The sequence below is a fragment of the Comamonas sp. BIGb0124 genome, from assembly GCF_003752175.1.
Taxonomy (GTDB): Bacteria; Pseudomonadota; Gammaproteobacteria; order Burkholderiales; family Burkholderiaceae_C; genus Comamonas_F.
This window is the reverse complement of the sequence record NZ_RJVF01000011.1, coordinates 340,747-439,238: the sequence shown is the minus strand read 5'-3', so window position 1 is coordinate 439,238 and position 98,492 is coordinate 340,747. Positions and strand designations below refer to the sequence as shown.

Genomic DNA, 98,492 nt, shown 5'->3' with positions numbered 1-98,492 from the left:
AGCCCCGACCTTGCTACGGATCCGAGACCTCCCCACCTCGCCAACCACTCCCAAAAGAGCAGCCTTGCGTTGAAGGGAGGCGAATTATGGCATGGTTATTTCGGTATCGTGCCCTTCGGCCGCATTTTTTTGCCCAACCGCCACTTCCCTATAAAAAGAGCGCGCGGCAACACCTCTACCTCTACCTCTACCTCTACCTCTACCTCTACCTCTACCTCTACCTCTACCGGCCGGACTCAGGCTACAGTTTGCAGCTTCTCTTTTTTCGATCTTTCTGAACGGATCTCGACATGCCGCACCTGACGATGGACTACAGCAGCAATCTGGGCACTCTGGACGTGCCTCATATCCTTGGGGCGCTGAACTCGGCCATTGCGGCATCGGGCCAGGTGGCCGACCCGCTGGATCTGAAGGGCCGAGCGAACCGGCACGAGGTCTATCAGATCGGAACGCCGGATGTGGACCAGGCCGCGCACGGCTTTGTGCATGTCACCCTGGCCCTGCTGGCGGGCCGCGCGCCCGATGCCAAGAAGGCCATCAGCGCCCGCCTGATGTCGGTGCTGCAGGAGCAGGCCTATCCGGCGGCGCTGCGGGTGCAGTTCAGCGTGGAGATCCGCGACATGGAGCGCGAGACGTACAGCAAGGCGTTCCGCGCGGCCCAGGACTGAGCGCGCCCGTGACTCACACGCCGTAGGTCTGGCGGTAGGCCTGCACGCGTTCGTGGTGTTGCTTGACGGTGGGGTCGGCGCTGCCTTGCAGGAAGTCCAGCAGGTCTTCCAGGCGCGCGATGGTGCAGACGTGCATGCCCAGGTGGTCTCGCACGTACTGGACGGCGCTGTGCGGCACGTCCCGGCCGTTTTCGGTGGCTTTCTCCTGGCGGTCCAGTGCGATGGCCACCGCATGCGGCGTGGCACCGGCGCCCTTGATGAGGGCAATGGATTCGCGTGCGGCCGTCCCGGCGGACATGACGTCGTCGACGATGAGCACCCGGCCCTGCACCGGTGCGCCCACCAGCGTGCCGCCCTCGCCATGGTCCTTGGCTTCCTTGCGGTTGTAGGCAAAGGGCACGTTGCGGCCGGCCCGCGCCAGTTCGACGGCGACGGTGGCGGCCAGCGGGATGCCCTTGTAGGCGGGACCGAAAATCATGTCAAACTCGATGCCCGAATTCAGGATGGCCTGGGCGTAGAACGCTGCCAGGCGGCCCATCTTGGCGCCGTCGTCGAACAGGCCGGCGTTGAAGAAGTAGGGACTCAGGCGACCGGCCTTGGTCTTGAATTCCCCGAAACGCAGCACGCCGCTTGCCACGGCGAATTGCACGAAGTCTTGTGCCAGGCGGTCTGCTGCCGCTGGCTCTGTATTAACCGACATGGGGATTTCCTTGTTCAAACTGATCAGCCTCAACCTCAACGGCATCCGCTCGGCCGCCAGCAAAGGCCTGGCCGAATGGGTCGCACAGACGCGGCCCGATTGTATTTGCGTCCAGGAACTGAAGGCGCAGGGGGCGGATATCGCCGACCGCTTCGAAGAGCTGGCCGCCCCCGGCTGGGCCATGAAAGGCCACTTTCACTACGCGGCCAAGAAGGGCTACAGCGGGGTGGGAATCTACACGCGGCATGAGCCCAGCGACGTGATCGTGGGTTATGGCAACCCGGAGTTCGACGACGAGGGGCGCTACATCGAACTGCGCTTCGACACGCCCAGCCGCAAGCTATCGATCATCAGCAGCTATTTCCCGAGTGGGAGTTCGGGCGACGAACGCCAGACGGCCAAGTACCGTTTCCTCGAAAGCATGTTTCCGCACCTGCACACGCTGCGGGCCGACCGCGAACTGGTGCTGTGCGGCGATATCAACATCGCCCACCAGGAGATCGACCTCAAGAACTGGAAGGGCAATCTCAAGAACAGCGGTTTCCTGCCCGAGGAGCGGGCCTGGCTGACCCGCCTGCTGCAGGAGGCCAGCCTGGTCGATGTATACCGCAGCCTGCACCCCGAGACCACGGGCGAGGCCTACACCTGGTGGAGCAACCGGGGGCAGGCCTGGGCCAAGAATGTGGGCTGGCGCATCGACTACCAGCTGGCCACGCCGGGTATGGCGGCCCTGGCGCGCCAGACGTCGATCTGGAAGGACACGCGTTTTTCGGACCACGCACCGCTGCTGGTCGATTACGACTACACGCTCTGAACCGTGGCCGGCGGGCCGGGTGGCGTCGGCGAGGTCAGCAGCCACTCGAGCAAGACGGCCAGCAGTTGCTCCGGCTCGGTGCAATCGGTGGCACCGGGCAAAGCCATGTCGGCATGCAGGGTGAAGACCGGCTTGCCCCACTTGAGGCCCATGGCCATTTCGGAGAGCGTGCCCATGTTGCCGCCGATCGCCACCAGGCAGATGGCGCTGCGGGCGATCACGGCATTGCGCATCTCGCCCATGCCGGTGGGTATGGCGACGGTCAGCCAGGGATTGGCGGCCCGGGTATCGTCTTCGGGCAGGACACCGATGGCGATGCCGCCGACCTCGACGGCCCCTTGCGAAGCGGCCGCCATGACGCCGCCGCGTCCGCCGCAGATGACCGCCAGGCCGCTCAGCGCCAGCTGACGGGCAATGAAACGCGCGGCCGTGCAGACCTGTTCGTCGCCGTCGCCCGGGCCGATGACGGCCACGGGCTGGCGAATGCGCGCCGGGCCCTGCTGGCGCGCCAGAAGCCGTCGGCTCAATTCAGTGACCGGCACCGGCAGTACGTTCTCTACGACGTGCAAGGACATCTCCCATTCCCATGACTACAACGCAGACCATCATCAGAAGCAAGGACATGGCGGCTGCGCCCGCGAAGTCCGAGCCGCCGTCGCTGACCTTGGAGAGCAGCAGCAGCGGAAGTATGTTGAGCTGGGTCCCGACCAGGGCCAGCGCGGTTCCGTAGGTCCCCATGGCCAGCGCGGCCACCATGCACGCACTCGAGAGCACGGAAGGCCAGACTTCGGCCAGGACGGTGTCGGCGAAGGCGCGCCAGCGGGAGGCCCCGAGGGTGCGTGCCGCGTCCAGCGGACGGGTGTCGAGGTTGGCGAAGACCGGGTAGAGGGTCAGCGCGACCCGCGGGACCAGGTAGTAGGCATAGGCCACGCCCAGGCCGCCGACGCTGTAGATCCAGCTGCCCACGACGGCAGGATCGCCGCCCAGGAAAGCCAGGATCTGGGTGACGAAGCCGGCGCGGCCGAAGGCCAGGATGAAGCCATAGGCGATCACCAGCCCCGAAAAGGCCAGCGGCAGGGCCAGCAAGGCCATGAGCCAGCGCCTGCGCGAGACGGGCTGGCGCGCCAGTTCCACGGCCAGCACCGTGCCGACAAGGCCGGCCAGCAGACCCGCGCACAGTCCCAGCGCCAGGGTGTTGCGCAGGGCGCCCCAGAACAACCGGTCGCCCAGGACCCGGCCCATGGCCCCGCCGCCATCGCCCAGGGCCTCGGGCAGCAAGGCCGCCAGCGGCGCGGCAAAGAACAGGGCCAGGAACACCCAGGCCGGCCAGGCGCCGAAACGCTGGAGCGCAGCCGGCTTCACTTGAGAGCGGCCTCGGCCCACTGACGGTCGACTTCGGCCTTGCGGGCCGACGCCTTGACCACGTCGAGCGGCTGGATCTGCGGGGCGGCGGGCATCTTGGCCTGCACGTCGGCCGGCAGCACGGTACCGGGCACGGCCGGGCGGACATAACCCTGGGCGAACAGGCTCTGGCCGGCCGGGCTCATGATGTAGTTGAGCCAGAGCTTGCCGGCATTCGGGTTGGGACCGTTCTTGACCAGGCTGATGGCATAGGGTGCGGCCACGCTGGCTTCGCGCGGGATGACGACCTCGACCGCGTCGCCCATGCCGTCGACATGCTTGGCCTTGAGGCCGTCGTTCTCGTAGCCGATCCAGATGGGGATTTCGCCCTTGAGGAACTTGGCGTAGGGCGTGGTGCCCTCGATGCGCTGGACATTGCCGGCCGCATGCAGGCGAGCCAGGTAGTCGGTACCCGGCTTGATGTTGTCGACGCTGCCGCCATTGCCGTAGGCGGCGGCGAAGACCACCACCTGCCCCACGCCGGCGGTGCGGGGGTCGAGGTAGACGACGGTGTTCTTGTATTCGGGCTTGAGCAGGTCGGCCCAGCTGGTGGGCACGTTCTTGACCAGCTTCTTGTTGACGAGGAACGCGATGTTGAGGGTGTGGATGGTGAACCAGCGGCCGTCGGCCTCACGGAACACGTCGGGCAGCTTGTCGAAGTTCACGGGCTTGAAGGGCGCCACCACGTCCTTCTGGACGGCATCGACGGCCGAGGCCGCGAAGTAATAGGCGGTGTCGGCCTGGGGGCGGCGGCGGGTCTTGTCGAGCGCAACGACCGTGGCGGCCGATCCGAGGTCGTTGTAGGTCAGTTCGACTTCGGGATAACGTTTCTTGAAGTTGGCGAACAGCGACTTCCAGTTGGCCCACTCGGGACCGGTGTCGAAGGAGACGACGAGACCTTCCTTGCGGGCCTCTTCGTACAGGGCGCTCTCGCCCGCATACAGTTCCGCGCCCTCGAAGGCCAGGGCGCTGCCGGCGGACAGGGCAGAGAGGGAAACGGCACCGGCGGCCAGGATGAGTTGTCTGCGTTGCATGGTGAATCCTCTGGATGGAAGATGAAGACAGGGTGGTTGTGACGTGATGGGTGCGTGTCCGGTGTTCGACCGGTCAGTGGTCGAGCAGGCGCAGATGCGCCGGATCGATGGCGACGGCTTGCGCAGCGGCCTGGCGGCCTTCGACCAGCAAGGGCCGGACACCCGGTGCGAGCTCGAAGTCGTAGCGCAGCAGCGCCCCGAGGTAGCGCTGGCGGCCGGGCGTGCCGGTCAGGCGGTTGGGAGTGCCCGGCGGCGGATCGGCCTGGACATGTTCGGGCCGGATCAGCACATGCACGGCGCTGTCGAGCGCGTGCCCGCCGGTATCGGCCTGCAGTTCGGCAAAGCCCAGGTTGATCCGGCCGGGGCCGGCGACACGGGCGGGGTAGATCGTGGACAGGCCCACGAACTCGGCCACGGCACGGCTGGCCGGACGTTCGTAGATTTCACGCGGCGTGGCGAACTGCAGCAGGCGGCCGTCCTTGAGCATGGCGACCCGATCGGCCATGGCCAGCGCTTCTTCCTGATCGTGGGTCACGAGCAGGGTGGTCGCACCGAAACGCTGCTGGATCTGCCGGATCTGGTCGCGCAGGTGGCCGCGGATGCTGGCGTCGAGCGCAGCCAGCGGCTCGTCGAGCAGCAGGGCCTTGGGGTCGATGGCCAGGGCGCGCGCCAGGGCCACCCGCTGCTGCTGGCCGCCCGAGAGCTGCCCCACGCCGCGCTCGGCATGCGCCATCAGGTCGACCATGCTCAGCAGCTCGAAGGCGCGGGCACGGCATTGGGCGGCCGGCAGCTTGCGCAGGCGCAGCCCGTAGGCGACGTTGTCGAGCACGCTGAGATGAGGGAACAGGGCATAGCTCTGGAACACCATGCCGACGTTGCGCTTGTGCACGGGCCGCCCCTGCAGGTCTTCGCCGTCGAGCACGATGCGGCCCGAGTAGCCGTCGGACAGGCCGGAGACCAGCTTGAGCAGGGTGGACTTGCCCGAGCCGCTGGGGCCGATGACGGCGACCAGCTCACCGCGCTGGATGTCGATGCTCACATCGTGGAGCCCCTGGTGGCTGCCGGGATAGGTGTAGCTGACACGGTCGAGTACGAGGCTCATGATTTTTTGAGAACGAGGGACGACACGAGGGCCGAGACGCTGGCCAGCAGCAGCAGGATGACGGTGGCCGCGCAGGCGAAGCCGGTGGCGCCGTAGAAGGCCTGCAGGAGCACCACGGGATAGGTGCGGTCCTGGAAACCGACGAGCAGGTTGGTGATGTTGAATTCGCCGACCGAGATGGCGGCAACCATGACCAGCCCGGCGGCCAGGCTCTGGCCCAGGTTGGGCAGCACCACGCCGAGGAACTGCTGGCGCGGGCTGGCGCCCAGCGTGGCGGCGGCCTGCTCGAGGCGATCGAGGCGCAGATGGCGCAGATCGGCCAGCAGGGCCTGGGTCAGGTAAGGCAGGGTCTGCACCGCGTGGGCGGCGACCAGCAGCGGCAGGGTGCCCAGCCACGGCATGAGGTCGGTATTGAAGACGATCATGTAGCCGAAGCCCAGCGTGATGGTGGGGACGGCCACGGGCATGGCACTGACGATGCGGGCGGCGGCACTGCCCTTGCGGCGGGCGCCATGGTAAAGGGCGTAGGCCAGGGGCACGGCCAGCAGCGTGTTGATGACGCAGGCGCCGCCGGCCACCAGCAGGCTGTTGGTGAAGGCGCGCCGGAAACTGCTGTCGTTCCACAGTTCGAGATACCACTGCCCGGTCAGGCCCGTGGGCAGCAGGGTATTGGTCCAGTTTTGCCCCACGCTGCCGATAAGCAGGAGAGCAATGGGCAGCAGCAGGTAGATGCCGTAGAGCACGGCGACGCCGCGGATCACGGCCGGGCTCCGTTTGCCAGGGGTGGACAGGTGACAGGTCTCATCTCGATGTTTTCCGATTGCGATACCATTTACCGGGATTCATGTACCGCCGTTTTTTGTGTTGGCTCGTATCTGGGCTTGATATTAGAGATATTCGAGGTTTCCATGGTTGAATTCCAGCGCCCTGTTCTTTCCAAAATGGAAAGTGTTTTTCATGCTGTCGTCACAAAGGCAGCGCTGCGGCCATGAAGAGGGATTGCCCGACCATCCAGGAACTTCTGGCGTTCGATGCCGTGGTTCGTTACCAGAGTGTGACGCAAGCCGCTCAGGCCCTGTGCCTGACTGCCAGCGCGGTCAGCAAGCAGTTGGCGGGGCTGGAGGCGTTCGTCGGCCAGCCGCTGTTGCAAAAGCAGGGGCGGGGCCTGCTTCCGACGCGGGCCGGCCGCGAGTACTGGCAAAAAATCACGGGCAGCCTGCGCACGATCGAGACCGCCACGTTCGAGCTGCGTTCGGGCGGCGCGGGCTCGGGCATGCTGACATTGGCCAGCGTGCCCACCTTTCTGACCAAGTGGCTGGTGCCGCGGCTGATGTCGTTTCGCCGGCAGCACCCCCACATCACCCTGAGCTTCCGCGAACACCTGGGCCCCTACGACAGCATCGCGCCGGGTGTGGATGCCGCGGTGCGCTACGGCGAGGGCAACTGGCCCGGCATGGTGTCCGAATACATCGCCGGCCACGAATTCGTGCTGGTGGCCGCCCCCGGCCTGCTGGAGGCCACCCCGCTGCAATGGCCGGCTCAACTGGTCAAACACACCTTGCTGCATCACGAGGAGGCCGTACAGGCCTGGCGGCTGTGGGCCGCGCAGCACGGCGCGGGCGAGCTGCCTCTGCTGTCGGGTCCACGCTTTGCGCAATATTCGTCGCTGATCCAGGCCGCCTGCAGCGGACTGGGCGTCGGCCTGGTGCCCCGCTTGCTGGTCGAAGACGAACTGGCCAGCGACACCCTGCGCATTCCCTGCGGCGAGACGATCAAGATCGATCAGGGCCATTACCTGTGTTATCGCGAAGAGCGGCTGGAGCAACCGGCCTTCATGGCGTTCAGAAGCTGGATCCTGTCGGCCGAACGCAGTATTCCGGGCAGCTGAGCCGGCCCGAACGGGCCCGCCTGCCTGACGATCCCTGCGCCGTCGTCATGGATAGCGCAGTCCAGTCGTCGTCGACCGGCCCGCAGACTGCCTAGAATGGCAGGCTTGCGCAGTGGCTTCCTCGCCCGGCGGGTCGGGGTCATGCCCGACAGCGGCCGAGGGCCTGCCAGCGTATGCTGCGCTTCAAAACCCCCTGAACATCTCACCACAGGTTTCCACAATGTCCCAACAGCAAATCGGCGTGGTCGGCATGGCCGTCATGGGCCGCAATCTGGCGCTCAACATCGAAAGCCGCGGCTATTCCGTGTCCATCTACAACCGCTCGCGCGAAAAGACCGACGAGGTCGTGGCCGAGAACCCCGGCAAGCAGCTGGTGGCGACCTACACGGCACAGGAGTTCGTGAATTCGCTCGAAAAACCGCGCCGCATCCTGCTGATGGTCAAGGCCGGCGAGGCCACCGACAAGACCATTGCCGAGCTCACGCCCTTCCTGGACAAGGGCGACATCCTGATCGACGGCGGCAACACGTATTACAAGGACACGATCCGGCGCAACCGCGAGCTGTCCGAACAGGGCTTCAACTTCATCGGCACCGGTGTCTCGGGCGGCGAAGAAGGCGCGCTCAAAGGCCCGTCCATCATGCCCGGCGGACAGCGCGAGGCGTACGAGCTGGTGGCTCCCATCCTGGAGAAGATCGCGGCACGCGCCGACGGCGAGCCCTGCGTCGCCTATATCGGAGCGGACGGCGCCGGACACTACGTGAAGATGGTGCACAACGGCATCGAATACGGCGACATGCAGCTGATCGCCGAGGCCTATGCGGTGCTCAAGCAGGCCCTGGGCCTGGACAACGCGGCGCTGGCCGAGACCTTCACGGACTGGAACGCCGGCGAGCTCAGCAGCTACCTCATCGAGATCACGGCCGACATCTTCCGCAAGAAGGACGAGAACGGCATCGATCTGGTCGACGTCATCCGCGACGCCGCGGCCCAGAAGGGCACGGGCAAGTGGACCAGCCAGAGCGCACTGGACCTGGGCGTGCCGCTGTCGCTGATCACCGAATCGGTGTTTGCCCGTTTCCTGTCGGCGATCAAGGACGAGCGCGTGGCGGCATCCAAGGTGCTGAGCGGACCGAAGACCGGCGCCTTCGAAGGCGACACCGCGGCCTTTGCCGAAAAGGTGCGGCGTGCCCTGTACCTCGGCAAGATCGTTTCGTACGCCCAGGGATTTGCCCAGCTCAAGGCCATCTCGGAAGAGAACGAATGGGCGCTTCAGTATGGCGAGATCGCACGCATCTTCCGCGCCGGCTGCATCATCCGGGCGCAGTTCCTGCAGAAGATCACCGATGCCTATGCCGACGATCCGGCCCTGCCCAACCTGCTGCTGGCCCCGTATTTCACGAAGATCGCCGACGACTACCAGCAGGCCCTGCGCGACGTGGTGGCCTATGCCGTGCAGCACGGCATCGCGGTGCCGACGCTGTCGGCTGCCATCGCCTACTACGACAGCTACCGCAGCGCCGTGCTGCCGGCCAATCTGATTCAGGCGCAACGCGACTATTTCGGCGCCCATACGTACCAGCGTGTGGACAAGCCCGGCACCTTCCACACCGAATGGCTGGCCTGAGGGCCCACGAAGGCCTGCCGGACTGGATGGACGCGCGCCACTCGACGCGCGCCTATGCGCCACGCGAAGTGCCGCTGCCCCTGCTGCAGAACCTGCTGGTGCAGGCCCGGCGTGCGCCCAGCGGCGCCAATCTGCAGCCGGGCCACTTCTATGCCGTGCAAGGCGAGATGCGGCAGCGGCTGACCACGGCGCTCGAGACCGCCTGGGCAGCCGGGGCGCAGGAAAGCGAGGACTACCCCTACTTTCCCCGTCCGCTGCCCCTGTCGCTGCGCCGCCGCCAGGTCGCAGCCGCACAGGCGCTGTACAGCGCGCTGGCGGTCGCACGCGAGGACCGCGCGGGACGCGACCGCCAGTTCGCCCGGAATTTCCGTTTCTTCGATGCCCCGGTGGCGATGGTGATCACCATCGACCGCAGCATGGGCAGTGGCTGCTACATGGACCTGGGCATGGCGATCTATGGCCTGATGCTGGCCGCGCAGGCCCAAGGACTGGCGACCTGCGCCATCGGGGCGCTGGCCTCCTATCCCGAACTCATCCGGCGGACTCTGGCCCTGCCGGACAGCCAGGCGGTGGTCTGCGGCCTGGCGCTGGGTTATGCGCAGGCCGATGCCCCGGTCAACCGCACGCGCACCGAACGCAGCCCGCTGGCGGATTTTTTCACGGTGCTGGGCTGATCCCGGCCAGGCGTTCGACCAGGGCCGCCGTACCGATGCCGCCGGCTCCGGCCGCGCTGGCCAGGCCCAGGGCACCCGGGGCTTCGTCGCGGGCCAGATCCGCCAGCAGACGCACCAGGGCGATGGCGGCCGACGCGCCGATCGGATGCCCGCGTGCCAGCCCACCGCCACGCCGATTGAGACGCTCGGCGGGCTGACCCAGGACATGGGCGAAATCCAGCGCCTGCACGGCAAACGCATCATGCAGTTCGATGGCCGCCAGGTGGCCGGCGTGCAAGCCGTGCCGTGCCAGCAGCGCCTGGCTGGCCCGGGCGGCAGCCGCCAGCGGCACTTCGGGTGCCCCGCCCAGCGCCAGACCGCCGAGCCAGCGGGCCCGAGGCGTCAGGCCCAGACGCTCGCAGCCCTGCGGGCTGGCGAGCAGCACCAGGCCCGCGCCATCGGCGCGCGGCGATACGGCCAGTGCGGTCAGGGAGCAATCCAAGCCGTCGTCGCTGCGCGCAGTCACCACCGCCGGCAGACGCAACGCTCGCTCGGCGGACAGCGCCCGGGGGTGACTGTCGCACGCCAGCCCCGCCACCGGCACGGTCTCATCGACCCATTGATCGGCATGGGCCAGCGCGCGCCGGTGGCTCAGCAGAGCCCAGTCCTGCTGCGCGGCACGCGTCCAGCGCTGGCTGGCGGCATGGCCCGCAGCGGCGTGCAGCATGTCGGGATCACGGGCCGGATCGGGCGCGAAGGCCGGGCGTTCATAGGCCACGGCCGGCTCGCCCGGGCGCAGCGGGCGGTGCTGGCGAATGGGCGCACGGCTCCAGGCCTCGACCCCACCGGCCACCACGACGGAGGCCTGCCCGGTGGCCAGCAGGCCGGCCGCCATCGCGACGGCGTCGAGCCCGGCGCAGCACTGGGTGTCGACGCTGAACGCCGCGCAGCGATCGGGCAGGCCTGCGGCCAGCGCCACCATGCGCGCGGGGTTGCCGCCCGCCCCCAGGGCATTGCCGAGGACCACGGCATCGACCTGCGCCGCATCGACGCCGGTGCGCTGCAGCAGCCCAAGCAGCACGGGAGCGGCGATGTCGTGCGGGTGGAGCTGGGCATAAGCGCCGCCATGCGGGGCCACGGCGCTGCGTGCCCAGCCCAGGATGAGAGGCGACGTGCCGTTCATGCCTCGAGCAGGGGCAACAGCGGTCCGGCCACGGCAGGCGCCGCCGTCCGCACGGCGAGGGCGAGACGGGCGTGGTCGGTCTTGCCGCTGGGCGTCTGGGGCCACGACAGGCAGAGCCAGAAGCGGCGTGGAATCTTGTAGGGTTCGAGGCGATCGCGGCACCAGGCCGCCAGTTCTTGCGCGTCGAAACGGACACCCGAGGCCGGCTGGACGACGGCGACCACGGCGGTGCCGCGCAGGGGGTCCGGTACACCGAGCACGGACACGGCATCGACCCGCGGATGGGCGGACAGCACGCTTTCCACCTCTTCGGGAAACAGGTTCTTGCCCTGGGTGACCAGCATGCGCTGCTGGCGGCCGGCCAGATGCAGCAGGCCGTCGCCGTCCAGGTGCCCCATGTCGCGCACGGACAGCCAGTCGCCATCTCGGATGGCCGCCGTGATGTCGTGGCCCTCGCCCTGCCCTTGGCCGGCGGCCCCGAGGCCGACATAGTCGATGAAGACCATGGGACTGCGGACAAAGATCAGCCCCGGCTCGCCCGGGGCGGCGGCGCCGCGGATGTCGATCTCGACATTGGAGAAGGGTCGGCCCACGGTATTCGCCGGCAGGTTTTCGTCCGCTTCGGCCCAGGCCATGAAGCTGGTCTCGGAGGCGCCGTAGAACTCGACGATGCGGGCCCGGGGGAACAGGCGGCGCAGCTCGGGCGTGCGTTCACGCATCCAGCGCGCGCCGCTGATGAGGATCAGGCGCGTGGCTTCGATGGGGGGCATGGCACGGCGGGCTGCCAGCGCCAGCATGAGCAGCAACTGGCTGGGGACGGCCACCAGGCAGGCGGCCTGGTCCCGGGCCAGCGTCTGCAGCGATCGTGCGGCGGAAAACCGCTGCTGCACCCGCACGCCCGCCCCGCTCCAGAGACCCTGCACCATGCCGAACAGGAACAGCGAATGGGAAGTGCGGCCAGGGGCGAGCACCCGCATGGCCGCGGCGGGGCCAAAGGTGTCCACGCACACGCGCAGGCTTTCGATCCACGAGCGGTGATGCCGGCAGAAGCCCTTGGGCAGCCCGGTGCTGCCGGACGTGAAGCCGATGTAGAAGGGCGTGAGCGGACCCGGCGCCGGCATCGTGGCCGGCTGTTGCACGATGCGCCGGCGCACCTGTTCGCGCACGGCATCGGGCCAATCGGGGTCGCCCAGCGCAGCCGTCCGGCCGCTGGCGACGATGGCCAGGAACTCGATCAGGCGCTCGGCCGTGCCGCCTTCGTCGAGTGCCCAGGCCACAGCCGGAGCCCGCCGGCGTTCGAGTTCCTGCGCCCGGGCCTGCACGATGGCGTACAGCTCGGCATAACACCACGTGCGGGTCTCGTCGGCCAGCGCCAGGGCATCGGGACGGTGGTGCGCCCAATGGGCCAGCGACTCGTCGAGCGTGCGGAAATCGGGAACGGGCGGCTGGCCGCTCATGCGCGGCGCCGGCCGCCGAACGACCAGTCGGGCAGGCCGCGTGCCACGGTGTGCACGACCAGGGCGCTGACGATGCACTTGACGAGGTCGCCCGGGACAAAGGCCAGCGAGGCCACGGTGGCCTGCCCGGCACTGAGATGGGCCAGGGTCATCAGGCCGACGATGCCGCTGGCATAGACCACCCCGATGCCACCGACGACCGAGGCGGCAAAGGCCTTGATCGCCAGGGACAGCGGCGTACGGCCGGGCAGCAGGGCCATGACGGCGCCACTGACGGCGGCACCCAGCGGCCAGCCCAGCAGGAAACCTGCCGAGGGCGCTGCGAACACGGCCAGGCCGCCCCGCCCGCCCGACAGCAGCGGCAAGCCGAAGGCCACGGCCAGCAGGAACAAAGCCATGGCCAGGAAAGCACGCCACGGCCCGAGCAGGCAACCGGCCAGCATCACCCCGAGCGTCTGGATGGTGATGGGCACGCCAAACGGCAGGTCGATCTTGGGAATCAGGCCGAACACGGCCAGCAGGGCAGCGAACAAGGCCACCAGGACCAGGGAACGCGACGAATTGGAATCTGACATGGACAGAAGATCTCCAGGAGAGAGCCGGCGCACCGACAGGCGGGCGCGGCGGGGTGAGGCTAGCGGCCCAGCCGCGCGGCCAAGGCATCGGCCACACGGCTGGCCGTGGCCAGCATGCGGATGGTAAGGGGTGCCAGCAGGCGCCAGCCACCGGCCTTGCCGGTGCGGGCACGGTGGGCATCGTCCAGGCGGCGCCACTGCACGAAGAAATGTTCGGTGAAACGCAGCATCAGCCCGAGACCCAGCGACAGGCCCTGCGTCCGTATCCCCAGCCGGCGCAAGGGCCACAGCAAGGCCTCGAACACGGCCAGCAGGGCATCGAACCGGGTGGTCAGCGTCAGCATGGCACCCAGCAACGAAGCACTGAGCAGCCGCAGCGCACTGGCGATGCCCAGCCAGGCCTGGCCCATCCAGGCGTGGAAAGCCGCCACGAGACCGGCAGCCACCATCACCGCCCCCACCAGGCGCCAGGCCGGCCGGGTCGAAGGTCCGAGCGAGAGGAAAGCGCAGCCGATGGCCAAGGTGGCGCCGATCAGCCAGATCGGGCGGTCGGACAGCCACAGCGCCGTGCCCAGCCCGGCCAGCGCGGCCAGCTTGACGGCGGCGGGAACGGCATGCAGCCAGGTGGAACGGTCGCTGTAGAGGCTGCGCATGGTGGGCGTTGTCGGCTTGGTGGGCGGCTGGAACGGCGGCGAGGGTCAGCGGACGCCGGTGCGCGCGGCGACATCGGCTTCGTAGGCGGCGCAGACGGCCTCGCCCTCGCCATCGGCGCGAACACGCCCGGCATCCAGCCAGATCACGCGCTCGAAGTGGCGGACATGGGCCAGCACGTGGGTCGAGACCAGCACCTGCTGCGCGCCGGCATGCACGTCGGCGGCCAGCCGGGCCTGACCGGGCAGGTCGAGGCTGGCGTACGGCTCGTCGAGCAGCAGCACGCGCGGCGCCGACATGAGCAGCGCCAGCAGGCAGACATGCTGGCGCTGCCCCTGGCTGAGCCCTTCGACGGCGCGATCGGCCCAATGGGCCAGGCCACGCTCGGCCAGGAAATCCGCGGCACGCCGGCGGGCCTCGCGGCGGGGCACGTCGCGGGCCTGCAGGCTGAAGGCCAGTTCCTCGGCCACGGTGGGGAAGATGATCTGGTCGTCGGGATTCTGGAACATCAGGCCCAGCACGCCGGGCAATCGGGCCCGCTGCGTCCGGATGTCGAGCCCGCAGACCTCGGCCCGGCCGGACTGCGGCAGGTCGAGGCCGCACAACATGCGAAAAAGACTGCTCTTGCCCGCGCCGTTGTCACCGATCAGGCCGATGCGCGCTTCCTCGAGCACCAGGCTCAGGCCGTCGAACACACGCGTGCCGCCACGCTGCAGCGTGACCGCGTCGATCTGGATGCGGGCGGGGTCGGAGGAAGGGATAGGGGCCATGACGTCGGGACGGGATGCAGCAGACGCCAAGGGCGTGCCAAGCGCCGGATTCTAGCGCGGGGGTCGGAATTCCCCCTGTCGGAACACCCCCGCGCCGGCCTGGCCTTGCCGGCCCCTACGCCACCTGCACCGGCGTGCTGTGCCAGATGTCGCGGGCATATTCGCCGATGGTGCGATCGGACGAAAACGGCCCCATGCCCGCCACGTTGAGCACGGTCTTGCGGACCCAGGCCTTCGGGTCGCGGTACAGGCGGTCGACCTCCGACTGCGCACGCACGTAATCGGCATAGTCGGCCAGCAGCAGGTAATGATCGCCCCACTCGACGAGGTTGTCGTAGATCTGATGGTAGCGGCCGGTCTCGTCGGGCGAGAACAGGCCGTCGCGAATGGCGTCGAGCGCGGCATGCAGCCTCGGATCGGCTTCGTAAAAGGTGCGGGGCTGGTAGCCCTTGAGGCGGATGGCGTCGACCTGCGCCGTAGTGTTGCCGAAGATGAAGATGTTGTCCTCGCCCACGTTCTGCAGGATCTCGACATTGGCGCCGTCGAGCGTGCCGATGGTGAGCGCGCCGTTGAGCGCGAACTTCATGTTGCCGGTACCCGATGCCTCGGTGCCCGCCGTCGAGATCTGTTCCGAGAGATCGGCCGCCGGCATGATGATCTCGGCCAGGCTGACGCTGTAGTTGGGGATGAAGACCACCTTGAGCTTGCCGCCCAGGCGCTGGTCGGCATTGACCACCGCGGCGACGTCGTTGATGAGCCGGATCACCAGCTTGGCCATGTGATAGGCCGAAGCGGCCTTGCCGGCAAAGACCACGACGCGCGGCACCCAGCCCTGGCCGTCCGGGCCTTCGGGCTGCGCCAGCATCTGCTGGTAGCGGGTGATCACATGCAGCACGTTGAGCAACTGGCGTTTGTATTCGTGGATGCGCTTGACCTGTACGTCGAACAGGGCGGCCGGATCGAGCGCAATGCCCATGTGGGCCTGCACCCAATCGGCCAGGCGCTGTTTGTTCACCCGCTTGGATTGGGCGAACGCGGCCGTGAAGCCTTCGTCGTCGGCCAGCTCCTTGAGCGCCGAGAGCCGGTCCAGCTCGCGGCGCCATTCGGGTCCGATGCGGCTGTCGAGCAGGGCCGACAGGCTGGGGTTGGCCTGGCTCAGCCAGCGGCGGGGCGTGATGCCGTTGGTCTTGTTGTTGAAGCGTTCCGGAAACAGGCGTGCGAAATCGGCAAAGATCGACTGCGTCATCAGCTCGGAGTGCAGCGCCGAGACGCCGTTGACGGAGTGGCTGGCGACCACCGCGATATAGGCCATGCGCACGCGGCGCTCGCCGGATTCGTCGACCAGCGAGACCCGGCGCATGAGTTCGGGGTCGTAGCCGTTCTTCTCGGTCACCCAGGTCAGGAAGCGCGCATTGATGTCGAAGATGATGCGCAGGTGGCGCGGCAGCACGCGGCCCACCAGCTCGACCGGCCAGGTCTCGAGCGCCTCCTGCATGAGGGTGTGATTGGTGTACGAGAAGATGCGCTGGGTCAGCGTCCAGGCCTGGTCCCACTCGAGTCCGTGCTCGTCGATGAGCAGCCGCATGAGCTCGGGGATCGCCAGCACCGGATGGGTGTCGTTGAGGTGGATGCCGACCTTGTCGGCGAACTGGTCGAAGTTGCTGTGGTTGCGCAGGTAGCGGTGGATCAGATCCTGCAGGCTGGCCGAGCAGAAGAAGTATTCCTGGCGCAGGCGCAGCTCGCGTCCGGACAGGGTGGAATCGTCGGGGTACAGCACCCGCGAGACGTTTTCCGAGAGGTTCTTGCCTTCGACCGCACGCATGTAGTCGCCGCTGTTGAAGGCCGACAGGTCCATTTCGTCGGCAGCCAGCGCGCGCCACAGCCGCAGGGTGTTGGTGGCCTGGGTGCCGTAGCCGGGGATGATGGTGTCGTAGGCCTGGGCCAGCACGTCGTTGGTGCCCGTCCATTGCACCTTGCCGTCGCGCTCCTCGATGTGGCCGCCGAAACGCACCCGGTACTTGGCCTCGGGCCGCGGGAACTCCCAGGGGTTGCCGCGCGCGAGCCAGTAATCGGGGGCCTCGACCTGCCGCCCGTCGACGATGGCCTGGCGGAACATGCCGTAGTCGTAGCGGATGCCGTAGCCGAAACCCGGCACGTTGAGCGTGGCCATGGAATCCAGGAAACAGGCGGCCAGACGCCCCAGGCCGCCGTTGCCCAGCGCGGCATCGGGTTCGCGCTCGGTCAGCACGTCGAGGTCGACATCGAGCTCGGACAGCGCCTGCCTGAGCGTGGGCATGAGGTCGAGCGCCAGCAGCGCATTGGTGAAGGTGCGGCCGATGAGAAACTCCATCGACAGGTAGTACACGCGCTTGACGTCCTGGTCGTACTGGGCACGCGTGGTTTTCATCCAGCGCCCGACCAGCTGGTCGCGCACGGCATAGGCGGCGGCATGCAGCCAGTCGTCGGGCGAGGCCGAGATCGGATCCTTGCCGACGACATACATGAGCTTGTTGGAGATGGCACGCTTGAGCGCGCCGATGTCGCTGCTCAAGTGGTCGTATTCGTTCTCGAAGCGGGTCAGGTCCATGAGTCCTCCAGAATCTCAGATCAAAACAAACCGGGGCGCCAGCCATGCTGGGGATGGCGCAGCAAGCTTCATGCCGCGATCTCGCGGTACAGGCCCACGTAATCGAGCGCGGCCGCATCCCAGCCGAAATCCTGTGCCATGGCACGGCGGCGCACCGCCTGCCATTCGGCGGGCCGGGCATACAGGGCAAACACCCTGCGCAAAGCGCGGCTGAAGCTGGCCGAGTCGAAGGCATCGAAGACGAAGCCGGTGGCCAGGCCCTCGTCGAGGTCTTCCAGGGTGCTGTCGACCACCGTGTCGGCCAGTCCGCCCACCCGGCGCACCAGCGGCAGGCAGCCGTACTTGAGGCCGTAGAGCTGCGTCAGGCCGCAGGGCTCGAACCGCGAGGGCACCACGATGACGTCGCCTCCGGCAAAGACCTGGTGCGACAGCTGCTCGTCGTAGCCGATGCGCACGCCCACCGATTCGGGGTGGGCGGCTGCTGCGGCACGGAAGGCGGCTTCGAGCGCCGGATCGCCCGAGCCCAGCACCACGAGCTGCCCGCCGCGCGCGATCAGTTCGGGCAGGCCGGCCAGCACCAGACTGAGCCCCTTCTGCTCGGTCAGGCGGCTGACGACGGTGAGCAGCGGCGCATCCGGACGCTGGGCCACGCCGAACAGGGCCTGCAGAGCCGCCTTGTTGGCCGCCTTGGCCGCGCCGGCCTCCGCGCCCGCATAGGCCGTGGCGATGAGCGGATCGGAGGCGGGATTCCACACGGCATCGTCGACGCCGTTGAGGATGCCCCGCACATCGCGGGCGCGGTTGCGCAGCAGGCCGTCGAGCCCATGGCCCTGCTCGGGCGTCTGGATCTCGCGCGCGTAGGTGGGACTGACGGTGGTGATGCGGTCGCTGTAATAGAGGCCGGCCTTCATGAACGAGATCTGGCCGTGGAACTCGATGCCTTCGACGCCGAAGAAGCCGGCGGGCAGCGCGGTCTCGCTCAGGTGATGGGGCGCGAACAGGCCCTGGTAGGCCAGGTTGTGCACGGTGTAGACGCTCGAGGCCAGGCGCCGGCCGCGCTGCTGGCGTGCCGCCGCCAGGTAGGCCGAGGTCAGGCCGGCATGCCAATCGTGGCTGTGGACGCACTGGGCCTGCCACAGCGGATCGAGGCCCTGGGCCAGTTGCGCACCGACCCAGCCCAGCAGGGCAAACCGGCGGTGGTTGTCGCCGTACGGCTGCAGGCGCAGATCGGCATAGGGATTGCCGGGGCGCTCGTACAGGAAAGGCGCTTCGATGACATAGATGCCGAGCCGGCTGTGGGCATCCTCGCGCACGCCGTAGAGCAGCCGGGCCTCGGCCGGCTCGCCCCAGATCGTGGCCCAGGGCACCCGCACCCGGGCCACCTCGTCCAGATTCTGCAGGCCGGCCATCACGGCGGGAAAACCGGGCAGCAGCACCCGGGCCTCGCAGCCATGCCGGTTGAGCGCCGCCGGCAGCGCGCCCGTCACATCGGCCAGCCCGCCGGTCTTGAGCAGCGGGAACAATTCGGCACAGACATGCAGCACCCGAAGGGCCGGCAGCGACGGGCTGGATTCGGCGGCCGGCGCGGGGGACGGCGTCAGGGCCGGGGCCGGCGACACGGATACCGAGACGGCGGCAGCCCGTTTTCCGGCAGGCACGGGGCGCGGCGTGGCGGCGGTAGCGGGCGCCGCTGCCCCCGGGGTCGCGGCCTCGGTGGCCGCCACCGGGTCGTCGACGCCTGCGGTCGATTCGGCAGAAGCGGCGGCAGGGGTGGCAGCAGGGGCGGCCTTGCGGGCCGGGGTCTTGCGAGCGGGCGTCGGTCGGGATGAAGCGGGCATGGTCGATGAAGGAATGGACGGCGGACATCACGCCCGCAGGGTCTGGATCGGCGGACGGTCGGTCAGAGATTCTTGAGCATGCTTCGTGTCACCAGTACGACGCCGCTCTCGGTGCGCTCGAACCGTTGGGCGTCGAGCACCGGGTCCTCGCCGATCACCAGGCCTTCGGGCAGCTCGCAGCGGCGGTCGAGGATCACGCGGCTGAGCCGGCAATGCCGCCCCACCGTGACGTAGGGCAGGATGACCGCCTGGTCGATCTGGCAGAAGGAATGGATGCGCACATTCGAGAACAGCACCGAGTTCGAGACGTGCGAGCCCGAGACGATGCAGCCGCCGCCGACCATGGTGTTGAGGGTGGAGCCATGCTGGCCGTTGCGATCCTGCGTGAACTTGGCGGGCGGCAGTTGCTCCTGGTAGGTCCAGATCGGCCAGTCGCGGTCGTAGATGTCGAGCGCGGGGGTGATGGAGGCGAGGTCGAGGTTGGCGGCCCAGAACGAATCGATGGTGCCGACGTCGCGCCAGTAGGGTTCGGCCTCGGGCGTGCTGCGAACGCACGACATCGGGAAAGGATGGGCCAGCGCCTGTTGCTCGCGCACCGCGCGCGGCACGATGTCGCGGCCGAAGTCGTGGCTGGAAGTCGTGTCGTGGATGTCGTCTTCGAGCAGTTGGTAGAGGTATTCGGCGTTGAAGATGTAGATGCCCATGCTGGCCAGGGCGGTATCGGGCCGGCCGGGCATGGCGGGCGGATCGGCGGGTTTTTCGACGAATTCGGTGACCCGCCGCTCGTTGTCGACGGCCATGACGCCAAAGGCCGTGGCCTCCATGCGCGGGACTTCCACGCAGCCGACGGTGCAGCCCAGACCGCTTTTCACATGGTCGATGAGCATGATGGAATAGTCCATCTTGTAGACGTGATCGCCCGCCAGCACCACGATGTATTCGGGCGGGTTGGAGTTGCGGATGATGTCGAGGTTCTGGTAGACCGCATCGGCCGTGCCGCGGTACCAGTGCTCCTCGTCCACACGCTGCTGGGCGGGCAGCAGATCGACGAACTCGTTGAGCTCGTTGCGCAGGAAACTCCAGCCGCGCTGCAGGTGGCGCAGCAGCGAGTGCGACTTGTACTGGGTCACCACGCCCATGCGGCGGATGCCCGAGTTCAGGCAGTTGGAGAGCGCGAAATCGACGATGCGGAACTGGCCGCCGAAGTAGACGGCGGGTTTGGCACGGCGATCGGTGAGCTGCTTGAGCCGGGAGCCGCGGCCGCCGGCGAGCACCAGCGCCAGCGTGCGGCGCGTGAGCTGGCGGGTCTGGCTGCTGGCCGCGTACTCGGCGAATTTTTCGTCCTGGATGTCGAACATGGTGTCTCCTGCGGGGAAAGGGGCGTCAAAACATGGAATCAATCAAACAAACACGGTACGGCGGGCGGCCCCGTTTCAGGGCGCCTGGGCGGCCACCGCGACCCGCAGGCAACGCGGCGGCAGAGTCAGCGTGCGGGGCCAGGCGCGGCCGTCGGCGGGTTCGCCGTCGGCGCTGTCGCTGGCCAGCAGCGGCAGCCAGAGCTGGCCGGGCTGCGGCATGGGCAGGTCGAACGCCTGGTCGACCGCATCGGCATTGAAGAGCAGCAAGGCGGTCGCGGGAACACGATCGGGGTGCGACACCGCGTGCGCATCGCCCGCCCAGTGCAGCAGCACGGCCAGCGTGCCCTGCCCGGCCTGATCCCAATCGGCCGGGCCCAGCGGCTGCCCGTCGTGGCGCAGCCAGGCGGCGGCGCTGCAGGACTGCACGGCGCCGGCCTGCCAGGCCGCCAGATCCAGAGGCTCGAGCCAATGCGCAATCCGCAGCGCCGGGCACCCGTGGCGCACGGCCAGCGCGCGGCGCACGAAAGCCAGCAGCGCGGTGTCGGCGCCGGCCCAGTCCCACCAGGTGGTGGCGTTGTCCTGGCAATAGGCATTGTTGTTGCCCGACTGGCTGTGACCGAGTTCGTCGCCGCCCAGCAGCATGGGCGTGCCCTGCGAGACCAGCAGGGTGGCCAGCAGGGCCCGCTGCAGGCGGGCACGCAGGGCCTGAACCGACTCGCCGCCGCCGGAGCCTTCGAACCCCGCGTTCCAACTGAGGTTGTGCCCATGGCCGTCGCGGTTGTCTTCGCCGTTGGCTTCGTTGTGGCGGTGGTCGTAGCTGACCAGATCGCGCAGCGTGAAACCGTCGTGCGCACAGATGTAGTTGACGCTGGCCGCAGGCTGGCGCCAATCGTGACGGAAACGGTCGCTGGAGGCGGCCAGACCCCGCGCCAGATCGCCCCGGGTGGCCTTGGGGCCGCTGCCGGCGTGCAGCCAGAAACCGCGAACGGTGTCGCGGTAGCGGTCGTTCCACTCCAGCCAGCCGGGTGGAAAGCGGCCCAGTTGGTAGCCGTCCGGACCGATGTCCCACGGTTCGGCGATGAGCTTGACGCGCGACAGCAGTTCGTCGGCGCGCAGGGCTGCAAAGAATGGCGCGCACGCATCGTAGCGGCCGCCGCTGCGCGCCAGCACCGGGGCGAGATCGAACCGGAATCCGTCGACATGCATCTCGCGCACCCAATGGCGCAGCGCAGCCACGACCAGTTCGACCACCCGCGGCTGCGTCAGGTCCAGGCAATTGCCGCAGCCGGTCCAGTTCACGTAACGCGACGGATCGCCCGGTTCCAGCACGTAGTAGAGCCGGTTGGCCAAGCCGCGCAGGCTGAGCGTGGGACCGAGCTCGTCGGTCTCGCCGCTGTGGTTGAACACCACATCGAGCACGACTTCGATGCCGGCCCGATGCAGCGTGCGCACGAGGGTCTTGAACTCGTCCTGGACGCCGGCTTGGCCCGGGGTCTGCGCGTAACGCGGCTCGGGAGCCAGAAAAGCGATGCTGGAGTAACCCCAGTAGTTGGACAGGCCCTGCTGCTGCAGGCGCTGCTCGTCGGCCCGGGCGTGCACCGGCATCAGCGAGACCGTGGTCACCCCCAGGGCCTGCAGGTGGCTCACCAGGGCCGGATGACCCAGCCCGGCATAGGTTCCCTGCAGCGCCGGCGGGATGCCGGGATGCAGCCGGGTGGCCCCCTTCACATGCAGCTCGTACAGCACGGTCCGGCCCGGCGGCACACGCGGCGCCCGGTCGTCCTGCCAGTCGAAGACGGGCGCGGCGGCCGGTACCCTGGCCTTGAGCGCCACCGCGGCGTTGTCGCGTTCGTCGGGCCAGGTCGGATCGTGCGGATCGTGGCCCAGGTACAGCGTCAGATCGGCCTCGCGCCCTTGCGCGTCGAAGCCGTAGCGGCCCACCACCTCGCGGGCATACGGATCGAGCAGCAGCTTGGCCGGATTGAAGCGATGGCCCTGGTGCGGCGCCCACGGACCCTGTGCTCTCAGCCCGTAGACCGCGCCTTCGCCCAGCCGCAAGGGGGCATCCACAGGCCCCTCGCCCACCGGGGACGGCGCGACGAGCTCGCCGGAGAACACGCCATGCCAGACCCCGTCGGTACAGCACGGAAAAGCGATGCGGCCGAGTTCGGCCCGGCCCTGCCGGTCGAACAGGCAGAGTTCGAGCTGCATGGCCTCGGGGGCCCAGACGGCCACATGCAGGCCCTCTGCCGTGGCCTGTGCACCCAGCGGATAGGGCTGCCCGGGGCGGGCCTGAAGGGCAGCGGCCGTCATCAGGCGGCCTCCGCCGGACGAACCGCAGGCCGTCCCGCGACCCCGTCGCCCGCCATCGGCATGCCGGCCGGAACGAGGTCGTCGGCCACCAACATCAGCGTGGCCAGCGGCGGCAGCGTCAGCAGCAGCGAGTGGGTATGGCCATGGGCCGGTACGGGCACGCTGTCCTGATCCAGGTTGTAGACACCGCTGCCGCCGTAGAGGGCCAGGTCGGTGTTGATGATCTCGCGCCAGCGCGAGCCGTTGCCGGTGTCGCGCGGCACCCCCAGGCGGTAGCCTTCGCGCACCACGGGCGTGAAGTTGCAGACCACCAGCACCGCGCGGCCCGCGCGATCGAGCCGAAGGAAAGCCAGCACGCTGTGCTCGGCATCCTCGTGGCACACCCAGCGAAAGCCGGCCTGCTGGAAATCCTGCTGGTGCAGCGCCGGAAAATGGCGCAGCACCCGGTTCAGATCGCGCACCAGGCGCTGCATGCCGGCGTGGCGGTTGTCGGCCCCTTCGCCCTCGAGCAGATGCCAGGGCAGCCCGGCGTCGGCGTTCCATTCGGTATCCTGGGCAAAGTCGCAGCCCATGAACAGCAGTTTCTTGCCTGGGTGGCCCCACATGAAGCCCAGGTAGGCCCGCAGGTTGGCGAAACGCTGCCAGGCGTCGCCCGGCATCTTGCCCAGCAGCGAACCCTTGCCGTGCACGACCTCGTCGTGCGAGAGCGGCAGCACGAAGTTCTCGGCGTAGGCGTACATCAGCCCGAAACGCAGGCGGTTGTGGTGGTAACGCCGGTAGACCGGATCTTCGCGCATGTAGGCCAGGGTGTCGTTCATCCAGCCCATGTTCCACTTGTAGTGGAAGCCCAGGCCGCCGTCCTCGGGCGGCAGAGTCACGCCAAAAAAAGACGTCGACTCCTCGGCCGCCGTGATGGCCTCGGGGCGCTCGGTGCCCACCAGCCGGTTCATGCGCCGCAGAAAGTCGATCGCCTCGAGGTTCTCGCGCCCGCCGTAGCGGTTGGGAATCCACTGGCCGGGCTCGCGGCTGTAGTCGCGGTAGAGCATGGAGGCCACCGCATCCACACGCAGCCCGTCGACCCCGAAACGCTCGATCCAGTAAAGCCCGTTGGCGGCCAGGTAGTTGCAGACCTCGGTTCGCCCGTAGTTGTAGATCAGGGTGTTCCAGTCGGGATGGAAACCTTCGCGCGGATCGGCGTACTCGAAGAGATGGGTGCCATCGAACTCGGCCAGCGCGTGGGCGTCGGTCGGGAAGTGTCCCGGCACCCAGTCGAGGATGACGCCCAGGCCGGCGGCGTGCGCGGCCTGCACCAGCGCGGCGAAATCGGCAGCCGTGCCGAAACGCGAGGTGGGCGCGTACAGCGCCGTCGGCTGATAGCCCCACGAGCCGTCGAACGGATGTTCGTGCACCGGCAGCAACTCGATGTGGGTGTAACCCATGTCGACCGCATAGGGCACCAGTTGCTGCGCCAGTTCGGCGTAGCTCAGCCAGCGGCCGTCGGCATGCCGCCGCCATGAGCCCAGGTGCACTTCGTAGATGGAGATGGGTGCATCGAGCGCATTGGCCTCGCGCCGTCCGGGAGTGGCCGGGACCACGGCCTGCAGGCCCTGCACCACGGATGCCGTCTGCGGACGCAGTTCGGCGCGCAGGGCAAAGGGATCGGACTTGCGGACCACGTCGCCCCGAGCATCGAGCAGTTCGTATTTGTAGAGGTCGCCCACGGCCACCTCGGGAATGAAGATCTCCCACATGCCCAGGCCGGCGAGGCGGCGCATGACGTGGCGCCGGCCATCCCAGCCATTGAAGTCGCCGACCACCGAGACCCGCTGCGCATTGGGGGCCCAGACGGCAAAGCGCGTGCCGTTCACGCCCTCGCAACGGCACGGATGGGCGCCGAGCTGTTCGTAGGGCCGCTCGTGCGTGCCTTCGGCCAGCAGCCAGGCATCGATGTCGCCGAGCAGCGGCGCGAAGCGGTAGGGATCTTCGAGCGCGGTGCGATGGCCACCCCAGTCGACCTGCAGGCGGTAGGGCGCGAACTCGGCCAGGCCGGCGACAGGCCCGGCAAACAGGGCGTCCTGCACACGCGGCAAGCCGGCCAGCACCTGTCCCTGCGCATCGAGCACCTGCACGGCCTGCGCCCCTGGCAGCAGAACCCGGACCACGGTGTCGTCACCGACACGATGCGGCCCCAGGCAGGCGAATACGTCGCCATGGCGAGCCGACAGCAGGGCTTCGCGCTCCGGCTGGGACAGAGAGATGGACGACTCGCTCGCCTGGGATGAGTACGACAAGATCCGGCCTTTTTGTGAACTACAACGCCCGCGGCCTGTTCGCGCAGAGGCGTCAGGCTCCCCTTGCAACAAACAGGCCAACACCAATGCCCCACGGCGGCAGCACCCAGACGCCGGACGGCGCGCCGGGCTCAGGCGCCAGGCCAGCCTCGTGTACACAGGCTGGCGTGACATCGTGCCACACCGCAGCATCCGCTACGGCACTCAGACTCACATGCTGCACGGCAGCACTCAGATTCACAGCCAGCAGCAAGGAAGGGGGGCTGTCAGCGGGCGCGCCATCGTGTGCGGACGCGATGGGGGCATGGCGCTCGAACAGCAGGACCCCGGGGGGCGCCGCATGGTCGTGGAAACGGATGCCTCCGCTGCGCAGCAGGGGCTGGGTGCGGCGCCAGGCCAGCCACTGGCTGGCGAAACGCAGCATCGAATCCGGCTGCGCCGCCTGGACATCGACCGCCAGGGCCCGGTGTTCGGCCGGCATGGGCAGCCAGGGCACCGCCTGCGCGGCCGTGAAGCCGCCGTGCACCGCATCGCGTTGCCACGGCATCGGCGTGCGGCAGCCGTCGCGCCCCTTGAACTCGGGCCAGAAGGCCTTGCCATACGGGTCCTGCAGCAGCTCGAACGGCACGTCGGCCTGGGGCAGCCCCAATTCTTCGCCCTGGTAGACGCAGACGCTGCCGGGCAGCGCGCTCAGCAGAGCCCACAGCATCCGGCACTGCGCCGGCTGCGGCCGGCCGGCCGTGCCATCGGCTTGCGGCAAGGCCCAGCGCGTGGCGACACGCTCGGAGTCGTGATTGGAAAACGCCCAGCAACCCCAGCCGCCGGTCCGGGCCAGCGCGGCCGTCAGGCGTTCGACTTCATGGCGGATGTGGGCGGCCGAGCCGTCCCGCGTGACCAGCGCAAAGCTGTAGGCCATGTGCAGGCGCCGACCGGACGCGGTGTATTCGGCCATGATCGGCGGCGCGTCCTCGTCGCCGACCTCGCCCATGGCGGCCGCGCCATGGACATCGAGCACGGCCCGCAGTTCTTCGAGGAACGGCAGGTTCTCGGGCCGGCTCTTGTCGTAGAGGTGACGCTGCATGGCGTAGGGGTTGTCCGCACTGACCGTGCTGACGACCTCGCCGGCACGCGCGGGCGGGTTGTCGCGCAGTTGCGCATCGCTGAACTGGTGATTGCAGGCATCGAACCGAAAACCGTCCACGCCGCGCTCGCACCAGAAACGCACCTCGTCGAGCAACTGCGCCCGCACGGCCGGGTTGTGAAAATTGAGATCGGGCTGCTCGGCCAGGAACTGGTGCAGGTAGTACTGCCGGCGCCGCGCATCCCAGGTCCAGGCCGATCCGCCGAACACCGACAGCCAGTTGTTGGGCGGCGTGCCGTCCGCCCGGGCATCGGCCCAGACATACCAGTCGGCATAGGGGTTGTCGCGGCTGGCGCGGCTCTGCTGGAACCAGGCATGCTGGTCCGAGGTGTGCGAGAGCACCTGATCGATCATCACCCGCAGCCCCAGCGCGTGGGCCTTGCCCAGTACGGCGTCGAAATCGGCCAGGGTGCCGAAGAGCGGATCGACCTGCCGGTAGTCGGCCACGTCGTAGCCGAAGTCCTTCATGGGCGACTTGAAGAACGGCGAGATCCACACCGCATCGGCGCCGAGCGCGGCAATGTGATCGAGCCGCTGCAGCACGCCGGGCAGGTCGCCCACCCCGTCGCCGTCGCTGTCCTGGAAACTTCGAGGGTAGATCTGGTAGATCACCGCACCACGCCACCACTCGGCCGAGGAAGGGGCAATAGGCACTGACGGCTGCTGGGAGTGGACCATATCGGACGGCACAGGCGCTCCTGAAAGTCATGGCCGGAACTTCGGCCGGGATCATTGGAGCATATGCAAGGAGTGCGCCACGGCCATGACAGGCCTGGACCCCATTCCCCGAGGGCCCGGCCTGCCGCCAGCCCGGGTCGCGGCCGCTTCAGTCGATCACGGCCGGCTGGAGTTGTTCCCGCAGGTCGGCTTCGGCCCGTTCGATCAGGATGAAGGAGGCCCGTTCGGCGCCGTCCGCATCTCCGCGCTCGATGGCCAGGCACACGGCTTCGTGGAGCGGCAGCGAGGCCGCCGGCCCGCCGGATTTCCAGGTCACGATCTTGAAGCTGGCATGCAGCATGGCGAACATCGACTCGCGCATGCGCCGCAGGTACTGGTTGCCGCTGGCCGACAGGATGGTGGCGTGGAACTGCAGATCGGCCTTGACGTAATCGCCCTTGCCTGCCACCGCACGCGCCATGGCCATGTAGGCGGCCCGCAGGGCCCGCCGTTCTTCGGGGCTGGCCCGGGTCGCCGCCAGCCGGGCGGCACCGGGCTCGACGATGCGGCGCAGTTCGGCCAGATCGCGGGCCATGACCGGGTCGGTCTCGAGCAGCACCGAACGCCAGGCGATGACATCCGGATCGAAGAGGTTCCAGCCGTCGACCTCCTGCACCACGGTGCCGATGCGGCGCTGCACGGTCAGCATGCCCTTGGCGGCGAGCGACTTGATGGCCTCGCGGATCACGATGCGGCTGTAGCCGAAACGTTCGCAGAGTTCGGGCTCGGGCGGCAGGATCTGTCCGGGCCGGTAACGGCCGGCACAGATGTCCTGACCCAGCTGCTGCAGGACTTGTTCTTGGAACGTGGCACGGGCCTTGGGGGCGGGATAAAGCATGGAACTCTTATATCACGTATGACGTTTGAAGTTCCACACGCGCAGGGCTCTGCGATCCCGTTTTGATCCTCGGTATTTACCCTTTTCTACAGGCTAACCCTAGGAGCGCATCGGCTCGTTTTCAATCATCATACGTTATACATTTATTGACAAATGGATGGTTCTGGCATGTCCCAAGGTAGTTTTGATTTGTCGGGCCGCACGGCCCTGGTCACGGGTTCGGCGCGCGGCATCGGACTGGCGATCGCCCGCGGCCTGGCGCAGGCAGGTGCCCGCGTGGTCCTCAATGGTCGCCAGACGGCGGCACTCGAACAAGCGGTGTCTACCCTGGCTGCCGAAGGCCTGGATGCGCAAGGCTCGGCCTTCGACGTCGCCGACGAGCAGGCCGTGCGCCAGGCCTTCCAGGCCTTCGACGAACAGGGCTTGCACATCGACATCCTGGTCAACAACGCCGGCATCCAGCATCGCGCCCCCATGCTCGAGCTCGAGCTCAAGGACTGGCAGCGTGTCATCGACACCAACCTGACCGCCGCTTTCCTGGTCGGCCGCGAAGCCGCACGGCGCATGATCGCCAAGGGCAACGGCGGCAAGATCATCAACATCGGCTCGCTGACCAGCGAGGCCGCACGCGCCACCGTGGCTCCCTACACCGTGGCCAAAGGCGGCATCAAGCTGCTGTCGCGCTCGATGGCGGCCGAATGGGCCCGCTTCAACATCCAGGCCAACTCCATCGGTCCCGGCTACATCCTGACCGACATGAACGAGGCCCTGGTCAACAACCCAGAGTTCGATGCCTGGGTCAAGAGCAGCAATCCCGCCCAGCGCTGGGGCAAACCCGAGGAACTCGCCGGCACGGCCGTGTACCTGGCCTCGCCGGCGTCGGACTACGTCAACGGCCAGATCATCTACGTGGATGGCGGCTGGCTGGCGGTGCTCTGAACCCGCTGCGCTGAGCCGAACCCCGCGGCCTCGCCGGCCCACCACGGCCACCGACGCCGCTTCGGACAGCGCTGTCGCAACGACCGAACGCCGGCGGATGGTCCGCCGGCCCCACCCCCAACGCCCACGCACCCTTACACCGCCCACCGATCCGATGACCACCCTCATCACCGACATCCGCGTCGTCCTCACCGCACCCGAAGGCATCAACCTGGTCGTGGTCAAGGTCGAGACCAACCAGCCTGGCCTGTACGGCTGGGGCTGCGCCACCTTTGCCTACCGCCACCTGGCAGTGGTCACGCTGATCGAGCAGTACCTCAAGCCCCTGCTGGTCGGCCGCGACGCCACGGCCATCGAGGAGCTGTGGCAGCTCATGCACCAGAACGCCTACTGGCGCAACGGCCCGATCGAGAACAACGCGATCTCGGGCATCGACATGGCGCTGTGGGACATCAAGGGCAAGATGGCCGGCATGCCGCTCTACCAGCTGTTCGGCGGCCGCTGCCGTGCCGGTGTGCCGATCTACCGGCATGCCGACGGCCGCGACCTCGAAGAGCTCTGCGACAACATCCTGAAATACCAGGCCCAGGGCATCACCCACATCCGCTGCCAGAGCGGCGGCTACGGCGGCGGCGGGTTCGGCCCGGCGCCGCTGTCGGCTCCCAGCGGTTCGCCGGACGGCATCTACCTCGACGGCAAACGCTACATGCGCGAAACGCTGAAGATGTTCGACGGCCTGCGCAGCCGCCTGGGCTTCGACGTCTCGCTGTGCCACGACGTGCACGAGCGGCTCAAGCCCATCGATGCGATCCGGCTGGCGGTCGAACTCGACCCCTACGACCTGTTTTTCCTGGAAGACGCCATCCCGCTGGAAGAAGGCGAATGGCTGCGCCAGCTGCGTGCCAAGACCAACACGCCGCTGGCCCAGGGCGAACTGTTCAACAACCCCTACGAATGGCGTTTCATGATCACCGAGCGCCTGATCGACTTCGTGCGCGTGCACCTGAGCCAGATCGGCGGCATCACGCCGGGCCGCAAGCTGCAGATCTTCGCCGAACAGTTCGGCGTGCGCACGGCCTGGCACGGACCGGGCGACATGTCGCCCCTGGCCCACGCGGCCAACATCCACATCGACCTGGCCTCGCGCAACTTCGGCGTGCAGGAATGGTCGGGCACCGAGCCGCCGAATTTCGTGATCCAGGCCCTCAAGGGGCCGCGAGCGGCCTTGCTGGACGTGTTCCCGGGCCTGCCCGAATTCAGGCAGGGCCATGTCTACGCCAACGACCAACCCGGTCTGGGCGTGGAGGTCGACGAGGCCGAAGCCGCCAAGTACCCCTGCGAGAACCTCGTCACCCACTGGACCCAGACCCGCCTGGCCGACGGCACGCTGCAGACCCCCTGACCCGCACGCGCCCCGCACCGTTTCTGAGCTGACTGATCGCTGCCCCATTCCTTTTCAAACCACAACGGAGACACGTCATGACCCGATCCAATGCATTCTTCCGCACCACCCGCCGTGCCGCGCTGATCGCGGCCGCGGCCGCCGCCATGGCCGTGATGCCGGCACACGCCGAAATCAAGGCCAAGATCGGGCATGCCATGCCGGAGTCGCATCCGCAGGCAACGGCCATGAACAAGTTCGCCGAGCTGGCCAATACCTACACCAACGGCAACGTGAAGATCCAGGTCTATCACAGCGCCGTGCTGGGCAGCGACGAGAAACAACTGCAGGCCGCGCAGGCCGGCACGCAGGAGCTCTACATCGGCACCCTGGCGCCGCTGTCGACCCGCGTCAAGGAAGTGCAGATCTGGGATCTGCCCTTCATGTTCCGCAACACCCAGGAGGTCTATGCCCTGCTCGACGGCGCCTCCTCCAAGAAGATCTTCGAGAAGATCGAGCCGGCCGGCCTGGTCGGACTGACCTGGAGCGGCATGGGTTTCCGCAACCTCTCCAACAGCAAGCACAGCGTGACCAAGCTGGAGGACATCAGCGGCCTGAAGGTGCGTGTGATGACCAACCCGGTGGCGCTCGATACCTGGAAGACGCTGGGCTCCAACGCCACGCCCATGGCTTTTGCCGAAGTCTTCCCCGCGCTTGAAATCAAGGCGCTGGACGGCCAGGAAAACCCGCTGCAGCACATGTACGCCAACAAGATGCAGGAAGTGCAGAAGTACATCTCGCTGACCAACCATGTCTACACGCCGGTCGCGCTGGTGGCTTCCAAGAAGTTCTGGGACCGCCTGTCGGAATCCGACCGCGCCGGCCTGCGCAAGGCCGCCACCGAAGCCGGCCTGCTGCAACGCAAGCTGCTCGACGAGGGCGACGCCGAAGTGATCGGCAAGTTCAAGGCCGCCGGCGTGCAGGTCGACGCGCTGAGCGCCGCCGATGTCGCGCGCATCCAGGACAAGGTCAAGCCCGTCGTCGCCAAGTTCACGCCCGTGATCGGCGAAGAGTTCGTCCAAGGTTTCTACACCGAGATCGAACAGGCGCGCAAGGCCAAGTAATCCTCATCGATCCACACCACCGGGGCCGCCTGGCCCCGGCTTTCCTCCTCTCCACCTTATAAGAGGCACTGCCGATGGGTTCTACCTTGAAAGCAATTGCGGACGCCATCACGCGCCTGCTGGAAATCATGATGGTCGTCTGCATGGTCGTGATGTTCGTCATGGTGTTCGGCAACGTCATGCTGCGGCTGTTCCTGAACACCGGCATCGATCTCTCGGAAGAGATCCCCCGGTTCGCATTCGTCTGGATGACGTTCCTGGGCGCCGTGGTCGGCATGCGCCGCCGCGCCCACCTGGGCGTCGACATCCTGGTCCAGATCCTGCCGGTGCTGGGCCGGCGCATCTGCTGGGGCATCAGCCAGGCCGTCATGCTGGTGTGCTGCGGCTACATCGTCTACGGCACCTGGCTGCAGCACGACATCGTGGCCGGCAACGCCTCGCCCGTCGCGCAGATCAGCATGCTGTGGGTGTTCGGCGTGAGCTATGTCACCGGCACGGCGATCGGCCTGATCTGCCTGTCCAACCTGCTGCGCCTGCTGGCCGGCAAGGTCGGCGACGACGAGCTGATCGACGTGCACGAGGAAGGCATGAGCGACGCCCTGGCGGCCGAGCAAGCCATGGTGGCGCAGAACGCGGCGCCCGCAGCAGCCCACAGGAACAACCAGCCATGACCATCTTCGTTTTCATCTCGTCGCTGCTGGGGCTGATGGCCCTGGGCATGCCCGTGGCCTTCGCCCTCATCGGCTGCGGCCTGGCCATGATGTACTACATGGGTTTCACCGATCCCCAGATCGTGATCCAGAACATGTGGGACGGTGCCAACAGCTTCCCGCTGCTCGCCGTGCCCTTCTTCATGCTGGCCGGCGAATTCATGAACGCCGGCGGCATGACGCGCCGCATCATCCTGATGGCCATGACCTGGGTCGGCCACATCCGCGGCGGCCTGGGCTACGTCGCCGTCGCCGCCGCCGTCATCATGGCTTCGCTGTCGGGCTCGGCCGTGGCCGACACCGCCGCGCTGGCCGCCGTGCTGGTGCCGATGATGCGCAAGGCCGGCTACGACATCAACCGCTCGTGTGGCCTGATCGCCTGCGGCGGCATCATCGCCCCGGTGATCCCGCCGTCCATCGGCATGATCCTGTACGGCGTGACCGGCGGCGTGTCGATCACCAAGCTGTTCATCGCCGGCATCGTGCCCGGCCTGCTCATGGGTCTGGCGATCATGCTGGCCTGGCGCTGGTCGATCGCCAAGGACAAACCGCGGACCGAACCCAAACGCACCATGGCCGAACGCTGGACCGCTACCCGCCAGGCCGTGTGGGCGCTGATCCTGCCCATCGTCATCGTCGGCGGGCTCAAGGTCGGCCTGTTCACGCCCACCGAGGCGGCCGTGATCGCGGCGGTCTACTCGCTGTTCGTCGGACTGGTCGTCTATCGCGAGATCAAGCCCAAACAGCTGTTCGCGCTGTTCTACCGCGCCGCCGAAACCACGGCCGTGATCATGTTCCTGGTCTCGGCGGCCGGGGTCTCGGCCTGGCTGATCACCACCGCCGACATTCCGCAGCAACTGGCCGCGCTGGTCGAGCCGCTGATGGACAACCGCATGCTGCTGACCTTCGTGCTCATGCTGCTGGTCCTGGTCATCGGCACCGCGCTCGACTTCACGCCCACCGTGCTGATCATGACGCCCGTGCTCATGCCGGTGCTCAAGCAGGCCGGCATCGACCCGGTGTACTTCGGCGTGCTGTTCATCATGAACAACGCCATCGGCCTGGTCACGCCACCGGTCGGCACGGTGCTCAACGTGGTCTGCGGGGTGGCCAAGATTCCGATGAGCGGGGCCATCAAGGGGGTCATCCCCTTCATGGTGGCCCAGACCATCGTGATGCTGCTGCTGGTGGTCTTTCCGCAGATCGTCATGTGGCCGCTGGAATGGATGACGCGATAGCGCCCGGGCCCCAGGCCCGAGGCCCGCAACTCACAACACAGGAGACAACGAACATGCGCAATCCCATCGCTCCCCGCCGGCGCCTGCTGGCCGCCGCGTTCGCCGGCATGGCCTGCCTGGCGGCGGTCGCCGCACCCTTCGCCGCCCAGTCGCAAGAAGTCAAGAAAGCCCGGCTCGGCCACTCGTTCACCGACTCGCATCCGCGCGCCGTCGCCATGAAACGTTTTGCCTCCGAGGTCGAAAAGGCCACGCAAGGCGCCGTCAGGATCGAGGTCTACGGCAGCTCGCAGCTGGGCTCCGAAGAGAAGATGCTGATCGCCGTGCAGAGCGGCGTGCAGGACCTCTACCTGGGCGCGCTGTCGCCCATCGCGGCTCGCAAGAAGGAACTGCAGATCTTCGATTTCCCCTTCCTGTTCGGCTCGGATGCCGAAGCCGCCTACGTGCTCGACGGCCCCGTCGGCCGCCGGATGCTCGAGGGCCTGAGCGACATGAACATGCAGGGCCTGGTGTGGTCAGGCGGCGCCTTCCGCGACATGTCCAACAGCAAACGCAAGATCCAGACGCTCGACGACATGAAGGGCCTGAAGGTCCGCGTGATGCAGAACCCCATGGCCCTGGCCAGCTTCAAGGCGATGGGCATCAACGCCGTGCCCATGGCCTTCACCGAGGTCTATCCGGCCCTCGAGATCAAGGCCCTGGACGGCTACGAGCATCCGGTGGTCGACATGTACGCCAACAAGATGTACGAGGTGCAGAAGTACCTCACCATCACCCGCCACGTCTACACCCCGGTGGCCTTGATCGGCTCGAAGAAATGGTGGAACGCGCTGAGCGCCGACCAGCGCCTGATCGTGCAGAAGGTGGCCGAGGACACCCGTGCCTTCGAGCGTGCCGAGGAACTGCGCGAGGCCTCGGTGGTCGTCAAGGAACTGCAGGACAAGGGCATGACCGTGACCGAGATGCCGCCCGCCGAGCTGCAGAAGATCCGCGCCGCCGTGCAGCCCGTGATCGACCAGGCCGCCAAGGACATCGGCCCGGAATTCGTCCAGGGCTTCTACGCCGAACTCAACCAATTCAGAGCCACCCGCAAACCATGAAAGCACTTGTCATCCACGCCCCGGGCGATCTGCGCATCGAAGACGTCCCCACGCCGCCGGTCGCGGCCGGCCAGGTGCGCGTGCGCGTGCGCGCCGGCGGCATCTGCGGCTCCGACCTGCACTACTACCACCACGGCGGTTTCGGGGCCATCCGCATCCAGCAGCCCATGGTGCTGGGGCACGAGGTCGCCGGCCAGATCGAGGAAATCGGTGCCGGCGTGCAAGGCCTGCAGCCGGGCACCCGCGTGGCAGTCAACCCCAGCCAGCCTTGCGGCCAGTGCCGTTTCTGCCAGCAGGGTCTGCAGAACCACTGCCTGGACATGCGCTACTACGGCAGTGCCATGCGCATGCCCCACGTGCAGGGCGCCTTCCGCCAGGAAATCGTGATCGATGCGCGCCAGGCCTTCGTGCTGGCCGACGGCGTGAGCGACGCCGAAGGCGCCATGGCCGAACCGCTGGCCGTGGCCTTGCACGGCGCGACCCGTGCCGGTTCGCTGCTCGGCAAATCGGTGCTGGTGACGGGCAGCGGCCCGATCGGCGCCATGGCCGTGATCGCGGCGCGCCGTGCGGGGGCCACCCACATCGTCGCCACCGACGTGGTGGACCAGCCGCTGAGCAAGGTGGCTCGCGTCGGTGCCGACGAGACCATCAACGTCGCCAGCAACCCCGAGGCTCTCTCGCGCTACACCCATGAAAAAGGCCAGTTCGACGTGCTGTTCGAAGCCAGCGGCAACGAGCGGGCCCTGAAGGCGGCATTCGACGTGCTGCGTCCGCGGGCCGTGATCGTGCAGCTCGGGCTGTCGGGCGCGGAACTGAGCCTGCCGTTCAACACCATCGTGGCCAAGGAGTTCGACGTGCGCGGCGCCTTCCGTTTCCACGAGGAATTCGGCACGGCCGTGCGCCTCATCAACCAGCGCCTGGTCGACCTCAAGCCGCTGGTCTCGGCCACCCTGCCCTACCGCGATGCGGGCCGCGCCTTTGCGCTGGCCAGCGACCGCACGCAGGCCATGAAGGTGGTGCTGAGCTTCGACGACTGACGCACCTGCGGTGCGCCGGCTCCCTGCATCGCATCGGGGCCGTTTCGGAGCCGGGCTCTTGCGCCCTTCGATCCTTTCCTCGGGATCGAAGGGCGCCGTTCATTGCGGGGTCAGGCTACCACTCCGCCACGCTGCCGTCGGCATGGCGCCAGACCGGATTGCGCCAGCGGTGTCCCTCCGCAGCACGCTCGCGCACATAGTCCTCGTTGACCTCGATGCCCAGGCCAGGGCCGCCGGGCATGTCGACATAACCGTCGCGGTAGGCAAAGGCCTGCGGGTTGACCACGTAGTCGAGCAAGTCGTTGCTGGTGTTGTAGTGGATGCCCAGGCTCTGTTCCTGGATGAAGGCGTTGTACGACACGGCGTCGATCTGCAGATTGGCCGCCAGCGCGATCGGCCCCAGCGGGCAGTGCAGCGCCACGGCCACGTCGTAGGCCTCGGCCATGGCGGCGATCTTGCAGGTCTCGGTGATGCCGCCGGAGTGCGAGGGATCGGGCTGGATGATGTCGACGCCGCCCGTGGCCAGCACCCGCTTGAAATCCCAGCGCGAGTACAGCCGCTCGCCCAGGGCGATGGGCGCGGCACCGATGGCGGCCAGTTCGGGGATCGCCTCGAGGTGCTCGCTGAGCACCGGCTCCTCGATGAACATCAGCTTGAAGTCGCGCAGTTCGCGCATCAGCACCTTGGCCATGGGCTTGTGCACGCGGCCATGGAAGTCCACCCCGATGCCGATGTCCGGACCCACCACGTCGCGGATGGCCGCGACATTGGCGACCGCCCGGGCCACCTTGTCATGGGTGTCGATGTACTGCATCTCTTCGGTGCCGTTCATCTTCACGGCCGTGAAGCCCCGTGCCACGGCGGCACGGGCCTGCTCGGCGGTCTCGCTGGGCCGGTCGCCGCCGATCCAAGAATAGACCCGGATGCGGTCGCGCACCGGGCCGCCCAGCAGTTCGTACACCGGCACGCCCAGCGCGCGGCCCTTGATGTCCCACAGGGCCTGGTCGACTCCGGCGATCGCGCTCATCATGATCGGACCGCCCCGGTAGAAACCGGCGCGGTACATCACGTTCCAGAGATCCTGCACGTGGCGCGGATCGCGGCCGATCAGGTAGTCGGAGAGCTCGTCGACGGCGGCTGCCACGGTCTGCGCCCGGCCCTCCACCACCGGTTCGCCCCAGCCGGCGATGCCCTCGTCGGTTTCGATCTTCAGGAAACACCAGCGCGGCGGAACGATGAAGGTGGTGAGTTTGGTGATTTTCATGATGTCTGTCGTGATGCAGCAAATGATCGGGACGGCCCCGAGGGGGCTTCAGTGCGTGGCGTTCCAGTCCAGCCAGGCCCGCTGGAAGGCCTGGGCACGAGGTGCCACCTCGTCGGCCGCCAGGCCGGGCTTGTAGAGCGCAGAGCCCAGGCCGAATCCACGGGCACCCGCTTCGAGATAGGGCGCCATGGTTTCGGGGGTGATGCCGCCGACGGGCAGCAGCGGCACCTGCGGCGGCAGCACGGCGCGCCAGGCCTTGAGCACCGCCGGCGCCAGTTGTTCGGCCGGAAACAGCTTGAGCGCCGTGGCGCCCGCCGCCAGTGCGGCAAAGGCTTCGGTGGGCGTGGCCACGCCGGGCGCGCAGGCCATGCCGGCCTGCACCGCAGCCCGGATCACGGACGGGTCGCCATGCGGCATGACGATCAGGTCGGCCCCTGCCTCGTGCAGGCGGTCGACATCTTCGGGCCGCAGCACCGTGCCGCCACCCACGCGGCAATCCGGCGGCAGGGAATCGCGCAGCCGCCGCACGCTGTCGAACGGCTGCGGCGAATTCAGCGGCACCTCGATCACCCGCAGTCCGGCGGCATACAGCACCTGGCCCACGGCCACGCACTCTTCGGGACGGATGCCGCGCAGAATCGCGATCAATCCAGACAGGGGAACGACATCAGGCATAGGCTTTCCGGTCGGCTCTCGAAGGAACAAAGAAGGGTTGAAAAAACGCGTGCGAGGTGCACGCCGTCAAGGCAGACCGGTCCGGCCGGCCACCAGGCCCGCCGCCTGCGCCACATGCCACAGGCCGGCTTCGGTGGCCTGGCTGATCCAGCGCACGCCCTCGACGCCGGCGTGCCGCAAGGCCACCTGGTAACGCCGGCACAGTTGTTCGTCGCCGATGAGCTGCCACGCCTGACCCTGCAGTTCGGCACCCAGCGTGCGGCACACCGATTGCACCTCGTGGCCGATCAGCAGGCCGGACAGATAGTCGGCCTGGGCCTTCGCCGTGAGCACGCCCGTCAGGCCCAGCGTGCGGGTGCTGAAGATGGTGGACAGCGGCCCTCGCCGGCCCGCTTCGGATTGCGCTGTCTCGAGGCCCCGCCGAAAAGCCGCCTCGTCGAATGCGCCACCGCGCTCCAGCGTGCGGGCCAGCAGCGTGTGCTGGCTCAGGGCCGCATAGACCTCGCCCGTCATGTAGGTGTCGAAGGCCACCACACGCCCGTCTGCGACACGGGCCCACTTGCTGTGCGTGCCGGGCAGGCCGATCAGGCCCAGGTCATCGACCGCCTGCAGCGCCAGCGCACCGGCGATCTGGGTCTCCTCGCCCCGCATCACGTTGGGCAGGCCCTCGCGATGCTCGATCAGCCCCGGCACGATCAGCAGGGTGCGGCCGCTGCCGACGGGCACGGTCACCAGTCGGCCGGCCAGCCCGGCGAAATCGGAGGGCACGGCCACATACGGCGCCTCGCGCCAGCCTTGTGCGCTGCCGACCATGCCGCAGGCCAGCAGCGGCGCCTGGGGCCACGCCGCCAGCCAATCGCCGGCCAGCAGTTGCAGGGCCTGCACAAAGCCCTCGGCACCGGCCACCGGCAATTGGGTGATGCCATGCGGCGAATGCCGCTGCTCGAGCGTCCGGCCCGCCGGGTCGAGGCGATAGGCCCGCAGCGAAGAAGTGCCCCAATCCAGGGCGATCAGGGCCGTGGCCGGGGATTCGGGAGAAGGAGGTGACGGCATGGATCTCGCACACGAACAGCAAAAGCGCGCCAACATCGGCGATCGTCAAACATCATATGTATGATCTCTGCCGCCGCCGCTAGGACAAACCCGTGAAACAAAACGGCCAGGACCGGTTTCCCGGATCCTGGCCGTGTGACCGGACACGTGCCCGACCGCCGGCAATGGGTCAGAGCCGTTCGGTCTCGCCTGCCTTGGGTTGCCAGCGCATCAGCCGTTTCTCGACCAGGCCGACCAGGCCGTCGAGCACCAGCGCAAACGCGGTCAACACCACGATGCCCGCAAACACCGTGTTGACGTCGAAGGTGCCTTCGGCCTGCAGGATGAGGTAGCCCACCCCTGCGGCCGAGCCCAGGTATTCCCCCACCACGGCCCCCACGAAGGCCAGGCCCACCGAGGTGTGCAGACTGGAGAAGACCCAGCTCGTGGCCGACGGCAGGTAGACATGGCGCAGCAGTTGCCGGCGGCTGGCGCCCAGCATGCGGGCGTTGTCCAGCAGCGTGGGGCTGACTTCGCGCACGCCCTGGTAGACGTTGAAGAACACGATGAAGAACACCAGCGTCACCGCCAGCGCCACCTTGGACCAGATGCCGAGCCCGAACCACATGCCGAAGATCGGCGCCAGGATCACGCGCGGCATCGAATTGGCGGCCTTGATGTAGGGATCGAGAATGGCGCTGGCCAGCGGCGACAGGCCCAGCCACAGACCGGCGGCCAGTCCCGAGGCCGTGCCGATGCCGAAGGCCAGCACGGTCTCGGCCAGGGTCACCTGCAGGTGCCGGTAGATGTCGGCGTTGACGACGAACCAGTCCCAGATGCGCTGGGCGATCACCAGGGGTTCGCCGAAAAAGAAAGCCACGCCGGGGTCGCGCGACATCAGGTGCCACACCCCCAGGATGAAGACCAGCAGCAGCAGTTGCCAGGCGCGCAGCACGACGCGGCGCGGCATGCGGCGGCTTCGGCCCTCGGCAGCGGGCGGCGGCAGCGACGCCCCCGGTCCGGCGTGCGGCGCAAGGGATGCCCCCACGGGTTCGATCGGGGCGTTGGAAGGAGCCTTGTTCATGTTCGACGGCGTACTCATGTCACTTGCGTTTCTGCTGCGCGTAGCCCTTGAGCACTTCCTCGCGCAGCACGTCCCAGATGGCCGCGTGCAGTTCGACGAAGCGCGGATGCATGCGCACTTCGGCCACATCCCGCGGACGCGGCAGGTCGATGACGAACTCGCCGATCGGCCGGGTGCCGGGCCCCGCCGACAGCACCACCACGCGGTCGCTCATGGCGATGGCCTCGTCGAGGTCGTGGGTGATGAACAGCACGGCACGGCGCTTGGCCATCCACAGCTCCAGCACCTCGTTTTCCATCAGTTGGCGGGTCTGGATATCGAGCGCCGAAAAGGGCTCGTCCATCAGGATGATGTCGGGATCGCGGATCAGCGTCTGCGCCAGCATCGTGCGCTTGCGCATGCCGCCCGACATCTGGTGCGGGTAGCGCTCACCGAAGCCACCGAGCCCGACACGGCGCAGCCAGTCCTCGCCACGCTCGCGTGCCTCGGCACGGTCGACGCCGGCGAACTCGAGGCCGGCCATGACGTTGTCGATCGCCGAACGCCAGGGCAGCAACGCCTCGCCCTGGAACATGTAGCCGGCACGCCGGTTCACGCCCTGGAGCGGCTGGCCGAACACCCGAACCTGCCCGGTGCTGGGCGCCAGCAGGCCCGCGCCCACATTGAGCAGCGTCGACTTGCCGCAGCCCGTGGGCCCCACCACCGAAACGAATTCACCGGCCTTGACCTCGAGCGTGGCATCGGACACGGCGGTGTAGCGCTGCCCACCCCCCTCCTTGGCCACGAAGGTGCAGGTGATGCGGTCCAGCGCCAGCGCGACGTCCTCGCCCGCGCGAACGGCCCCGTGGCCCAGGCCGCCGGCAGCGGCCGTCGTCCGATCCAGTACGGCCGACTCAGGCATTGGCATACTTCGCATTGGCCTTGTCCACAAACGTGTTGGTCCACAGCTTGGCCAGGTCGATCTTGTCGGCCTTGACGTCGGGCGAATAGGCCGACAGCGCCTTGGTGGCGGTGGCCGCACCGTCGGCGGGGAAACGGCCGTCGGGCGAAAAGCCGTCCAGGCTCTTGCCCACGGCCGCCAGATAGACCGCCTGGTCGCCCAGCAGGTAGGACTCGGGCACCGTCTTGGCCACGCCGGTGGCGCCGTTCTTCTGGATCCACTTGTCGGCACGCACGATGGCATTGGCCAGCGCCTGCACGGTATTGGGGTTGGCGTCGATGAACTTCTGCGGCGCGTACAGGCAGCCCGCCGGCATGTTGCCGCCGAACAGCGCCACCGTTTCCTTGACCTTGCGGGTGTCGGAGATGATGCGGATGTCCTGGTTGTGCTCGAGCATGGAAACCACCGGATCGGTGTTCGAGATGGCGTCGATCTGCCCGGAACGCAGCGCCGTCACCGCCCCCGCGCCGGCGCCGACGCCGATGATGGCGACATCGCTGGCCTTCAGCCCGTACTTGCTCAGCAGGAAATTCACCACCATGTTGGTGGACGAGCCGGGCGCGGTCACGCCGATCTTCTTGCCCTTCAGATCCGCCGGCGTCTTGTAGTCGGGCATGGCCTTGGCCGAGACCCCCACGCCGATCATCGGCGCCCGGCCCTGCAGCGCAAAGGCCCGGTACATCTGCCCCTTGGATTGCAGGCTGATGGTGTGTTCGAACGCACCGGACACCACGTCTGCACTGCCGCCCACCACGGCCTGCAGGGCACGCGAACCCCCGGCGAAATCGCTGATGGTGACGTCCAGGCCCTCTTCCTTGAAATAACCCAGGCGCTCGGCAATGGAGAGCGGCAGGTAGTACGTCAGCGCCTTGCCGCCCACGGCGATGTGGACGTCCTTTTTCTCGAGCGACTGGGCACGGGCCAGCGTGAAGGCAAACGGCGCGATGCCCAGCGCACTGGCGGCGCCTGCGGCCTGGATGAGGGAACGACGGCGGATGGCCATGGCGTATGTCTCCTGATGTTGAATGCAGCGGTGCCCTGCGCAAGCCAGCCCCGGGTGGGCTGGCCTTGGTGGCCCGTGCTTGTTTCTTTCGCGAAATCGCCGGATTTCAAATTCCGATTGCGCTCGCAAGCGCGAATTCGTTCATCCTTCTCTGATCGTAGCCAGGCCCACGGCAACACGCCTCGGTATGTACCCCTACTGTCCTGCACACGCAGAAAAGCCCGCGGCACCTGAGGGGGGTGCTCGCGGGCTCGTGAACCGCATGGGCCGGGCGCGTCCGTTCAGGCCGATGGCCTGCCGGACAGCCCCGCATCAACCCTGGGCAGGGGCGCGGTGGCCCGGCTTGCCCGGCTTGCCTTCGGGGCCAGGGCGCGGGCCGCCGGGGCCGCCATGGGGACCCATGCGCAGTGTCTGGTCGTCGAACACCTTCTGCTGCTCGGGACTCAAGGCGGCATAAAAGGCCTTGGTGGCTTCGCCGCGCTGGGTGGCCTGCATGTCGCGCTGGGCCTTGAGAGCCCGCATGCGGTCGATGCGCTCGGGGGTGGTCAGCTTGGCCAGGGCCTCGCGCTCGGCCCGCGGGTCGGGACGCTGCACGTCCTTCTGCGGCTTCAGGGCCTGGGTCCACGACGACCAGGCGCCTTCCTGCTGCGGCGTGATGGCGAGCTTGGTTTTGAGTTCGGCCTGACGGCGCTGCATGTGCTCGGCGAACTGGCGGGGATCCGGGCGACCCGGACCCTCGCCGCGTTGGGCCTGATGGACACGTTCGTGCGGTGCAGGCGGCGGCGGGGCATCGGCCTGCGCCAGCGCTGCGGTGCCGATCATGGCCATGGCGCTCACGGCCAGCAGGCGCTTGAACGCGGTGGGCAGGGTGGACTTCATGTTCATGTCGATCTCCTTTGAGGACGGGTGGGAACAGAGGACGGCCGGTCCGCGCCCCGGCTGCTGGCCGAGGGGCCCGCTTGCCGGTGGTGCGGCGCTGTGCCGACGGATTCAGTATCGGCCGCGCATGCAACCGCCCGGTGAGGCCTGCGCCAAGCTTTTGTAAAGCTGGGTAAGCAGGTGTGCACCCGTCCACCGCCTGCCAAACAGCAACGAAACAAGGGTTTTCCCTGATTTCGACAAAAAATTTTCCTCTGAATGTGCGTTTTTGCTCGATTTGATGCTGCACGCCAACACTTTTCCGCCCAAACGGCACCCCGGGAGTTGTCCTGTGGCGGCCAGGCGTACGCCCTCGATAAAATGCCGCACGCGTCCGAAAAACCGGTTTCAACAGGCTCAACGACGCGCTCCACCATCCGGGCATCCAGAGGAAGACAGACATGAGTCACAGCACATTCACGCGCGGCCTGCTGGCCGCCGCCAGCGTCCTGGCCTTCGCCACCGGCGCCCAGGCCGCCGACATCAAGATCGGCGTGGCCGAAGCGCTTTCCGGCGGTGCGGCCCAGTACGGCAGCGCCATCCGCAACGGCTTCCAGCTGGCTGCCGAAGAGATCAACGCCGCCGGCGGGATCAACGGCAACAAGCTGCAACTGGTGGTCGAGGACGAGCAGGGCAAAAAAGAAGAAGCGATCAACGTCTTCAAGAAACTGATCTTCCAGGACAAGGTGCTGATGGTCTTCGGCCCCACCCTGTCCAACTCCGCCCAGGCCGCCCACCCCATCGCCCAGGCCTCCAAGACCGTGGCGTTCGGCACCTCCAACACCGCCGACGGCATCACCTCCATCGGCCAATACGTGTTCCGCAACTCGGTGACCGAAGCCGACGTGCTGCCCGAAACCATCAAGACCGCCGTGCGCATCGCCGGCGTCAAGAAAGTCGCGGTGCTCTACGGCAACGACGACGTGTTCACCAAGAGCGGCTACGACAACTTCAAGAAGGCGCTCGAAGACCTGAAGATCCCGGTGACGACCACCGAGACCTTCGCCAAGGGCGATGTGGACTTCAAGGCCCAGCTGACCAAGATCAAGGCCAGCAATCCCGACGCCATCGTGCTGTCGGCCCTGCTGGCCGAAGGCGCTCCCATCATGGTGCAGGCCCGCCAGGTCGGCCTGAACCTGCCGGTGATCGGCGGCAACGGCATGAACTCGACCAAGATCTTCGATCTGGCCAAGGGTGCATCCGACAACCTGTACGTGGGCAGCCCCTGGTCGGCTTCCAACGCCACGCCCGAGAACACCAAGTTCATCAAGGCCTACACCGCCAAGTACAACGCCGCGCCCGACCAGTTCGCCGCGCAGGCCTACGACGCGCTGTACATCGCCAGCCAGGCGATCAAAAAGATCACGCTGTCGGGCGACCTCGCCAAGGACCGCAACGCCCTCCAGGCCGCGCTGCCCGACGTGAAATGGACCGGCGCCACCGGCGACTTCCAGTTCCGCCGCTTCAATGACAAGGGCTACGACGCACAGCAGAAGCCCATCGTCAGCGTGACCAAGGGCACTGCCTTCGTGATCGAGAAATAAGCAGGGCCAGGGGTATCGGAAGCTGTCGTCCGGTCCCCGGACCCCAGCGGCGCGGTCAACGCGCCGCTGTCGTTTTTCCAGACGCCGTTTTGCAACGGCCGCGCGCCGCGACCCGTCGCTCGCGCATTCTTCGCCAACTGCCGCAGGACACTCACCGTGCTTGAACAGCAACTCGTCAACGCCCTTTCGCTTGGCAGCGTGTACGCGCTCTTCGCCTTGGGCTTCACGCTCATCTTTGGCGTGCTGGGGGTGATCAACCTCTCGCACGGCGCCGTCTTCATGGTGGGTGCCTATGCGGCGCAGTACGTCATGGCGCAATTCGACATCTCGCTGGCCTGGGGCCTGCTCTTCGCTTTCCTGTTCTGCGGCGGGCTGGGCCTGGTGATCGACTTCCTGGTGCTCAAGCCGCTGCGCGCGCGCAATGCGCCCCACCTGATCCCCATGATCGCCACCATCGGCGTGGCCATCGTGCTCAACAACGGCATCCAGGGCATCTTCGGCGCCCAGAATCTGCGTTTTCCCGAAGGCGCGATCTCGCACGAGCCCATCGAGTTCGCCGGCCTGCACGTCACGGCGGTCGAACTCGGCATTGTTTTCCTGTCCTTCGTGCTGATGGCCGCGCTGCTGCTGTCGCTCAAGCGCACGCAGCTGGGCCGCGCCATGCGGGCCATTGCCGAATCGCCGAAGGCGGCCTCGCTGCTGGGCATCAACGTCGAGGGGCTGTTCTACCTGACCTCGTTCGCCGCCGCAGGCCTGGGCGGCGTGGCCGGTGTGCTCATCGGCCTGTATTCGAACGCGCTGTTCCCGCTGATGGGCCAGCCCATGCTGCACAAGGGCATCGCGGTCATCATCCTGGGCGGCATGGGCGACATCCGGGGCGCCATGCTCGGCGGCCTGTTCCTGGGCTTCGCCGAGGTGCTGTCGGTCGCCTATATCGGCTCGAACATGCGGGACGCAGTGGCTTTCGGGCTGCTGTTCCTGGTGCTGCTGCTGCGTCCGCGCGGCATCTTCGGCCACGTACAAGAACGGAAGGTGTGAGATGGAGTGGTTCGAGAATTTCTGGGCGATCTACAGCAACCTGGTGCTCTCGCTGGGCACCAATGCCCTGCTGGCGCTGTCGATCTGGCTGACGCTGTCGTGCGGCATGCTGGCCATGGCCAATGCGGCCTTCATGGGGCTGGGTGCCTACACGGCCTCCATCCTGACGCTGAACTACGAAGTGCCGTTCCCGCTCGCGCTGGCCGGCGGCATGGCGCTGCCGGCGCTGGTCGCGTTCGTCATGGGCAAGCCCACGCTGCGCCTGTCGGGCGTGTACCTGGCCATGGCCACGCTGGCCTTCGGTGAAGTGGTGCGCATCGTGGCACTCAATGCCGAGTCGCTGACCGGCGGCGCATTGGGCCTCAACGGCATTCCCCAGCTCACCGAGTGGTGGCATGTGTTGCTGGCCGTGGTGGTGGTGGTCGCGGTGCTGTGGCGCCTGCGCATCTCGCGCATCGGCCGGGCCTTCGAAGCCATCAAGGAAGACGAGACCGCTGCCGGCCTGATGGGCATCGACGTGGGCGGCCACAAGATGCTGGCCTTCGTGCTGGGCGCAGTCATCGCCGGTCTGGCCGGTGCGCTCAACGCCCACCTCACCTTCTTCATCGGCCCCAACGAATACGGCTTCGACCGCGGCGTCGAGATCCTCACCATGGCCATCCTGGGCGGCATCACCAGCCTGATCGGCCCGATCGTGGGCAGCACGCTGCTGACGCTGCTGCCCGAGGTGCTGCGGTCGTTCGCCGATTTCCGCCTGGTGGTCAACGGACTGATCCTGGTGCTCATCGTGCTGTTCCTGCCCAAGGGCATCTGGGATCCGGCCCGTCTGCGGGCCTGGTTCGGCAGCAAACGCGCGGTGCCGGCAGCGGCGGCCAAGTCGACCCAGGGAGGTGCGGCATGAGCGGCAACAAGGCATCGGCGCCCCAGCTCGAACTGCAGGGAATCTCACGTCATTTCGGTGGACTCAAGGTGCTGCAGGACGTGAACCTGGCGGTTCCTCGAGGCGGAATCTTCGGTCTCATCGGCCCCAATGGCGCGGGCAAGACCACGGTGTTCAACCTCATCACCGGCCTGCTTCCGCCGTCGAGCGGCACCATCCGCTTCGAGGGACAGGACCTGGCCGGCGTGCGACCCCACCAGATCACGCGGCGCGGCATTGCACGCACGTTCCAGAACATCCGCCTGTTCAAGGAGATGTCCCTGATCGACAACGTGATCGTGGGCATGCACACCCACCTGAACTACGGCACGCTGGCCCTGTTGCTGGGCAGCGCCGATTTCCGCCAGCGCGAGCAGCAGGCCCGTGAACGTGCACGCGAACTGCTGTCGTGGGTGAGCCTGGACCACAAGGCGCACGACACGGCCGACAACCTGTCGTACGGCGAACAGCGCAAGCTCGAACTGGCGCGCGCACTGGCCACCGAGCCCCGGCTGCTGCTGCTCGACGAGCCGGTGGCCGGCATGAACAGCGGCGAGAAGACCGAGATCATGAAAGTGATCCAGGGCATCAGCGGCCGCGGCTTCACCATCTTCATGATCGAACACGACATGCGTTTCGTGATGGGCCTGTGCGAGGACATCGCGGTGCTGAACTTCGGCCGCATCATCGCCCAGGGCGACGGCACGGCCATCCGCAACGATCCGCAGGTCATCGAGGCCTACCTGGGCCGCGACGACGACGAACCCTCAGACCCACACCCGGCCCCGCGCGCGACGGAGGTCCCCGCATGACGGCAGCACAGTCTCCTTCTTCCACCTTGGCTACTTCCACCGCTCCCGCATCCCCCCTGCTTCAGGTCGAAGGCCTGGAAGTGGCCTACGGACACATCGAAGCGGTCAAGGGCGTGAGCTTCGAGCTGCACGAAGGCCAGATCACCACGCTGGTGGGTGCCAACGGCGCAGGCAAGTCGACCACGCTGCTGGCGCTCTCGGGCCTGGTCAAGAAACGCGCCGGGCGCGTGCGTTTCGATGGCCGGGACATCGCGGCACTGCCGCCCCACAAGATCGTGAGATCGGGTGTGGTGCAGGTGGCCGAAGGCCGCGCCACGCTGACCACGCTCACGGTGAACGAGAACCTGGAGCTGGGTGCCTACACACGCAGCGACCGCGGCGAACGGGCCGCCGATCTCGAGCGCATCTACACCCTGTTCCCGCGCCTCAAGGAACGTCACAACGGGCTGGCGGGCAATCTGTCGGGCGGCGAACAGCAGATGCTGGCGATCGGCCGGGCCCTGATGGCCCGTCCGCGCGTGCTGCTGCTCGACGAGCCCTCGATGGGCCTGGCTCCCATCATCGTGCAGGATATCTTCCGTACGCTGCGCGACATCAACGCGCAGGGACTGACCATCTTTCTGGTGGAGCAGAACGTGCGGCAGGCACTGCGCATCGCCGACCGCGCCTATGTGATCGAGACCGGCGAGATCGTGCTGCAGGGCTCGGGCCGCGAACTGCTGGGCAATCCCAAGGTGCAGGACGCCTACCTGGGCAGTTGAGCCGCCTCGCGGGCGGCCGCTGCGCGTGATCGATCGTCAATTGCAGCTGTGGTCCACGGGGAAGGGGTAGGCCGTGCTCAGGATGTTGTAGCACTTGCCCTTCGTCCTGTAGAGATCGTCGTCGAGCGGACGCCTCATGATCGACACCCACCCGTTTTGCCCGGCATGGATCTGGGCCACCAACAGGACGATCTGCTGGTTGCTGGCGTCGGGCGTCCACGACCACGTCGCCCCGGTCTGCGAGTACTCGGGGCTTTTAGCCGAATAGGTCGAACCGTTCTGCCTGTAGATCACCTCGAACCTCAGCAACCCCCTGAAGCCGCGCTCGGACAACCGAAAGTGGAATCCCGGGCGTTGGGATGCTGCCGGAGGCGGTGGCGCGGCAGGCGTCGCAGCGGCGATCCTGACCCACTTCGTGTTGTGGCACATCATCAGTTGTTCCAGATTCTGGTCGTCCTGGGCAAAGGAATGGTGTCGAGTCGAGCAAGCGTCGCCGATACTTTGGATCGAACGCATGCCGAGATGCTCGACCGAAGAGGCCCCGTAAAGACTGGCTCCCCCCGTCATGACGACCCGCCCCGTGACGGCGGCGGCGCCATCGATGGTCACATCTCCATCGACCTCGGCGTTGCCGCTCACCGATAGATTGTTCCCGACCTTGACGGAGCCCAGCGTGGCCAGGCCGTCGACGCCCAGCGTGGAGACATGGTTCAGGGCCCTGTTTGCAAAATTCCAGTCCTGCGTGGGCGGATTGCTGCCGTCGCGCATCGTGAACTCGCTCGGTACCGACCGGTGATGGGCCGCCACGATGCCGGGCAGGCCGGCGGCGCCGTTCAGGGTCGGCGCCGTCACCGGGTTGGGCAGCACGCTCTGCCCCTTGTACGCACGCAGTTGGCCGTCCGATCCGAGCTGCGCCATGAACCCCTGCCCGCCCAGGGCCTGCAGCATGGCGCCCAGCCGGGCACCCGAGCCGAAGCGGTCGCCGCCGACGTCGTAGGGCCGGATGTTGAAGACGGTGCTGACCAGATCCGCATGCCCCCCGCTGGCCTGGAATCCGCAGGGATCGGGCTCGTGAGGCGATGGCGGCGTGGGCGGCAGGAGCGTGGACGCGCCGCTCTCCAGGCAGACGGCGGCGATGAGAATGCCGAACTCGGCGGGTGCGTCCAGCGTGCTCGGCGCACCCGACGTGTCGGCCCGCTTCACAGGGACGGCGGGCATCAGCGGCAGCACCAGCCGGGGGTCGAAGCCCGACTCCAGCAGCCCGAAGGCCTGCAGGTCTGCCACGCTCGGCTGCAGGCCGTTGTCCATGAACACCGCCGGACTGCCCCGGCGTTCCACGCTGCACAGCGGCCTGGCCGGCGCCACGGCCGACAGATCGGGGCCCGCCTTCGACAGGCCGACCGCATAACTCGACTGCCCGCAGATCGGCGGCAGCCGGGTCAGCTCCTTGTGGTAGAGCTCCTTGTAACGGACCACGGCGGCACTCAGGCGCAGCATGTGTTCGGCGACGATCTTGCCTGCGGTCATGCGCTCGTTGAACTGCAGGGTCAGCAGTGCGCCCGCCGTGACGACGGCCGCCACACTGCCTGCAACCGTCAGTTCAAGCAGTGTGTAACCGTGCAGGCGCCTGCGCACGCAGGGTGCAGACAGGCGATGGGGCCGGCTTTGCCGGTGGGACTTGGACAGGGGACACATGACATTCGCTCCATCAGGATGGTGACTGTCTGTTGTACCGAGAAACCTGTATCGGCAATGGAAAGCACTGCCACGCAGGCGGCCTGGGTCACCTGCACGTGCGGTTCCAGTTCATGTCCCAGGCGAGACCGTTGACGGTGTAGCACTGCTCGTTGGGGCGGTATGAACTGTCGGTCACGGTCTCCTGGAAGATGGTGCTCCAGCGCAAGCCGGTGTGTCCCTCGCCCCATGCCACGACGTTGCTCGCATTGCCGGGGATCGTGGTCGACCACTCGTTGCCACGGCCTAAATTACTGCTGCGCGCTGTCCGCCTGATGCCGCCTTCATCGGTGTAGTCCACGAAGAACTCCGCCAGATACCACCCGAAATGCCTGAAAAAGAAGGTCTTGGGAGCCTTGGTCGCGGCGACTTTGGCCCACTGCCTTTCGAAGCACACGAGCAGTTCATCGCTCTTGTTGATGTTTCGGGCAAAGGAGTCGACGTCGGTCGAACAGGCGCTGCCCATGACGCGTTGGGCGTTCATCTTGGCGTTGTCCAGCGAGGAGTTGCCAACGAGCACAGCCCCGTTCGAGACCGTGGCGCGCCCCAGGATGTAGGCGTTGCGTTTGACGGTCGCATCCTCGCCCACGACGAGGTCGGTCCGGATGCTGGCCGCCCCCATCTTGGCCTCGCCGTTGACCCCGAGCGTGGAGACGTTGTTGAGGGCCTTGGCCGCAAAGTTCCAGTCCTGCGTGGGCGGGAGGCTGCCGTCGCGCATCGTGTACTCGGTCGATCCCCAGCGGTGGTAAGCGGCCACGATGCCGGGCAGGCCTGCGGCGCCGTTCTGGTTCGAAACCGTCACCGGGTTGGTCACCATGCTCTGGCTCTTGTAGGCACGCAGGTTGCCGTCCGATCCGGCTTGCGCCATGAATCCCTGCCCGCCCAGGGCCTTGAGCATGGCACCCAGGCGCGCACCCGAACCGAAGCGATTGCCGCTGACGTCGTAGGGCCGGATATTGAAGACGGTGCTGGCCAGATCCGCATACCCGTTCGTGGTCTGGAGCCCGCAGGGATCGGCGGCCTCGGGTGCCGGCGGTGGCGACGGATTGACCGGCTCGCCGCCCTGGAGGCAGATGGTCGAGACGATGATGCCGAACTGGGCAGGCGCAGGACTCACGACACTGGGTTGACCCCAGAGGTTTGCCCGTTTCACATTGGAAGCCTGCGCCAGCGGCAACACCAGGGCGGCGTCGAAGCCCTGCTCCAGCAGCCCGAAGGCCTGCAAGTCGGAAACACGGGGCTGCATGCCGTTGGACGTGAAGATGGCCGGGTTGTCCAACCGGGCCACGCTGCACAGCGGCCTGCCGGTGGTACCCAGGACCTCCATGCTTGCACCCGCCCTCGACATGCCGACCGCGTACGTCGATTGTGAGCAGATCGTCGGCAGACGGGTCAGCTGGCGTTTGTAGATCTCCTTGTACCGGACCACGGCATTGCTCAGGCGCAGCATGTGCTCGCCCACGATCCGGCCCTCGTTGAGGCGGTCGTTGAACTGCACGGTCAGCAGCGCACCCACCGTGAGCATGGCGCCCAGGGTGGCGGCAACGCTCATCTCGAGCAAGGTGAAGCCGCGCTGGCGAAGCATGGAAGCCGCCGAACGCCGCGACGTCAGTTTGCGCATGACATTCACTCCATCAACAGCGACTGGCCGTTGTAGCGATGGGCCTGTATCGGTATGGGGAAACGGTGCGACGCCGTCAACACGCGCATGAAACCGGCCGTGCGGCTGCGCATGATGTCTTCCTCCATGCCCCTGAAGGCGTACTGCACCGTGGCCAGCATGTTGACTTCGCGTTCGCTGGAGAGATGGCCGATGAAGAAATTCTCGGTCTGCGCCAGCAGGTCGTGGTTGACGGTGGACGGCGACTGCGTGGAGTAGACGATGCCGATGTTGAACTTGGCGCCCTCCTTGGCAAAACGTGAATACACGTCGATCACGTTGCCCGAGTTGGGCGGGAAGATCATGTGCGCCTCTTCGAAGTAGATCTGCACGTAGCGATCCTGCATTTCGTTGCGGACGAACTTGCCTTCCTGATGCAGGAAAACCGCGACCGACAGCGTCTTGGCGAAGTAGCGGATGATGCGTTCGTTGGCGCTGCCGAGGTCCACGATCACGGTCCGGCCCTGGTCGAGCGCCGCCAGGACCTCGGCGATGAAATTGTCGACGCGCGGCGAATGGAAAGGCACACACGGCCTGAGCACATAGGGCCCGACGCCGTCGCGCGGAAACAGGAAGGCCGCCATGATCTCTTCATCGGTGTCGAAGACGGACCGGCCGTCGCGGCGCAGACTGGGATCGTTGGGGTAGCTCAGGTTGAACTTGAGCAGGGTCAGCATCTCGGCGACCATGTCGGGAAAGTTGCGGGGGGCCGGCGGGGGCACCATGCCCTTGACGGCCTGGTAGGCGGCCAGGCGCAGCGGATGGCTGAAGCCCGGATTGAAAGGAAACTCGTAGCCGGCCTTGGCCAGCATCTGGCGCAACCGGTTTTCGTCGTAGGCAAAGCCGGCACTGTGCAGCACGGTCCAGAACACCATGAGCTTGCGCAGGCAGTGCTGTGCGACTTCGCCGCTGACCGACATCTCGGCCCCCAGCGTGGGCAGTCGGCAGGTGAGCAGCGGACGGACGTAGTCGGACTCGGCCACATCCTCGGGCAGCAGCTCGCGCAGCGTCTCCAGGGCTTCATCGGTGCGTTCGTAGAAGTTGAAACGCAGCAGCCTCGAGTTGGTGCAGGTGTTGCCGACCTTCTCGGAAAGGTAGTAGAGCAGGCAGCGCGACTCGTAGACGGCGGCGATGTTCTCGTTGCCGTCCTGCGGATTGCTGTTGGCGTACTCGCCATTCACATCGAAGATGAGCTGGCCCACGTTGTTCGAGGAGACCGTGACATCCAGCATGCCCTGCACCAGCAGCTTGACCACATTCGATTTGCCCAGCCGGGTCTTGCCGAACATGGCCGTGCGTTTGCCGCGGATGTCGAGCATGGACAGGCAGGCGGTGATGCCGGCTTCCTGCAGATAAGACTGGGTCTCGCCGTCCCGCAGCAGGCCGAAACGGATACGCTGGCTGCGGTCGACCACGCCGTTCACGAACAGTTCGCGCACGCGGGGCGTGGGCACGTAGACATCGTAGCAACGCGCATGGGCGAGCTGCCCCACGTCGCCGGCGAAACCCAGGCCCGAAGAGGTTGAAGGGGTTTCGAAGAACAATCCCAGAACCCGGCATTCGACGAGCATGTAATCGTTGGCCGACCGGTCGGCCTGCATCAGCTGGCCCAGGTTCCTGTCGAGCGCCGTGCCCGGTTCGGGCCAGGCCCGGTAGGCCGTGATGCGCAGCAGGCAGGGAAAACGGGTATCGACCTGGGCCGCCTCGGGGCACAGCATGTGCCGGACCACGCCGGCCGAACGCCTGTGCCTGAGCATGTAGAGCTGCGCGCCGCGCGCCAGCCCCGCATGCGATTCCAGGCGGCTGGCTTCGACCAGAAGCAGCACCCGGTCGTAGCCGACTTCGACCAATGCCCCCAACCAGTGAGGGGGCTGCACATCAAGCTCATGGATCAGACTCACGAATTAACTCCCTTTGTTCGATTCTTTATTTGGACTCTGGCAAACGGCGCTCGGGCGCGACGGGGCTCGCCGGCAACGGCAAGACCCGCACCCGCGCCAGCACCTGGCGGGCGTAGCGCTCGCGGCGCTCGGGATGGGCGGCGTTGTAGGCGCCGAGCGCACGTGTGGTTCGCCCCATGGCGTGGAAATTCCGGCCCAGGATCCAGGCCCCGATCAGCACGTTGGTACAGGGGTCCCACAGGTCCTCGGCCCGGATGCCGTGGCGCGCCAACGTCGGCAGCCAACGCGAGTTGATCTGCATCAGGCCGGTGTCGGACGAACCGTCGCGATTGCGGTTCTGGGCCCGTGGATCGAGCCCGGACTCCTGCTCGGCCACCGCGCGCAGCAAGGGCACGCCCAGGCCGTGGCGGCGGGCGGCCAGCTCGAAGCACTCGGGAACGGGCAATGGCCGCTGCAGGGCCGGCCCCGACGCAGCGACCGGGGGCGTCCAGGCCAGCAGCGCGGCCAGAGCGGCCGCGGAAAAGCCGGTTTTCATGGCATGCCTCCGGTCGGGACCTGAATGCCGGCCTGCATCTCGAAGGCCGTGGCGAAGAAACCCAGCATCATGATGCCCAGCACCACGCCGGCCAGGGCCATCATGATGGCGTTGAGCCGGCTGGCCGACTGTGCGATGTCGCGCTCGATGCGGTCGATCGAACCGACGCCGATCTTGACGAAGGCGACCACCGGATCGCGCCGCTCGGCGGCATCCTGCACACGGTCCTCCATGACGGTACTGAGGACGCCGGTGCAGAAAGCACGCCCGAAATGCGCGGCGTGCTCGCTGGCCAGACCGCGCTGGATCTGGCGCAGGTGCCAGCGCATCCAGGGCGTGCTGAAACGGATCGCACGGTCGAGCGAGGAGCGCAGCGACACGCCGGTGCGCATCATCGACGACAGCGACACCATGAGCATGGCACCCGAGAAATCGCGGTAGAGGCTGTAGGGCATCCAGCGGTCGAACTTGCGGCGCAGCGGTCCGTTCCAGTTCGGCAGCGAGTAGAAAAACAGGCCCAGCACGGCCAATACGGCCGCCACGATGTAGAAGCCGTAGTGACGCACCGCAAAGGCGATGTGGTACAGCACCTGTCCCATCAGCGGCCACTTCTCGGGCGGCAGCAGTTCCTCGAGGATGGGCACGGCAAAAAAAGAGAAACCGGTGAGCAGGCCGGCGAAGACGATCAGCAGCAGCACGGGATAAGCGACGGCCTTGCGCATGGTGGCGAGCATGCGGTCGGTCTTCTCCACCGTTTCGGAGACGAAGTACAGGCCGCGCGCGAGGGCCCCGTCGCCCGAGCCCTGGATGGCGTCGATCATGACGAGTTCGCTGGCCGGCATCACGTCGCGCAGGGCATGCGACAGCGAGCCGCCCATGGCGGCGCTCAGCATGCGCTGGTAGAGCAGCGCGGTGGCCGGGGCCCGTCGCCGTGCGCGTGCCTCGTACTTGCGCAGCGACGTGAACAGAGGGACCTTGTCCTCGAGCGAGCTGGCAAGGTCGTAGTAGAAATCGGCGCGGCGCACGATCAGATCGCGCTTGGCATTCCAGATCTTCAGGGTATCGAGAAACGACATGGCGGGTGTTCCATCGGGTGGACGGCGGTCAGGAGCGATTCATCGATTCCGCAAGCACCGTGGCGCTGCCGAACAGACGATCGAAGTAATAGGGATCGACGCGACCCTGCGAGATGTCGTAGAGCACGTGGCCCCAGGCTTCCTTGCCGTCCATGTCCGGATCGCAGAAACCCTTGCTCTGGCGCGAGCGCCAGTAGCGCCGGGCTTCCATGTCGCGGTTGGCCAGCAGCAGCTCGAGCAGATGCATGTCGGGCACGATCACCTCGGCGCCGACCTTCACGCCGGCCGTGCCGCTGCGGCCCTGGTCGCCGTAGTCGATGCCGGGCTTGCGGCAGTGGCTGCAGCCGTCGTCGCTGGCGCAGTACATGCAATCGACATCGAGGCCGAAGGCATCCTCGTACACCCGCAGCTCGCGCGCGGCCATCACCTCGCGCGCGGGCCGCTTGCAGTGCGGGCAGTTGAGCGGAACCAGCACCTGGTAGACCAGGGCGGAAATGAACTCGGGACTGCAGAGATCCTGCCGCTTGAGCCCGATGCCGTCGGAAGACAGGCGCGACAGGATGCCGATGGACGACGTCGCGTGCACGGTCGAGAGGATCTTGTGGCCGGTCTGGATGGCCGCCATGGCCATGCGCGCCGAGACTTGATCCCGGATCTCGCCGAACAGCCCGACATCGGGGTCCATGCGCAGGAAGGCGAGCATGGCGGCATGGAAGGGGTCGGCGCCGGCATCGTGTTCGGCACGGCGCTGGATGGACATGTGGGTCACGCCGGGCAGTTCGTACTCGACCGGGTCCTCGATGGTGACGAGCTTGCGTGTGGAGCCCCGCGTGAGGCGCGCCATCAGCGTGTTGAGCGTGGTGGTCTTGCCCGACCCGGTGATGCCGGCAATGAAGACACCGCCCCAGGCCGAACCCAGTGCGTTGGTGAGCTGGTCGATCTGCCAGGGCGTGAAGCCCAACCGCTCGAGCGTGAGCAGACGCGTCTGCTCCGGGCTGCTGGCCTTGAGGATGCGGATGACCACGTCCAGGCCGCCGACGGCCGGATGGCTCTGGTATCGCAGGGTGAGTTTCTGGCTGGCCAGTTGCAGCGGAATCATGGCCGCCTGCGGAATGCCGGCGTTGAAGGCCACCTCGGAGCGCGAGTGTTCCTCGGCCAGCACGGTGTAGGCGGCCGAGATGCCGTCGAGCACGGCCTGCATCGGATAACCCGAGACATGGCGCATGATGCCGTCGAGCCGCACCCGCAGCGCGGCCACCGGGGCGCGCAGTTCCAGGTGGATGTCGCTGGCACCGAGTTCCATGCAACGCTGCACCATGCCCCGGAACCACTCGAGCGGCGAGGAATCGGCCACGATCTGCCGGATCATGCGCGCGTCTTCACGCGCGGCGCGTTGCTCGTTCTGCGGGAGCTGATCCTTGTACTTCAGCATCTGGAAGACTTCTTCCGTGGCTGTCGCATAACCGCCGAACTCCAGGCCCATGGCCTTGCCGCGGTTGATCAGGTAGTACCACACCGGGCTGCGCAACTCGGCTTCGGTCGAAACCAGGAAGAAGCGCCGTCCGGACTGGCGCAGGACGGCCACGGCCATGATCTTGGCCTGGGGAACATACAGCTTACGCGCAGCGCCATCCTCGACGAGACTGGCGCTGCCCGTCGACAGCAGGTCTTCGTAGGCCGGCAGTTGCCGGAAATCGGTGATGTGTGCATGGGCGCCAGGCGCTGCACGCTCCAGGATGTTCATGGCGTGGCAAACAGCGTGGCCGGCAGGCGGGTGGTGGTGCCCTGACCGCCGGGGGGCAGTTCGGCCGCACGCCTCGCACCTTCGGTGAGGTTGCCGCCGGATGTGCCGCTGGCAGCGGCGAGGGATGCCGAGAGGTTCGGCCAGGTCGGCCTGTAGCTGGCCAGGGTGGTGCCGCGCGGCGGCGGCTTGACCACCAGGACTCTGGTGCGACCGGCCGCCCCGGGCGCACCGATGCGCATCAGGCGCAAGGACTCGGGCGTCAGGGCGACCACCTTCCACGGGCCGATCGGCGAACCGGCCGACAGGTTGGCCGAGTCCAGCGGATGCAGGCGCCCGTCGTAATAGACCTCGGCCCAGGTATGCCGTCCCATCGCCGTCAACGACCACAGGCGCGGCTGATCGGGTTCGGAAAACTCCCGGCCGGGCGGCGCCGGCTGCGACACCGCGGGCAGGCCGATGCGCGCCCGCAGCGCGGCGTCGATCTCCAGGGCCTTGCGCTGGCGGGCAGCCTCGATCGCCAGGTCCATGGTGAGCGCGGCCTCGCCGGCCCCTGCGGGCAGGGACTGCGGCGCCACCGGCACCGGCATCGCCGCCGTGGGCTCGGCACGCTGCGCCAGCGCCGAGCCCACGGCCAGGCAGGCCGTCAGCATGGTCAGGGCGGAAGCGAGCGAGTGGCGGCGGGGCACGACAAGACCGCCGATCCGCCGGATTTCAATACGTTTTGGCTTTGGCATACAAAGAACCTGTCAACAGATAGGTGATCGTGTCCTTCGAGAGATCCACGGTCAGGGCTTCGGGAATGGCATAGGCGGGCAACTGCGTGGCCTTGAGCGACCAGAGGCCGTCGGACAGGCTCCAGGGCACGCGGGCGACGGGCTGGCGCAATACGGCGACGTCGACGTTGACGTGCTCCGGGCCGAACAGCACCGGCACGCCCAGCTTGGCGCCCAACTGCACCGACTGGCTGTCGCCGGCCAGCGCCAGGCTGCGGTCCTGCAGCACGCTGCCCCAGAACTGACCGGCTTCACGCAGCAGCGGCAAGCCGGCGCGCTGCAGAACCGGCCCGGCGGGTGCGCCCTCGGGCGGTCCCGTGGGGTGCTCCGTCCTGAGCCGGATGCCCAACAGGTTTTCTCCGTCGGTGCCGCCGGCCACGGCCTTGAGCGCCGGCGCACTCGCCGCACCGGGCGGCAGTTGACCGTCGAAATCGCGGAAGTTGCCGTGGTAGCGCTGCCAGGTGGCGGTGCAGGCGACCGCCTGGCAGTCCACCCGTTCGAGCATCCAGCCGCCGCTGGCCAGCGGCAACGACGCCACGACCGCACGCCAGCGGTCGAGCAGCGCGGAACCCGGCTGGCCGGCACCCGAAAGCCGGCTCTCGATGCCGCGTTCGTACTGAACGTTGGGGTCGCTCTCGTAGGCCTGCCGGGCCGCCTCTTCGCGCAGCCGCATCTCTTCGTTCTGTTGGTACCCGTACCAACCCGTGCCGCCCCCCACCAGCATGACGACGCAGGCACCCAGGCCGACCACGCGCCGAAGGGGCCGGTTGATCAGGCGATGGACCAGCGCCGACTTGTCCGGCTGGCCGACCACCTGCTCGATCGACACGGGTTCGGCATCGGGCAGTTCGGAGGCGTCGAGGTTGCTGACCAGGCGGACCTTGTAGCCCACATGCATGCTGCGGAACTCGGTCAGCGCCTCGAGGGCCCGTTCGAGGTTCGGCAGCATGAGATCGAAACCCGAGACCGGGCGGCGTTCGACCAGGCCGACAAAACCGAAGCGGTCGCCGAGGCGGAACAGAAAGGCCTCGATCTCGGCGGACGAGAGCCGATCGACCAGCAGCGAGACGGCGGAATACGGCTTGCCGCGGCCGGGCTCCAGCCCGAGGGTCAGGCCCACCAGGCCACCCCCCGGAATCACCGTGCCGTAGTTGTAGCCCACCTTGCGGGCCGTCTGCAGATCCGGCTCGGGATCTTCGTCGTTGTGCAGCGGACTCCATGCCAGGCCAAACACCAGCCGGGTGCCGTCCACGACGTAGCAGGCGGCATCGGGCAGCAGGATGGGCGTCTCGCGCGGAGCGGGATCGGCCTCGCCGTCGCCGCGATCCGGACCCGAGGCGCGCAGCCCGGCCCAGCGCGCGCGCAATGCGTGCAGGAATGCGGGGGCCATGGTCAGAGGTCCTGCAGGCGAGGCGTGATCAGGATCACGGTGCCGCTCTTGCTGCGCCCGCCCCGGCGGGCCATGGGCAGGAAACCGCGCACGATGTCGGCATCGTCGACCTGGGTCTGCTCGCTTTCGTAACCTGCCAGCACCAGGGTCTGGCCGGCCTGAACGCTGGTGCGCTGCAGCGTCGTGAAGCGGTTGACCGTGGGCAGTTGCACGGACTGTTTGTAGATGCCCTCGCCGCTGGTGAAGGTCTGAATGTCCTTGAGTGCGCTGATCTGCACCACGCTCTGCAGCAGCACCCGGTTGGAATCCAGGATCACCGGGGTGAGCATCATGGTGAAGCCGGTGGAGATCTCGCCCGGGCTCAGGCCGCCGCCCGAGGCCAGACCGGATCCGGTGGCCAGGTAGGGCGACGAGGTCTGGCGCAGATAGGCCTGGGTGGAGTTGGAGCCGATGGGCACCGGCATGCGATTGGTGGTGGTGACCACGCTGGAATAGGCGGTCGCGACCTTGCCGTACTCCTGCAGGGCCTGGATCATGAGCTGGCTGGCGGAACGTTTCGAGTTCTCGCCGAGGACAAATGTCGCCGAACCGGCGGCGTTGCCGGACAGCGCACCCGGACCGGCCGGGCCGACGAGCGCAAACGAATTGCCCGAGCCGATGGTGCCCGCCACGGCTCGCCAGTCGATGCCGTTGCTGTACTGGTCGCTCAGCGTGACCTGGATCACCTCGAGCTCCAGCACGACCTGGCGCAGCAACTGCGCGTTGAGCGAGTTGATGTAGCCCTGTACTTTCTCGACGTTGGTGAGCGCATCGGTGACCGTGATCAGACCCGACGACGAATCGGCCTTGACGAAGGCGCGTGGCGAAACCATGCTCTTGAGCACATCGGGCAATGCGGTCCAGTAGTCGCTTTCGATCTTGTATTCGACCTCCAGGCCGCTGCCGCCGCCACCGCCTCCGGATCCTCCCCCCCCTCCGGAGCCTCCTCCTCCGCCGCCGCCGGAGTCACGGCCGCCCGAGCCCACCGAGCCCTTGGACGACAGGCCGTTGGGCAAGGCCTTGAAGGAGATGGCGCGGGTGACGACCCGCGAAAAGACGATCTTGCCCTCGAGGTAGTCCCACTGCAGTTCGGCCTGGTTGGCGACCTGGTCCAGCAGGCCCGACAGGGGCCCGCTGTAATTGAGTTCCATGAGGTTCCGGTCGTCCTGAGACAGGTTGCCCATGAGCGCGGCCATGTCCGGCTGCAGCAGGCCGGCTTCCGCAGGAGGCGGCGTGGTCGGCGTGTGCACGACGGGCGCGCGGACGGCCGCGGCACCGCCGGGCGCATAGGCGGCGGCACCGGCCAGGGCATCCTGCGTCATCAGCACCGGAATGCCGATCAGACGCGAGATCAGCTCGGCGACGGTCGACAGCGAATGGCGCCCCGGGTAGTGCATCGACACCTTGCCGATGTGCGTGGGCAGACTCGCCGCGCGCTGCAGAGGGATCGATTGGCGTGCGAAGCGCGGCAGCGCATCGTTGACCACCAGCGGAGGCCGCTGCTGGGGCTGCCGTACGGCCGCCTGGAATTCGCCGGCGCGATCGCGCTGGCCTCGGTATTCGCCGGCTGCCAGGCGCGTGCTGTCGACGGCGCAGCCGCCGACCGCCAGGGTCAGCAGTGCCAAGCCCGCCAGACGGGGTGCGCGGCGTGAAAGAGATCGGTTCATCGGCGGTCACCATCCAGTTGATAACGGGTGATACGCACCACACGGGTGGCGGTGTTGGCAGTTGCCTGCAGCGGGAAATCGCTGTCGCTCAGCGTGGCCATGGCCTGCCCCAGGGCCTGCAGGAAACTGCCCTGCAGGGCCACCTGGGCATCGATGGCGAAATCTCGCTCGGCTTCCCAGACCAGTTGCCAGCCGGCCTCGCGAGTCCAGCGCAGAAGGACCTGGTAGAGCGTGCGGTCGGACAGCAGGACGCTCCACTCGGAGGCGGCCTCCGGTTCGACCGTCGGCGGCACCGCCATGCCGGCCGGCGTGGCCTGACGCACGGAAGGCCGGGGGGTGACGATCCACTCCACGTTGCTGCTGCCTCGAGGACCGGCGGACGGGGTTTCCGCAGCCAGGACGGCTGCCCCAGGCATCAGGAACCCGGCGCAGCACGCTGCGATCAATTGGGGAAATTTCATAGGACGAGGCTCACCTCAGGTCAACGGGACCAACGGGGCGGGTACCGCCAGGCACAAGACAGGCTCGAACGCTGTCATGGTCCCCAACGGCATCACCGAATGGACGGAGGCAGGGACGAGCCTCCCGGCCCGGCCCCGCCCCGCTAACTCATCAACCGGGGCTTCAGGCGCCTGGCATGAAGGCGACCACGGTCGAACCATCGTTCGAACACTGCGTGGCCAGTCGGCCCAGGTTGACCGTGGCGCCTGCGGCAGAGTCCTTCACCGTCGTGGCATCACCGTCACCCGCGGGCGTGGCAATGGTCGCGACAGTCGTGCTTCCAATAGGACCGGCGGTGGCTGTCGTGCCGGCCGCCGCGGCGGCCGGGGGCGCGGTCACCCAGATCCCGCTGGCCAGCGGCGCCATGCCATTGACAATGGTCGCGCACATGGCGGCGGGCACGCTGCTCACCTGGATGAAGACGCCCGTGCCAACCGGCGCCGAACCCACTGCCGCGCTGTTGCCCGCGACGAAATAGTTGCCGCCGAAGGGATTGCGCACATTGGTCACGGCGTTCGAAGTACCGCGGACCACGATGTTGGCGGGAAAAACGCCCAGATTGGCGGCCTGGGTGGTGGAGATGCCTGCGGCAACGCCCGAGTTGGCCGTTGCGGCCACCAGCGAGGCGTTGATGCGGGGAATGTCCTGCAGCACGTGGTTGGCCCGGTTGTTGGCCAGGATGCGCTGCACCCCCACCAGCGAGCCGACGATGACCACCGACAGAATGGCCATCGCAATGGACAGCTCGATCAGGCTGTAGCCGCGCTGGGTTGCCGCGCTGCGGCGCAGGGAAAATGAAGAACGATTCATGGTATTGACTTTGAAATGCCGAAAAGGATTGGTACGGCGTGCGCTGTCTGGATGGATAGGGCTGCACGGCCGACCTCGAAACTGCTTTTATCCCGATCGCCTTCATTTCAACAAAACCTGTCAGCAATCAGAATGCGACGATTTTCTTCACTTCTTGATTTGACAGTTGCAAAATTTCTTCAAATGGCAACCAATGCAAATTAATAATAGTCAACAAATGACAATTATGTTCAAGAATTAACAGGCATTAATAAAATGACTTGCCACCTATTTTTGTATCTATATAAAAACGGGATCTGAGTCTTCTTTAAACAGCCCCGAACGCGCCGCTGCACGACAATGGGGGAGAATCCGCAGACAAGGCGTGGCCGGCCCGTTGCGTGAGAGCCACTCGGGGCAAACGAGACAAGATCAGGAGAGACCCAAGGCAAGCAGGCCCAGGCTTGGGCTCAGGCGCAGCAGGCTGCGGCAGGCGCATGGCATGCAAAGAGATCGGGCATGGCCGAACCGATCCAGAGCGAGGAGGTCTGGACGGCGGCGGGATCGGCCAGAAACTCGGGCGATCCGCGTTTCACGATTCGATTCGACTCCGGTAAAACTCCACCGCCGGAAACGGCGGTGGCCATCGGAACCGTCGAACGGTCATCAAAACGGTCGAATATTCAAATATTCATGACAATCGGCAGGCCGGTCGGATAACCGGCCGCGATGGCACCGCCTGGGTATGCAAGCCAGGCGGTACAGGTATCCGCACCCTTTGAAAAGGCCGGTCAGGCGGCAGCAGCCGTCAGAATGCGCCGGGGGCGCACTGCAGGCAGGTCAGGCCCATGCTGCGCCACTGGGCGACGACGGCATCGCGGTCGTCGAGCACCAGCCAGGGCTGGAAACCGTCGGCCTGCATGCGGGCATACAGGGCCTCCTTGACGACCTCGTCGGGCAAGGCGTCGGCGCCCTCGGGTCGCAGGTAGAAGGCGTCGAACGGAATGTCGTGGCGTTGCAGCCAGGACGCCGTCTGTGCCTGCCACGCCGCAGGGCGGCCCGAACAGATCAGGATGGCCTGTCCCTGCGAATGCAGCAGCCGCACCAGCCGCGCGACGTCGGGGAAGACGGGGGTGCCGTCCATCACGTCGAAGAATGCGGGCCAGTTCTTTTCAGGCCCCAGCACCCAGCGGCCTTCGCGGTCGGGATCGAATCGGGCGAGCGTGCCGTCGACATCGACGATGACGGCCGCACGCGGGTCGGCGTGGGTGGACAGCGGGGCAAGAGCGGGGGTGGCGGCAAGGGCGGTCATGGGAGCTCGGTCAGGCGGTTGATCGAATCGAATCGAATCGAAGCGGGTCGGTGGGCGGTGGGCGGTGGGCGGTGGATTCGGGAGACCGTGCATCCGCCGGCGGCGCGGCCGTCGATGCAGCGGTCGGGCACGCGTTCAGTCGTCGATGGCATCGAGCTCGAGCGGGATGCCGGGTCGGCTGGCGCGGGCGACACGTTCGTAGGGCAGCAATTGCCAATCGGCGGCCTGGCCGGGCACCGCTTGGGCTCGCACGGGGGCCACGAGCATGGGCAGGGTGTTGCCGATACGCGGGCCATGCGGCGTGCCGTAGAGCGCAAAGTGGATGGCTCGCCAGACACCGGAGTGGGCGATGACGAGCGGCTGCTCGAACTGGGCCAGCAGGCTGTCGAGCGCACCCTGCACACGGCCGACGAAGTCGGCCCAGCTCTCGCCGCCGGGCGGCGTGTCCAGGTAGTCGCACTGCTGGGCCAGAGGCAGGCCTTCGAGTTCGCCCCAGTCGCGTTCGCGCAGGTCGTGCACCGGGGTCAGCGCGGCCTCGGGCAGGGCGAGTTGCGCGGTCTGCCGCGCGCGCAGCGCCGAGCTCACGGCCACGCAGGACCAGCGCGTGGCACCCAGCAGGCCCTGGGCCGCGCGGGCCTGGGCCCGCCCGGTGGCATCCAGCGGAACATCGAGGCGCCCGCAGATCAGGCCGCAGGCATTGGCCGCGGTCTGGCCGTGGCGCATGAAGACAAAGGGTTCAGGCCGCATGACGCGTCTCCGGATCGCGAGGCGGCACCACGCCGGGATCGGCGGGCATCGGCTGGGCGGTGAACAAGGGCAGCCACCGGCTGGCCTGCGTGACCTCCAGCAGCGTGCCCAGATCGCGCAGGCGCGGATGCACGTTCCAGCGCAGCATGCAGGAACCGGCGGCCGCCGCTGTCGCCAGAGCCGGCGGCATATAGCCGGTGTAGATCACCTGGTGGCGCAGGGCGGGATCGGCCAGCAGACGGCCCGCTTCGCCGCCCTGCCCGTCGGCATCGGCGGCCAGCAGCAGAGGGGCCTGCGCATCGAACTGCCGCGCGCGCGGCTGCAGCGCGGCCAGGCGCGCCTGCACGCCGGGGGCAAATTGATGGGCGGGCGCGGCCAGGGCCTGCGCCAGCACGTCGCGGCAGGCACTGTCCATCGACCAGTCGCGGCGGCCCAGGGCATCGAGCCACAGCGCCATTTCGAGGGCGCGGCCGCTCGGCGGCACCGGCAGCAGAGTCGGCCGGTCCAGGCGCGCCGCCAATGCCGCCTGGCGCAGCGGCTGCGCGGTGTCGTCCATGCCGTAGGAGGCATCGAGCAGCGCCAGCTCGGCACGCGGCGGCACGTCGAAGGCCAGCCAGGTGGACTCCAGCGAGACGTCGCCGCTGTAGAACACGCCGCCGTCCACATCGTCCGGATCCGACAGATGCAGCCAGACCCCGCCCAGCGAATGCCCGCTCGCGCCCGTGCGCACCAGCACGGGCCGCGCACCGGGCCGCTCCAGGCGCCACTGGCCACGCAGCGGCATGGCCTGCCAGGGGCGTCCCGGCGGCAGGCCCGCGGCGGCCTCGGCGGTGACGTAAAGCGGGATGGCCGCCGGCACACGATGCGCGGCGCCGATGTGGTCGACATGATCGTGCGTGATGAGCACGGCATCGAGCCCTTTGGCCAGCGCACGGCCGAGCCAGGCGTCGGCGCCGTCGTCATGCGCCGTCTCGAGCGAGGCACCGGCGTCGAGCAGCACACGCTGCGTGCCGGTGTCGATCAGGATCGCGGCAGGCTGCTTGCCGCCGCGGCCGCTGAGCACCTCGACCTGCCAGCCATTGGCCAGGATCAGCGATGTTCCCCCGGCCTGGCAGCGCGTGCGTGGCCGGCCGCAGGCCAGGCGCGCCGCGGCATCCTGCGGCAGGGGCAGCGGGGCCAGCATGTCGGGGCGGCGTTCGTCGGGCAGCGGCCGGGGCGAGCCGAGGCCGAGTGCCTGCACCGCCTCGCGGGCCACGCGCGGCAGCCGGCCGGTGCGCGCCATCACCGAACGCATGACGTGGTCAGGCCGCACGAGCCAACCCCCAGGCCTGCGCGATGGACAGTCCGGTCTGCGCGCCAGGCGGCAGCGCGCGGTCGTGGTAGGCCAACAGCGACTGGCCGCCCGGCAGGTTCAGGCGGACTTCGTAGCGTTCGCCCTTGAACACGCATTCGTGCACCTGACCGCGCAGCGGCATGCCGCCGTCGGCCAGCCGCACGTGTTCGGGTCGCACCAGCAGCGGGTAGGCATCCTGGGCCGAAGCACCGCCCAGCAGCGCATGCACCTGGTCACCGGCCACCGTCTGCTCGCGCAGATCCTGGCCCTGGCGCAGCACGCTGCCCTGGCCGATGAAACCGGCCAGCCAGTCGGTGCGCGGCTGACTGTAGAGCGCCTGCGGCGTGGCCCACTGCACCAGGCGACCCTGATGCATGACGGCCACGTGATCGGCCAGTGCCATGGCTTCGCCCTGATCGTGGGTCACATAGATGAAGGTGGCTCCGGTGCGGCGGTGGAATTCGCGGAAGGTCGACTCCATCGACGCGCGCAGATGGCGGTCGAGATTGGCCAGCGGCTCGTCGAGCAGCACCACCTGGGGCTCGGCCACCAGGCAGCGTGCCAGGGCCACGCGCTGGCGCTGGCCGCCACTGAGATCCTGCGGCATGGACTGCCCGCGCGATTCGAGCTGCACCATCGCCAGCGCATCGTGCACGCGGCGCCGGTAGTCGGCTCCGCGCACGCCGCGCAGCTTCAGGGGATAACCGACGTTGTCGGCCACCGAGAGGTGAGGCCACAGGGCATAGGACTGGAACACCATGCCCATGTGGCGCTGCTCGGGCGGCAGGCTGACCCGGCCGTCGGCCAGGACCTGCTGGCCGAGCCGGATCTCGCCGGCATCGGGCGCCTCGAAGCCGGCGATCATGCGCAGCGTGGTGGTCTTGCCGCAGCCGCTGGGCCCGAGCAGGGCGACGAACGCGCCGGCGGGGATGGACAGGTCCAGATCCTGGACCACGGTCTGGCTGCCGTAACGGCGGCTCACGCCGTGAAGGCTCAGGTGCGCCATGGAATCACTCCTTGCGGCAGGTGGCGGCCGAGCACGCTCATGGCGGCCATCAGGCCCGCCACGGCGGCCACGATGACCACCGCGATGGCCGAAGCCAGCACGTTGTCGCCGCTTTCGTTGTAGTTGAAGATGAGCACGCCCAGCGTTTCGTTGCCGGCGCTCCAGAGCAGGGCCGACACGGTCAGTTCGTTGACGGCGGTCAGGAAGACCAGCAGGCCGCCGGCGAACGCCGAAGGCGCGAGCAGGGGCAGCAGGATGCTGCGCAGGCGCTGCCAGACGTCCGCACCCGCCAGTTGCGCGGCTTCCTCGAGTGCGGGGTCGAGCTGCTGCATGCTGGCCTGCACGGGCTTGAGCGCCACGACGATGAAGCGCGCGAGGTAGGCCACGAAGATGATGCCCAGCGTGCCGTACAGGCCCACCTGCAGCACCGGCAACGGCTTGGCCAGCAACAGAATGCAGGCCACGGCCAGCACCGTGCCCGGCAAGGCATAGGGGATTTCCAGACAGGCGTTGACCACCGCGCCCCAGCGGCTGGGCCGCCGGACCATGAACCACGCGAGCGGCACCGCCAGAGCCAGCAGCAGCAGGGCCGCACTGCCGGCCAGCAGCAGGCTGTTGCCGGCCGCCCGCCAGGTCACGCCCTGGCGGCTGAGCATTTCCTCATAGGCATGCAGCGTGAACGACTGGGCCGACAGCGACACCCCCATCGCCGGCACCAGCGAACTGCTCACCAACGCCACCAGCGGCGCCAGCAGCACCATTGCCAGCACCAGGGCGATCAGCGCCTCGAGCGCCACATGCCAGCGGCCCAGGCTCATGGTGGCCGGGCGGCCGTTCATGCCGACGAGGCGATAGCGTGCCCGAGACTGCAGGCGCATCTGCAAGGCCACGCCGGCCAGCGCGATCGCCCCGACCAGCATGGACAGCGCCGCCACGTGCTGCAGCATGCCCGGCCCGAAGCTGGCCATCTTCTGGTAGATGAGCGTGGGCAGCGTGTAGTAGCCGACCGGGATGCCCAGCATGGCGGGAATGCCGAAGTTGCCGAGTGCCGACACGAACGCCATCGCCGCGCCCGCCACCAGGCCCGGCCGGGCCAGCGGCAACACCACCTGCCACAGCACCCGCCAGGGACCGGCGCCGGAGAGCCGTGCGGCCTCGCACAGATCGGCGGGCAGCGCCAGCAGGCTGGCACGCAAGGCCAGGAAAACCAGGGGCGCATGCTGCACGCCCAGCAGCAGCGCGATGCCGGCCGGCGAATACAGCGGCTGCGGACTGCCCAGCGCCGGGGCCAGATCCAGCGACTGCAGCAGGGTGCTCGACGGACCGAGCAGCTGCAGCCAGGCCAGCGCCGTGACCTGGGGCGGAATCATCATGGGCAGCATGAAGGCAAAGACCCACAGGGACTTGCGCCGCATGTCGGTGAGCACCACGGCCAAGGCAAACAGGGCCCCCAGGGCCACGGCCACCAGCGTGCCCCACACGCCCATGTTGAGCGTGTTGATCAGGGCATACCAGGTCATGGGATCGGCCGCGGCGCGCAGCAGCGGCGCATCCGGACCCAGGCGCCAGCCGGCCAGCGCCTCCCACAGCAGGCGCAGGCTCGGCAGCACGCTGAGCAGCGTGGCCAGCACCATGAGCACGGTGAAAGGCCAGGTAGCCTGGCCCAGCCAGTGCCGCCAGGGGCTGCGCTGCGGCGGATGCAGAGCGTCCAGCCCCAGCGGCTTCGGCAATTCGAGAGACGACATCCATCAGCCCCGCTGTGTTTCCGGTCTTCTTACTTGGCGCCGTAGAGCTGGCCGAACTTCTGTTTGTCGGCTTCGGCGTTCTTGAGCGCCTGGTCGGCATCGAAAGCCATCAGCTTGATCTGCGAACGCGACGGGAAACCGTCGGGCATGGCCACGCCCTCGAGCGCCGGCACGTAACCCTGCTTGGAGACCAGTTCCTGGCCTGGCTTGGAGAGCACGAAGTCGACGAACTTGCGCGCGGCATCGGCATGCCTGGCCGACTTGAGAATGGCGACGGGCTCGGTCACCATGCTCACGCCTTCGGTGGGAAACACGAACTCGACGGGCGCGCCCTTGGCCTTTTCGCGCACGGCCATGTAGTCGACCAGCACGCCGTAGGGCTTGGTTCCGCTGGCAATGGCCGTCAGCACGCCGCCGTTGCCGCCCTGGGCCGTCGCGCCGTTGTTCTTGAGCTGCTCGTAGTAGTTCCAGCCCAGCCCGGGTGCACCGGTGAGGGTGGCCAGGTGAATCAGGGCCGCACCCGAATACAGGGGGCTGGGCATGGTGACCTGGCCCTTGAGTTCGGGCCGTGCCAGATCCTGCCAGCTTGCCGGCTTGACGGCGGCACGGGTGTTGTAGGCGATGCCGGTGGTGATCAGCTTGGTGCCGTAGTAATAGCCCTGGGCGTCGTAGAGCGCCGCGTCGTAGCCGGTGCGGGCCGGGCTCAGGTAGGGCTGCAGCAGGTCACGTGCCTTGAGCGAGGCCATGGTCACGCTGTCGGCGATGAGCAGCACATCGGGCTTGACGGCACCGGCGTTCATTTCCGCCTCGAGGCGTGTCATGAGCTGCGTGGTGCCGTCGCGCACCCACTCGACCTTGATGCCGGGGTAGGCTTTCTGGAACGCGTCCACGGTGGACTGGGCGTCGGAATTGGGCTGGCTGGTGTAGAGCACCAGGTCTTGCGCATGGGCGCTCAGGCCCAGCAGGGCGGTCATGGCGACGGCGGCACCCGCCAGCCACAGGCTCGTGCGGCGCACGGTGCGCGCCGCCAGGAAAGATTCGATGTGCATGAAAAGCTCCGAAGACCGTCCCACATGGAACGGGCTGCGGCAGCTTAAGAAAGCGCCATGACAGGCCCATGACACTGTCACATGGGCCTGTCATGCGCAGGGGCAAGCCCGGTCCCGGTGCGGCCGGAGCGGGTGTTGCGTCAGAACGGGACGGAACGGTCGGGGGCGGACTCGGACTCGGCATCCCCCGGTGCGGATGCGGATGTAGGTGCGGCAACCTGCGGCACGGCCGCGGGATCCACGATCCGCAGCGCATCGGCCCGGATCTCGGGGACGCGGCCCGGGGCATCGGCCGCCTGCCCCGCGGCGGCACGCGGCGGGGCCGTGAAATGGGACCAGAGCCAGATCAGCCCGTTGGCCAGCAGCAAGACGACGACCAGTGAACGCAACATTTCCGTCAGGGTGGACAACGCGGGTTTCCGTACCGGCTTCGCCGGGCTCAGCCGGCGGGCCTGACGCTGATGTCGGCGCTGGTCACCTCGACCACCTGGCCGCCGTCCGGCCCGCCTTCGGCCAGCCGCACGCGCAGCGCGCCGCCCGCGCTCACGCCGCAGGCCCGGCCATGGCGGCCGTCGGACAGGTTGACCTCCCGGCCGTCGAGCAGGTCGAGGGCGGCAAAACGCGGCATGAAGCCGTCGAAGCCGTGCGCGCCGAAATCCCGCAGCGCCCGGGCCAGGGCGGGGACCACGCGGCCCAGCACCGCAGGGGCGTCCAGCCCGGGCAGTACGTCCTGCACGCAGGCCGGGGGAGTGGACAGGCCATCGGCCTCGCGCGGCAGCACATTGATGCCGATGCCGATCACGGTGTAGCGCTCGGCGCCCGGGCCGTTGGCATCCGGCATGCCGCAGGTCTCGATCAGGATGCCGGCGAGCTTGCGGCCGTCCAGCCAGACGTCGTTGGGCCACTTGATGCGCACGGCCGGATGCAGCGCCTCGGCCACCGCCACACCGACCGCCAGCGACAGGCCGGACCAGTCGGCCGGCTGCAGCGGCAGCCCCAGGGAGAACGACAGCGCATCGCCCAGGCGGCGGTCGCGCTGGCTTTGCCAAGGCTTGCCCTGCCGGCCGCGGCCGGCCGTCTGAAGCTCGGCGACCAGCAGCGTGGGCTCGGTGCGGCCGGCCCGCGCGCGGCGCAGCAGTTCGCTGTTGCTGGAGTCGATCTCGGGCAGGATCTCGACGCCGAAGTCCGGCCAGAGCGGGCTGACGGCCTGCCAGATCTCCTCGGCGGGCCAGCGCAACGGTCGCAGGGACGAGAGGCCGGCGGCTTGCGGGCCGGTCATCGCCGCACCTCGCTCTTGGGCCGCACGGGCTTGCCGCGCTTGGGCGCCAGCAGCGTGCCGCGGCAATCGGGCGCACCACACCAGCACGGGTATTCGGCCTTGAGTTTGGGCGTGTAGCGCTCGTCGATCACCAGGCCGTAGTCGTAGCTCAGTTCCTCGCCCGCATGGATGTTGCGCAGCGCACGGATGAAGACACGGCCCCCTTCCTCGTCGGCATGGCAGTTGGGCGCGCAGGCATGGTTGATCCAGCGCGAGGAATTGCCGCCGTGCTTGGCATCGATCACGGTGCCGTCCTCGAGACTGAAATAGAAGGTGTGGTTCGGGTCGGCCGGATCGTGGGGATGGCGATCCATGGCCTCGTCCCAACTGATGACCTCGCCGACATACTCGATCACGGTCTCGCCCTCGGCGATGTCCTGCAGTGCGAACACGCCGCGCCCATGCACACCGGAGCGCCGCACCTGGATGCGGCGCGCGGCTCGTGCCCGGGTCGCCGCAGGCGTGGAACGGCGGGACGGGGCCGGGGTGGACGGTGTGCGGGATGAGGCCTTCTCGGGCATGGCAGGCAAACTCTGGTAAGTTGATAGGTGCAGGCATGCGCGCACACGTGAGCGCGTACGCACGCGAGGGGCATTGTAGAAGCTGTGGAAGCGCGTGGCCTTGCGGCTGCGCCGATCGGCAACAATCGGCCCCGATACCCTCATTCAGGCGCTGCCTGGGCCAAGCCGGCCCGGGCAGCAGCCAGGCTGCTGACGAAGACGTTCCGTCCGGGCGACCAGGCCCGGCGCGAGCAACACACCAAGATGGAAGACGACACATGAGCAAACGGCTGGTCATCGCTGAAAAACCGTCGGTCGCGCAGGACATCGTCCGCGCACTGACCCCTGTGGCAGGCAAGTTCGACAAACACGACGACCACTTCGAAAACGACGAATACGTCGTCACCAGTGCCGTCGGTCACCTGGTCGAGATCCAGGCCCCGGAAGAATTCGACGTCAAGCGCGGCAAGTGGAGTTTCGCCAACCTGCCGGTGATCCCGCCCTACTTCGACCTCAAGCCGGTCGACAAGACCAAGAGCCGGCTGGGCGCAGTGGTCAAGCTGGCCAAGCGCAAGGACGTGACCGAACTCATCAACGCCTGCGACGCGGGCCGCGAAGGCGAATTGATCTTCCGCCTCATCGAGCAGTACGCAGGCGGCAAGAAACCCCTGGGCAAGCCGGTGCGGCGCCTGTGGCTGCAGTCGATGACGCCGCAAGCCATCCGCGACGGCTTCGACCACCTGCGCAGCGAACAGCAGATGCAGGGCCTGGCCGATGCCGCGCGCAGCCGCTCGGAGGCCGACTGGCTGGTCGGCATCAACGGCACCCGGGCCATGACGGCCTTCAACTCGCGCGACGGCGGATTTTTCCTCACCACCGTGGGCCGCGTGCAGACGCCCACGCTGGCCGTGGTGGTCGAACGCGAGGAGAAGATCCGCAAGTTCGTCAGCCGCGACTACTGGGAAATCCACGCCAGCTTCGAGGCCGAGGCCGGTGTCTATCCGGGCAAATGGTTCAACCCCCAGTGGAAAAAGAACCCCGAGGACGCCGAGCAGCGCGCCGACCGCCTGTGGACGCTGCGCGAAGCGCAGGCGATCGCCGACGCCGTGCGGGGCCAGCCCGCCACGGTCAGCGAGGAAAGCAAACCCACCACACAGGCCTCGCCGACGCTGTTCGACCTGACCTCGCTGCAGCGCGAGGCCAACGGGCGCTTTGGCTTCTCGGCCAAGACCACACTGGCGCTGGCGCAGAGCCTGTATGAAAAACACAAGGCCCTGACCTACCCCCGGACGGACTCGCGCCACCTGCCGGGCGACTACCTCGCCGTCACCCACCAGACGATGGCGATGCTGGCGCAGAGCGGCCAGCGCCACCTCGCGCCCTTCGCACAGCAGGCGATCGACCAGAACTACGTCAAGCCCACCAAAAAAGTCTTCGACGACAGCAAGGTCAGCGATCACTTTGCCATCATCCCCACGCTGCAGGAACCCGGCGCGCTGTCGGATGCCGAGCAGAAGCTCTACGACCTGGTCGTACGGCGTTTCCTGGCGGTGTTCTTCCCGGCGGCCGAGTACCGGGTGACGACACGCATCTCGCAGGTGCTGACCCACCACTTCAAGACCGAGGGCAAGGTGCTGGTCAAGGCCGGCTGGCTGGCGATCTACGGCAAGGAAGCGCAGATCGTCGAGGAAGGCGCACCCAAGGACGAAGCGTCCTCGCAGAACCTGGTGCCGGTGCGCGCAGGCGAAACGGTCGAGACCGCCGACGCGCAGGCCAAGGCCCTGAAGACCAAGCCGCCGGCCCGTTACTCGGAAGCCACGCTGCTGGGCGCCATGGAAGGCGCGGGCAAGTTCGTCGACGACGACGAGCTGCGCGAAGCCATGCAGGAAAAGGGCCTGGGCACCCCGGCCACGCGCGCCTCCATCATCGAAGGGCTGATTCTCGAGAAGTACCTGCTGCGCGAGGGCCGCGAGATGATCCCCACGGCCAAGGCCTTCCAGCTCATGACGCTGCTGCGCGGCCTGGGCGTGCAGGAACTCTCCAAGCCCGAACTCACCGGTGACTGGGAATACCAGCTGGCGCAGATCGAGCGCGGCCAGCTCAGCCGCGAAGCCTTCATGCAGGGCATTGCGCAGATGACCGAGCACATCGTCAAGAAGGCCAAGGAATACGACCGCGACACCATCCCGGGCGACTACGCCACGCTGACCACGCCCTGCCCCAACTGCAGCGGCGTGGTCAAGGAAAACTACCGCCGCTATGCCTGCACGGGCGCCGACGGCAAGAGCGCGGGCTGCGGTTTTTCCTTCAGCAAGATTCCCGGTGGACGCACCTTCGAACCGGCCGAGGCCGAGCAGTTCCTGCGCGACAAGCGCATCGGCCCGCTCGAGGGTTTCCGCTCCAAGGCCGGCTGGCCATTCACGGCCGAGATGGCCCTGGTGCGCGACGAAGAACTGGGCAACTGGAAACTCGAGTTCGACTTCGGCGACGACAAGAAGGACGCCGAAGAGACCGGAGAACTGGCCGACTTCAGCAACGAGGAGCCGCTGGGCAAGTCGCCTGCCGACGAAGGCCAGGTGTACGAGTGGGGCAGCAACTACGTGAGTGAACTGGCCGTGCCGACGGTCAAGCACCCGACGCCGACCAGCAGTTTCAAGGTCGCCAAGATCATCCTGCAGCAGCCCATCGAGCGCGAACAGATGCGCAAGCTGCTGGCCACCGGCAAGACCGATCTGCTCGACAAGTTCATCTCGAACAAGACCCGCCGGGCCTTCAAGGCGTTTCTGGTGTGGGATGCCGCGGCAGGCAAGGTCGGCTTCGAGTTCGAACCGCGAACCTCGAAATTCCCGCCCCGCAAGACGGCCGGTGCGACCAAGACCGCAGCCACCAAGACGGCCGCCACGAAAAAGGCACCGGCACGCAAGACCGCTGCACGCAAGACGGCCTCGTCCTGATCGCGGGCCGTTGCGCCTCCTGAAGGCGTGAGGGGCGCCCCGTCTGCCGAGGGGTGCGGCGATGGGTTGTCATGGGGCCTGACGGTGCCTCAGGGCCCTCCCTGCGGCTTTTTGACGCCGCTCGCGCCCACGCCACAACAAACCCGTGCCAGAAACTGGCAAGAGGACGGGATGACGGCCGGCACGGCCTGGGCCGGCTGCGATCGCATCCCTGCCCTCCAGGGATGGCCCAGAACGACAAAACCCGCGCGGTTTGCACCACGCGGGTTTTGTCTTGTATCGATCACGCGTCACCGGCAAGACAGAGCTTGCCGGTCACAGCGCCTATCGACGATCAGTAGCTGCTGCCACCGCCGTAGCCGCCGCGGCCACCGCCGCCGCCGCCATTGCGCGAGCCGGGGCCGTAGGGGCTACGGAAGCCGCCGTCGCTGCCGCCGCCGCCTTCACGACGACCGCCGCCGAAGCCGCCGCCGCCACCGCCGCCGCCTTCACGACGGCCGCCGCCGAAGCCGCCGCCGCCACCGAAACCGCCGGTGCGGGGGGGACGCGCTTCCATGGGACGCGCTTCGTTGACGACGATGTTACGGCCGCCCAGGGATTGGCCGTTCAGGCCGTTGATGGCAGCTTGCGCTTCTTCGTCGCTACCCATTTCCACAAAGCCGAAGCCCTTGGAGCGGCCAGTGTCACGTTCCATCATGACCTTGGCGCTGTTGACGGCGCCGAATTCGCTGAATGCCTGTTGCAGGTCGTCGTCGCGGAAGCCATAGGACAGGTTGCCGACGTACAGTTTGTTGCCCATTTAAAGGGACTCCTCATAAACACTAAAAAAATCGATGACGTCCCGATAGCACAACAAACCTGAAAACGCTGTGGTGCGTTACCGTGCATTCACCCGACTACGCGTTGCCGCAGGCCAAAAAAGTACATGCCTGCAAAAATCGCAACGTTCATTATGAATCAGATTTTTCCTTGAGAGGCAAGTGCCGGGACCGAAAAACCCTGCAACGTCGCAGAAAACCACATGTAAGCACTCGCTTGCACGAAAAAGCAAGGGTAAACCCAAGGCGATGTCCGACGGGGACCGCCGACCCTCTTCAGTCTTCTATAAGACTTAATGCAAACTTTCAGACTACCCTGAACCGGAATTCCAGCCGGTCCATCGATTTTCATCCGTCGTTTTGTCGCGGTTGTACACAAAGGTAACTGAATTTGTTTCAGAAACTCCTGAAACATGTGGCCGGCTCATTGCGTCGGCGGCTTGGCGACGGTGCCCCGGCCCGCAGACGGCCTGCCGATCGGCCGCGGACGCCGCACGGGACGCTTGGCCCTGCAAGAAGAGCGTGAATTCAAATGAAAGTCGTTTGCCTTTATGTTTTAAGATGCGCCCGGCTCGGACATGCCTGCAACCCCCCTGGGCGGCTGCGGCAGACGCGCCAGGATATCGCCCTGCGCCCATCGGTGACGACCGGGCGGCAGGCCGGCTTCGACTGACCCGCGGATCCATCCATCCGCACTGCTAGGAGTTTTTTTATGAGCACCACGCAACGCACACCGGCCCGCAAGGCCTTCACTCTCAGCCTGCTGGCCGGCCTGATGGCCCTGGGCATGCAGTCGGCGATGGCCGCTTCGGCCTTCGAGGCACCGGACCCGAACTACAAGGGCATGATCAGCGCGCAGGCCAGCGGCGGTGCGGCGATCCTGGCGGGCAGCGAAGTCACGCTCAATGGCCGCGGCTTCACGCCCGGCCAGCAGATCACCCTGTCGCGCGGCGCCACGGTGCTCAACACGGGCAACGCCTACGTGGCCGATGCGGAAGGCAACTTCAAGGCCACCATCCGCATCCCCGAAGATGCAGCGCCCGGCCAGCACCCCATCGTGGTGACGACGGTGAACCCGTCCTACTCGGCCGTCTTCCCGCTCAAGGTTTCGCCGGTGGTGCCGCTGTCGGGTGCCAACCTGTTCAGCCAGGCCAGCGCCAAGCTGGTGCAAGGCCTCTACCAGTCCGACATCAGCGCCAAGAACGGCTCGGTGTTCGTGACCTCGGCCGTGGGCCGCCCGCCGGTCAAGGCCTCGCAACTGCTCAAGATCGACGCCCAGACGCTGGCCGTGCAGGCGAGCGTGACCCCTGCAGCCGCACCGGGCCGCAACGGCGCCGACGGCGGTGTCTATGCCGTCTACGGCGTGGGCGCCGACGACCGCAACGGCAACGTGTGGGTGACCAACACCCGCCAGAACACCGTGGCGGTGTACAAGCAGTCCGACCTGTCGCTGGTCAAGCAGTTCGACGCCGGCACGGTGGTGCATGCGCGCGACGTGGTGATCGACACGACCCTGGACCGCGCCTTCGCGTCGGCCACGGGCACGCCCAACATCGCCGTCTTCGACGCCAAGGCCCTGGCCTTCACCAAGAACATCGAGATCAAGTCCACCGTGCGCGGCGAGAACTTCTCGGTCGGCAGCCTGCACCTCGACCCGGCCGTGCACAAGCTCTACGCCGTGAGCCTGAGCACCAACGAAGCCGCCGTCATCGACGGCAAGACCGAGACCGTCGAGAAGGTGTTCCCGGTCGAAGGTGCCAAGTCCGCCATCGGCGTGGCCCACGACCCCAAGACCGACCGCCTGTTCGTGGCCTCGCAAGGCAGCGACAACGTGGCCATCGTCGATGTCGCCAGCGGCAAGACGCTGCATCTGGTGCCGACCGGCGCCGGTGCGCTGAACGTGACCTTCGACCCGGTCAAGCGCCTTGCCTACGTGAGCAACCGCGGTGCGGGCACGGTGACGGTGATCGATCCGGATGGCCGCATCGTCGCCAACCTCGACAACGGCACGCTGCCCAACCACGTCGCCACCGACGGCAAGGGCAATGTCTTCGCGGTCAACAAGTCGCGCGGCGAAGACGACGCCAAGGGCGATCGCATCACCCGCATCACGCCCGCACGCTGAGGCGGATGGCGACCGGCCCGGCCCGATGGCGCGGGCGGTCCGGACCAGCCGGGAGCCGGCGGACCCATCGCGGTCCGCCGGCTCCCGGCGTTTTGGGCGTGGACGCGACGTCCGCACCCCCACCTGCCCGGCTTCGACGCTAAAGTGGAGTCCATGCCGACATCCGCATCGCCTGCGGCGCCTTCAGCCGCCCCCTCGCCCGATCGTTCAGCCGCACCTTCCGCCACGCCATCGGGCCTGCCGGACATGTCCCGCTACGACCTCTCGCGCCCGCTCGACCCCACCGTGGCCGAACACGGCTCGCCGTTCTACCGCTTCGCGCATTTCCGGCTCGATGCAGCGGACGGCGAGCGCCATTACCTGGTTCGCCTGGCCCTGCCGCTGCGGGCGGCACCGGCCGCGGGTCATCCCGTCGTCTACCTGCTCGACGGCAATGCGGCGTTCGCCGCCCTCACGCCCGAGCACCTGGCGGCGCTCGACCGGCGCGGCGATCCGCCGGTGATCGTGGCCATCGGCTACGACACGCCGCTGGGATTCGATGTCTCGGCACGCGCCTTCGACTACACGCCGCCGCTCGACGCCCCCGCCGTGACGCTGGCCGAGGAGGCCCGCGGGCGGCTGGGCGGCGGGGCGGAACTGTTCCTCGATCTGCTGACCGAACGCATCCGCCCGCAAGTGCAGGCGATGGCAGCGGTCGACCCGTCGCGGCAAGGCCTGTGGGGACATTCCTTCGGCGGTCTGCTGGCCCTGCACACGCTCTACACGCGCAGCGCGCTGTTTTCCCGTTATGCCGTGGCCGATCCGTCGATGTGGTGGCACCGGGGCTATCTGCTGCACCGGGCGCTCGGCGGTACGCCGGTGGCCGTGCAGCGCGCCACCCACCTGCTGGTGATGGCCGGCAGCTCGGCGGCCGAAGTGGCTGCCGCAGGGCCCCGCCCGCTGCGGCCCGGCATCGACCCCGAGGTCGCTGCGCGCGCTCGGGCCGAACGCCGCTGCGTGCCGCCCGATGCGGCCCAGCAGATGGCGCAGCAGCTGGCGACATGGCCGGGCCTGGCGGTGGAGTACCGGGTTTTTCCGGGCGTCAGCCACGGGCCGCTGCTGGCGGCCTCGGTCTTTCCCGCGCTGGAATTTCTGATTCGGACCTGACGCATCGTCCGCACGGCGTGCGACAGGGGGTCCGGCACGGCCGGAAGGCCAGCGGCGCCGGATGTGCGCCGGCCGAGGGCGTCAGATCAGGGACTTGGTGCTGCTGAGCACGTAGTCGCAGGCCTTTTCCTTGAGCACGGGCTGGGCGGTGCGCAGGTCGAGCGACTGGCCGTCCACCCCCGTGAGGATGCCGGACAGGCCTTCGCGGTAGGCACTGTCGCTGTCCTGGCCGACGCTGAGGCCGACGTGCGAGAGCAGCGTGGCCTTGACCGACTCGACGCTGACCCGGTTGAGCACATTGCTGTTGACGCAGTACTCGAGCACACCCGCGACGTTGCCGCCGGTGCCCAGCGCGAGCTCCGGCAAGCCGCGGCTGGCGCTGGCGGGTACGGCAGGCAGGGCATTGGCATGGCCGATCATCGAACGCACGGCGTTCTTGGTCGACTGGACCGCGGATTCGGACAGGGGGTTGTCGAAAGCACCGGCGGCATGGCTGGCGGCGGCGCAGCCCAGGGCCACGAGCGCCGTGCAGACGGCACGGCCAAGACGGGAAAACAGAAGCTTCATGGGTTCGGCAAAAGGCAGCCGGCCACCCGTGCCTCGGCACGGACGACCGGTAAATGACAGGTCGGCAAACCGTAAGAGGGTTTGCAGCGGAAAAGTTCGGCAGGATGCCGATAAAAATCCACGGGTGCGGTCCGACAACATCCCGGGCGCGAGCCAGACAACAGCGGCGCGCGACGATGATTGTCCACAAAAGTCAACTGTCCGTCGAGTCCGTTGCAACGAAGGGCCGGCCCGCCGATCCGGAGCGACGCCCCGGGGCACAAAAAAAGCCCGGCCTTGCATCATGCACAGGCCGGGCCAAGGGGTTGTCGATATCGGGGTGCGAACTCAGGCCGCGTCTTCGCCGCCCGGGGTGGCGGAGGGGATGTCGCTCATCAGTGCGCGGCGGGTATGGCTGTCTTCGGTGAGCTCGAACCACATGCCGTTGAGCACGGCGAAGGCGGCGGCCAGGGGCAGGCCGAGTAACCAGGCGAAATACCACATGGGGTGTTCCTTTCTTTCGTGTTCTGAGAGGGTGTCGTGGAAGGTGCCGCCGCCTCAGTAGGCGTGGGTGTTGCCGTCTTCGATGGCCTTGGCGTCGACCTTGCCCCACAGCACCTTGTAGACCCAGGAGGTGTAGAGCAGGATGAGCGGCAGGAAGATCGCGGTGCTGACCAGCATGATGAACAGCGTCATGTGGCTCGACGACGAATCCCACACGGTGAGGCTGAAGCGCGGATCGACGCTCGACGGCAGGATGAAGGGGAACATCGAAGCCCCCACCGACAGGATGATGCCGGCGATGCCCAGCGCACTGGCCAGGATGGCGAGGTTGTCGCGGCGTGCGCGGATCAGCACGAAGGCCAGCAGCGTGCCCACGAAACCCAGCACGGGCGCCGCGAGGGTCCAGCCGTAGCGGGCGTAGTTCTGGAACCAGGCGCCGGGTGCGACGGCCGCGGTCTTGAACAGCGGGTTGGAGGGGCCGGTGGTCTGGATGGCCGAGGTGATCTGGTAGCCGTCCACCCACATCCACAAGGCCAGTCCGGCCAGTCCGAAGAGCACGGCGGTGAGCAGGGCCGTCACGCTGCCCACGGCCCGGGCCCGTTCGGCGACGGGGCCCTCGGTCTTGATGCGGATCCAGGCTGCACCGTGGGTGACGAGCATGCTGACCGAGACCAGGCCGCACAGCACGGCAAAGGGATTGAGCAGGCCGAAGAAGCTGCCGTCGTAGTGGATGTACATCTCGGGCGTGAGGCGGAAGGGCACGCCCTGCAGCACGTTGCCCAGGGCCACGCCGCAGATCAGCGCGGGCACGAAGCCGCCGACGAACAGGGCCCAGTCCCAGGCGCTGCGCCAGGTGGCCGACTCGCGCTTGCTGCGGTACTTGAAGGCCACCGGGCGCAGGATCAGCGCCACCAGGATCACGAACATCGCCAGGTAGAAGCCCGAGAACGACACCGCGTAGAGCTGCGGCCAGGCCGCGAAGATCGCACCGCCGCCCAGCACCAGCCAGACCTGGTTGCCTTCCCAGACCGGGCCGACGGTGTTGATGACCACCCGGCGCTCGAGGTCGGTCTTGGCCACGAAGGGCAGCAGCGTGCCGGTCCCGAGGTCGAATCCGTCCATCACGGCGAAGCCGATCAGCAGGATGCCCAGCAGCAGCCACCAGATGACACGCAAGGTGTCGTAGTTCAGAAGTTCATGCAGGATCATGGTCTCACTCCGCAGGGGCGTAGAAGGTGGGTTGGCGCGTGGCCACGGCGGCGTGGGTCGGCGTCGTGTTCGGACTCATCTGCTCGGGCTCGAGATCGGGGCCGTGGCGCACGGCCTTGAACATCAGCTTCATCTCGATGACGAGCAGCACGGTGTAGAGCACCACAAAACCGGCAATGGTGAGCAGCAGCGTCTTCACGCCCAGGTTGGAGACCGCCACGGCGGTGGGCAGCACGCCTTCGATGATCCAGGGCTGGCGGCCGTACTCGGCCACGATCCAGCCGGCCTCGATCGCCACCCAGGGCAGCGGGATGGCATAGACGGCGACCTTGAGCAGCCAGCGGTAGCGGTCGAGCCGGTGCCGCGCCGACAGCCAGAAGAAGGTGGCGGTGAGCACGATGAAGAACATGCCCAGCGCGACCATGATGCGGAAGGACCAGAACAGCGGCGGCACGTGCGGCACGGTGTCCCACGAGGCCTTGACGATCTGTTCTTCGGTGGCCTGGCGCGGGTCGTCGACGTAGCGCTTGAGCAGCAGGGCGTAGCCGAGCTCGCTGCCGTTGGCCTCGAAGGCCTCGCGCAGGGCGGGCGAGATGGTGGTGGTCGAGCCCTCGGCGCGGATCTTCTCGAGCGCGTCGTAGGCCAGGATGCCCCGGCGGATGCGGTCTTCGGCGCTCTTGACGAGGTCGTTGATGCCGGGGATCTCGGTGGTCAGCGACCGCGTGCCGATCAGCCCCATGACCATGGGGATGTGCACGGCGTAGTGGGTTTCGCGCGCTTCCTGGTCGGGGAAACCGAAGGCGGTGAAGGCGGCCGGGGCGGGCTCGGTTTCCCACATGGCTTCGATGGCGGCGAGCTTCATCTTCTGGTGTTCGCTCGACAGGTAGCCGCTTTCATCGCCCAGCACCACCACCGACAGCGAGGCGGCCAGGCCGAAGGCGGCAGCCACCGTCATCGAGCGCTTGGCCAGGTCGACGTGACGGCCCTTGAGCAGGTACCAGGCCGAGATGCCGAGCACAAAGATCGCACCGCAGACATAACCGGCCGAGACGGTGTGCACGAACTTGGCCTGCGCCACCGGGTTGGTCAGGACGGCGAAGAAGTCGTTGACCTCCATGCGCATGGTCTGCGGATTGAAGACCGAGCCCACGGGGTTCTGCATCCAGCCGTTGGCGATCAGGATCCACAGGGCCGAGAAGTTGGTCCCGATGGCCATGAGCCAGGTCACGACCAGATGCTTGACGCGGCTGATCTTGTCCCATCCGAAGAAGAACAGGCCGACGAAAGTGGCCTCCAGGAAAAAGGCCATGAGGCCTTCGATGGCCAGCGGAGCGCCGAAGATGTCGCCCACGTAGTGGCTGTAGTAGCTCCAGTTCATGCCGAACTGGAACTCCATGACCAGCCCGGTGGCGACGCCGATGGCGAAGTTGATGCCGAACAGCGTGCCCCAGAACTTGGTCATCTGGCGCCAGATCACGCGGCCGGTCATGACATAGACCGTCTCCATGATCGCCACCAGGATGGACAGGCCCAGCGTGAGGGGTACGAATAAAAAGTGATACAGGGCCGTCAGCGCGAATTGCAGCCGCGATAGCCCAACGATGTCGAGTTCCATGGGGATCTTCTCTTTCCGTGATTCCTGAATCGGCCGGAGCCGCTCCTACCGTCTGATATGCAATGCTCTTTTTTTCCTATGCCGAGGATTGTTCGCCCGACTCGGCGAGACGACCTTGACGTACATCAGGCCGCAGCGCTTTGAAGGCCAGTGCATAGGCGTTTTCGCCACGCCGCGCATCCACCGCGATGCGCCCGTGCGCCAGGACCACCAGGCGATCGGCCAGGGCGGCCTCGCGCTGGCTGTGGGTGGCCATCAGCACGGTGCGGCCGTCCGCGGCGCGCGACAGCCGGGCCAGCACGTCGGCGGCGGTCGCATCGTCCAGTCCTTCGGTGGGCTCGTCGAGCAGCCACAGGGGTGCCGGCCGCAGCAGCAGCCGGGCGAGTGCCAGGCGCCTGGCCTGTCCGCCGGACAGGCCCTGGCCGCCCTCGCCCAGCGGCGTGTCCAGTCCGCGCGGCCAGGACCGCACGGTGGCCGCGAGGCCGGCGGTGGCCAGGGCCTGCCACAGGTCGTCGTCGGCGGCGCCGGGACGGGCCAGCAGCAGGTTGTCGCGCACGCTGTCCTGGAACAGCTCGGTGCGCTGGGTCAGCCAGCCGCGGGGCGCGGCATGCACCGTGCCCGAGCGGGCCTGCAGCTCGCCGGTGAGGGCGGCCAGCAGCGTGGATTTGCCCGCGCCGCTCGCGCCCACCAGGGCCACGCGTTCGCCGGGCGCGATATGCAGGGAGATGTCGTGCAGGCTGGGGCACGCCGCATCGGCGTGGCTCACGAACAGATGTTCGGCCAGGACCACGGCGCCACCGCGCTCAGGCGAGGGACGGGCCTGCCGGGCGGGCGGGTCGGCAGGCCGGCCGGCCCTGCCGGGGACGGGATCCGGGGCGACGCGATCGGTCGTCCGTGCGCGCAGTTGCGGAGACACGCGGCGGGCCGCCAGCACGATGCGGCCCAGTTCCAGCGCGCCGCGGCGCAAGGCGGCAAAGGGCTCGGTGGCGGTCAGCGCCAGCAGCAGGGCCAGCACGGCCACCGGCACGCCGACGACGCCCGAGGCGACCAGCCAGCCGGCACCCAGCAAGGTGACGGCCAGCACGGTGCTGCCCAGCACGCCGAAGGACAGGGCCGCGCGTGCATCGATGCGGCTCAGCGCGTCGTCGCAGCGCGCCAGGCAGGCGTCGGCTCGCTGGATGGCCTCGCACTGCGCTCTCAGGCGGCCGGCCATGAGCAGGTCGGTCTGGCCGGCCACGAGGTCGGCGCTGCGTGCACGGATCGCCTCGACGGCGTGGGCCCGCAGACGCGAGGGCCGCAGCGCACGCTGCCAGGCCCGGCGGAGCACCCAGGCGCTGCCGGCCAGCAGCAGCGCCAGCACCCCCAGGCCCAGCAAGGCATGGACCAGCCCCAGGGCCAGTGCGGCCACCAGGGCTGCGGCGAGCGCGGCCACCAGAGGCACGGCAATGCGAAGGTAGAGCGCGTCGAGCGCATCGATGTCGGCCGTCAGGCGAAACAGCAGGCGGGCGGGCCGCAGCGCCAGTTGGCGCGCGGCGCGCGGCTGGGCCCAGGCATGGAACAGACGCACCCGCAATGCCGCGATCACCGACAGGGTGGCCTCGTGTGTGGCCAGGCGTTCGCCGTAGCGTGCCGCGGTGCGGCCGAGCGTGAACAGGCGGATGCCCGACGAGGGCATGAAGACATCGAAGGCCAGCGCCGTGGCGGCGCTGAAACCGGCCACGGCCGTGGCACTCAGAAACCAGCCGGAGAGGCCCAGCAAGGCCATGCCGAACACGGCGGTCACGGCCGCCAGGGCCGCGCCGGCCAGCAGCATGCGGCGGCGCTCGTGCCAGAACAAGGCCAACAGGGGTGCCAGGTCGTGCCACGCGCGAGCGAGGGCAGACGCTGCCGGCTGGTCGGTGTGGCGGGTGCCGGGGGAAGGACGGTGGGTCATGGCTGGACTCCAGGCACAGGCATCGCAGCGGCCTGCAGCGGCGCCGGCCGGCCGGGGGCGGCATGGATCAAGCTGGCCAGGGCCACCTGCCGGTGCATGGCCGCGGCCAGCGCGGGATCGTGGGTGGCGACCACCAGCGTGCGCCCCTTGGCCAGCGCCAGCAGGGCGGCAATCACCTCGGCACCGGTCTGCCGGTCGAGGTGGGCGGTGGGTTCGTCGGCCAGGATCAGGCTGAGGGCCGGATCGGCGGCCACTCGGGCCAGCGCCAGGCGCACGGCCTCGCCGCCCGACAGGCCCAGTCCGCCTTCGCCCAGGCTTTGCTCGGCACGGGCCTGGGCCACCTGGCCGAGCCGCGCGAGGGCAAGCGCCGACTCGATGGCGGCACGGTCGATGCCCGGCCGGCCCAGGGTGATGTTGTCCTGCACGGTGCCGGCAAAGAGATGGGGACGCTGGCCGATCCAACCCACGCCGGCGCGGGCGGCGCTGTCGGTTCCGGCCGCGATCCAGCGCTCGCCGATGGCGATGCGGCCGGCCTGCAGCGGCAGCAACCCGGCCAGCGCTGCCAGCAGGGTGGACTTGCCGCAGCCGCTGGGTCCGGTGATGGCCACATGTTCGCCCGCCGCGACGTCCAGGCTCAGGGATTCGAAGACGGGGCCGGCGGCATTCGGGTGGGCGACCGCGAGACCGCGCATACGCACGGCAGGGGCCAGGGCCGGGGCAACGCCAGGCGCGGCAGCCTCGGCCTGCGGGTCTTCCAGGGCAGCCTCGGCGCCCGGCAGGGGCTGGCCGCGCGCGGCCAGTGCCTTCAGGGCCTGCAAGGCAGCCACGCCCGATGCACGGTCGTGCCAGACGCCGGAGAGATCGCGCAGCGGCTCGAAGAACGCCGGTGCCAGCAGCAGCACGAACAGGCCCTCGCCCAACGTGAGTTTCCCGCCCCAGGCCCCGAAGGGCAGTTCGCCCAAGAGGTGGAAACCGACGTAGACGGCGACCAGCGCCACCCCCAGAGCCGAGAAGAGCTCGAGCACCGCGGACGACAGAAACGCGATGCGCAGCACCGACATCGTGCGGCGGCGCAAGGACTGGGCACTGTCGTTCAGGCGTGCGCCGGCCAGGCCGACGGCATCCAGTGCACGCAGCGTGGTCAAGCCGCGCAGCCGATCGAGCAGAAAGGCGTTCATGCCGCCCATCTCGACCAGTTGCGCTTCGCTGGCCGCCTTGGCACGCCAGCCGACCAGGGCCATGAAGACGGGGATGAGCGGCGCGGCCAGCACCAGCACCAGCGCGGCCACCCAGGACTGCCAGGCCACCGCCACGGCGATGATCACGGGCAGCACCATGACGCGTTGCTGCACCGGCAGGTAACGCACGAGATAGGGAAGGACGGCCTCGGCCTGCTCGGCCAGCACGCTGGCGGCCTGGCCCGAAGGCGTGCGGCGCGTATCCAGCGGCGAACGGCTGGCGAGGGCGGTCACGGCCTGCCGCCGCAGCCCGCTGAGGTACGCACGGGCACCGGCAAACAGCAGCCGCGCGCCCCAGGACTCGGCGATGGCGCGCAACACGCCCAGCACCAGGACGGCCAGCGCGGCAGGCCAGACCGGCGCCATGCCGTGTCCGTCGAGCAGGCCCTGAACCGCGAAGGCGATGGCCGCCGCCTGGACGATCCACAGCAGGCTGGCCCCGGTCTGCAGCGTGGCACCCAGCCGGTTGGGCCGGTAGGCTGTCGCCACAGCGGCACCCGCACCGGCTGCAGGGTCGGCCGGAGGGGAACGGAACTCACCGGGGCCGGGGCCCGGCCGTGGCGGGGACAAGTCGCTGGGCTTCACGGATCACTCTTTGCCTGGTTGTCCCCGACCGCCAGGCCAGGGGCCTGCGTTCGGGGTTGTGGGTATGGATCGGGGTCCGGGCAACGGGGCGGCGGACGGCTTATGTTTCTTATATTTCAGTAATTACTGAAATCAATGAAAGAATCATAGTCCTTTTGAGCCGTCTTGCACAGTCGCGTCCCAGTATCGAGTTGCCGTGCGGCACGGGTCAATCGGCATGAACATCAACCGAAGGTTCACACGCAGGGCGACCGCCAGGGTGCGTGCACAAGCGTGTCTGTACAGGATCACACGGCGGGAGGGGTCGGCGGCGTCGACGGGTCCGGTCGGAGCGAGAGATCCGACGGAGGTTTGATCCAGGTCAAACGGGCTGTATGCGTGGCGCCACAGCGGCCGGCAGGGCCGGAATGCCCGATCGCCGGGGCCGGCGACCGAGGGGGCGGGGCGGAGCGGAGCCCGGTCTCAGCCGCGGTCGAACTTGAAGACGGCGGTGCTGGCCAGCCCGTTGGGCCAGAAGCGCCGCATGCGGCCGTCCTGCAGGCCGAAGGCGTCGAGCACACGCAGGCCGTTCTTGTGGGCCAGCACCTCGAAATCGGCATAGGTGCCGACCCGGATGTTGGGGGTGTTGTACCACTCGTAAGGCAGGGCCTTGGTCACCGGCATGCGCCCTCGCAGCACGGCCAGGCGGTTGGGCCAATGGGCGAAGTTGGGGAAGGCCACGATGCCGATGCGTCCCACGCGCGCGGTTTCGCGCAGCATGACTTCGGCATTGCGCAGATGCTGCAGCGTGCCGATCTGCAGCACGACGTCGAAGCTGGCGTCCTCGAACATCGTCAGACCTTCGTCGAGGTTGAGCTGGATGACCTGCACGCCGCGCTGCACGCAGGCCAGCACGTTGGCATCGTCGATTTCGACGCCGTAGCCGGTGCAATCGCGCTGCTGCTGCAGGGCGGCCATCAGCGCGCCGTTGCCGCAACCGAGATCGAGCACCCGCGCGCCGCGCGGCACGAGGTCGAGGATGTGGGCATGCACGTCGTGCGACGCGGCCGTGGGCAGGTGCTGTTCGATCGCGCTCATGCGGCGGCCTCGGCAAGGGTCACGGGGACAGGGGTCTGGAGTTCCTGATGGATGCGGTCGAAATAGGCCCGCATGACATTCATGTAGCGGAGGTCCTCGAGCAGGAAGGCATCGTGACCGTGGGGTGCGTCGATCTCGGCATAACTGACCCGGCGGCGGTTGTCGAGCAGGGCCTTGACGATCTCGCGGCTGCGCGCCGGCGAGAAACGCCAGTCGGTGGTGAAGCTGATGACCAAAAACTTGGCCTGGGCCACGGCCAGGGCCGCCCGCAGGTCGCCGCCGTGGGCCCGCGCGGGGTCGAAATAGTCGAGCGCGCGGGTGATGAGCAGATAGGTGTTGGCATCGAAGTAGCTGCTGAACTTCTCGCCCTGGTGACGCAGATAGCTTTCGATCTGGAACTCGATGTCCTGGGTGGAATAACGATAGTCGCCCTGCCCTGTGCCGGCCGTCTCGCCCGCACCCAGGGCCGGCTCCAGCCGCTCGCGCAGCTGGCGGCCGAACTTGGTGTTCATCACGTCGTCGCTGAGGTAGGTGATGTGGCCGATCATGCGGGCGATGCGCAGGCCGCGCTGGGGCACCACGCCATGGGCGTAGAAATGGCCGCCGTGGAAATCCGGGTCGGTGACGATGGCGCGGCGGGCCACCTCGTTGAAAGCGATGTTCTCGGCATTGAGATTGGGGGCGGTGGCCACGGCGACGCAATGGCGCAGCCGGTCGGGGAACTGCAGCGCCCAAGACAGGGCCTGCATGCCGCCGAGGCTGCCGCCCAGCACCGCGGCGAGCTGCCGGATGCCCAGCCGGTCCAGCAGCAGGGCCTGCGCCTGCACCCAGTCCTCGACCGTGACGACGGGGAAGTCGGCGCCATAGACCTGGCCGGTGGCCGGATCGGTCTGCATCGGACCGGTCGATCCAAAACACGAGCCCAGGTTGTTGATGCCGATGACAAAAAAGCGGTTGGTGTCGACCGGCTTGCCGGGGCCGATCATGTTGTCCCACCAGCCTTCGCTGCGCGCCTGGCCTTCGTAGCGGCCGGCGACATGGTGGGACGCATTGAGCGCATGGCAGACCAGCACCGCGTTGCTCTTGTCGGCGTTGAGCGTGCCGTAGGTTTCGTAGGCGAGGTCGTAGCGCGCCAGTTGCGCGCCGCTGCGCAGGCGCAGAGGGGTCTCGAACGACAGGGACTGAGGATGTGCGATGAAGGTCATGGCGACAAAAAACCCGGCATCGCTAAAAACGAGGCCGGGCCGTGTCACGCAGTTCCAGGATCGTTTTTAGCTGAATTTCTAACGCGCCCGCAAGCTTCGACAAATCGGCGCAACAGCACTCAGTTTACCGCATCGTGCAGGGGTACGTGGCCCATTCTGCCGATGCCGCCCGGGCGTGCAAGGCCGGGTCTGCAGCAGGGTCTGGACAAAATTCGACACAAACACGAACAATTTTTGTTTAAAATCAAACACGCGCCCTGAAAGCCAGCCCGGATCCCCGCATCCGCAGCCATCAGGCACACCAGCTTGCCGCCGCTCCATGCGCCGCGCCGCCGCCCCCTGGGCCGGTTCGCGGCAATGCGCGGGCGACAGGCTTTTTGTTGCCCTGCCCCGTTTGCACCTCCCAGACCGGAGGCGCGCTTCGTCTGAAAGCCTCGATCGATGTCGACCCGACTCTCCCGCCGCCAATGGCTCGCCAGCGGCGTGGCCGCCTCTTCCCTGCTGTCGTTCGGCGTGCTGGCCCAGGGCCGCGCGCCGCTGAAGATCGGTCTGGTGACCTCGCTCTCCGGTCCTTTCACGGCGCTGGGCGAAAGCATGCGTGCGGGTCTGCAGATGCTGATCGCCGAAGCCGGCGGCCAGATGGGCGGACGCCGGGTCGAGCTGGTGGTGGAAGACGACCAGGGCAAGCCCGAGGAGGGCGTGCGCAAGGTGCGCAAGCTGCTCTCGCAGGACAAGGTGGACGTGATCTGCGGCGTGATCAGTGCCGCCGTGGCGCTGGCCATCCGCGACGTGGTGAACGATGCACAGGTGCCGACCTTCATGGCGAACGCCTCGGCCAATGCGCTGGCGCGCGAGGCGGCGAGCCCGCATATCTTCCGCGTCACCAAGACCAGCTGGATGCTGGGCCACACCGGTGCGCTGTGGACCGCCGACCGCATCGGCAAGGCCGGCGGCATGACGCTGGCCTCGGACTATGCCGCCGGCCGCGAGTACGTGGGCGACTTCGCCGCCACCTACGCCGAGCGCGGCGGCAAGCTGGGCAAGCAGGTCTGGACACCGCTGGGCACGCCGGACTTCGCGCCGCTGCTGATGAACATCGCCGCGGCCAGCCCGAGTTTTCTCTACAGCTTCCTGGCCGGGGCCGACGCGGTGCGTTTCCTGCGCCAGATGAAGGAGTTCCGCCTCACCGGCAAGGTCAAGCTGATCGGGCCGGGGGCTCTGTTCGATCAGGAAGACGTGCTGCCGGCCGCCGGCGATGCCGCGCTGGGCGGCGTGAGCACCTTCCAGCAGTCGCCGGGCGCACCGGCCACACTGGCCTTTGCACAGGCCTACCGCAAGGCGTCCGGCAAGTGGCCGGGCGAAGCCAGCACGGCGGGTTATGCCGCCGGGCAGGTGATCCGCGCCGGTCTGGACGCCGTCCAGGGCGATCTGGGTTCGGCTGCGGCCAAGACGCGTTTCAAGGAGCGGCTGCTGTCGGCGCCCGTGACCACGGCGCTGGGCCCCATGGCTTTCGATGCCCGCAACAACCAGGCGATTCTGGATATCTACGTGAACGAAGTGCGGCCGGATGCCGAGGGCAAGCCGTTCAATACCGTGCTGCACACCTACAAGGGCGTGCGGGACCCGGGCCCCAAGGCCTCGGCCTGAGCACGTTTCGTCCCACGGAAAGCCGCCGACGTGACCCTCTACGCCATCCAGGCGCTCAATGCGCTGTCCTTCTCGGTGCTGCTGCTGCTCACCGGGCTGGGGCTGACGCTGGTGCTGAGCCTGATGAACTTCATCAACCTCGCCCATGGCTCGCTGTACCTGCTGGGCAGCTACGTGGCGGTGGCCTGGCTGGCCGCCGGCTGGCCGTGGTGGCTGGCGGCACCGGCCGCCTTTGCTGCGGCTGCGCTGGCCGGGTGGCTGCTCGACCGGTTTCCTTTCGGCCGCTTCTACGCCCGGCCCCATCTGATGCAGGTGCTGCTCACCTATGGCCTGTCGGTGATCTTCGCCGACCTGATGCGCTGGGGCTTCGGCGCCGAAACCGTCACGCCGGCCTTGCCCGAGCTGCTCTCGGGCGTGGTCTTCGTGCTGGACTTTCCGTTTCCGCTCTATCGCCTGGTGCTGATCGGCGTGGGCCTGAGCCTGGCGCTGGGGCTGTGGTGGCTGGTCGAGCGCACGCTGTGGGGCGCACTGCTGCGGGCCTGCGTGTCCGATCGCGGCGTGGTCGAGACCCTGGGCCTGAACACCCGCCGCGTGCTGACGGTGGCGCTGGTGCTGGCGGCCGGCCTGGGCGGGCTCAGCGGCGCCCTGGGTGCAGGCATGCTGTCGGCCTACCCCGGGCTGGACGAAGAGGTGCTGCTGCTGGCGCTGCTGGTGGTGGTCACGGGCGGCCTGGGGAGTTTCGGCGGCACGGTCGCCGGCGCGCTGGTGCTGGGTTTTGTGGTCACCTTTGCGCGCATGTGGTGGCCCGAGTTCGCCAACGTGGCGACTTACGTCTGCATCGTCGCGCTGCTGATGGCGCGGCCCATGGGCCTGTCGGGCCGCCGGCTGCGGGAGATCTGAGCATGAACCGCACCGATTCCACGCTGTCGCCCGCCGCGCTGCTGTCTGCAACGCTGCTGGTGCTGGCCCTGCCGGCCGTGTTCGCCGACGGCTTCGGCCAGCGGCTGGCTGCGGAAATGCTGCTGCTGGGCACGACAGCCATGAGCCTGGGCCTGCTGGTCGGCTTCGGCGGCATGGTCTCGCTGGGCCATGCCGCGGTGTTCGGATCGGCGGCCTACGCGGCGGCTCTGGCGGCGCCTTGGACCGGCGGGGCCCTGCTGCCCACGCTGGCGCTCGGGCTCGCCACCGGGCTGGTGACGAGCGTGGCGATCGGCCTGCTGGCGCTGCGTGTGCAGGGCCTGTTCTTTCTGGTGTTGACTCTGGTGGCAGGACAGATCGTGTGGGAAATCGTTTTCCGCTGGCACGACGTGACCGGTGGCGCGGACGGGCTGCGCGGTTTCGGCGCGCTGAGCCTGCACGGCCATGACCTGACGAGCCCGCTGGCGCTGTACACGACGAGCGCGGCGCTGGCGCTGGCCGCCGCAGTGGTGGCCCGCGCCTTTCTGCGGGCCCCGCTGGGCCGTGCGCTGGTGGGCAGCCGCGAGCAGCCGCTGCGCATGCGGGCGCTCGGCTACAGGCTGGGCGGCATCCGGCTGGCGGCCTGCGCGGTGGCCGGCGGCATCGCCGGCGCAGCCGGCGCGCTCTACCCCTTCGTCAACCAGTATCTGGGCCCCAGCACCGTGCACTGGAGCCTGTCGGCCACGCTGATCATCATGCTGGTCATCGGCGGCACGCGTTCGCTGTGGGGCGGCTACATCGGTGCCGCAGCCTACCTCGCCATGCAGACCTATGTGAGTTCGTGGACCGACCGCTGGCAGTTGCTGGTGGGCCTGGTCTTCGTGGCCACCGTGCTGCTGATGCCGCAGGGCGCCGCGCATGCGGTGGGCGGCCTGGTCGCCCGCCTGAGGAAGCAGCCATGAGGCACTTCGACGACCACTCCGCCCCGCCCGGCCGGCCGGCCCGCGCTGCGGCAGCGCCTGCCGTGCTCACGCTGGACGGCGTGGGCAAGCGTTTCGGCGAGCTGGCGGTCCTGACCGATGTCAGCCTGGCCCTGCATGCCGGAGAGACGCTGGGACTGATCGGCCCGAACGGCGCGGGCAAGACCTCTCTGTTCAACGCCATCACCGGTTTCGTGCCGCCCGACCGGGGCCGCATCCAGGGCCTGGGCGACGGCTTCTCGCGCCTGTCGCCCGAGGCGCGTGTGCGCCGCGGCCTGGTGCGCACGTTCCAGAAAAGCATGGCTTTTCCGGCCTTGTCGGTGCGCGAGAACCTGGCGCTGGCGGTGCGCCGTCGGCAAGGCAGCGGCTACCGCTGGTGGGGCGGCCGGCGGGCCACGGCCGAGGCCGATGCGGCCGCCGAGGCCTGGCTCGACGACAGCCCCCTGCGCGGCCAGGGCAGCACGGCGGTTCACGATCTGTCGTACGGCGCGCAGCGCATCGTGGACGTGCTCGTCAGCCTGGCGCTGCGCCCGCGCATCCTGCTGCTCGACGAACCCACGGCCGGACTGGCGCAACAGGAAGCGCAGGATCTGCTCGATCTGGTGCGCCGCCACGATCCCGGAATGGCGGTGATGCTGATCGCGCACGACCTGGACATCGTTTTTTCGCGTTGCGATCGCATCGCCGTGATGGAGCTGGGCCGGCTGGTGACGGTGGACACGCCCGATGCCGTGCGCCGGCATCCGCAGGTTCAGGCGGCCTACCTCGGCTCGGCCCTGTCGGAGGGCGAGGCATGAGCGCCCCGCTGATCGCCTGGTCGGGGGTGAGCGCCGGCTACGACGATGCGCGGGTGCTTCACGGCATCGACCTGCAGGTGCACGCCGGCGAGGTGCTCGCCGTGCTGGGCCGCAACGGAGCAGGCAAAACCACGTTGCTGCATGCGCTGTTCAACCTCGGCCCGCAGGTGCAGGGCCGCCTGACGGTGCACGGGCAGGACGTGACGGGCTGGCCCACTCACCGCATCGCCCGGCTGGGCCTGGCGCTGGTGCCGCAGGGACGGGGCGTGTTCGCCGACCTGGCGGTGCGCGACAACCTGCGGCTGGCGACGCTGGCCCCCCATACCCGCAGCACCTCTGCCGGGGCCGGCCGCGCGTGGACGCTGGAGCGGGTGTTCGAGACTTTCCCCCGGCTGGCCGAACGCCAGCGTGCAGCCAGCGGCTCGCTCAGCGGCGGCGAGCGCCAGATGCTGGCCATGGCGCGCGCACTGCTCACCCAGCCGCAGGTGCTGGTGCTCGACGAGCCCAGCGAAGGCCTGGCGCCGCTGGCCGTGCAGGAGGTGATCGCCCGTCACGTGGCCGATCTGGCCCGCGACGGCCTGACCGTGCTGCTGGTCGAGCAGAACGTGCCCCTGGCGCTGCAGCTGGCCAGCCGGGTGGCGGTCCTGTCGGCCGGCGGCCTGGCCTTCGAGGGCACGCCCGAAGCGCTGGCGCGCGACAAGGCGCTGCAGCGGGAGCACCTGGGCGTATGAGCGCGGCAGCCCTGACCGACTTCGACGCCGCCCTGGCCGGCCGCGGCGATTCCGGACTTGCAGGCCTGGCCGTGGTCCCGCAGGTGCAACTGGTGCATCTCGCGCCGCTGGACGACACCCGGCATGCGCTGCTCCTGCAGGCCCTGCCCGAGTCCGAACGGCAACAGGCCGCACGCCTGCGCCAGCCGGCCGACCGGCTGCGTTATGTGGCGGCCCACGCGGCCCTGCGCCTGCAACTGAGCCGGTGGCTGGGCCTGCACCCGGCCGGCGTGGCGCTGGTGCGCGGACCGCACGGCAAGCCCTCGCTGGCACACCGCTGCGGCGACGCGGCATCGCCGGCGCTGCATTTCAACCTCAGCCATGCGGGCGACTGGGTGGCGCTGGCCTTCGCCGGTCAGCCGGTCGGCATCGACATCGAAGGCCCGGTGCATGCCACGGCCGCGCTCGCTGCCGCCTGCTGCACCCCCGCCGAAGCCCGTGCACTGGCGAGCTCGCCGCAGCCCGACCTCGCTTTTCAGCAGGTGTGGACGGCCAAGGAGGCCGTGCTCAAGGCCCACGGCGCCGGCCTGTCGCTGCCCATGGACCGGTTCGGCCTGGCGGCTGCCGGGGCCGATGGCTGGCAGCGCGTGGACGCCGAACCCGGCAGCGCGCTGGACACGGCCGGCGAGTTCCGCGTGCGCACCTGGCCGGTGGATGCCCGCCACACCGTTTCGCTGGCCCTGTCGGCCCCGGCGCGCCGGCGGTCATGGGCGTTGGCGGATACTGGCGGCTGTGCTGCGCAGGCCGCCGCTCCGTTTGGCCCGCCCTCTCTTTTTCCATCCTCGAACGGACCGGCCATCGGCCTCGTGCACATGACGTGCGCCGATCTGCTGCCGGCCCTTCAACCCTGGAGTGTTTTCCCATGATTCCCGTCGAACAAATCTGGCCGCCCGAATTCGTCGCGCGTTACCGCGCGGCGGGCCACTGGCGTGGCGAGACCTTCGGCGCTTTCCTGCGCGCCCGCGCCGAGGCCCATCCGGAACGGGTGGCCGTGGTGGGCTCTGCCGGCCAGCGCTGGACCTATGCCGAGCTCGACCGCCGCGCCGACGCGATGGCCTGCGGCCTGCTGGCACAGGGCCTGCGCCCGGGCGACCGGGTGGTGGTGCAGTTGCCCAACCTGCCCGAGTTCATCAGCGTGGTGTTCGGCCTGTTCCGTGCCGGCATCCTGCCGCTGTACGCGCTGCCCGCGCACCGCATCACCGAGGTCGAGCATTTTGCCCGGACGGGCGAGGCGGCGGGCTACGTGATCGCCGAACGCCACGACAACTTCGACTACCGCACGCTGGCCGCCGAGCTGCAGCACCGGGTGCCGGGCGTGCGTCATGTGTTCGTGGCGGGCGATGTGGGCGACAGCGGGTTCACGCCGCTGTCGGTGCTGGAATCCACCGACCCCGCGCCGGCTGCCGATCTGCCCGCCCGCGATGCACAGAGCGTGGCTTTCCTGCAGATCTCGGGCGGCTCGACCGGCCTGTCCAAGCTGATTCCGCGCACCCACGACGACTACATCTACACCCTGCGCGAAAGCGCCCGCATCAGCGGCCTGGACGCACACAGCGTGTTCCTGGTCGCGCTGCCCATCGAGCACAACTTCCCCATGAGCTCGCCCGGCTTCCTGGGTGCGCTGTATGCCGGCGGCACGGTGGTGCTCAGCCCGTCGCCCAGCCCCGAAGTCGCCTTCCCGCTGATCGCACGGCACCGGGTGCAGCAGGTGAGCCTGGTGCCGCCGCTGCTCATGCTGTGGCTGCAGGCGGCCGAGCAGTCGCCGCACGATCTGAGCTCGCTGGCGGTGATCCAGGTGGGCGGTGCCAAGCTGGCGGCCGAGGTCGCCAAACGCGTGAAGCCGACGCTGGGCGCCACGCTGCAGCAGGTCTTCGGCATGGCCGAAGGGCTGGTCAACTACACCCGGCTCGACGACGACGAGGACACCATCGTCAACACCCAGGGCCGGGCGATCAGCCCCGACGACGAGGTGCTGATCGTCGACGACCTGGGCCAGCCGGTGCCCGAGGGCGAGGCCGGTTACCTGCTCACGCGCGGCCCGTACACCATCCGCGGTTACCACAACAACCCCTCGGCCAACGAGCGCAGCTTCACGGCCGACGGCTATTACCGCACCGGCGACATCGTCAAGCGGCTGCCTGGCGGCTACCTGGTGGTGCAGGGCCGCGCGGGCGACCACATCAACCGCGCCGGCGAGAAGATCTCTGCCGAGGAGATCGAGGACCATCTGCTGGCCCACCCTCAGGTCTTCGATGTCGCCGTGGTGTCGGTGCCCGATGAATTCCTGGGCGAACGCAGTTGCGCCTTCGTCATCCCCAAGGGCGAGAAACCGCGCGGCGCCGCACTCAAGCAATGGGTGCGGGGGCGGGGCCTGGCCGACTTCAAGGTGCCGGATCAGGTCGTCTTCGTCGACGCCTTCACCGCCACCGCCGCCGGCAAGATCAGCCGCAAGGAACTGCGCGCCCAGTTGCGCGCCACATTGACCGCACAAGAGAACACGACACCATGAGCACTCCCCTGCCCGCCGCATTCAGCCTCGACGCGCTGCGTGCCGACATCGCCCGCCTGCTGCACGAGGACCCCTCCGAGATCGGCGACGAGGACAGCCTGATCGACCTCGGTCTGGACTCGATCCGCGCCATGACCCTGGTCACGCGCTGGCGCGAGGCCGGTGCCGGCCTGACCTTTGCCGAGGCCGCCGAACAGCCGACCGTGGCCCACTGGCATGCGCTGATCCGCCAGAAATGGCAGGACGCTCAGACGGGCGGCTGAGGGCCTGCCCGGTCCGCTTCCGGACCCGGCCTCCTGCCGGTGTCCTGGACCCGGATCGCCAAGACGACGACGACCAGAACAACCCTGCCCCGCGCCACCCAATGCCACCGCGCAGCCCAGCTGCCATCTGTATGAGTGCAACGACCCTGATGTCCACCGCCACCCCCGGCATGCATGCGCTGACCGAAGCGCAGAACGGCCTGTGGTACGCCCAGCGCCTCGATCCGGACAATCCCATCTTCAACACCGGGCACGTGATCGAGATCGACGGCCCGCTGGACATGCCGGCGCTGCAAGAGGCCGCGCAGCGTGCGCTGGCCGAAGCCGAGGTGCTGACGGTGCAGTTCGTCGACGACGCACAGGCCGGCCCCCTGCAGCGCACCGGTGCGGTCGCCAGCCCGACGCTGCAGTGCATCGACCTGCAGACGCAGGCCGATCCGCATGCCGCGGCGCTGGCGGCGATTGCCGCCGAACAGAACACCGCCGTCGATCCCACGCGGGATGCGCTGTCGACCTTCAAGCTCTTCGTTCTGGGGCCGCAGCGGCACATCTGGTATCAGCGGGTGCACCATCTGCTGGCCGACGGCTACGGCATGCTGCTCATCGAGAACCGGGTCGCCGAGCTGTACGCCGCGCTGACGACCGGCAGCGCCGCCGGCACGCCGTTCGGCCGTTACGCCGACCTGCTCGCCGAGGATCTGGCCTACCGGCAGGGCACCAAACGCGGTGACGACGCGGCCTGGTGGCGTGCTGCCATGACGCCCATGCCCACGGTGCAGGGCCTGGCCGAAGGCAACGCGACCTCGGCCCACACCTGGCTGCGTTGCGAGGCCGGGCTGCCGCAGTCGCTGGTCGAACGCCTCAAGGCGCGTGCCGACGCCGCCGACATGGCCTGGCCCGATCTGCTGACCGTGCTCACCGCCGCCTATCTGGGCCGCCACACCGGATCGAGCGCCAACGTGGTGGGCGTGCCGTACATGGGCCGCCTCGGCAGCGTCGGTGCGCGCGTGCCCTGCATGGCGATGAACGTGCTGCCGGTGAACCTCGACATCGACGAGGACGCACCGCTGGAAACCTCGCTGTCGGCCATCGCACGCCAGTTGCAGCAGTCGCGCCGGCGCGGCCGCTATCGCAGCGAGCAGTTGCGCCGCGACCTCGGCTTGCTGGGTGGCGCACGGCGGCTGCACGGCCCGCTCGTCAACGTGCTGCCTTTCGATGCGCCGATGGCACTGCCCGGGCTGCAGACCCGCCGCCAGGTGCTGTCGACCGGACCGGTCGAAGACCTGACCATCACCTTCCGGGCGAACGCAACCACCGGTGAACTGTTGCTGACGCTCGACGCCAACCCCGGCCTCTACAGCCAGGCCGACATCGACGCCCACCGCCAGCGGCTGGGCCAGTTCCTGGACACGGCGGTGGACGCGGCCGCATTGCATTCGGTGCCCACGCTCACGCCCGCCGAACACCGGCACTGGCTGTACACGGTGAACGCCACCGCGCACCCGGTCGAGGCCAGCACGCTGACCGCGCTGATCGAACACAGCTTTGCCCGCACGCCGGGCGCGCCCGCGATCGACGACGGCACCCGTGTGTGGCGCTACGACGAGGTGGATGCCCTGACGGCCGCCCTGGCCCGCCGGATGCAGCAGGCCGGCGTGCGGCGCGGCGACGTGGTGGCGGTGATGCTGCCGCGTTCGGCCGAACTGGTGCTGGCCCTGGTGGCCACGCTGCGCTGCGGCGCGGCCTACCTGCCGCTGGATGCGGCCCACCCGCCCGAGCGGCTGGCCACCATCGTGCAATCGGCCCAGCCGCGCGTGGTGCTGGTTCAGCCCGACTGGGCCGGCCGCCTGCCGGACACCGTGCCGCGCCAGGCCGTGGACCTGCAGGCCCTGGCCGGCGACGCCGCGCATGGCAGCGGTACACCGTTGCTGCGCGAAGCGCCCGAACCCCACGATGCGGCCTATGTGATCTACACCTCGGGCTCCACCGGCACGCCCAAGGGGGTGGTGGTGGAGCACGATGCCATCGTCAACCGCCTGCAGTGGATGGGCCAGTTCTACGGCATCGGCGCCGACGAGCGCATCCTGCAGAAGACGCCCGCCACCTTCGATGTGTCGGTGTGGGAGTTCTTCCTGCCGCTGCTGCAGGGCGCGACGCTGGTGGTCGCCCCGCCCGAGGCCCACAAAGACCCGGCCTGGCTGGCCCGCATCATCCGCGACCAGCACGTCACCACACTGCATTTCGTGCCGTCGATGCTGGCGGCTTTCCTGGCCGAGGACGGCAGCCGGGGCCTGGCCCTGCGCCGCGTGTTCTGCAGCGGCGAAGCCCTGCCGGCCGCGCTGCGCGACCGGTTCCACGAACGCGTGCGCGCCGAGCTGCACAACCTCTACGGCCCGACCGAGGCCGCCGTCGACGTCACGTACTGGCCCGCTGGCGCCCACGACAGCTCGCTGCCCGTGCCCATCGGCTACCCGGTATGGAACACCGCCATGTATGTGCTCGACGAGCATCTGCGCCCGGTGCCGTCCGGTGTGACGGCCCATCTCTACATCGCCGGACGCCAGCTGGCACGCGGCTACCTGGGCCGCGACGATCTGACCGACGCCCGTTTCCTGCCCAACCCCTACACCGCCGGCGCCGAGTCTCCGCAATGCCACGGGGCCCGCATGTATGCCACCGGCGATCTGGCCCGCTGGCGGGCCGACGGCGCCCTGGTGTTCCTGGGACGCAGCGACCACCAGGTGAAGATCCGCGGCCTGCGCATCGAGCTCGACGAGATCGAGAACGTGCTGGCCAACGCACCCGGCGTCGCCAAGCTGGCCGTGATTGCCCGCGAGGACCGCGCCGGCGACCCCCGCATCGTGGCCTATGTGCTGGTCCAGCCCGGCGCCCACCCCGATGCGGAAGCCCTGCGCAGCCATGCCGCCGCGCGCCTGCCCGACTACATGGTGCCGTCGGCCGTGGTCTTCGTCGACGACCTGCCCGTGACCCGCAACGGCAAGCTCGACCGCGCCGCGCTGCCGGCGCCCAGCTTCGAGGCCCGCGCCAGCCGCGCGCCCGAAGGCGAGACCGAAAGCCAGGTGGCCCGGCTGTTCGCGCAGGTGCTCGAGCACAGCGGTCCGGTCGGCGCCGACGACGACTTCTTCGAGCTGGGCGGACACTCGCTGCTGGCGGCACGCCTGATGGCCGAGCTGCGCAGCTGGAGCGGACAGGCCATGGGCCTGGGCGCGCTGTTCGAACACCCCACCGTGGCCCGCCTCGCCGCCTACGTGGACAGCCTGGCCCGGTCCGCCGGCCCGCAGGCCGCGCCCGATGGCCACGCAGCCGGCGACGGCCACAACGGCAACAACGGCAGCGCCGGCAACGAGGGCTTCGGCCCGGTCATCGCCCTGCAACAGCCGCGCACGCCACCCGCCAGCCACCGGCCTGCGCTGTTCTGCATCCACCCCGCCGGCGGCATCGGCTGGTGCTATGGCGCGCTGGGCCGTGCCCTGATGCCCGCGCGCCCGGTCCATGCCATCCAGGCACTGGCGCTGGACATGCAGGCCGAGGCCCCCGCCAGCCTCGACGCCATGGCCCGCCAGTACGTCGACACCCTGGTCGCGCTGCAGCCCGAGGGGCCCTATCACCTCGCCGGCTGGTCGGTGGGCGGCATCATCGCCCAGGCCATGGCGGTGGAACTGCAGGTCCGCGGCCTGCCCGTGGGCACGCTGGCCATGCTCGATGCCTACCC

Annotated in this window: 84 protein-coding genes (1 of these 84 running past the window's edge); 29 read left to right on the top strand and 55 right to left on the bottom strand. The window is 68.1% G+C overall.

Annotation, left to right across the window (positions count from 1 at the left end; genetic code table 11):
- The first annotated feature begins 290 nt into the window (after positions 1 to 290).
- A complete protein-coding gene (locus EC845_RS14555; protein ID WP_123298812.1) occupies positions 291 to 668 on the top strand; it encodes a 5-carboxymethyl-2-hydroxymuconate Delta-isomerase in 378 nt (125 codons plus the stop codon).
- A 13-nt stretch (positions 669 to 681) separates the two neighbouring features.
- Here EC845_RS14555 and pyrE read toward each other — a convergent pair whose 3' ends face one another.
- Positions 682 to 1,368: an orotate phosphoribosyltransferase gene (gene pyrE / locus EC845_RS14550; RefSeq protein WP_123298811.1), complete on the bottom strand. Its 687-nt coding sequence runs from the start codon at positions 1,366 to 1,368 to the stop codon at positions 682 to 684.
- A 10-nt stretch (positions 1,369 to 1,378) separates the two neighbouring features.
- On the opposite strand from pyrE, the gene EC845_RS14545 reads away from it, so the two are divergent.
- Entirely contained in the window at positions 1,379 to 2,182 is an 804-nt protein-coding gene (locus tag EC845_RS14545; RefSeq protein WP_123298810.1) for an exodeoxyribonuclease III, read from the top strand.
- On the opposite strand, the gene EC845_RS14540 is transcribed toward EC845_RS14545, so the two are convergent.
- The 5 genes from EC845_RS14540 to EC845_RS14520 form a co-directional block, all read right to left on the bottom strand.
- The gene (locus tag EC845_RS14540) at positions 2,170 to 2,709 is read right to left on the bottom strand and encodes a TIGR00725 family protein (RefSeq protein ID WP_370451321.1); all 540 of its coding nucleotides are present in this window, start codon (positions 2,707 to 2,709) and stop codon (positions 2,170 to 2,172) included. The two genes, EC845_RS14545 and EC845_RS14540, sit on opposite strands and share 13 nt — an antisense overlap.
- 1 nt (position 2,710) lies before the next feature.
- Entirely contained in the window at positions 2,711 to 3,544 is an 834-nt protein-coding gene (locus EC845_RS14535; protein ID WP_233598074.1) for an ABC transporter permease subunit, read from the bottom strand.
- Entirely contained in the window at positions 3,541 to 4,617 is a 1,077-nt protein-coding gene (locus tag EC845_RS14530) for an extracellular solute-binding protein (RefSeq protein ID WP_123298809.1), read from the bottom strand. The genes EC845_RS14535 and EC845_RS14530 overlap by 4 nt, the downstream gene beginning before the upstream one ends.
- A gap of 73 nt (positions 4,618 to 4,690) precedes the next feature.
- Complete coding sequence (locus EC845_RS14525) at positions 4,691 to 5,719, bottom strand: ABC transporter ATP-binding protein (RefSeq protein ID WP_123298808.1); 1,029 nt, start codon at positions 5,717 to 5,719, stop codon at positions 4,691 to 4,693.
- The gene (locus EC845_RS14520; RefSeq protein WP_123298807.1) at positions 5,716 to 6,480 is read right to left on the bottom strand and encodes an ABC transporter permease; all 765 of its coding nucleotides are present in this window, start codon (positions 6,478 to 6,480) and stop codon (positions 5,716 to 5,718) included. Before EC845_RS14520 ends, EC845_RS14525 begins: the two co-directional genes overlap by 4 nt.
- Before the next feature lie 227 nt (positions 6,481 to 6,707).
- Between EC845_RS14520 and EC845_RS14515 the strand changes: the two genes are divergently transcribed.
- The 3 genes from EC845_RS14515 to EC845_RS14505 all read left to right on the top strand — a co-directional run bounded on the left by EC845_RS14515 (position 6,708) and on the right by EC845_RS14505 (position 9,908).
- On the top strand, positions 6,708 to 7,607 hold the full coding sequence (locus tag EC845_RS14515; RefSeq protein ID WP_123298806.1) for a LysR substrate-binding domain-containing protein: 900 nt from the start codon (positions 6,708 to 6,710) through the stop codon (positions 7,605 to 7,607).
- A 220-nt stretch (positions 7,608 to 7,827) separates the two neighbouring features.
- Positions 7,828 to 9,234, top strand: a complete 1,407-nt coding sequence (gndA, locus tag EC845_RS14510; protein ID WP_123298805.1) for an NADP-dependent phosphogluconate dehydrogenase — start codon at positions 7,828 to 7,830, stop codon at positions 9,232 to 9,234.
- The gene (locus tag EC845_RS14505; protein ID WP_233598073.1) at positions 9,222 to 9,908 is read left to right on the top strand and encodes a nitroreductase; all 687 of its coding nucleotides are present in this window, start codon (positions 9,222 to 9,224) and stop codon (positions 9,906 to 9,908) included. Before gndA ends, EC845_RS14505 begins: the two co-directional genes overlap by 13 nt.
- Here EC845_RS14505 and EC845_RS14500 read toward each other — a convergent pair.
- From EC845_RS14500 to EC845_RS14445, 12 genes are all read right to left on the bottom strand, one after another.
- The gene (locus EC845_RS14500; RefSeq protein ID WP_123298804.1) at positions 9,892 to 11,070 is read right to left on the bottom strand and encodes a thiolase family protein; all 1,179 of its coding nucleotides are present in this window, start codon (positions 11,068 to 11,070) and stop codon (positions 9,892 to 9,894) included. The two genes, EC845_RS14505 and EC845_RS14500, sit on opposite strands and share 17 nt — an antisense overlap.
- Positions 11,067 to 12,527, bottom strand: coding sequence for an AMP-binding protein (locus EC845_RS14495; protein ID WP_123298803.1), 1,461 nt, complete (start codon positions 12,525 to 12,527; stop codon positions 11,067 to 11,069). The genes EC845_RS14500 and EC845_RS14495 overlap by 4 nt, the downstream gene beginning before the upstream one ends.
- Positions 12,524 to 13,102, bottom strand: coding sequence for a biotin transporter BioY (locus EC845_RS14490; RefSeq protein WP_123298802.1), 579 nt, complete (start codon positions 13,100 to 13,102; stop codon positions 12,524 to 12,526). The genes EC845_RS14495 and EC845_RS14490 overlap by 4 nt, the downstream gene beginning before the upstream one ends.
- A gap of 59 nt (positions 13,103 to 13,161) precedes the next feature.
- Positions 13,162 to 13,755, bottom strand: a complete 594-nt coding sequence (locus EC845_RS14485) for a CbiQ family ECF transporter T component (protein ID WP_123298801.1) — start codon at positions 13,753 to 13,755, stop codon at positions 13,162 to 13,164.
- A 45-nt stretch (positions 13,756 to 13,800) separates the two neighbouring features.
- Positions 13,801 to 14,523, bottom strand: a complete 723-nt coding sequence (locus EC845_RS14480; protein WP_123298800.1) for an energy-coupling factor ABC transporter ATP-binding protein — start codon at positions 14,521 to 14,523, stop codon at positions 13,801 to 13,803.
- A 115-nt stretch (positions 14,524 to 14,638) separates the two neighbouring features.
- Positions 14,639 to 17,104: a glycogen/starch/alpha-glucan phosphorylase gene (locus EC845_RS14475; RefSeq protein WP_370451325.1), complete on the bottom strand. Its 2,466-nt coding sequence runs from the start codon at positions 17,102 to 17,104 to the stop codon at positions 14,639 to 14,641.
- A 74-nt stretch (positions 17,105 to 17,178) separates the two neighbouring features.
- Complete coding sequence (glgA, locus tag EC845_RS14470; protein WP_123298798.1) at positions 17,179 to 18,948, bottom strand: glycogen synthase GlgA; 1,770 nt, start codon at positions 18,946 to 18,948, stop codon at positions 17,179 to 17,181.
- Between the two features lie 62 nt (positions 18,949 to 19,010).
- A complete protein-coding gene (gene glgC, locus EC845_RS14465; RefSeq protein ID WP_123298797.1) occupies positions 19,011 to 20,306 on the bottom strand; it encodes a glucose-1-phosphate adenylyltransferase in 1,296 nt (431 codons plus the stop codon).
- Positions 20,307 to 20,381: 75 nt separating this feature from the next.
- Complete coding sequence (gene glgX / locus EC845_RS14460; RefSeq protein WP_123298796.1) at positions 20,382 to 22,619, bottom strand: glycogen debranching protein GlgX; 2,238 nt, start codon at positions 22,617 to 22,619, stop codon at positions 20,382 to 20,384.
- Positions 22,619 to 24,910: a 1,4-alpha-glucan branching protein GlgB gene (glgB, locus tag EC845_RS14455; RefSeq protein WP_199739812.1), complete on the bottom strand. Its 2,292-nt coding sequence runs from the start codon at positions 24,908 to 24,910 to the stop codon at positions 22,619 to 22,621. Before glgB ends, glgX begins: the two co-directional genes overlap by 1 nt.
- Positions 24,911 to 24,962: 52 nt before the next feature.
- Complete coding sequence (locus EC845_RS14450) at positions 24,963 to 26,729, bottom strand: alpha-amylase family glycosyl hydrolase (RefSeq protein ID WP_123298794.1); 1,767 nt, start codon at positions 26,727 to 26,729, stop codon at positions 24,963 to 24,965.
- 148 nt (positions 26,730 to 26,877) lie between these two features.
- Positions 26,878 to 27,606, bottom strand: coding sequence for a FadR/GntR family transcriptional regulator (locus EC845_RS14445; RefSeq protein WP_123298793.1), 729 nt, complete (start codon positions 27,604 to 27,606; stop codon positions 26,878 to 26,880).
- A 168-nt stretch (positions 27,607 to 27,774) separates the two neighbouring features.
- On the opposite strand from EC845_RS14445, the gene EC845_RS14440 reads away from it, so the two are divergent.
- From EC845_RS14440 to EC845_RS14410, 7 genes are all read left to right on the top strand, one after another.
- On the top strand, positions 27,775 to 28,545 hold the full coding sequence (locus EC845_RS14440; RefSeq protein WP_123298792.1) for an SDR family oxidoreductase: 771 nt from the start codon (positions 27,775 to 27,777) through the stop codon (positions 28,543 to 28,545).
- A gap of 154 nt (positions 28,546 to 28,699) precedes the next feature.
- Entirely contained in the window at positions 28,700 to 29,947 is a 1,248-nt protein-coding gene (locus EC845_RS14435; RefSeq protein WP_123298791.1) for an enolase C-terminal domain-like protein, read from the top strand.
- Positions 29,948 to 30,024: 77 nt separating this feature from the next.
- Complete coding sequence (locus EC845_RS14430) at positions 30,025 to 31,050, top strand: TRAP transporter substrate-binding protein (RefSeq protein ID WP_123298790.1); 1,026 nt, start codon at positions 30,025 to 30,027, stop codon at positions 31,048 to 31,050.
- An 86-nt stretch (positions 31,051 to 31,136) separates the two neighbouring features.
- Positions 31,137 to 31,721, top strand: a complete 585-nt coding sequence (locus EC845_RS14425; protein ID WP_233598071.1) for a TRAP transporter small permease — start codon at positions 31,137 to 31,139, stop codon at positions 31,719 to 31,721.
- A complete protein-coding gene (locus EC845_RS14420; protein ID WP_123298788.1) occupies positions 31,718 to 32,998 on the top strand; it encodes a TRAP transporter large permease in 1,281 nt (426 codons plus the stop codon). Before EC845_RS14425 ends, EC845_RS14420 begins: the two co-directional genes overlap by 4 nt.
- A 53-nt stretch (positions 32,999 to 33,051) precedes the next feature.
- Positions 33,052 to 34,095, top strand: coding sequence for a DctP family TRAP transporter solute-binding subunit (locus EC845_RS14415; RefSeq protein WP_233598070.1), 1,044 nt, complete (start codon positions 33,052 to 33,054; stop codon positions 34,093 to 34,095).
- On the top strand, positions 34,092 to 35,132 hold the full coding sequence (locus EC845_RS14410) for an L-idonate 5-dehydrogenase (protein WP_123298787.1): 1,041 nt from the start codon (positions 34,092 to 34,094) through the stop codon (positions 35,130 to 35,132). Before EC845_RS14415 ends, EC845_RS14410 begins: the two co-directional genes overlap by 4 nt.
- A 115-nt stretch (positions 35,133 to 35,247) precedes the next feature.
- Here the strand turns inward: EC845_RS14410 and dgoD are convergent, their stop codons facing one another.
- The 7 genes from dgoD to EC845_RS14375 all read right to left on the bottom strand — a co-directional run bounded on the left by dgoD (position 35,248) and on the right by EC845_RS14375 (position 42,015).
- Positions 35,248 to 36,396 (bottom strand): galactonate dehydratase, encoded by a 1,149-nt coding sequence (dgoD, locus tag EC845_RS14405; RefSeq protein ID WP_123298786.1) that lies wholly within the window; start codon positions 36,394 to 36,396, stop codon positions 35,248 to 35,250.
- A 48-nt stretch (positions 36,397 to 36,444) separates the two neighbouring features.
- A complete protein-coding gene (locus tag EC845_RS14400) occupies positions 36,445 to 37,071 on the bottom strand; it encodes a 2-dehydro-3-deoxy-6-phosphogalactonate aldolase (protein ID WP_123298785.1) in 627 nt (208 codons plus the stop codon).
- A gap of 66 nt (positions 37,072 to 37,137) precedes the next feature.
- Positions 37,138 to 38,124, bottom strand: a complete 987-nt coding sequence (locus tag EC845_RS14395; protein WP_123298784.1) for a 2-dehydro-3-deoxygalactonokinase — start codon at positions 38,122 to 38,124, stop codon at positions 37,138 to 37,140.
- A gap of 169 nt (positions 38,125 to 38,293) precedes the next feature.
- Positions 38,294 to 39,073, bottom strand: coding sequence for an ABC transporter permease (locus EC845_RS14390; protein ID WP_123298860.1), 780 nt, complete (start codon positions 39,071 to 39,073; stop codon positions 38,294 to 38,296).
- A gap of 133 nt (positions 39,074 to 39,206) precedes the next feature.
- Positions 39,207 to 40,088, bottom strand: coding sequence for an ABC transporter ATP-binding protein (locus EC845_RS14385; protein WP_123298783.1), 882 nt, complete (start codon positions 40,086 to 40,088; stop codon positions 39,207 to 39,209).
- Positions 40,081 to 41,130, bottom strand: a complete 1,050-nt coding sequence (locus EC845_RS14380) for an ABC transporter substrate-binding protein (protein ID WP_123298782.1) — start codon at positions 41,128 to 41,130, stop codon at positions 40,081 to 40,083. Before EC845_RS14380 ends, EC845_RS14385 begins: the two co-directional genes overlap by 8 nt.
- A 312-nt stretch (positions 41,131 to 41,442) precedes the next feature.
- Entirely contained in the window at positions 41,443 to 42,015 is a 573-nt protein-coding gene (locus EC845_RS14375) for a Spy/CpxP family protein refolding chaperone (RefSeq protein ID WP_123298781.1), read from the bottom strand.
- A gap of 434 nt (positions 42,016 to 42,449) precedes the next feature.
- Here EC845_RS14375 and EC845_RS14370 point away from each other — a divergent pair, with 434 nt between their 5' ends.
- From EC845_RS14370 to EC845_RS14350, 5 genes are all read left to right on the top strand, one after another.
- Entirely contained in the window at positions 42,450 to 43,592 is a 1,143-nt protein-coding gene (locus EC845_RS14370; RefSeq protein ID WP_123298780.1) for an ABC transporter substrate-binding protein, read from the top strand.
- Between the two features lie 156 nt (positions 43,593 to 43,748).
- Positions 43,749 to 44,630 carry a branched-chain amino acid ABC transporter permease gene (locus tag EC845_RS14365; protein WP_123298779.1) on the top strand — a complete coding sequence of 294 codons (882 nt, stop codon included), beginning with the start codon at positions 43,749 to 43,751 and terminating at the stop codon, positions 44,628 to 44,630.
- 1 nt (position 44,631) lies between these two features.
- Positions 44,632 to 45,531: a branched-chain amino acid ABC transporter permease gene (locus EC845_RS14360; RefSeq protein WP_123298778.1), complete on the top strand. Its 900-nt coding sequence runs from the start codon at positions 44,632 to 44,634 to the stop codon at positions 45,529 to 45,531.
- The gene (locus tag EC845_RS14355) at positions 45,528 to 46,361 is read left to right on the top strand and encodes an ABC transporter ATP-binding protein (protein WP_123298777.1); all 834 of its coding nucleotides are present in this window, start codon (positions 45,528 to 45,530) and stop codon (positions 46,359 to 46,361) included. The genes EC845_RS14360 and EC845_RS14355 overlap by 4 nt, the downstream gene beginning before the upstream one ends.
- Positions 46,358 to 47,122 carry an ABC transporter ATP-binding protein gene (locus EC845_RS14350; protein ID WP_123298776.1) on the top strand — a complete coding sequence of 255 codons (765 nt, stop codon included), beginning with the start codon at positions 46,358 to 46,360 and terminating at the stop codon, positions 47,120 to 47,122. The genes EC845_RS14355 and EC845_RS14350 overlap by 4 nt, the downstream gene beginning before the upstream one ends.
- A gap of 36 nt (positions 47,123 to 47,158) precedes the next feature.
- Here the strand turns inward: EC845_RS14350 and EC845_RS14345 are convergent, their stop codons facing one another.
- The 21 genes from EC845_RS14345 to EC845_RS14240 form a co-directional block, all read right to left on the bottom strand.
- Positions 47,159 to 48,817: a polymer-forming cytoskeletal protein gene (locus tag EC845_RS14345; RefSeq protein WP_148077313.1), complete on the bottom strand. Its 1,659-nt coding sequence runs from the start codon at positions 48,815 to 48,817 to the stop codon at positions 47,159 to 47,161.
- Between the two features lie 88 nt (positions 48,818 to 48,905).
- On the bottom strand, positions 48,906 to 50,477 hold the full coding sequence (locus EC845_RS14340; protein ID WP_123298774.1) for a prepilin-type N-terminal cleavage/methylation domain-containing protein: 1,572 nt from the start codon (positions 50,475 to 50,477) through the stop codon (positions 48,906 to 48,908).
- 5 nt (positions 50,478 to 50,482) lie between these two features.
- A complete protein-coding gene (locus EC845_RS14335; protein ID WP_148077312.1) occupies positions 50,483 to 52,417 on the bottom strand; it encodes a helicase HerA domain-containing protein in 1,935 nt (644 codons plus the stop codon).
- Between the two features lie 25 nt (positions 52,418 to 52,442).
- Positions 52,443 to 52,952: a lytic transglycosylase domain-containing protein gene (locus EC845_RS14330; protein WP_123298772.1), complete on the bottom strand. Its 510-nt coding sequence runs from the start codon at positions 52,950 to 52,952 to the stop codon at positions 52,443 to 52,445.
- Positions 52,949 to 54,028, bottom strand: a complete 1,080-nt coding sequence (locus EC845_RS14325) for a type II secretion system F family protein (RefSeq protein WP_123298771.1) — start codon at positions 54,026 to 54,028, stop codon at positions 52,949 to 52,951. Before EC845_RS14325 ends, EC845_RS14330 begins: the two co-directional genes overlap by 4 nt.
- A 28-nt stretch (positions 54,029 to 54,056) precedes the next feature.
- Positions 54,057 to 55,772, bottom strand: coding sequence for a GspE/PulE family protein (locus EC845_RS14320; RefSeq protein ID WP_123298770.1), 1,716 nt, complete (start codon positions 55,770 to 55,772; stop codon positions 54,057 to 54,059).
- On the bottom strand, positions 55,769 to 56,422 hold the full coding sequence (locus tag EC845_RS14315) for a hypothetical protein (RefSeq protein WP_148077311.1): 654 nt from the start codon (positions 56,420 to 56,422) through the stop codon (positions 55,769 to 55,771). The genes EC845_RS14320 and EC845_RS14315 overlap by 4 nt, the downstream gene beginning before the upstream one ends.
- A gap of 61 nt (positions 56,423 to 56,483) precedes the next feature.
- Positions 56,484 to 57,935: a type 4b pilus protein PilO2 gene (pilO2, locus tag EC845_RS14310; protein ID WP_123298768.1), complete on the bottom strand. Its 1,452-nt coding sequence runs from the start codon at positions 57,933 to 57,935 to the stop codon at positions 56,484 to 56,486.
- Positions 57,936 to 57,937: 2 nt separating this feature from the next.
- Positions 57,938 to 59,641, bottom strand: a complete 1,704-nt coding sequence (locus EC845_RS22170) for a secretin N-terminal domain-containing protein (RefSeq protein ID WP_148077310.1) — start codon at positions 59,639 to 59,641, stop codon at positions 57,938 to 57,940.
- Complete coding sequence (locus tag EC845_RS14290) at positions 59,638 to 60,102, bottom strand: toxin co-regulated pilus biosynthesis Q family protein (protein ID WP_123298764.1); 465 nt, start codon at positions 60,100 to 60,102, stop codon at positions 59,638 to 59,640. Before EC845_RS14290 ends, EC845_RS22170 begins: the two co-directional genes overlap by 4 nt.
- 163 nt (positions 60,103 to 60,265) lie before the next feature.
- Entirely contained in the window at positions 60,266 to 60,952 is a 687-nt protein-coding gene (locus EC845_RS14285) for a type II secretion system protein (protein WP_123298859.1), read from the bottom strand.
- A gap of 449 nt (positions 60,953 to 61,401) precedes the next feature.
- Positions 61,402 to 61,527, bottom strand: a complete 126-nt coding sequence (locus EC845_RS22760; RefSeq protein WP_255416909.1) for a hypothetical protein — start codon at positions 61,525 to 61,527, stop codon at positions 61,402 to 61,404.
- Positions 61,528 to 61,739: 212 nt separating this feature from the next.
- Positions 61,740 to 62,243: a polynucleotide kinase gene (locus EC845_RS14280; protein WP_123298763.1), complete on the bottom strand. Its 504-nt coding sequence runs from the start codon at positions 62,241 to 62,243 to the stop codon at positions 61,740 to 61,742.
- 135 nt (positions 62,244 to 62,378) lie between these two features.
- On the bottom strand, positions 62,379 to 62,990 hold the full coding sequence (locus EC845_RS14275) for a histidine phosphatase family protein (RefSeq protein ID WP_123298762.1): 612 nt from the start codon (positions 62,988 to 62,990) through the stop codon (positions 62,379 to 62,381).
- Positions 62,980 to 64,284, bottom strand: a complete 1,305-nt coding sequence (locus tag EC845_RS14270) for an MBL fold metallo-hydrolase (RefSeq protein ID WP_123298761.1) — start codon at positions 64,282 to 64,284, stop codon at positions 62,980 to 62,982. The genes EC845_RS14275 and EC845_RS14270 overlap by 11 nt, the downstream gene beginning before the upstream one ends.
- 7 nt (positions 64,285 to 64,291) lie before the next feature.
- On the bottom strand, positions 64,292 to 65,329 hold the full coding sequence (locus EC845_RS14265; RefSeq protein ID WP_123298760.1) for an ABC transporter ATP-binding protein: 1,038 nt from the start codon (positions 65,327 to 65,329) through the stop codon (positions 64,292 to 64,294).
- Entirely contained in the window at positions 65,317 to 67,074 is a 1,758-nt protein-coding gene (locus tag EC845_RS14260) for an iron ABC transporter permease (RefSeq protein WP_199739803.1), read from the bottom strand. Before EC845_RS14260 ends, EC845_RS14265 begins: the two co-directional genes overlap by 13 nt.
- A gap of 29 nt (positions 67,075 to 67,103) precedes the next feature.
- Positions 67,104 to 68,123 (bottom strand): ABC transporter substrate-binding protein, encoded by a 1,020-nt coding sequence (locus EC845_RS14255; RefSeq protein WP_233598068.1) that lies wholly within the window; start codon positions 68,121 to 68,123, stop codon positions 67,104 to 67,106.
- Positions 68,124 to 68,263: 140 nt separating this feature from the next.
- Positions 68,264 to 68,533 carry a hypothetical protein gene (locus tag EC845_RS14250; protein ID WP_123298759.1) on the bottom strand — a complete coding sequence of 90 codons (270 nt, stop codon included), beginning with the start codon at positions 68,531 to 68,533 and terminating at the stop codon, positions 68,264 to 68,266.
- 29 nt (positions 68,534 to 68,562) lie between these two features.
- Positions 68,563 to 69,402, bottom strand: a complete 840-nt coding sequence (locus EC845_RS14245) for a biotin--[acetyl-CoA-carboxylase] ligase (protein ID WP_123298758.1) — start codon at positions 69,400 to 69,402, stop codon at positions 68,563 to 68,565.
- Positions 69,399 to 69,962 (bottom strand): SET domain-containing protein, encoded by a 564-nt coding sequence (locus EC845_RS14240; protein WP_123298757.1) that lies wholly within the window; start codon positions 69,960 to 69,962, stop codon positions 69,399 to 69,401. Before EC845_RS14240 ends, EC845_RS14245 begins: the two co-directional genes overlap by 4 nt.
- Before the next feature lie 257 nt (positions 69,963 to 70,219).
- Between EC845_RS14240 and EC845_RS14235 the strand changes: the two genes are divergently transcribed.
- Positions 70,220 to 72,895: a DNA topoisomerase III gene (locus EC845_RS14235; protein WP_233598067.1), complete on the top strand. Its 2,676-nt coding sequence runs from the start codon at positions 70,220 to 70,222 to the stop codon at positions 72,893 to 72,895.
- 334 nt (positions 72,896 to 73,229) lie between these two features.
- Here the strand turns inward: EC845_RS14235 and EC845_RS14230 are convergent, their stop codons facing one another.
- Positions 73,230 to 73,694 carry an RNA-binding protein gene (locus EC845_RS14230; RefSeq protein ID WP_123298756.1) on the bottom strand — a complete coding sequence of 155 codons (465 nt, stop codon included), beginning with the start codon at positions 73,692 to 73,694 and terminating at the stop codon, positions 73,230 to 73,232.
- Between the two features lie 731 nt (positions 73,695 to 74,425).
- On the opposite strand from EC845_RS14230, the gene EC845_RS14225 reads away from it, so the two are divergent.
- Together EC845_RS14225 and EC845_RS14220 are read left to right on the top strand one after the other, a co-directional pair.
- Positions 74,426 to 75,838, top strand: a complete 1,413-nt coding sequence (locus EC845_RS14225; RefSeq protein WP_123298755.1) for a YncE family protein — start codon at positions 74,426 to 74,428, stop codon at positions 75,836 to 75,838.
- Between the two features lie 153 nt (positions 75,839 to 75,991).
- The gene (locus tag EC845_RS14220; protein ID WP_123298754.1) at positions 75,992 to 76,984 is read left to right on the top strand and encodes an alpha/beta hydrolase; all 993 of its coding nucleotides are present in this window, start codon (positions 75,992 to 75,994) and stop codon (positions 76,982 to 76,984) included.
- A gap of 81 nt (positions 76,985 to 77,065) precedes the next feature.
- Here the strand turns inward: EC845_RS14220 and EC845_RS22375 are convergent, their stop codons facing one another.
- The 8 genes from EC845_RS22375 to EC845_RS14180 all read right to left on the bottom strand — a co-directional run bounded on the left by EC845_RS22375 (position 77,066) and on the right by EC845_RS14180 (position 86,896).
- Positions 77,066 to 77,551: a DUF2501 domain-containing protein gene (locus tag EC845_RS22375; RefSeq protein ID WP_158615700.1), complete on the bottom strand. Its 486-nt coding sequence runs from the start codon at positions 77,549 to 77,551 to the stop codon at positions 77,066 to 77,068.
- A gap of 327 nt (positions 77,552 to 77,878) precedes the next feature.
- Positions 77,879 to 78,034 (bottom strand): cytochrome bd-I oxidase subunit CydX, encoded by a 156-nt coding sequence (gene cydX / locus EC845_RS14210; RefSeq protein WP_123298752.1) that lies wholly within the window; start codon positions 78,032 to 78,034, stop codon positions 77,879 to 77,881.
- Positions 78,035 to 78,088: 54 nt separating this feature from the next.
- Complete coding sequence (cydB, locus tag EC845_RS14205; RefSeq protein WP_123298751.1) at positions 78,089 to 79,243, bottom strand: cytochrome d ubiquinol oxidase subunit II; 1,155 nt, start codon at positions 79,241 to 79,243, stop codon at positions 78,089 to 78,091.
- A 4-nt stretch (positions 79,244 to 79,247) separates the two neighbouring features.
- Entirely contained in the window at positions 79,248 to 80,858 is a 1,611-nt protein-coding gene (locus EC845_RS14200; protein WP_123298750.1) for a cytochrome ubiquinol oxidase subunit I, read from the bottom strand.
- A gap of 76 nt (positions 80,859 to 80,934) precedes the next feature.
- The gene (locus EC845_RS14195) at positions 80,935 to 82,791 is read right to left on the bottom strand and encodes an amino acid ABC transporter ATP-binding/permease protein (RefSeq protein ID WP_123298749.1); all 1,857 of its coding nucleotides are present in this window, start codon (positions 82,789 to 82,791) and stop codon (positions 80,935 to 80,937) included.
- On the bottom strand, positions 82,788 to 84,518 hold the full coding sequence (gene cydD, locus EC845_RS14190) for a thiol reductant ABC exporter subunit CydD (protein ID WP_123298748.1): 1,731 nt from the start codon (positions 84,516 to 84,518) through the stop codon (positions 82,788 to 82,790). Before cydD ends, EC845_RS14195 begins: the two co-directional genes overlap by 4 nt.
- Positions 84,519 to 85,076: 558 nt before the next feature.
- Positions 85,077 to 85,691 carry a methionine biosynthesis protein MetW gene (metW, locus tag EC845_RS14185; protein ID WP_123298747.1) on the bottom strand — a complete coding sequence of 205 codons (615 nt, stop codon included), beginning with the start codon at positions 85,689 to 85,691 and terminating at the stop codon, positions 85,077 to 85,079.
- Positions 85,688 to 86,896, bottom strand: coding sequence for a homoserine O-acetyltransferase (locus tag EC845_RS14180; protein ID WP_123298746.1), 1,209 nt, complete (start codon positions 86,894 to 86,896; stop codon positions 85,688 to 85,690). Before EC845_RS14180 ends, metW begins: the two co-directional genes overlap by 4 nt.
- A 441-nt stretch (positions 86,897 to 87,337) precedes the next feature.
- Between EC845_RS14180 and EC845_RS14175 the strand changes: the two genes are divergently transcribed.
- From EC845_RS14175 to EC845_RS14135, 9 genes are all read left to right on the top strand, one after another.
- On the top strand, positions 87,338 to 88,543 hold the full coding sequence (locus EC845_RS14175; protein WP_123298745.1) for an ABC transporter substrate-binding protein: 1,206 nt from the start codon (positions 87,338 to 87,340) through the stop codon (positions 88,541 to 88,543).
- A 30-nt stretch (positions 88,544 to 88,573) separates the two neighbouring features.
- Positions 88,574 to 89,443, top strand: coding sequence for a branched-chain amino acid ABC transporter permease (locus EC845_RS14170; protein ID WP_123298744.1), 870 nt, complete (start codon positions 88,574 to 88,576; stop codon positions 89,441 to 89,443).
- A gap of 2 nt (positions 89,444 to 89,445) precedes the next feature.
- The gene (locus tag EC845_RS14165; protein WP_123298743.1) at positions 89,446 to 90,402 is read left to right on the top strand and encodes a branched-chain amino acid ABC transporter permease; all 957 of its coding nucleotides are present in this window, start codon (positions 89,446 to 89,448) and stop codon (positions 90,400 to 90,402) included.
- Entirely contained in the window at positions 90,399 to 91,217 is an 819-nt protein-coding gene (locus EC845_RS14160; RefSeq protein WP_123298742.1) for an ABC transporter ATP-binding protein, read from the top strand. The genes EC845_RS14165 and EC845_RS14160 overlap by 4 nt, the downstream gene beginning before the upstream one ends.
- Positions 91,214 to 91,948, top strand: a complete 735-nt coding sequence (locus EC845_RS14155) for an ABC transporter ATP-binding protein (protein ID WP_123298741.1) — start codon at positions 91,214 to 91,216, stop codon at positions 91,946 to 91,948. Before EC845_RS14160 ends, EC845_RS14155 begins: the two co-directional genes overlap by 4 nt.
- Positions 91,945 to 92,853: a 4'-phosphopantetheinyl transferase superfamily protein gene (locus tag EC845_RS14150; protein WP_123298740.1), complete on the top strand. Its 909-nt coding sequence runs from the start codon at positions 91,945 to 91,947 to the stop codon at positions 92,851 to 92,853. The genes EC845_RS14155 and EC845_RS14150 overlap by 4 nt, the downstream gene beginning before the upstream one ends.
- Complete coding sequence (locus EC845_RS14145) at positions 92,850 to 94,496, top strand: (2,3-dihydroxybenzoyl)adenylate synthase (RefSeq protein WP_123298739.1); 1,647 nt, start codon at positions 92,850 to 92,852, stop codon at positions 94,494 to 94,496. Before EC845_RS14150 ends, EC845_RS14145 begins: the two co-directional genes overlap by 4 nt.
- Positions 94,493 to 94,759 carry a phosphopantetheine-binding protein gene (locus EC845_RS14140; RefSeq protein ID WP_123298738.1) on the top strand — a complete coding sequence of 89 codons (267 nt, stop codon included), beginning with the start codon at positions 94,493 to 94,495 and terminating at the stop codon, positions 94,757 to 94,759. Before EC845_RS14145 ends, EC845_RS14140 begins: the two co-directional genes overlap by 4 nt.
- 131 nt (positions 94,760 to 94,890) lie before the next feature.
- Positions 94,891 to 98,492 carry the 5' portion of a non-ribosomal peptide synthetase gene (locus tag EC845_RS14135; protein WP_233598066.1) on the top strand. 433 nt of this gene lie beyond the right edge of the window, so only the first 3,602 of its 4,035 coding nucleotides appear in the window; its start codon is at positions 94,891 to 94,893; its stop codon lies off the right edge, out of view.

Bases quoted from the DNA above. Each gene is read 5' to 3' on its own strand.
- EC845_RS14555 (WP_123298812.1), top strand. From the start codon at position 291: ATGCCGCACCTGACGATGGACTACAGCAGCAATCTGGGCACTCTGGAC.
- pyrE (WP_123298811.1), bottom strand. From the start codon at position 1,368: ATGTCGGTTAATACAGAGCCAGCGGCAGCAGACCGCCTGGCACAAGAC.
- EC845_RS14530 (WP_123298809.1), bottom strand. From the start codon at position 4,617: ATGCAACGCAGACAACTCATCCTGGCCGCCGGTGCCGTTTCCCTCTCT.
- EC845_RS14525 (WP_123298808.1), bottom strand. From the start codon at position 5,719: ATGAGCCTCGTACTCGACCGTGTCAGCTACACCTATCCCGGCAGCCAC.
- EC845_RS14515 (WP_123298806.1), top strand. From the start codon at position 6,708: ATGAAGAGGGATTGCCCGACCATCCAGGAACTTCTGGCGTTCGATGCC.
- gndA (WP_123298805.1), top strand. From the start codon at position 7,828: ATGTCCCAACAGCAAATCGGCGTGGTCGGCATGGCCGTCATGGGCCGC.
- EC845_RS14505 (WP_233598073.1), top strand. From the start codon at position 9,222: ATGGCTGGCCTGAGGGCCCACGAAGGCCTGCCGGACTGGATGGACGCG.
- EC845_RS14500 (WP_123298804.1), bottom strand. From the start codon at position 11,070: ATGAACGGCACGTCGCCTCTCATCCTGGGCTGGGCACGCAGCGCCGTG.
- EC845_RS14495 (WP_123298803.1), bottom strand. From the start codon at position 12,527: ATGAGCGGCCAGCCGCCCGTTCCCGATTTCCGCACGCTCGACGAGTCG.
- EC845_RS14490 (WP_123298802.1), bottom strand. From the start codon at position 13,102: ATGTCAGATTCCAATTCGTCGCGTTCCCTGGTCCTGGTGGCCTTGTTC.
- EC845_RS14485 (WP_123298801.1), bottom strand. From the start codon at position 13,755: ATGCGCAGCCTCTACAGCGACCGTTCCACCTGGCTGCATGCCGTTCCC.
- EC845_RS14480 (WP_123298800.1), bottom strand. From the start codon at position 14,523: ATGGCCCCTATCCCTTCCTCCGACCCCGCCCGCATCCAGATCGACGCG.
- glgA (WP_123298798.1), bottom strand. From the start codon at position 18,948: ATGCCCGCTTCATCCCGACCGACGCCCGCTCGCAAGACCCCGGCCCGC.
- glgC (WP_123298797.1), bottom strand. From the start codon at position 20,306: ATGTTCGACATCCAGGACGAAAAATTCGCCGAGTACGCGGCCAGCAGC.
- glgX (WP_123298796.1), bottom strand. From the start codon at position 22,619: ATGACGGCCGCTGCCCTTCAGGCCCGCCCCGGGCAGCCCTATCCGCTG.
- EC845_RS14450 (WP_123298794.1), bottom strand. From the start codon at position 26,729: ATGGTCCACTCCCAGCAGCCGTCAGTGCCTATTGCCCCTTCCTCGGCC.
- EC845_RS14445 (WP_123298793.1), bottom strand. From the start codon at position 27,606: ATGCTTTATCCCGCCCCCAAGGCCCGTGCCACGTTCCAAGAACAAGTC.
- EC845_RS14440 (WP_123298792.1), top strand. From the start codon at position 27,775: ATGTCCCAAGGTAGTTTTGATTTGTCGGGCCGCACGGCCCTGGTCACG.
- EC845_RS14435 (WP_123298791.1), top strand. From the start codon at position 28,700: ATGACCACCCTCATCACCGACATCCGCGTCGTCCTCACCGCACCCGAA.
- EC845_RS14430 (WP_123298790.1), top strand. From the start codon at position 30,025: ATGACCCGATCCAATGCATTCTTCCGCACCACCCGCCGTGCCGCGCTG.
- EC845_RS14420 (WP_123298788.1), top strand. From the start codon at position 31,718: ATGACCATCTTCGTTTTCATCTCGTCGCTGCTGGGGCTGATGGCCCTG.
- EC845_RS14415 (WP_233598070.1), top strand. From the start codon at position 33,052: ATGCGCAATCCCATCGCTCCCCGCCGGCGCCTGCTGGCCGCCGCGTTC.
- EC845_RS14410 (WP_123298787.1), top strand. From the start codon at position 34,092: ATGAAAGCACTTGTCATCCACGCCCCGGGCGATCTGCGCATCGAAGAC.
- dgoD (WP_123298786.1), bottom strand. From the start codon at position 36,396: ATGAAAATCACCAAACTCACCACCTTCATCGTTCCGCCGCGCTGGTGT.
- EC845_RS14400 (WP_123298785.1), bottom strand. From the start codon at position 37,071: ATGCCTGATGTCGTTCCCCTGTCTGGATTGATCGCGATTCTGCGCGGC.
- EC845_RS14395 (WP_123298784.1), bottom strand. From the start codon at position 38,124: ATGCCGTCACCTCCTTCTCCCGAATCCCCGGCCACGGCCCTGATCGCC.
- EC845_RS14390 (WP_123298860.1), bottom strand. From the start codon at position 39,073: ATGCCGCGCCGCGTCGTGCTGCGCGCCTGGCAACTGCTGCTGCTGGTC.
- EC845_RS14385 (WP_123298783.1), bottom strand. From the start codon at position 40,088: ATGCCTGAGTCGGCCGTACTGGATCGGACGACGGCCGCTGCCGGCGGC.
- EC845_RS14380 (WP_123298782.1), bottom strand. From the start codon at position 41,130: ATGGCCATCCGCCGTCGTTCCCTCATCCAGGCCGCAGGCGCCGCCAGT.
- EC845_RS14375 (WP_123298781.1), bottom strand. From the start codon at position 42,015: ATGAACATGAAGTCCACCCTGCCCACCGCGTTCAAGCGCCTGCTGGCC.
- EC845_RS14370 (WP_123298780.1), top strand. From the start codon at position 42,450: ATGAGTCACAGCACATTCACGCGCGGCCTGCTGGCCGCCGCCAGCGTC.
- EC845_RS14360 (WP_123298778.1), top strand. From the start codon at position 44,632: ATGGAGTGGTTCGAGAATTTCTGGGCGATCTACAGCAACCTGGTGCTC.
- EC845_RS14355 (WP_123298777.1), top strand. From the start codon at position 45,528: ATGAGCGGCAACAAGGCATCGGCGCCCCAGCTCGAACTGCAGGGAATC.
- EC845_RS14350 (WP_123298776.1), top strand. From the start codon at position 46,358: ATGACGGCAGCACAGTCTCCTTCTTCCACCTTGGCTACTTCCACCGCT.
- EC845_RS14345 (WP_148077313.1), bottom strand. From the start codon at position 48,817: ATGTGTCCCCTGTCCAAGTCCCACCGGCAAAGCCGGCCCCATCGCCTG.
- EC845_RS14340 (WP_123298774.1), bottom strand. From the start codon at position 50,477: ATGCGCAAACTGACGTCGCGGCGTTCGGCGGCTTCCATGCTTCGCCAG.
- EC845_RS14330 (WP_123298772.1), bottom strand. From the start codon at position 52,952: ATGAAAACCGGCTTTTCCGCGGCCGCTCTGGCCGCGCTGCTGGCCTGG.
- EC845_RS14325 (WP_123298771.1), bottom strand. From the start codon at position 54,028: ATGTCGTTTCTCGATACCCTGAAGATCTGGAATGCCAAGCGCGATCTG.
- EC845_RS14320 (WP_123298770.1), bottom strand. From the start codon at position 55,772: ATGAACATCCTGGAGCGTGCAGCGCCTGGCGCCCATGCACACATCACC.
- EC845_RS14315 (WP_148077311.1), bottom strand. From the start codon at position 56,422: ATGCTGACGGCCTGCCTGGCCGTGGGCTCGGCGCTGGCGCAGCGTGCC.
- pilO2 (WP_123298768.1), bottom strand. From the start codon at position 57,935: ATGGCCCCCGCATTCCTGCACGCATTGCGCGCGCGCTGGGCCGGGCTG.
- EC845_RS22170 (WP_148077310.1), bottom strand. From the start codon at position 59,641: ATGAACCGATCTCTTTCACGCCGCGCACCCCGTCTGGCGGGCTTGGCA.
- EC845_RS14290 (WP_123298764.1), bottom strand. From the start codon at position 60,102: ATGAAATTTCCCCAATTGATCGCAGCGTGCTGCGCCGGGTTCCTGATG.
- EC845_RS14285 (WP_123298859.1), bottom strand. From the start codon at position 60,952: ATGAATCGTTCTTCATTTTCCCTGCGCCGCAGCGCGGCAACCCAGCGC.
- EC845_RS14280 (WP_123298763.1), bottom strand. From the start codon at position 62,243: ATGACCGCCCTTGCCGCCACCCCCGCTCTTGCCCCGCTGTCCACCCAC.
- EC845_RS14275 (WP_123298762.1), bottom strand. From the start codon at position 62,990: ATGCGGCCTGAACCCTTTGTCTTCATGCGCCACGGCCAGACCGCGGCC.
- EC845_RS14270 (WP_123298761.1), bottom strand. From the start codon at position 64,284: ATGCGTTCGGTGATGGCGCGCACCGGCCGGCTGCCGCGCGTGGCCCGC.
- EC845_RS14265 (WP_123298760.1), bottom strand. From the start codon at position 65,329: ATGGCGCACCTGAGCCTTCACGGCGTGAGCCGCCGTTACGGCAGCCAG.
- EC845_RS14260 (WP_199739803.1), bottom strand. From the start codon at position 67,074: ATGTCGTCTCTCGAATTGCCGAAGCCGCTGGGGCTGGACGCTCTGCAT.
- EC845_RS14255 (WP_233598068.1), bottom strand. From the start codon at position 68,123: ATGCACATCGAATCTTTCCTGGCGGCGCGCACCGTGCGCCGCACGAGC.
- EC845_RS14245 (WP_123298758.1), bottom strand. From the start codon at position 69,402: ATGACCGGCCCGCAAGCCGCCGGCCTCTCGTCCCTGCGACCGTTGCGC.
- EC845_RS14240 (WP_123298757.1), bottom strand. From the start codon at position 69,962: ATGCCCGAGAAGGCCTCATCCCGCACACCGTCCACCCCGGCCCCGTCC.
- EC845_RS14235 (WP_233598067.1), top strand. From the start codon at position 70,220: ATGAGCAAACGGCTGGTCATCGCTGAAAAACCGTCGGTCGCGCAGGAC.
- EC845_RS14230 (WP_123298756.1), bottom strand. From the start codon at position 73,694: ATGGGCAACAAACTGTACGTCGGCAACCTGTCCTATGGCTTCCGCGAC.
- EC845_RS14225 (WP_123298755.1), top strand. From the start codon at position 74,426: ATGAGCACCACGCAACGCACACCGGCCCGCAAGGCCTTCACTCTCAGC.
- EC845_RS14220 (WP_123298754.1), top strand. From the start codon at position 75,992: ATGCCGACATCCGCATCGCCTGCGGCGCCTTCAGCCGCCCCCTCGCCC.
- EC845_RS22375 (WP_158615700.1), bottom strand. From the start codon at position 77,551: ATGAAGCTTCTGTTTTCCCGTCTTGGCCGTGCCGTCTGCACGGCGCTC.
- cydX (WP_123298752.1), bottom strand. From the start codon at position 78,034: ATGTGGTATTTCGCCTGGTTACTCGGCCTGCCCCTGGCCGCCGCCTTC.
- cydB (WP_123298751.1), bottom strand. From the start codon at position 79,243: ATGATCCTGCATGAACTTCTGAACTACGACACCTTGCGTGTCATCTGG.
- EC845_RS14200 (WP_123298750.1), bottom strand. From the start codon at position 80,858: ATGGAACTCGACATCGTTGGGCTATCGCGGCTGCAATTCGCGCTGACG.
- EC845_RS14195 (WP_123298749.1), bottom strand. From the start codon at position 82,791: ATGACCCACCGTCCTTCCCCCGGCACCCGCCACACCGACCAGCCGGCA.
- metW (WP_123298747.1), bottom strand. From the start codon at position 85,691: ATGAGCGCGATCGAACAGCACCTGCCCACGGCCGCGTCGCACGACGTG.
- EC845_RS14180 (WP_123298746.1), bottom strand. From the start codon at position 86,896: ATGACCTTCATCGCACATCCTCAGTCCCTGTCGTTCGAGACCCCTCTG.
- EC845_RS14175 (WP_123298745.1), top strand. From the start codon at position 87,338: ATGTCGACCCGACTCTCCCGCCGCCAATGGCTCGCCAGCGGCGTGGCC.
- EC845_RS14165 (WP_123298743.1), top strand. From the start codon at position 89,446: ATGAACCGCACCGATTCCACGCTGTCGCCCGCCGCGCTGCTGTCTGCA.
- EC845_RS14160 (WP_123298742.1), top strand. From the start codon at position 90,399: ATGAGGCACTTCGACGACCACTCCGCCCCGCCCGGCCGGCCGGCCCGC.
- EC845_RS14155 (WP_123298741.1), top strand. From the start codon at position 91,214: ATGAGCGCCCCGCTGATCGCCTGGTCGGGGGTGAGCGCCGGCTACGAC.
- EC845_RS14150 (WP_123298740.1), top strand. From the start codon at position 91,945: ATGAGCGCGGCAGCCCTGACCGACTTCGACGCCGCCCTGGCCGGCCGC.
- EC845_RS14145 (WP_123298739.1), top strand. From the start codon at position 92,850: ATGATTCCCGTCGAACAAATCTGGCCGCCCGAATTCGTCGCGCGTTAC.
- EC845_RS14140 (WP_123298738.1), top strand. From the start codon at position 94,493: ATGAGCACTCCCCTGCCCGCCGCATTCAGCCTCGACGCGCTGCGTGCC.